The sequence below is a fragment of the Jeotgalicoccus marinus DSM 19772 genome (genome assembly GCF_000425825.1).
Taxonomy (GTDB): Bacteria; Bacillota; Bacilli; order Staphylococcales; family Salinicoccaceae; genus Jeotgalicoccus; species Jeotgalicoccus marinus.
In genome coordinates, this window is sequence record NZ_AUEE01000004.1 from 1 (window position 1) to 115,343 (window position 115,343).

The 115,343-nt window shown below is 37.1% G+C and carries 123 protein-coding genes, 2 tRNA genes, 1 pseudogene and 2 riboswitches (1 of these 128 running past the window's edge); of the genes and pseudogenes, 26 read left to right on the forward strand and 100 right to left on the reverse strand.

Going from position 1 to position 115,343, the window contains the following annotated elements:
* Positions 1-169 precede the first annotated feature (169 nt).
* From yidC to H624_RS11450, 8 genes are all read right to left on the reverse strand, one after another.
* The gene (gene yidC, locus H624_RS0101405; RefSeq protein WP_026865985.1) at positions 170-1,033 is read right to left on the reverse strand and encodes a membrane protein insertase YidC; all 864 of its coding nucleotides are present in this window, start codon (positions 1,031-1,033) and stop codon (positions 170-172) included.
* Positions 1,034-1,131: 98 nt separating this feature from the next.
* Positions 1,132-1,746 carry a thiamine phosphate synthase gene (gene thiE / locus H624_RS0101410; protein WP_026865986.1) on the reverse strand — a complete coding sequence of 205 codons (615 nt, stop codon included), beginning with the start codon at positions 1,744-1,746 and terminating at the stop codon, positions 1,132-1,134.
* Positions 1,739-2,509, reverse strand: coding sequence for a hydroxyethylthiazole kinase (gene thiM, locus H624_RS0101415; RefSeq protein ID WP_051220438.1), 771 nt, complete (start codon positions 2,507-2,509; stop codon positions 1,739-1,741). The genes thiE and thiM overlap by 8 nt, the downstream gene beginning before the upstream one ends.
* Positions 2,510-2,511: 2 nt before the next feature.
* Positions 2,512-3,306, reverse strand: a complete 795-nt coding sequence (gene thiD, locus H624_RS0101420; RefSeq protein ID WP_370545429.1) for a bifunctional hydroxymethylpyrimidine kinase/phosphomethylpyrimidine kinase — start codon at positions 3,304-3,306, stop codon at positions 2,512-2,514.
* Positions 3,307-3,372: 66 nt separating this feature from the next.
* Positions 3,373-3,471: riboswitch (TPP riboswitch) on the reverse strand.
* Between the two features lie 37 nt (positions 3,472-3,508).
* A complete protein-coding gene (locus H624_RS0101425) occupies positions 3,509-5,077 on the reverse strand; it encodes an ABC transporter permease (protein ID WP_026865989.1) in 1,569 nt (522 codons plus the stop codon).
* Entirely contained in the window at positions 5,074-5,949 is an 876-nt protein-coding gene (locus tag H624_RS0101430; protein WP_026865990.1) for an ABC transporter ATP-binding protein, read from the reverse strand. The genes H624_RS0101425 and H624_RS0101430 overlap by 4 nt, the downstream gene beginning before the upstream one ends.
* 81 nt (positions 5,950-6,030) lie before the next feature.
* Positions 6,031-6,837 (reverse strand): transglycosylase family protein, encoded by an 807-nt coding sequence (locus H624_RS0101435; RefSeq protein WP_026865991.1) that lies wholly within the window; start codon positions 6,835-6,837, stop codon positions 6,031-6,033.
* Between the two features lie 284 nt (positions 6,838-7,121).
* A complete protein-coding gene (locus H624_RS11450) occupies positions 7,122-7,664 on the reverse strand; it encodes a single-stranded DNA-binding protein (protein ID WP_051220439.1) in 543 nt (180 codons plus the stop codon).
* A gap of 192 nt (positions 7,665-7,856) precedes the next feature.
* Between H624_RS11450 and H624_RS0101445 the strand changes: the two genes are divergently transcribed.
* Positions 7,857-8,282, forward strand: a complete 426-nt coding sequence (locus tag H624_RS0101445) for a YwpF family protein (protein WP_026865992.1) — start codon at positions 7,857-7,859, stop codon at positions 8,280-8,282.
* 38 nt (positions 8,283-8,320) lie between these two features.
* Here the strand turns inward: H624_RS0101445 and fabZ are convergent, their stop codons facing one another.
* The 29 genes from fabZ to H624_RS0101590 all read right to left on the reverse strand — a co-directional run bounded on the left by fabZ (position 8,321) and on the right by H624_RS0101590 (position 32,214).
* Positions 8,321-8,758, reverse strand: coding sequence for a 3-hydroxyacyl-ACP dehydratase FabZ (gene fabZ / locus H624_RS0101450; protein WP_026865993.1), 438 nt, complete (start codon positions 8,756-8,758; stop codon positions 8,321-8,323).
* 8 nt (positions 8,759-8,766) lie between these two features.
* Positions 8,767-8,955, reverse strand: coding sequence for a DNA-directed RNA polymerase subunit beta (locus H624_RS0101455; RefSeq protein ID WP_026865994.1), 189 nt, complete (start codon positions 8,953-8,955; stop codon positions 8,767-8,769).
* 12 nt (positions 8,956-8,967) lie between these two features.
* Positions 8,968-10,260 (reverse strand): UDP-N-acetylglucosamine 1-carboxyvinyltransferase, encoded by a 1,293-nt coding sequence (gene murA, locus H624_RS0101460; protein ID WP_026865995.1) that lies wholly within the window; start codon positions 10,258-10,260, stop codon positions 8,968-8,970.
* A 69-nt stretch (positions 10,261-10,329) separates the two neighbouring features.
* Positions 10,330-10,560, reverse strand: a complete 231-nt coding sequence (locus tag H624_RS0101465; protein WP_026865996.1) for a DUF1146 family protein — start codon at positions 10,558-10,560, stop codon at positions 10,330-10,332.
* A 51-nt stretch (positions 10,561-10,611) separates the two neighbouring features.
* On the reverse strand, positions 10,612-11,016 hold the full coding sequence (locus H624_RS0101470) for a F0F1 ATP synthase subunit epsilon (RefSeq protein ID WP_026865997.1): 405 nt from the start codon (positions 11,014-11,016) through the stop codon (positions 10,612-10,614).
* A 16-nt stretch (positions 11,017-11,032) separates the two neighbouring features.
* A complete protein-coding gene (gene atpD, locus H624_RS0101475; protein ID WP_026865998.1) occupies positions 11,033-12,448 on the reverse strand; it encodes a F0F1 ATP synthase subunit beta in 1,416 nt (471 codons plus the stop codon).
* A 21-nt stretch (positions 12,449-12,469) separates the two neighbouring features.
* On the reverse strand, positions 12,470-13,345 hold the full coding sequence (atpG, locus tag H624_RS0101480; RefSeq protein WP_026865999.1) for an ATP synthase F1 subunit gamma: 876 nt from the start codon (positions 13,343-13,345) through the stop codon (positions 12,470-12,472).
* A 26-nt stretch (positions 13,346-13,371) separates the two neighbouring features.
* Positions 13,372-14,880 carry a F0F1 ATP synthase subunit alpha gene (gene atpA / locus H624_RS0101485; protein ID WP_026866000.1) on the reverse strand — a complete coding sequence of 503 codons (1,509 nt, stop codon included), beginning with the start codon at positions 14,878-14,880 and terminating at the stop codon, positions 13,372-13,374.
* A 15-nt stretch (positions 14,881-14,895) separates the two neighbouring features.
* Positions 14,896-15,438, reverse strand: a complete 543-nt coding sequence (locus H624_RS0101490) for a F0F1 ATP synthase subunit delta (RefSeq protein WP_026866001.1) — start codon at positions 15,436-15,438, stop codon at positions 14,896-14,898.
* Positions 15,438-15,956 (reverse strand): F0F1 ATP synthase subunit B, encoded by a 519-nt coding sequence (locus tag H624_RS0101495; protein ID WP_026866002.1) that lies wholly within the window; start codon positions 15,954-15,956, stop codon positions 15,438-15,440. Before H624_RS0101495 ends, H624_RS0101490 begins: the two co-directional genes overlap by 1 nt.
* A gap of 99 nt (positions 15,957-16,055) precedes the next feature.
* On the reverse strand, positions 16,056-16,271 hold the full coding sequence (atpE, locus tag H624_RS0101500) for a F0F1 ATP synthase subunit C (protein ID WP_026859255.1): 216 nt from the start codon (positions 16,269-16,271) through the stop codon (positions 16,056-16,058).
* A gap of 46 nt (positions 16,272-16,317) precedes the next feature.
* Entirely contained in the window at positions 16,318-17,052 is a 735-nt protein-coding gene (atpB, locus tag H624_RS0101505; protein ID WP_026866003.1) for a F0F1 ATP synthase subunit A, read from the reverse strand.
* Positions 17,053-17,056: 4 nt separating this feature from the next.
* Positions 17,057-17,425, reverse strand: a complete 369-nt coding sequence (locus H624_RS0101510) for an ATP synthase subunit I (RefSeq protein WP_026866004.1) — start codon at positions 17,423-17,425, stop codon at positions 17,057-17,059.
* 118 nt (positions 17,426-17,543) lie between these two features.
* Entirely contained in the window at positions 17,544-18,683 is a 1,140-nt protein-coding gene (gene wecB / locus H624_RS0101515) for a non-hydrolyzing UDP-N-acetylglucosamine 2-epimerase (RefSeq protein WP_026866005.1), read from the reverse strand.
* Positions 18,684-18,702: 19 nt separating this feature from the next.
* A complete protein-coding gene (upp, locus tag H624_RS0101520; protein WP_026866006.1) occupies positions 18,703-19,332 on the reverse strand; it encodes a uracil phosphoribosyltransferase in 630 nt (209 codons plus the stop codon).
* A 62-nt stretch (positions 19,333-19,394) separates the two neighbouring features.
* Positions 19,395-20,630, reverse strand: coding sequence for a serine hydroxymethyltransferase (locus H624_RS0101525; RefSeq protein ID WP_026866007.1), 1,236 nt, complete (start codon positions 20,628-20,630; stop codon positions 19,395-19,397).
* A 16-nt stretch (positions 20,631-20,646) separates the two neighbouring features.
* Positions 20,647-21,195 carry a TIGR01440 family protein gene (locus H624_RS0101530; protein WP_026866008.1) on the reverse strand — a complete coding sequence of 183 codons (549 nt, stop codon included), beginning with the start codon at positions 21,193-21,195 and terminating at the stop codon, positions 20,647-20,649.
* Positions 21,164-21,592, reverse strand: a complete 429-nt coding sequence (rpiB, locus tag H624_RS0101535; protein WP_026866009.1) for a ribose 5-phosphate isomerase B — start codon at positions 21,590-21,592, stop codon at positions 21,164-21,166. The genes H624_RS0101530 and rpiB overlap by 32 nt, the downstream gene beginning before the upstream one ends.
* Before the next feature lie 62 nt (positions 21,593-21,654).
* Positions 21,655-22,065, reverse strand: a complete 411-nt coding sequence (locus H624_RS0101540) for an arsenate reductase/protein-tyrosine-phosphatase family protein (RefSeq protein WP_026866010.1) — start codon at positions 22,063-22,065, stop codon at positions 21,655-21,657.
* Complete coding sequence (locus tag H624_RS0101545) at positions 22,058-23,107, reverse strand: L-threonylcarbamoyladenylate synthase (RefSeq protein ID WP_235678860.1); 1,050 nt, start codon at positions 23,105-23,107, stop codon at positions 22,058-22,060. The genes H624_RS0101540 and H624_RS0101545 overlap by 8 nt, the downstream gene beginning before the upstream one ends.
* Complete coding sequence (gene prmC / locus H624_RS0101550) at positions 23,100-23,954, reverse strand: peptide chain release factor N(5)-glutamine methyltransferase (RefSeq protein WP_026866012.1); 855 nt, start codon at positions 23,952-23,954, stop codon at positions 23,100-23,102. Before prmC ends, H624_RS0101545 begins: the two co-directional genes overlap by 8 nt.
* Positions 23,941-25,020, reverse strand: coding sequence for a peptide chain release factor 1 (gene prfA, locus H624_RS0101555; RefSeq protein ID WP_026866013.1), 1,080 nt, complete (start codon positions 25,018-25,020; stop codon positions 23,941-23,943). Before prfA ends, prmC begins: the two co-directional genes overlap by 14 nt.
* A gap of 100 nt (positions 25,021-25,120) precedes the next feature.
* The gene (locus H624_RS0101560; RefSeq protein WP_026866014.1) at positions 25,121-25,381 is read right to left on the reverse strand and encodes a type B 50S ribosomal protein L31; all 261 of its coding nucleotides are present in this window, start codon (positions 25,379-25,381) and stop codon (positions 25,121-25,123) included.
* A 115-nt stretch (positions 25,382-25,496) separates the two neighbouring features.
* On the reverse strand, positions 25,497-26,789 hold the full coding sequence (gene rho, locus H624_RS0101565) for a transcription termination factor Rho (protein ID WP_370545427.1): 1,293 nt from the start codon (positions 26,787-26,789) through the stop codon (positions 25,497-25,499).
* A gap of 160 nt (positions 26,790-26,949) precedes the next feature.
* Positions 26,950-28,221 (reverse strand): UDP-N-acetylglucosamine 1-carboxyvinyltransferase, encoded by a 1,272-nt coding sequence (locus H624_RS0101570; RefSeq protein WP_026866016.1) that lies wholly within the window; start codon positions 28,219-28,221, stop codon positions 26,950-26,952.
* 34 nt (positions 28,222-28,255) lie between these two features.
* On the reverse strand, positions 28,256-28,897 hold the full coding sequence (gene fsa / locus H624_RS0101575) for a fructose-6-phosphate aldolase (protein ID WP_026866017.1): 642 nt from the start codon (positions 28,895-28,897) through the stop codon (positions 28,256-28,258).
* Positions 28,898-29,068: 171 nt separating this feature from the next.
* Positions 29,069-30,670, reverse strand: coding sequence for a CTP synthase (locus H624_RS0101580; RefSeq protein ID WP_026866018.1), 1,602 nt, complete (start codon positions 30,668-30,670; stop codon positions 29,069-29,071).
* 127 nt (positions 30,671-30,797) lie between these two features.
* Positions 30,798-31,310 (reverse strand): DNA-directed RNA polymerase subunit delta, encoded by a 513-nt coding sequence (gene rpoE / locus H624_RS0101585; protein ID WP_026866019.1) that lies wholly within the window; start codon positions 31,308-31,310, stop codon positions 30,798-30,800.
* A 73-nt stretch (positions 31,311-31,383) separates the two neighbouring features.
* Positions 31,384-32,214 carry a GNAT family N-acetyltransferase gene (locus H624_RS0101590; protein WP_035855590.1) on the reverse strand — a complete coding sequence of 277 codons (831 nt, stop codon included), beginning with the start codon at positions 32,212-32,214 and terminating at the stop codon, positions 31,384-31,386.
* 162 nt (positions 32,215-32,376) lie between these two features.
* Between H624_RS0101590 and H624_RS0101595 the strand changes: the two genes are divergently transcribed.
* Together H624_RS0101595 and coaW are read left to right on the forward strand one after the other, a co-directional pair.
* Positions 32,377-33,960: a BCCT family transporter gene (locus H624_RS0101595; RefSeq protein WP_026866021.1), complete on the forward strand. Its 1,584-nt coding sequence runs from the start codon at positions 32,377-32,379 to the stop codon at positions 33,958-33,960.
* A 72-nt stretch (positions 33,961-34,032) separates the two neighbouring features.
* The gene (gene coaW, locus H624_RS0101600; RefSeq protein WP_026866022.1) at positions 34,033-34,833 is read left to right on the forward strand and encodes a type II pantothenate kinase; all 801 of its coding nucleotides are present in this window, start codon (positions 34,033-34,035) and stop codon (positions 34,831-34,833) included.
* Here coaW and H624_RS0101605 read toward each other — a convergent pair.
* The 7 genes from H624_RS0101605 to H624_RS12900 all read right to left on the reverse strand — a co-directional run bounded on the left by H624_RS0101605 (position 34,826) and on the right by H624_RS12900 (position 38,954).
* Positions 34,826-35,533, reverse strand: coding sequence for an ATP-binding cassette domain-containing protein (locus tag H624_RS0101605; protein ID WP_026866023.1), 708 nt, complete (start codon positions 35,531-35,533; stop codon positions 34,826-34,828). The genes coaW and H624_RS0101605 overlap by 8 nt on opposite strands.
* A gap of 2 nt (positions 35,534-35,535) precedes the next feature.
* Complete coding sequence (locus H624_RS0101610; RefSeq protein WP_051220440.1) at positions 35,536-35,880, reverse strand: carboxymuconolactone decarboxylase family protein; 345 nt, start codon at positions 35,878-35,880, stop codon at positions 35,536-35,538.
* A 41-nt stretch (positions 35,881-35,921) separates the two neighbouring features.
* Positions 35,922-36,131, reverse strand: a complete 210-nt coding sequence (locus H624_RS0101615) for a hypothetical protein (RefSeq protein WP_026866025.1) — start codon at positions 36,129-36,131, stop codon at positions 35,922-35,924.
* Positions 36,132-36,195: 64 nt separating this feature from the next.
* Positions 36,196-36,702, reverse strand: a complete 507-nt coding sequence (locus tag H624_RS0101620; RefSeq protein ID WP_026866026.1) for a GNAT family N-acetyltransferase — start codon at positions 36,700-36,702, stop codon at positions 36,196-36,198.
* Between the two features lie 85 nt (positions 36,703-36,787).
* A complete protein-coding gene (locus tag H624_RS0101625) occupies positions 36,788-37,318 on the reverse strand; it encodes a chromate transporter (protein ID WP_026866027.1) in 531 nt (176 codons plus the stop codon).
* Positions 37,315-37,863: a chromate transporter gene (locus H624_RS0101630; protein ID WP_084145666.1), complete on the reverse strand. Its 549-nt coding sequence runs from the start codon at positions 37,861-37,863 to the stop codon at positions 37,315-37,317. The genes H624_RS0101625 and H624_RS0101630 overlap by 4 nt, the downstream gene beginning before the upstream one ends.
* Before the next feature lie 50 nt (positions 37,864-37,913).
* Positions 37,914-38,954: an SEC-C metal-binding domain-containing protein gene (locus tag H624_RS12900; RefSeq protein WP_035855615.1), complete on the reverse strand. Its 1,041-nt coding sequence runs from the start codon at positions 38,952-38,954 to the stop codon at positions 37,914-37,916.
* A gap of 110 nt (positions 38,955-39,064) precedes the next feature.
* Here H624_RS12900 and H624_RS0101640 point away from each other — a divergent pair, with 110 nt between their 5' ends.
* Positions 39,065-39,916 (forward strand): Cof-type HAD-IIB family hydrolase, encoded by an 852-nt coding sequence (locus H624_RS0101640; RefSeq protein ID WP_026866030.1) that lies wholly within the window; start codon positions 39,065-39,067, stop codon positions 39,914-39,916.
* Here H624_RS0101640 and H624_RS0101645 read toward each other — a convergent pair.
* Entirely contained in the window at positions 39,911-40,549 is a 639-nt protein-coding gene (locus H624_RS0101645) for an alpha/beta hydrolase (protein ID WP_026866031.1), read from the reverse strand. The two genes, H624_RS0101640 and H624_RS0101645, sit on opposite strands and share 6 nt — an antisense overlap.
* Positions 40,550-40,623: 74 nt before the next feature.
* On the opposite strand from H624_RS0101645, the gene H624_RS0101650 reads away from it, so the two are divergent.
* Positions 40,624-41,544, forward strand: coding sequence for a VOC family protein (locus tag H624_RS0101650; protein WP_026866032.1), 921 nt, complete (start codon positions 40,624-40,626; stop codon positions 41,542-41,544).
* A gap of 59 nt (positions 41,545-41,603) precedes the next feature.
* Here H624_RS0101650 and H624_RS0101655 read toward each other — a convergent pair whose 3' ends face one another.
* The 3 genes from H624_RS0101655 to H624_RS0101665 form a co-directional block, all read right to left on the reverse strand.
* A complete protein-coding gene (locus H624_RS0101655; protein WP_026866033.1) occupies positions 41,604-42,431 on the reverse strand; it encodes a hypothetical protein in 828 nt (275 codons plus the stop codon).
* 69 nt (positions 42,432-42,500) lie between these two features.
* The gene (rarD, locus tag H624_RS0101660; protein WP_026866034.1) at positions 42,501-43,424 is read right to left on the reverse strand and encodes an EamA family transporter RarD; all 924 of its coding nucleotides are present in this window, start codon (positions 43,422-43,424) and stop codon (positions 42,501-42,503) included.
* A gap of 122 nt (positions 43,425-43,546) precedes the next feature.
* Complete coding sequence (locus H624_RS0101665) at positions 43,547-44,536, reverse strand: hypothetical protein (RefSeq protein WP_026866035.1); 990 nt, start codon at positions 44,534-44,536, stop codon at positions 43,547-43,549.
* Positions 44,537-44,688: 152 nt separating this feature from the next.
* Between H624_RS0101665 and H624_RS0101670 the strand changes: the two genes are divergently transcribed.
* The 4 genes from H624_RS0101670 (at position 44,689) to H624_RS11455 (ending at position 48,772) form a co-directional block, all read left to right on the forward strand.
* A complete protein-coding gene (locus H624_RS0101670; protein ID WP_051220441.1) occupies positions 44,689-45,159 on the forward strand; it encodes a MarR family winged helix-turn-helix transcriptional regulator in 471 nt (156 codons plus the stop codon).
* The gene (locus H624_RS0101675; RefSeq protein ID WP_026866037.1) at positions 45,143-47,782 is read left to right on the forward strand and encodes an MMPL family transporter; all 2,640 of its coding nucleotides are present in this window, start codon (positions 45,143-45,145) and stop codon (positions 47,780-47,782) included. Before H624_RS0101670 ends, H624_RS0101675 begins: the two co-directional genes overlap by 17 nt.
* 65 nt (positions 47,783-47,847) lie before the next feature.
* A complete protein-coding gene (locus H624_RS0101680) occupies positions 47,848-48,087 on the forward strand; it encodes a hypothetical protein (protein ID WP_026866038.1) in 240 nt (79 codons plus the stop codon).
* A 109-nt stretch (positions 48,088-48,196) separates the two neighbouring features.
* A complete protein-coding gene (locus H624_RS11455; RefSeq protein ID WP_051220442.1) occupies positions 48,197-48,772 on the forward strand; it encodes a hypothetical protein in 576 nt (191 codons plus the stop codon).
* Positions 48,773-48,804: 32 nt separating this feature from the next.
* Here the strand turns inward: H624_RS11455 and H624_RS0101690 are convergent, their stop codons facing one another.
* Complete coding sequence (locus H624_RS0101690) at positions 48,805-49,917, reverse strand: amidohydrolase (protein ID WP_026866039.1); 1,113 nt, start codon at positions 49,915-49,917, stop codon at positions 48,805-48,807.
* Positions 49,918-50,067: 150 nt separating this feature from the next.
* Here H624_RS0101690 and menC point away from each other — a divergent pair, with 150 nt between their 5' ends.
* The gene (gene menC, locus H624_RS11460; protein ID WP_035855618.1) at positions 50,068-51,207 is read left to right on the forward strand and encodes an o-succinylbenzoate synthase; all 1,140 of its coding nucleotides are present in this window, start codon (positions 50,068-50,070) and stop codon (positions 51,205-51,207) included.
* Between the two features lie 48 nt (positions 51,208-51,255).
* Here menC and H624_RS0101700 read toward each other — a convergent pair whose 3' ends face one another.
* From H624_RS0101700 to H624_RS0101735, 8 genes are all read right to left on the reverse strand, one after another.
* On the reverse strand, positions 51,256-52,116 hold the full coding sequence (locus H624_RS0101700; RefSeq protein WP_035855619.1) for a metallophosphoesterase: 861 nt from the start codon (positions 52,114-52,116) through the stop codon (positions 51,256-51,258).
* Positions 52,113-53,363, reverse strand: coding sequence for a hemolysin family protein (locus H624_RS0101705; protein WP_342664962.1), 1,251 nt, complete (start codon positions 53,361-53,363; stop codon positions 52,113-52,115). The genes H624_RS0101700 and H624_RS0101705 overlap by 4 nt, the downstream gene beginning before the upstream one ends.
* 129 nt (positions 53,364-53,492) lie before the next feature.
* A complete protein-coding gene (gene copZ / locus H624_RS0101710) occupies positions 53,493-53,699 on the reverse strand; it encodes a copper chaperone CopZ (RefSeq protein WP_035855628.1) in 207 nt (68 codons plus the stop codon).
* A 40-nt stretch (positions 53,700-53,739) separates the two neighbouring features.
* Positions 53,740-56,124, reverse strand: coding sequence for a heavy metal translocating P-type ATPase (locus H624_RS0101715; RefSeq protein ID WP_026866043.1), 2,385 nt, complete (start codon positions 56,122-56,124; stop codon positions 53,740-53,742).
* 15 nt (positions 56,125-56,139) lie between these two features.
* Positions 56,140-56,442 carry a metal-sensing transcriptional repressor gene (locus H624_RS0101720; RefSeq protein ID WP_026866044.1) on the reverse strand — a complete coding sequence of 101 codons (303 nt, stop codon included), beginning with the start codon at positions 56,440-56,442 and terminating at the stop codon, positions 56,140-56,142.
* A gap of 111 nt (positions 56,443-56,553) precedes the next feature.
* The gene (locus H624_RS0101725; protein ID WP_035855639.1) at positions 56,554-57,729 is read right to left on the reverse strand and encodes a M20 metallopeptidase family protein; all 1,176 of its coding nucleotides are present in this window, start codon (positions 57,727-57,729) and stop codon (positions 56,554-56,556) included.
* A 57-nt stretch (positions 57,730-57,786) separates the two neighbouring features.
* Positions 57,787-59,313: an AbgT family transporter gene (locus H624_RS0101730; protein ID WP_026866046.1), complete on the reverse strand. Its 1,527-nt coding sequence runs from the start codon at positions 59,311-59,313 to the stop codon at positions 57,787-57,789.
* A gap of 140 nt (positions 59,314-59,453) precedes the next feature.
* Positions 59,454-60,557 (reverse strand): NADH-dependent flavin oxidoreductase, encoded by a 1,104-nt coding sequence (locus H624_RS0101735; RefSeq protein WP_026866047.1) that lies wholly within the window; start codon positions 60,555-60,557, stop codon positions 59,454-59,456.
* A gap of 209 nt (positions 60,558-60,766) precedes the next feature.
* On the opposite strand from H624_RS0101735, the gene H624_RS0101740 reads away from it, so the two are divergent.
* Positions 60,767-61,846, forward strand: coding sequence for a branched-chain amino acid aminotransferase (locus H624_RS0101740; protein WP_026866048.1), 1,080 nt, complete (start codon positions 60,767-60,769; stop codon positions 61,844-61,846).
* Between the two features lie 20 nt (positions 61,847-61,866).
* Here the strand turns inward: H624_RS0101740 and pdxR are convergent, their stop codons facing one another.
* On the reverse strand, positions 61,867-63,219 hold the full coding sequence (gene pdxR / locus H624_RS0101745) for a MocR-like pyridoxine biosynthesis transcription factor PdxR (RefSeq protein WP_026866049.1): 1,353 nt from the start codon (positions 63,217-63,219) through the stop codon (positions 61,867-61,869).
* A gap of 94 nt (positions 63,220-63,313) precedes the next feature.
* On the opposite strand from pdxR, the gene pdxS reads away from it, so the two are divergent.
* A complete protein-coding gene (gene pdxS / locus H624_RS0101750; protein WP_026866050.1) occupies positions 63,314-64,168 on the forward strand; it encodes a pyridoxal 5'-phosphate synthase lyase subunit PdxS in 855 nt (284 codons plus the stop codon).
* Positions 64,169-64,220: 52 nt separating this feature from the next.
* Here the strand turns inward: pdxS and H624_RS0101755 are convergent, their stop codons facing one another.
* The 5 genes from H624_RS0101755 to H624_RS0101775 are packed head-to-tail and all read right to left on the reverse strand — an operon-like array spanning position 64,221 to position 68,062.
* Complete coding sequence (locus H624_RS0101755) at positions 64,221-64,961, reverse strand: 2-keto-4-pentenoate hydratase (protein ID WP_026866051.1); 741 nt, start codon at positions 64,959-64,961, stop codon at positions 64,221-64,223.
* A 13-nt stretch (positions 64,962-64,974) separates the two neighbouring features.
* Positions 64,975-65,310 carry a cupin domain-containing protein gene (locus H624_RS0101760; RefSeq protein WP_026866052.1) on the reverse strand — a complete coding sequence of 112 codons (336 nt, stop codon included), beginning with the start codon at positions 65,308-65,310 and terminating at the stop codon, positions 64,975-64,977.
* Positions 65,311-66,600: a TRAP transporter large permease gene (locus H624_RS0101765; protein ID WP_026866053.1), complete on the reverse strand. Its 1,290-nt coding sequence runs from the start codon at positions 66,598-66,600 to the stop codon at positions 65,311-65,313.
* Positions 66,600-67,064 carry a TRAP transporter small permease gene (locus H624_RS0101770; RefSeq protein ID WP_035855649.1) on the reverse strand — a complete coding sequence of 155 codons (465 nt, stop codon included), beginning with the start codon at positions 67,062-67,064 and terminating at the stop codon, positions 66,600-66,602. The genes H624_RS0101765 and H624_RS0101770 overlap by 1 nt, the downstream gene beginning before the upstream one ends.
* On the reverse strand, positions 67,061-68,062 hold the full coding sequence (locus tag H624_RS0101775; protein WP_026866055.1) for a DctP family TRAP transporter solute-binding subunit: 1,002 nt from the start codon (positions 68,060-68,062) through the stop codon (positions 67,061-67,063). Before H624_RS0101775 ends, H624_RS0101770 begins: the two co-directional genes overlap by 4 nt.
* A gap of 128 nt (positions 68,063-68,190) precedes the next feature.
* On the opposite strand from H624_RS0101775, the gene H624_RS0101780 reads away from it, so the two are divergent.
* Positions 68,191-69,339 carry an aminotransferase class I/II-fold pyridoxal phosphate-dependent enzyme gene (locus H624_RS0101780; protein WP_026866056.1) on the forward strand — a complete coding sequence of 383 codons (1,149 nt, stop codon included), beginning with the start codon at positions 68,191-68,193 and terminating at the stop codon, positions 69,337-69,339.
* A gap of 267 nt (positions 69,340-69,606) precedes the next feature.
* Here H624_RS0101780 and lhgO read toward each other — a convergent pair whose 3' ends face one another.
* The 10 genes from lhgO to H624_RS0101830 form a co-directional block, all read right to left on the reverse strand.
* The gene (gene lhgO, locus H624_RS0101785) at positions 69,607-70,815 is read right to left on the reverse strand and encodes an L-2-hydroxyglutarate oxidase (RefSeq protein WP_084145671.1); all 1,209 of its coding nucleotides are present in this window, start codon (positions 70,813-70,815) and stop codon (positions 69,607-69,609) included.
* Positions 70,812-72,089 carry a (Fe-S)-binding protein gene (locus H624_RS0101790; protein WP_026866058.1) on the reverse strand — a complete coding sequence of 426 codons (1,278 nt, stop codon included), beginning with the start codon at positions 72,087-72,089 and terminating at the stop codon, positions 70,812-70,814. The genes lhgO and H624_RS0101790 overlap by 4 nt, the downstream gene beginning before the upstream one ends.
* Positions 72,082-73,488, reverse strand: coding sequence for an FAD-binding oxidoreductase (locus H624_RS0101795; RefSeq protein ID WP_026866059.1), 1,407 nt, complete (start codon positions 73,486-73,488; stop codon positions 72,082-72,084). Before H624_RS0101795 ends, H624_RS0101790 begins: the two co-directional genes overlap by 8 nt.
* A 10-nt stretch (positions 73,489-73,498) precedes the next feature.
* The gene (locus H624_RS0101800; protein ID WP_026866060.1) at positions 73,499-74,200 is read right to left on the reverse strand and encodes a FadR/GntR family transcriptional regulator; all 702 of its coding nucleotides are present in this window, start codon (positions 74,198-74,200) and stop codon (positions 73,499-73,501) included.
* Positions 74,187-76,136: a TRAP transporter permease gene (locus tag H624_RS0101805; RefSeq protein WP_026866061.1), complete on the reverse strand. Its 1,950-nt coding sequence runs from the start codon at positions 76,134-76,136 to the stop codon at positions 74,187-74,189. The genes H624_RS0101800 and H624_RS0101805 overlap by 14 nt, the downstream gene beginning before the upstream one ends.
* Positions 76,129-77,148, reverse strand: a complete 1,020-nt coding sequence (locus tag H624_RS0101810; RefSeq protein ID WP_026866062.1) for a TAXI family TRAP transporter solute-binding subunit — start codon at positions 77,146-77,148, stop codon at positions 76,129-76,131. The genes H624_RS0101805 and H624_RS0101810 overlap by 8 nt, the downstream gene beginning before the upstream one ends.
* Before the next feature lie 203 nt (positions 77,149-77,351).
* Complete coding sequence (locus H624_RS12505; RefSeq protein ID WP_156889124.1) at positions 77,352-78,707, reverse strand: anthrax toxin lethal factor-related metalloendopeptidase; 1,356 nt, start codon at positions 78,705-78,707, stop codon at positions 77,352-77,354.
* 19 nt (positions 78,708-78,726) lie between these two features.
* Positions 78,727-78,999 (reverse strand): YciI family protein, encoded by a 273-nt coding sequence (locus H624_RS0101820; RefSeq protein ID WP_026866063.1) that lies wholly within the window; start codon positions 78,997-78,999, stop codon positions 78,727-78,729.
* Between the two features lie 57 nt (positions 79,000-79,056).
* Positions 79,057-79,587, reverse strand: a complete 531-nt coding sequence (locus H624_RS0101825; RefSeq protein ID WP_035855657.1) for a thioredoxin domain-containing protein — start codon at positions 79,585-79,587, stop codon at positions 79,057-79,059.
* 74 nt (positions 79,588-79,661) lie between these two features.
* Complete coding sequence (locus H624_RS0101830) at positions 79,662-80,837, reverse strand: M20 metallopeptidase family protein (protein ID WP_026866065.1); 1,176 nt, start codon at positions 80,835-80,837, stop codon at positions 79,662-79,664.
* 301 nt (positions 80,838-81,138) lie between these two features.
* Between H624_RS0101830 and H624_RS0101835 the strand changes: the two genes are divergently transcribed.
* The 5 genes from H624_RS0101835 to H624_RS0101855 are packed head-to-tail and all read left to right on the forward strand — an operon-like array spanning position 81,139 to position 85,373.
* Positions 81,139-82,296, forward strand: coding sequence for a betaine/proline/choline family ABC transporter ATP-binding protein (locus tag H624_RS0101835; protein WP_026866066.1), 1,158 nt, complete (start codon positions 81,139-81,141; stop codon positions 82,294-82,296).
* The gene (locus H624_RS0101840; protein ID WP_026866067.1) at positions 82,293-82,928 is read left to right on the forward strand and encodes an ABC transporter permease; all 636 of its coding nucleotides are present in this window, start codon (positions 82,293-82,295) and stop codon (positions 82,926-82,928) included. Before H624_RS0101835 ends, H624_RS0101840 begins: the two co-directional genes overlap by 4 nt.
* Before the next feature lie 10 nt (positions 82,929-82,938).
* Entirely contained in the window at positions 82,939-83,868 is a 930-nt protein-coding gene (locus tag H624_RS0101845) for an osmoprotectant ABC transporter substrate-binding protein (protein ID WP_026866068.1), read from the forward strand.
* 1 nt (position 83,869) lies between these two features.
* Positions 83,870-84,559 carry an ABC transporter permease gene (locus tag H624_RS0101850; protein ID WP_026866069.1) on the forward strand — a complete coding sequence of 230 codons (690 nt, stop codon included), beginning with the start codon at positions 83,870-83,872 and terminating at the stop codon, positions 84,557-84,559.
* 58 nt (positions 84,560-84,617) lie between these two features.
* Positions 84,618-85,373, forward strand: a complete 756-nt coding sequence (locus tag H624_RS0101855; protein WP_026866070.1) for an alpha/beta hydrolase — start codon at positions 84,618-84,620, stop codon at positions 85,371-85,373.
* A gap of 28 nt (positions 85,374-85,401) precedes the next feature.
* On the opposite strand, the gene H624_RS0101860 is transcribed toward H624_RS0101855, so the two are convergent.
* Together H624_RS0101860 and H624_RS0101865 are read right to left on the reverse strand one after the other, a co-directional pair.
* Positions 85,402-86,112, reverse strand: coding sequence for an MOSC domain-containing protein (locus tag H624_RS0101860; protein ID WP_026866071.1), 711 nt, complete (start codon positions 86,110-86,112; stop codon positions 85,402-85,404).
* A gap of 5 nt (positions 86,113-86,117) precedes the next feature.
* Positions 86,118-86,975, reverse strand: coding sequence for a fumarylacetoacetate hydrolase family protein (locus H624_RS0101865; RefSeq protein WP_026866072.1), 858 nt, complete (start codon positions 86,973-86,975; stop codon positions 86,118-86,120).
* A gap of 124 nt (positions 86,976-87,099) precedes the next feature.
* On the opposite strand from H624_RS0101865, the gene H624_RS0101870 reads away from it, so the two are divergent.
* The gene (locus tag H624_RS0101870; RefSeq protein ID WP_035855668.1) at positions 87,100-87,531 is read left to right on the forward strand and encodes an acyl-CoA thioesterase; all 432 of its coding nucleotides are present in this window, start codon (positions 87,100-87,102) and stop codon (positions 87,529-87,531) included.
* A 178-nt stretch (positions 87,532-87,709) separates the two neighbouring features.
* On the opposite strand, the gene H624_RS0101875 is transcribed toward H624_RS0101870, so the two are convergent.
* From H624_RS0101875 to H624_RS0101900, 6 genes are all read right to left on the reverse strand, one after another.
* Positions 87,710-88,528 (reverse strand): metallophosphoesterase, encoded by an 819-nt coding sequence (locus tag H624_RS0101875; protein ID WP_026866074.1) that lies wholly within the window; start codon positions 88,526-88,528, stop codon positions 87,710-87,712.
* A 125-nt stretch (positions 88,529-88,653) separates the two neighbouring features.
* Entirely contained in the window at positions 88,654-88,854 is a 201-nt protein-coding gene (locus H624_RS0101880; RefSeq protein ID WP_026866075.1) for a hypothetical protein, read from the reverse strand.
* A 150-nt stretch (positions 88,855-89,004) separates the two neighbouring features.
* Positions 89,005-89,682 (reverse strand): thiaminase II, encoded by a 678-nt coding sequence (gene tenA, locus H624_RS0101885; protein WP_035855684.1) that lies wholly within the window; start codon positions 89,680-89,682, stop codon positions 89,005-89,007.
* 81 nt (positions 89,683-89,763) lie between these two features.
* A riboswitch (TPP riboswitch) is annotated at positions 89,764-89,861 on the reverse strand.
* Between the two features lie 197 nt (positions 89,862-90,058).
* Positions 90,059-90,580 carry a hypothetical protein gene (locus H624_RS0101890; RefSeq protein ID WP_026866077.1) on the reverse strand — a complete coding sequence of 174 codons (522 nt, stop codon included), beginning with the start codon at positions 90,578-90,580 and terminating at the stop codon, positions 90,059-90,061.
* Positions 90,581-90,688: 108 nt separating this feature from the next.
* Positions 90,689-90,759, reverse strand: a tRNA-Thr gene (locus tag H624_RS0101895).
* Between the two features lie 96 nt (positions 90,760-90,855).
* Positions 90,856-92,034, reverse strand: a complete 1,179-nt coding sequence (locus tag H624_RS0101900) for a benzoate/H(+) symporter BenE family transporter (RefSeq protein ID WP_026866078.1) — start codon at positions 92,032-92,034, stop codon at positions 90,856-90,858.
* A gap of 88 nt (positions 92,035-92,122) precedes the next feature.
* On the opposite strand from H624_RS0101900, the gene H624_RS12905 reads away from it, so the two are divergent.
* Positions 92,123-92,257: a hypothetical protein gene (locus H624_RS12905; RefSeq protein WP_281170722.1), complete on the forward strand. Its 135-nt coding sequence runs from the start codon at positions 92,123-92,125 to the stop codon at positions 92,255-92,257.
* Positions 92,258-92,326: 69 nt separating this feature from the next.
* Here H624_RS12905 and H624_RS0101910 read toward each other — a convergent pair whose 3' ends face one another.
* The 7 genes from H624_RS0101910 to H624_RS0101940 are packed head-to-tail and all read right to left on the reverse strand — an operon-like array spanning position 92,327 to position 98,111.
* Entirely contained in the window at positions 92,327-93,274 is a 948-nt protein-coding gene (locus H624_RS0101910) for an NAD-dependent epimerase/dehydratase family protein (RefSeq protein WP_026866079.1), read from the reverse strand.
* A gap of 28 nt (positions 93,275-93,302) precedes the next feature.
* Positions 93,303-93,992 (reverse strand): amino acid ABC transporter permease, encoded by a 690-nt coding sequence (locus H624_RS0101915; RefSeq protein ID WP_035855693.1) that lies wholly within the window; start codon positions 93,990-93,992, stop codon positions 93,303-93,305.
* 3 nt (positions 93,993-93,995) lie between these two features.
* Positions 93,996-94,703: an amino acid ABC transporter permease gene (locus H624_RS0101920; protein ID WP_026866081.1), complete on the reverse strand. Its 708-nt coding sequence runs from the start codon at positions 94,701-94,703 to the stop codon at positions 93,996-93,998.
* A gap of 31 nt (positions 94,704-94,734) precedes the next feature.
* Positions 94,735-95,571, reverse strand: coding sequence for a transporter substrate-binding domain-containing protein (locus H624_RS0101925; protein ID WP_026866082.1), 837 nt, complete (start codon positions 95,569-95,571; stop codon positions 94,735-94,737).
* A gap of 23 nt (positions 95,572-95,594) precedes the next feature.
* Positions 95,595-96,350, reverse strand: coding sequence for an amino acid ABC transporter ATP-binding protein (locus H624_RS0101930; RefSeq protein WP_026866083.1), 756 nt, complete (start codon positions 96,348-96,350; stop codon positions 95,595-95,597).
* 11 nt (positions 96,351-96,361) lie between these two features.
* A complete protein-coding gene (locus tag H624_RS0101935) occupies positions 96,362-97,411 on the reverse strand; it encodes an NAD/NADP-dependent octopine/nopaline dehydrogenase family protein (protein WP_026866084.1) in 1,050 nt (349 codons plus the stop codon).
* Between the two features lie 25 nt (positions 97,412-97,436).
* Positions 97,437-98,111: a GntR family transcriptional regulator gene (locus tag H624_RS0101940; protein ID WP_026866085.1), complete on the reverse strand. Its 675-nt coding sequence runs from the start codon at positions 98,109-98,111 to the stop codon at positions 97,437-97,439.
* A gap of 188 nt (positions 98,112-98,299) precedes the next feature.
* Here H624_RS0101940 and gltS point away from each other — a divergent pair, with 188 nt between their 5' ends.
* Together gltS and H624_RS12315 are read left to right on the forward strand one after the other, a co-directional pair.
* On the forward strand, positions 98,300-99,499 hold the full coding sequence (gltS, locus tag H624_RS0101945) for a sodium/glutamate symporter (protein ID WP_035855698.1): 1,200 nt from the start codon (positions 98,300-98,302) through the stop codon (positions 99,497-99,499).
* 267 nt (positions 99,500-99,766) lie between these two features.
* Positions 99,767-99,940, forward strand: a complete 174-nt coding sequence (locus tag H624_RS12315; protein ID WP_084145674.1) for a DUF262 domain-containing protein — start codon at positions 99,767-99,769, stop codon at positions 99,938-99,940.
* Here H624_RS12315 and H624_RS0101955 read toward each other — a convergent pair.
* The 11 genes and pseudogenes from H624_RS0101955 to H624_RS0102005 form a co-directional block, all read right to left on the reverse strand.
* Positions 99,933-102,836: a DEAD/DEAH box helicase gene (locus H624_RS0101955; RefSeq protein ID WP_035855700.1), complete on the reverse strand. Its 2,904-nt coding sequence runs from the start codon at positions 102,834-102,836 to the stop codon at positions 99,933-99,935. The genes H624_RS12315 and H624_RS0101955 overlap by 8 nt on opposite strands.
* An 87-nt stretch (positions 102,837-102,923) precedes the next feature.
* Positions 102,924-104,008, reverse strand: a pseudogene (locus H624_RS12825) (M24 family metallopeptidase).
* Between the two features lie 91 nt (positions 104,009-104,099).
* Complete coding sequence (locus tag H624_RS0101965; RefSeq protein ID WP_026866088.1) at positions 104,100-104,561, reverse strand: GNAT family N-acetyltransferase; 462 nt, start codon at positions 104,559-104,561, stop codon at positions 104,100-104,102.
* Between the two features lie 66 nt (positions 104,562-104,627).
* Entirely contained in the window at positions 104,628-105,899 is a 1,272-nt protein-coding gene (locus H624_RS0101970) for a TRAP transporter large permease (RefSeq protein WP_026866089.1), read from the reverse strand.
* 11 nt (positions 105,900-105,910) lie between these two features.
* Positions 105,911-106,384: a TRAP transporter small permease gene (locus tag H624_RS0101975; RefSeq protein ID WP_026866090.1), complete on the reverse strand. Its 474-nt coding sequence runs from the start codon at positions 106,382-106,384 to the stop codon at positions 105,911-105,913.
* Positions 106,385-106,410: 26 nt separating this feature from the next.
* Entirely contained in the window at positions 106,411-107,454 is a 1,044-nt protein-coding gene (locus tag H624_RS0101980; RefSeq protein ID WP_026866091.1) for a TRAP transporter substrate-binding protein, read from the reverse strand.
* A 214-nt stretch (positions 107,455-107,668) separates the two neighbouring features.
* On the reverse strand, positions 107,669-108,052 hold the full coding sequence (locus tag H624_RS0101985; protein ID WP_026866092.1) for a VOC family protein: 384 nt from the start codon (positions 108,050-108,052) through the stop codon (positions 107,669-107,671).
* Positions 108,053-108,066: 14 nt separating this feature from the next.
* Positions 108,067-109,140, reverse strand: coding sequence for an ABC transporter permease (locus tag H624_RS0101990; RefSeq protein ID WP_026866093.1), 1,074 nt, complete (start codon positions 109,138-109,140; stop codon positions 108,067-108,069).
* The gene (locus tag H624_RS0101995) at positions 109,140-109,862 is read right to left on the reverse strand and encodes an ABC transporter ATP-binding protein (protein ID WP_026866094.1); all 723 of its coding nucleotides are present in this window, start codon (positions 109,860-109,862) and stop codon (positions 109,140-109,142) included. The genes H624_RS0101990 and H624_RS0101995 overlap by 1 nt, the downstream gene beginning before the upstream one ends.
* A gap of 73 nt (positions 109,863-109,935) precedes the next feature.
* Positions 109,936-110,007 (reverse strand) — tRNA-Val (locus tag H624_RS0102000).
* Between the two features lie 66 nt (positions 110,008-110,073).
* Positions 110,074-110,847 carry a serine hydrolase gene (locus tag H624_RS0102005; RefSeq protein ID WP_026866095.1) on the reverse strand — a complete coding sequence of 258 codons (774 nt, stop codon included), beginning with the start codon at positions 110,845-110,847 and terminating at the stop codon, positions 110,074-110,076.
* 115 nt (positions 110,848-110,962) lie between these two features.
* Here H624_RS0102005 and H624_RS0102010 point away from each other — a divergent pair, with 115 nt between their 5' ends.
* The 4 genes from H624_RS0102010 to H624_RS12510 all read left to right on the forward strand — a co-directional run bounded on the left by H624_RS0102010 (position 110,963) and on the right by H624_RS12510 (position 114,681).
* Positions 110,963-112,276, forward strand: a complete 1,314-nt coding sequence (locus H624_RS0102010) for an MFS transporter (RefSeq protein WP_026866096.1) — start codon at positions 110,963-110,965, stop codon at positions 112,274-112,276.
* A gap of 14 nt (positions 112,277-112,290) precedes the next feature.
* Positions 112,291-113,232, forward strand: a complete 942-nt coding sequence (locus H624_RS0102015) for an ornithine cyclodeaminase family protein (protein ID WP_026866097.1) — start codon at positions 112,291-112,293, stop codon at positions 113,230-113,232.
* 73 nt (positions 113,233-113,305) lie between these two features.
* Positions 113,306-114,331, forward strand: a complete 1,026-nt coding sequence (locus H624_RS0102020) for a tellurite resistance/C4-dicarboxylate transporter family protein (RefSeq protein ID WP_035855704.1) — start codon at positions 113,306-113,308, stop codon at positions 114,329-114,331.
* A gap of 197 nt (positions 114,332-114,528) precedes the next feature.
* On the forward strand, positions 114,529-114,681 hold the full coding sequence (locus H624_RS12510; protein WP_156889125.1) for a hypothetical protein: 153 nt from the start codon (positions 114,529-114,531) through the stop codon (positions 114,679-114,681).
* A 72-nt stretch (positions 114,682-114,753) separates the two neighbouring features.
* Here H624_RS12510 and H624_RS11475 read toward each other — a convergent pair whose 3' ends face one another.
* A protein-coding gene (locus tag H624_RS11475; RefSeq protein WP_211220880.1) for a nucleoside hydrolase crosses the window boundary here: on the reverse strand, positions 114,754-115,343 show its 3' portion. It continues 70 nt past the right edge of the window; the window shows 590 of its 660 coding nt (coding positions 71-660); its start codon lies beyond the right edge, outside the window; its stop codon occupies positions 114,754-114,756.

Sequence of the window (115,343 nt, forward strand, 5' to 3'; positions counted from 1 at the left end):
TATATCAACCTGAACAAAAAAAGACTGTCTAACTTGCATAAAGCAAGTTAGACAGTCAGATAAATTGTTTCATCAACCTTATTTGACGTAGAGCCATATCACCAATCCTATAACACTAAAAGCCGATGTATGAATTATAATTCATACATCGGCTTTCTTATTTTAACAATTATTTTTTACGTTTTTTCTTAGGTTTAACTCTTGAGTTTTTCAAGCGTTTTTCCTTTTCAGCTTTTTCTTTCTCATGTGCTTCAATAATTGGTGCCATTTCTTCATGTACTTTCTTACGATAGAAAGTATTACCTGCCCAAGTTTGGAAGATTAGGAATAGACCACCAACTGCCCAATATAATGGTAAGGCTGAAGGAGAAATTGCTGAAATCCAGATAATCATCAACGGTGAAATAAACATAAATAGTCTCATTTGTTGACGTTGTTCTTCTGGTACAAATCTCATTGAAATCCATGCTTGAACTGCATATACAATACCTGCAATTGCAACCATGAAGTAGTCTGTTTGCGTTAAGTCCATCCATAGGAACTCTGGGTGTGCTTCAATCCCACCTTCTGAAGGGAATCTAAGTGCAAAGTATAAGGCCATAACGATTGGCATTTGAATTAATATCGGTAGACAACCCATATTTAAGGGGTTGATATCATGTTTTTTGTACAATGCCATCATTTCTTGCTGTGCCGCCATCTTCTCCTCTTGAGTCGTAGCGACCTTAACTCGTTGTTGAATTTCTTCCATCTCAGGTTTGACGATCTTCATTTTTTCTCTCATCATCATCTGATTCTTGTATGTACGCATCATGAACGGGAAGATTGCTAGACGAACAATCAATGTAATAATAATGATTGCCAAACCATAATTGTAATCTAAGTTATCTCCTAGCCAATGTAATAATGAATCCATTGGGCTAACTAATGTGTTATAGAAGAAGCCGTCTCTATTCTCTTCTTGAGAATAATCACATCCTGCAAGGAATAAGACTAAAATCATAGAAGCAGGAAATAGCCATTTTTTAATCATTTCTTCACCTCAAATAATATCTCGCATAAAAAAGATTGTACCATATATTGAAGTGTATAAAAACCAATTTCAATGTAAATGGTTAATTTTTCACAAGGTTAGGAGAGAAATTGTGTCACTGTTTGGTCAATATTAGCTGACTGAGTAATTGCAGAGATCACAGAAATCCCATCTGCACCATTCAACAAACAGGACTTAAAATTATCTACAGTAATGCCACCGATAGCCACTATCGGCAAGGCTGTCTTTTTTGAAATTTCCTTTAACCCAGATAAACCGATGGCTTGACCAGCATCATCTTTAGAACTGGTCGGGTAAACAGGCCCACATCCCAAGTAATCAACACGACTCAAATCGCTCTGTTTTAGTTCTTCTAAATTACCGACAGATAAGCCGATGATTTTATTATTTAAGAAGGCTGGTAAATCTTTAGGATTGATATCAGCTTGCCCGACATGCACACCGTCAGCGTCTACAATTCTCTGAAGCTCTACATCATCATTAATTATAAAAGTGACCTTATATTTTTGACACAGGTCTTTTACTTCCATCGCAAATTGAATTAAATCTTCGCCACTTTTAATATTTTCTCCCTTTTCTCTCAACTGAAAACACGTCACTCCTGCCTTAAAGGCAGTTTCTAAATCTTTTAAAGGGTTTTTAAAGCTCGAAGATGAAGCGATGAGATATAACCTTAATACCGATCTATTCATGCACAGTCACCTTAGATTTTTGGTAGTCCGCTTCAGAGAATTTATACATTTCATCAATCAATTGAACTTGAAACATGCCTGGTCCTGACGTACTTAAAGCAGCTTGTTCTGCAGCAATGTTATATAAGCTCACTGCTTTAACAATAGCATCTTGGGTTCGGTCGACTGCTAAAAATGATGCACAAATTGCACCTAAAACACAGCCTGATCCTGTAATTTTCTCTTGGAATTCATGACCATTGTTCATAGAAATAATCGTTTCACCATTGGTATATGCATCGGTCTCACCGGTTACCAAAATTGGCACCTTTAATTTATCATAGGCAACTTTAACGATTTCTTCTGCTTTACCTTCTGCAATAGAGTCCACGCCTTTAGACTCAACATCTAAACCTGCTAAGGCCATAATTTCTCCTGTATTTCCCTTAATTAAATCGACCTTATGGTTTTCTAATATATGGTTGATGACGTTTCTTCTAAAAGTGGAAGCACCATATCCAACAGGATCTATAATCAGAGGTACTTGACTCTGATTCGCTTCTCTTGCCGCTGTTTCATAGAGTTCGATTTTATCTTCACTACAAGTTCCTATGTTGATGAGTACAGCGCCACTATGCTTAATTATGTCAGCCATCTCCTTCTTCTCGCCACTCATAATTGGTGATGCACCGAGTGCAAGTAGGCTATTTGCAGTGAATGGTTTTACTACATCATTGGTAATACATAGAACGAGTGGATTAATGCGTCTTAAGAGTTCAATCATTGTTATTCTCCTTTATATGAAAAATGATTTACCGGCCCACTACCTTGCCCGATACCAGGTGCATGTTTAATAGCATCTGTTATATACGCCTTCGCTGTTTTAAACGCATCTTCCTTAGTATTACCCTTAGCGAGCTCTGCAGTAAGTACCGCTGAAAATGTACATCCTGTACCATGTGTTTGATCTGTGTCGATTCTTTCACTGGATAGTGTCGTAATACGCTCCCCATCATACATATAGTCTGTCGCATCGCCGTCTAAGTGACCACCTTTAATAATGACACTTTTGGCCCCCATTTCATCAACGATGAATTTTAAAGCATGTTCTATATCTGATGTGTTTTCTATCTTCTGTCCTGTAATTGCCTCTGCCTCATGTAGATTTGGTGTCACAATATCAGCGAGCGGAATGAGTGTATTGATGAGCGTATCCATCGATGCTGCGGTCATCAAACGGTCCCCACTTGTTGCAATCATCACAGGATCCATGACATAAGGAATATCATATTCTCTTATGTATTTTGCAATTAAGGTCATCATATCCGCTTCAGCAATCATGCCCGTTTTCATTGCTTTTGGCACTTGATCATCAAAAACACTCTTAAGTTCCTTTTCGATAAAATCTATCGGTACGTTATAGACATCCTGAACGCCTAATGTATTTTGTGCAACAAGTGAGGTGATAACAGCCATGCCGTATACATCTCTTGATGAGAATGCCTTGATATCAGCAGGGACACCTGCCCCACCTGTTGGATCAGTTCCAGCTATTGTTAACGCAGTTGGTAAAGTCATTATTAGATTCCTCCTAAAAAATAAGCCCACTTCCTGAAAAGAAGTGGGCTTATCAAAACGAATGCTGTATTCATTTTATTCGCACTTCCCTCCGCCAGCATAACCTGGATCAGGTAAAAAGGGACAAGTTTTCACTATCTCAGCCAATTGGCGCCCCTAGTGGTAAATGTTATTTAAATGTATTGTATCACATTGTACTTTAGTGTCAAAGAAGATTCCGTTTCCTTATACATATTAAACCGATAAGCATCATCACAATACCTAGACTTGTAACAATTACAACTGCTAACTCATCTAAACCTTCTATAGGAACATCGCTCAAGTAATAAAATGGACTCAGTTTTAAGAAGTTTTCATTTAAGTCAATCAAACTTCCTAAATAATTAACCAAGAATATATATGCCAGATATATCCAGACAAATATATGAAGTCTAGCATATATACCAATGAGTAATGAAGAGACTCCTATAATAAATACCATTGCAGCACTGTAATTAATAAGTCCTTTAATGTAATCGACTTCTGTGAGCTCTAGTCCTGTCACATTAATACTAGCTAAATACATTCCAACTAAGGTCAGTAAATAACTCAGTATACCCACTAAGTTCGCGTAAAACCAGTGTATTAAATATGCCGTTGTAAGTGAAATTCTATTATTTAACGTCGCCGCGTTCATCATCTCTAAACGTCCTGATTTTTCTTCTATTAAAAATCTACCATTCACCATTAAGGCAGGTACCGTCGCAATTAGTGCAGAGATTATAAATAGTAAATTTATAAAAAACATGGTGCCATCTTGACCTTCAAATGCGGCTTTAAGCATATCATTTTGACCGATGACTTGATCAAGATCTCCAAAAATAGAACCGTAAGATAAACCAACTATAAAGAGACCCACTATCCATGACATCATCAAGACCTTACTATTGATGAAGGCTAATCTAAAGTAGCTTGAGATTTTTCTTTCCTTCGGTTTTTTATCGATATTAAAATAACCGCTTCCTAAATCACGCTTGTAAAACAATACGTAACTTAAGGCCACTAATAGAATGACGATTGAGAATGGCATGAGCCATAGTCCAGATGATTCTATACCATAGGCTTCTATACGAGACAACCAGTGATAAGGAGAGATTACAGAAAATCTTGTATCCACCACATCCGTCATTGCTCTGTACAGGTATAAAGCAAGGAGAACGGTGAGTGTCAGACCAAATGTTAGATCTGCACTTTGGAATAATTGTCCGAAAGAAAGCGTCAGTACAAAGAATGAGAGTCCAAATAAGCTCAGACCTAGTGCGTAATATAAGTTTCCAGGTAAGCTTAATCCTTCAACATTGATAAGTTGTAATCCGACAACTAGGATAAAACAGACAAGTATATTGATTATGATACCTAACATGATTTGTGAACTGATGATCGTCGATTTCTTCGTACCTGTCGTTAGAATATATTCCGTTAAACCTTCTTCCTCTGCTTTTCTCCCAATTCCGTTTGCGATTAAAATATTAAACAGACCATGGAAGATTGCCATAATTAACAACATTTGGTGCGCAAACATTACCGGTGATGTGTAATCCCCCTCTGGAATCGGTCCAATTAAGGCCACCATTGCAGGGTTATCAACGGTCATTTTCATACCTAAGCGTTCTTCTTCAGTCCCATATAGTGTGTTAAATACACTGGGTATCGACAGTGAGATACCACATAAAATCAGAAGCCATAAGAAGACCTGAAAACGCACATTACGTCCGATCAATCTAAAATATGTCATTTTGCATCCTCGTAATATCTCATGAAGATATCCTCAAGTTTTGGTGGTGTTGTTTTTAATGATTTGAGATTATAGATCTTCAAATATCTTAAAAACTGAGGAATATCATTATTATCGATGAACATATGGTAACCATCACTGTCAGATGAAAAATCATGAATAAATTTTTGATGTTTTAACGCATCAATATTATCATCAGTTTCGATGATATATTCTACTCGAGTAATGTGCCTAAGATCATTCATAGTACCAGCTTCTATGATTTTACCGTCTCTGATTATAGCAATACGATCCGCAAGCTTTTCAACCTCTGAAAGAATATGGCTCGATAATAAGACGGTCTTGTTATTATTTTTTAAGTTGATGATTTCTTCATGAAACACTCGCTCCATTAATGGGTCAAGACCAGTAGTTGGTTCATCAAAGATAAATACATCTGCATCACTGAGAAAAGCACTAATTAATGCAACTTTTTGTTTATTTCCCTTGGAATACGTCTTACATTTTTTATGTATATCTAATCTAAAACGTTCAATTAATGCCGCTTTTCTGTCATCGTTATGATAGCCTTTAGCAGCCATCATGAAGTCGATGACCTCACCACCTGTTAAGTTTCCCCACAGATTGACATCCCCAGGAACGTATGCAATCTTTTCAATATAGTTTTTATTTTCCTTAATATTTTTATCATTGAAAAGAATATCACCTTTCGTTGGTTCCAAAGCACCAATAATCATACGAATTGTCGTCGATTTCCCCGCTCCATTCGGTCCGATAAAACCAAAAACTTCTCCAGGATATAGAGTGAACGATACGTCTTTGACTGCTTTAACCTTGCCAAAATGTTTAGATAAATTCACCAGTTCAAGCATACTGAACCCTCCTTAATCTATTGGCTTAATTTTACCACAAAAAAACATCGACACTATAGGAGTGCCGATGTTGATTTTATCTTATAGTCTTGAACCACATACAGGCCAAGGTGATGATCCTCTTTGATCATATAGCATTTGTGCTCTTTGTGTTTGTTCAGCAGCAGATGCTTGTGAAGCAACACCTGAACCACCTACTGACTGCCAAGTTTGAGCATCAAACTGGTATAGGCCGTGATATAGACCATTAGCACTTACGACACTCGCGTTTCCGCCAGATTCACAAGCTGCTAAAGCACCCCAGTTTAAGCCGCTATTTGTATTTGTACTTTGTGCTTGTTGTTGTGGCTGCTGTTGTTGTTGTGCTTGTTGTTGAACTTCTTCTTCTTGAACCTCTTCAGCTGGCGCATTAGTTGTTGTTTCTTCAACTTCTTCCACCTCAGTTGCTGGTTCAGCAACTGGAGTTGCTGCATCTGGTGCTGCATCAGCGGAAACAACTAATTCTTTACCTACAAAAATAATATCTGATGATAGGTTGTTCCATTCTTTAAGTTCAGCTACAGAGACATCGAATTCTACAGCGATATCAAAAAGTGTGTCACCTGCTTCAATTACATATTTATCTTTTACTTCTTTATTGTCTTTGTCAGATGTTTCTTCTTTAGCTTCAGTTTTTATATCTTCATCAATTTCTAATACTTGACCAGGAACGATAATATCTGAAGTTAAGTTGTTATCTTTTTTAAGTGATTCAACTGTTACATTGTTCTCTTCTGCTAGTACCCATAATGAGTCACCTGATTCTACTGTGTGTGACGCCGCTTCTGCCGAATATGCAATAGTAGTTGAAACTGCTGCAACTGCTCCAAATGCTAAAACCTTTTTCATAAGAATATTTCCTCCATAATGTTTAATTCATTTTTACCAATACTGGCCGCTCTTTTTCATTAACGATATTTATTATAGGGAAAAAAGTCATTACATAGGTTACAGCAATTTAAAAATTTAATCGTTTCTTTACAATCATATTACAAAAAGTTCAGTTTAATACAATTAGATTTCATTAATCTGAATATTTTATATCATAAAAATAAGCATATCTATGAGCCGCAGCAGCTCATTAGATATGCTTTGTGAGTGAGATGAATTGGTGCATTATAAGTGGGGTATAATTAAGCGAGTACTTTCTCTTTGTCTTTACTTTCTTCTGTTTTAATTTCTGCTTCTTCAACTATGCTTTGAATCACTTCAATTTGCTTTTCTCTATCAGTATTTGCGGCTTGTTTTGACTCAGTTATAGTATGTACGTACTGTTCACCGAGTGCGTCTTGGATGTTGTAGTGATTGACTGCTTGTTCAATCAACCGAGATGGATTAGAAATATCTGTACGATTTTGAATCTTTTCAGGCACTTGTTTAACACTCTCTACCCAAATTTCCATGCGGTACTCTCTAGTACCATCATCACTTGTAGTTGTAGTGGTTGCTAACTGTCCACTGACACATAATATGTCACCTATATTTGTCATTTCTAATACTTTTGGTACACTCTTTCCAAAGGCTTTACAGTAAAGAAAATGTACTTCTTTTTCACGACGACTATCTTTCGGCACACGAACTGTAGCAATAATAAATGCATTGACACTACCTTGGGCATTTTTCGCAATGACGTTGTTGCTAATAAGTTCACCGACAAGCAATACTTTGTTCATCATCTTATTTCACCACCCTTCCTGTTACCAATGTAAGTGAGGATGAAATATTCTGCAAAAAGCAATAATTTCATTTCCGCTTAGAATAATATACAATAATGACAAAAGACCACTTAAAATATAGCAAGAATTCAAAAATAGTAAATTTTAGCATACGAAAAAAGATAATTTGTATTTTATGAAGGGGTAATCAAAATGAAATCATTTAAGGTGATTGATCTAAAAATTATTCAAGAACAGAATTTTATCGTTCCAGAAGTACTAGATGGTGTCATCATTAACTTAGAAGAAGGCGAGGAACCATGGATTATTGAGATTGTGACCTCCAGTCATCTATCATCAGTGCTCACCAAATTAAAAGATCAACAACTTGATATGATGGTGACAATTACTAGACCGACCAACACACCAGCAAAATTTTCAGCTACTTTAATGGATATTCATGATAAGGAAGATAAAACCTCAGTTATTTTTAAAGGGGCGATAGTCACTCATGGTCCAAACTATGCTGAGAACCTACTTGCCTACCTTGTTGAAAAAGGGTATGAAGGTGAGTCTCTCATTAAAGAATTCAATGTTCGTATGGAATCAAAAGAAGATTTTGAGAAAGAAGAGGAATAAAAAAATGCGTATGACAGCATTAAGTCATACGCATTTTTCTATTCACTTTTAACATCTGATATCGCAAATGTAATCTCACATTGGCAAGCAATTTCACCGTCTACTTTGGCAACAGCAGTTCCTTTACCAATTGGACCACGAATCTTCGTAATTTCTACGTATAGGTCAAGTGTGTCACCTGGTGTGACTTGTTTTTTAAAACGGCACTTATCTATACCAGCAAAAAAAGCCAGTTTCCCTTTATATTCCTCTTGTTGTAACAGTGCAACGCCACCAACCTGTGCTAATGCCTCAACAATTAACACACCAGGCATTACTGCATATTCAGGAAAATGACCTTCAAAGAATGCTTCATTACCTGATACTTGTTTAATTCCTCTACAGCTTACACCAGGATCAACTTCCGTTACTCTATCAATAAGTAAAAATGGTGGTCTGTGAGGTAAAATCGCTTTAATTTGATCATATGTCAGCATTGCTGTCGTCAACCCCTAGTCAAGTTAATGATATGTTCCCATGTTTCTATTCTAAATACACCAAACGGATTATCTAATATGCCATAGCCAATCATTAGGCCTAAAAAGATAAGCACAATAGCAACATATAGAAACAGTAAAATTCTAACTAACAATGGGAATCTACGGTGAACGATTTTTTGTTCTTGTTCTGCCATAGTATTACCCCTCTACTTTGATGTCACCAAATGCTCTATAGAAGTACTATCATCTGTACGTTCGATATCCGCACCTAGTGCTTTAAGTTTTTCATGGAAACGGACGTAACCACGATCTAAATGTTGAAGTTCCGATACGACAGTATAGTCTTTTGCAGCAAGTCCTGCAAGTACTAAAGCAGCACCCGCACGTAAATCAGTCGCTTTTACTTGAGCGCCAAATAACTGACCACCACCACGAATCACTGCGTGGTTATCTTCTAACGTAATGTCAGCATTCATTGCGGAGAATTCTCTAACGTGCATGAAACGATTCTCAAATATTGTTTCTGTGACGATACTCGTACCTTCAATCGTCGTTAATAAAGCCATCATCTGACTTTGCATGTCTGTTGGGAAACCAGGATGTGGCATCGTTTTAATATCTACATTTTTATATGTGTCAGCTGGAATAAGGCGAACATCATTGCCTTCTTCAACGAATGTAATGCCGATTTCCTCTAGTTTTGAAACGACTGCAGATAAGTGTTCAATGACTACATTCTTTAAGGTAATTTCACTTCTAGTAATGGCACCAGCAATCATAAAAGTACCAGCTTCTATACGGTCAGGAATAACTGAATGCTCAGTCCCTTTCAAGGATTCAACACCTACAATTTTAATGTGTCCAGTTCCTGCACCAGTGACATGACCACCCATTACATTAATGTAATTTGCTAAATCTACAATTTCAGGCTCCATTGCAGCATTCTCTAAATGAGTAACGCCTTCTGCTAAACTCGCAGCCATCATTAAGTTCTGAGTCGCCCCAACACTTGGGAAGTCCATGTGAATTTTTGTTCCTTGTAGACGACCATCAATTTTACCTTCGATGTAACCAGCAGTCTGTTGGAAAGACGCACCCATCTTTTCTAGACCTTTAATATGTTGTTCAATCGGTCTTGAACCAATTGCGCAACCACCTGGCATCGCGATATTACAATAGCCATAACGGCTCAGTAATGGTCCCATTACGAGCATACTTGCGCGCATTTTACTGACAAGTTCATATGGTGCGATGCAGGTAAGTTCACCTGAAGCGTCAATTGTAACTTGATTTTTACCTCGTTCTACTTTTGCGCCTAAAATTTTATTTAAGTTAGTTAATGTATCTACATCTGATAATTCTGGTACGTTTTTAATAATTGACTGTCCCTCTGATGCTAATAGAGATGCTGCCAAAATCGGTAGTACTGCGTTTTTAGCCCCTTCTATTTCAACGGAACCAGATAGCTTGTTACCACCTTTAACTATAATCTTTTCCATCTTCTCACTCCATAAATTCTCTACCACTCATGTCAATAATACGTTGTTAACACTGCCTTTGTAAAGCGATTAGCTAAACATAATAGCCGCCTCTTGAGTATATCTGAATACGTCCATTATAAAGTTACTTAGCGCTGTCCCAATCAATACACTGAGCAAGATCATTAACATTCGTCCACGAGCGACTTCTCCTTGCTTGAAGAGTAGTTCAAGCCTCACTCCTTTTAATACCCAAAATGCGAGTATTATACACAGGAAGTGAAGAATTATATGCATAAATGCAAGTTCAGAATAACCCATAGTTTAATCTCCTTTAAATGAAAAAAAGACTGGATTATCCAGTCTTTTAGTTTAATATTTTGAAACCTCTAGGCGATTTACTGCACGGTGAAGTGCAAGTTCTGCGCGGTACTTATCAACGCGCTCGTCCTGGGCACGATTTAAGAGTTCTTCTGCTCTTTTTTTCGCTGCCTCAGCACGCTCTGTATCAATTTCAGCAGAGAATTCGCCAGCTTGAACAAGTACTGTGACTTGTTCTGGTTTGATTTCAGCAAAGCCTTCAGTAACCGCTAAGTACTCAAACTTTCCATCAATCTTAACGCGAAGGACACCTATTTTAAGTGGTGTAACTGTAGGAATGTGTCCTGCCATCACACCAAGTTCGCCCTGTACAGTTTGAAGAACCACAATCTCGCAGTCTTCTTCATGAAAGACAGAACCATTAGGAGTAACTACATCCAGTGCAATTGTTGCCATGATTTACCCTCCCGTTTTAGACTTCCGCACCTTGTTGACGTGCTTTTTCAAGAACATCTTCGATGCCGCCTACGAGACGGAATGCATCTTCCGGAACGTGGTCGTATTTTCCTTCTAAAATCTCTTTGAAATCCTGTACAGTTTGTTTAACTGGTACATATGAACCTTTTTGCCCTGTAAACTGTTCAGCAACGTGGAAATTCTGACTTAAGAAGAACTGAATACGACGCGCACGTGCGACTGTATTTTTGTCTTCATCAGATAACTCATCCATACCAAGGATTGCAATGATATCTTGCAACTCACTGTATTTCTGAAGTGTCTCTTGAACGCCCCTAGCTACATTGTAGTGCTCTTCTCCAACAATGTTAGGAGAAAGCGCACGTGATGTTGAAGCAAGTGGATCCACTGCTGGGTAAATACCCATTTCAGAAAGTTTACGCTCTAAGTTTGTTGTTGCATCAAGGTGAGCAAATGTTTGTGCTGGTGCCGGGTCAGTATAGTCATCGGCAGGTACGAATACCGCTTGAATTGACGTTACTGAACCAACATTTGTTGATGTAATACGTTCTTGTAACTGACCCATTTCAGTTGCAAGTGTAGGTTGATAACCAACCGCTGAAGGCATACGTCCAAGAAGTGCAGACACCTCTGAACCAGCTTGTGTAAAGCGGAAAATGTTATCGATAAATAGCAATACGTCCTGACCTTGTTCATCACGGAAATATTCTGCCATTGTTAATCCTGAAAGTGCAACACGCATACGCGCACCAGGTGGTTCATTCATTTGACCGAAGACCATTGCAGTCTTCTCGATTACACCTGAATCTTTCATTTCGTAGTAAAGGTCATTACCTTCACGTGTACGTTCACCAACTCCGGCGAATACAGAAATACCACCGTGCTCTTGGGCAACGTTATTGATTAGTTCTTGAATAAGAACGGTTTTACCTACACCGGCACCACCGAACAACCCAACTTTACCACCTTTGGTATAAGGGGCAAGTAAGTCTACTACTTTAATTCCAGTCTCAAGAATCTCAGTTGAAGTAGATAATTCATCGAATTTAGGTGCTAATCTATGAATTGGGTCACGACGCTCACTGGCTGGGATTGGTTCACCTAAATCAATATTTTCACCAAGGATGTTGAATACACGACCTAGTGTGTTTTCGCCAACTGGTACAGAAATTGGCGCACCAGTATTAACAACTTCAGCACCACGACGTAAGCCATCTGTTGAACTCATCGCAATCGTTCTAACAATGTTATCTCCGCGGTGAAGCGCAACTTCTAAAGTCAGTGAGATTGGTTCTGAACCGGCAATGTCAATTTTTACAGTAAGCGCATTATTAATTTCAGGTAGTTCGCCTTCGTTGAATCTTACATCAACAACTGGCCCCATAATTTGGACTACTTGACCTAAAGCCATTTAATTTCCTCCTAATCTCTTTTATTCTAATGCAGAAGCACCGCCAACGATTTCCGTAATTTCCTGGGTAATCGCAGCTTGTCTTAAGCGGTTATACTGCAGTGTAAGATCGCCAATAAGTTCCTTGGCGTTGTCAGTTGCTGCTTTCATTGCTGTCATACGGGCTGCATGCTCACTCGCTTTCGCATCAAGTAAAGCACCATATATTAAGCTCTCAGCATACTGAGGTAAAATTGTTTCAAGAATTGATTCTTTATCTGGTTCAAATTCGTAACTTGCAAGTGCTGATTCTTCACTTTCAGTTTGAATATCGCGCTCTGTTAGTGGAAGCAGTTTTCTTACAGTAATATCTTGTTGTAAGACGTTTACGAATTTATTATACACAATGTACAATTCGTCAATATCTTCATTAACGAATTCGTTTACCGATTGGCTCGCAATTTCTTTCACGCTTGCGAAATCAGGCTGATCCGGTAGGCCAAGTCGATAGTTCGTTATATCAAAACCACGCCCTATTAAAGTCTCATAGCCAATTTTACCGAGGACGAATAGATCATATGAATCCGGATTATTGTCGTGTTTCTTGGCAACTTCTTGTGAAATTGCTTTGACAACATTACTATTGTAAGCCCCTGCTTTACCGGTATCACTTGAAATAATGATGTAACCCGTTCTCTTAATTGGTCTCTCTTCTAACATAGGGTGTGAGCTTTCATTATCGCTAGCAGCAATTCCTCTTACAGTTTCTTGGATTTTATCCATATAGGGTTGGAACTGTTTCGCATTTTGCTCCGCCCTACTAAGTTTAGAGTTTGCTACCATGTGCATTGCGCCTGTTAATTGACTCATCTTTTTCGTTGAGCCAATCCGGCCTTTAATTTCTCTTAATGAAGCCATGAATTCACCACCTTAGTCTTACTTAATTAGTTAGAAGGGTTAAAGAGCTTTTTAAAGCTGTTGATTGCTTCGTCAAATGCATTTCCGTCTGGTAACTGTTTAGTATCAGCGATTTGCTTCAATAGTTCCGGTTGATTTGCATCCATCCAGCTTAGGAATTCAGCTTCAAAACGAGTCACATCTTCAACAGGTACATCATCTAAATAACCATTAACGAGTGCAAATAAAATTGCAACTTGTTTTTCAACTTTTAACGGTGCGTTTTCCGGTTGTTTAAGTACTTCAACAGTACGTGCACCACGGTCAAGTTTCGCTTTAGTTGCTTCATCTAAGTCTGAACCGAACTGAGCAAAAGCCTCAAGTTCACGGTAAGACGCTAAGTCTAGACGTAATGTACCGGCAACTTTTTTCATTGCTTTAATTTGTGCAGAACCACCAACACGTGATACTGATAATCCGGCGTTGATTGCTGGACGTACACCTGAGTGGAATAGATCACTCTGTAAGAAGATCTGTCCATCAGTGATTGAGATAACGTTTGTTGGAACGAAGGCACTGATATCGCCAGCTTGTGTTTCGATGAATGGTAGTGCTGTAATCGAACCGCCACCTAAATCGTCATTTAATTTCGCTGCGCGTTCTAAAAGACGACTGTGTAGGTAGAATACGTCACCTGGGAAAGCTTCACGACCTGGCGGACGACGTAATAGTAAAGATAACTCACGGTAAGCAGCTGCTTGTTTAGTTAAGTCATCATATACGATTAGAACGTGTTTACCATTGAACATGAATTCTTCTGCCATTGATACACCAGCATATGGTGAGATGTATAGTAATGGCGCTGGATCTGCAGCACCTGCAGTTACAACAATTGTGTAGTCAAGCGCACCGTTTTTACGTAGCGTTTCTACTGTTGAACGTACTGTAGATTCTTTTTGTCCAATCGCAACATATACACAAATCATGTCTTGATCTTTTTGGTTTAAGATTGTATCAATCGCGACAGTCGTTTTACCAGTTTGACGGTCACCGATAATTAATTCACGTTGTCCACGACCAATTGGTACTAGCGCATCGATTGCTTTAATACCTGTTTGTAGTGGCTCATCAACACTTTTACGATCCATAACCCCTGTTGCTGGACTTTCAATAGGTCTCGTTTTACTTGTGTTGATTGGCCCTTTACCATCTATTGGTTGACCAAGTGGGTTTACAACACGGCCAATAAGTTCTTCACCAACAGGTACCTCCATAATACGTCCTGTACGTTTAACTTCATCGCCTTCTTTAATGTCGTCACTTGGCCCAAGAATTACTATACCAACATTATCTTCTTCAAGGTTTTGAGCAAGTCCTAATACTCCACTAGGAAACTCAATTAACTCTCCAGCCATCGCATCGTTTAAACCGTGAGCAAGTGCAATACCATCACCAACCTGGATTACAGTACCAGTGTCTGTGACTTGCATGTCCTTGTCATAGTTTTCAATTTGACTTCTTAAGAGAGCACTTATTTCGTCAGCTTTGATTGCCATGAAAATGTCACTCCTTTAGCTATTCGTATGTTCTTTAAATTTATTTCTGATGCCTTCAAGTTGATTCTGTACTGAACCGTCGTATACTTTCGAACCGATAAGTACTCTTACACCACCAATGAGCGCCTCATTGATATTGTTTGTAATGAGCAGTTTTTCATAGCCTGTTTTATCGATAAAAATCTGTCCAAGCTGATCTAGCTCTTCAGTGGAAAGTTTATATACAGATTCTACAGTCACACGCGCCTGATTATGTTGTTCATCATATAGATGAAGGAATTCACTGTAAACTTCGTCTACTAATGAGACGCGATGCTTATCCGTTAAAATCCTCAATAAGTTCAAAAGCAGTCTGTGACTATCTTTAAATGTTGTCTCGATTACATTCTTTCTATCTTCAATAGATACTTTAGGGTTATTCATGAATTCTTTAAAGCTCTCAACTGAAGCGATTGCTTTAGTCACTTCAAAAAAATCATTTTTAACTTCTTCTAAAACATCTTCTTTTACCGCTACTTCATATAATGCATTGGCATATTGTTGACTCGCTCTCGCCATTATTTATCGCCCGCTTCCTGTAAATACTTAGAAACAAGGCCTTTTTGATCTTCAACATTGAGTTCTTTTACAATCATCTTCTCTGCAATAAGTACAGATAGTTCAGCTACTTGATCATTGATATCTCTGACTGCTTGTTCTTTCTCACGCTCAATATCAACTTTCGCTTCTTGAATCATCTGTGTCGCGCGAGTTTGAGCATCAGTGATAATTGCTTCTTGTTCTTTCTTCGCTTGACCTTTGGCATTTTCCATCAGTTCAGAAATTTCTGCTTGTGTTTGTTTTAACAATGCATCGTTCTCTGCTTTTAAGCGTTCTGCCTCAGCTTTTCTTTGTTCTGCAGAATCTATATCGTCATGAATTAGCTGTTCGCGATCATCCATGATTTTTTTAACTGGTTTCCAAACGTAATATGAAAGCACTAAAAGTAATGCTATGAAACTGACTAACAAGACAAATGATGTGCCGACTGCAGTACCCATACTCTCACCAGCAGCACCTAAAATTAATAGTTCCACCTATGTACACTCCTTTCAAAAAAGTCTTTTCACCTGTAATTATTTACATAATAAGATGGCGAAATCTTTAAAGTAAGACTTCGCCTTTTATAACGACTCTTAGAACGTGAACATAAGTAAGAATGCAATAACGATCGCCATGATTGGAACGGCCTCAACAACCCCGATACCAATGAACATAATCGTTTGTAATGGACCACGTGATTCAGGTTGACGTGCAACACCTTCTACAGTTTTTGAAACAACCATACCGATACCAAATGATGCGCCAAGAGCGGCTAAACCTGCTGCAATACCAGCTGCTAGTAAATTCATAAAATATTTCCTCCTAGAAATTTAAATAATTAGTTTTTATTATATATTAATGATCATCGCTCACCTTATGTGATAGATAAACCATTGATAACATTACGAATATAAATGCCTGAATTGCACCTATAAATACTTTGAATCCTTGCCATACCATCATCGGAATAAATCCTAAAGCACCTAACACGCTACCGCTCACTACTAAATTAAGTAGTAACAGAAGTAGGATTTCCCCAGCGTAGACGTTACCGTAAAGACGTAAACCTAACGTTAAGTTATATGTAAATTCTTCGATGAATTTGATTGGTGCTAACCACCACATCGGTGTAACATACTGTTTTAAATAGCCGCCGACACCTTGTTGCTTCACGCCGTAATAGTGTGTCAAAACAATCATCAAGCCTGCCAATGTCAGTGTGACTACTGGATCAGCTGTCGGTGATTTAACCCACAATGTGTGATCTGCATCTGGTGCGATAAACGTAAATGGTATACCAATTAAGTTTCCGACTAAAATAAATAAGAACAGTGTTAATGCTAAAAAGTGGAATTGTCCACCATCTTTCCACGACATGTTACTCTTGATGATTCCTTTGACAAAGTTCATCAGCGCTTCGACAAGGACTTGCCCTTTACCTGTAGGTCTTACCGCGAGTTTTCGCGTCATGAAAAACAGTGTAAAAAATATGACTAGACATGTGATGATAATCATCAAGGAAGTTGCAAGTTCAAAAATGATTGGTATCCCAAATAAATTAAGTTCCAAGGTTGGACTTCCGTGTTCCATTTCTTCACCTCTTCCGTTTATAAAGTTCAAGTACTGCACGCCAGACAATCAGCGCATAAGTCAGTAAGAGTCCGACTAACATACCAAAGATATTAATATAGTCGGGGAATCTTACCCAGATTAAACAGAGTGCAATGACGACGAGCATGCGCGTCAAAGTCCCTGTCTTCACCCTTTCACCATTGCTCTCTTGTGCCACTTTTAAATGATAAAACCAACTATATGATGTAAACATCGAGCCAATTATACCAAGTGATAAACCTAGAAAAAACGGTGAAAATGTAAATATATAAACAATAGTACTGATTATAAAAAGTACTATTAAATATTTCAAAAAGAGCTGAAAATAGCTTTTAAAAATTTGTGATGTCATGGTTACTCCCTGACTAAATGTAAAAGTTGTGAAAACAATTACATGCTCTAATAATTTTATCGGAGTGTGTTTTTTGTGTCAACAAAATCTCAGAATCTTAACATGTTGTTCACAATTACTAATCGTTTACAGAGAAACTGATAGGTTTTTCTTTTAGTATTCCATAGTAATACTTAATATTGTCACATATTCTTCGTGATGCTTGCCCATCTCCGTATGGATTTTGAGTTTGAGCCATGTTGTTATATTTCGCTTCATCAGTTAAAAGCTCTTTGGCTAATTGGTAGATATTTTCCTTATCAATACCAGCAAGTTTTAGAGTCCCTGCTTTGACACCTTCAGGGCGTTCAGTTGTATCTCTTAAAACAAGGACAGGTTTACCTAGTGAAGGCGCTTCTTCTTGAACCCCACCAGAGTCTGTCATGATTAAATGACTCTTAGCTGCAAAGTTGTGAAAATCTAAAACATCTAATGGCTCAATCAACTCAATTCGGTCATGTCCACCTAGATATTGATCAGCAATTTCACGCACTTTAGGATTCTTATGCATTGGGTAAACGACAGTAACGTCTTCAAACTCATCCACAAGTTGTCTAACCGCTCCAAAAATGTTGAGCATTGGTGTACCAATGTTTTCACGACGGTGTGCAGTGAGCAATACGACTTTGTTATCTTTATGTTTTTCAATAATTTCTGAATGATAGTCATCATTAACAGTAGTCTTTAATGCATCGATTGCTGTATTCCCTGTAACTGAAATACGTTCCGCATCTTTCGCTTCATTTAATAGATTTTGACGGGCATCATCAGTCGGTGCAAAGTGTAAATCTGCTAAGACACCTGTCATTTGACGGTTCGCCTCTTCAGGGAAAGGTGAATATTTGTTATGTGTACGTAAACCTGCTTCCACGTGACCGATGTCTACTTCGTTGTAGAATGCAGCAAGAGAACCTGCAAAAGTCGTCGTTGTATCTCCGTGTACTAAAATCATATCAGGTTTTACTTCTTTGATTACTGATTCTAAACCATTAAGAACACGCCCTGTTACTTCAGATAAAGTCTGACCAGCTTTCATAATATTTAGATCATAATCAGGTGTGATTTCAAATGTTTCCAATACTTGGTCCAGCATTTCTCTATGTTGTGCCGTGACTACTACAATAGGTTCAATACTTTCATCTTTTTTCATTTCCAATACTAGAGGCGCCATTTTAATGGCTTCAGGTCTAGTACCAAAAATAGTCATTATTTTTTTCATAGCAATCTCCTAGATTTAATTATCGTGTGCCGAATAAACGGTCACCCGCGTCGCCAAGTCCTGGTACGATATAACTCTTCTCATTTAACTTTTCATCAAGTGCAGCAATATATATGTCTACATCCGGGTGCGCTTCTTTTAATACTTCAACGCCTTCTGGCGCTGCGATTAAACAGATAAAACGAATCTTAGTCGCACCATGTTTTTTAATAGCAGTAATCGCTTCTACTGCAGAAGCACCTGTCGCTAACATTGGATCGATAACAAAGATATCTCTATCTTCAATATCACCCGGGAATTTAGCATAGTACTCAATCGCTTCTAATGTTTCTGGATCACGGTATAAACCGATGTGTCCAACACGGGCAGATGGAATAAGTTTTAAAATACCTTCTTGCATACCGAGTCCCGCTCTTAGGATTGGTACAAGACCCAATTTTTTACCACTTAATCTTTTAGCCGTTGTTTCTTGTACAGGTGTCTTTACTGTGACATCTTCTAAAGATAAATCTCTCGTAACTTCGTATGCCATTAGCATACCCACTTCATCTACGAGTTCTCTAAATTGTTTTGTCGAAGTTTTCTCATCACGTATGTAAGACATCTTATGTTGAATTAACGGATGATCCATTACTTGTACTTTAGACATATTACTTCCTCCACTCCAGAAATTAACCGGATGATACCATCCGGTTTATATTATAACTTACTTTATTTATATAGTGGATACTTTCCTGTCAATTTTGTTACCTTATCCTGAATTCCATCAAAACTTTCCTCGTCTTTAAGGCGAGTTAAAGTTTCTACTATAATATTACCGACTTCTGTCATATCTTCTGTTGTGAATCCTCTTGTTGTCATTGCTGGTGTACCCAGGCGAATACCACTTGTAACGAAAGGTGATGCTTCGTCAAATGGAATTGTATTCTTGTTTACTGTAATTCCGACTTCATCTAACGCTTCTTCGGCTGCTTTACCAGTCAGACCAAACGCTTTTACATCAACGAGTACTAAGTGGTTATCCGTCCCGCCCGATACGATACGTAAACCACCCTTTTCAAGTGATGTCGCTAAGGCTTGTGCATTATCAATCACTTGTTGCTGGTATACTTTAAATTCTGGTTGTAGGGCTTCACCAAAAGCAACAGCTTTAGCTGCAATAACATGCATTAATGGTCCACCTTGAATACCAGGGAAGATTGTTTTATCGATTATTTTTGCATACTCATCGGTAGTTAAAATAAGACCTCCACGTGGCCCTCTCAATGTTTTATGAGTTGTTGATGTTACAAAGTGAGCATGTGGAACTGGGTTCGGATGTAATCCAGCTGCAACTAAGCCAGCAATATGCGCCATATCTACTAATAGGAAGGCACCAACCTCATCTGCAATCTCACGGAACTTCTCAAAGTCCAAAGTCTTTGCATACGCACTACCACCTGCAACAATCATTTTTGGTTGCTCTTTAACAGCAACTTCACGTAGTGCATCATAATCGATTTCTTCAGTGTCTCTTGTCACCCCATAGGAAACAAAATTAAATAACTTACCGCTGAAATTTACTGGTGACCCGTGTGTTAAATGTCCACCATGAGACAAGTTCATACCAAGGATTTTATCCCCCGATTCTAACACACTGAAGTAAACAGCCATATTCGCCTGAGAACCTGAGTGTGGTTGAACATTAGCGTGTTCTGCTCCAAATATTTCTTTTACGCGGTCACGTGCAAGGTTTTCAACAACATCAACATGTTCACATCCACCGTAATAACGTTTTTCAGGATAACCTTCTGCGTATTTATTTGTTAATATTGACCCTTGAGCTTCCAATACAGCCTGTGAAACAAAGTTTTCACTAGCAATGAGTTCAATATTGTTATTTTGTCTATCCAGTTCCTTATTAATCACTTCTTGTACTTGTGGATCTTGATTGCTTATGTAAGACATAACTTACACCCCTTCATTATTTATAATGCGCTCTTGGTCCCCCAATAAGTTTCGGACGTGAACCCGCAATTGTTACAACTGCTTGGCCAACCGTTTTAACTGACGTGCGCACTGGTACGGCCACTTTCTTCATATGCATACCAATCATAGTTTGACCGATATCGATGCCGCAATCTGCGACGACACCTTCTACGACAACAGGGTCGTCAAGTTGTTGATACGCATATTCACTTAAACTTCCACCTGCATGTTTGTGAGGGACAACCGAAACCTCTTCTAACTGTAAGGCTTCTAAAGTTTCTCTTTCAGTCGTCAAGGCACGGTTGATATGCTCGCACCCTTGGAATAATAAATGTAGATCTTCGTTTTTCGCTAGATTAGAAAGATGCTCATAAATAACAACTGCCGCTTCTTCAGAACTGCCTTTACCGATTGCTTTTCCGACAGTTTCAGAAGTTGAACAACCAATAACTAAGATGTTTTTATTTTTAAAGAAATCATTTTCTTTTAATTCAGAAGTGAGTTGCTCTAAATCATGCTTCAATCTTAGAAATTCGTCTTTCATGTCTACCACCCTCGAATTCAGTATTTAGCCATGTATCTACAATGTCTATAGCTAAGCCTGGACCAATGACCCTCTCACCCATAGCCAAGATATTCGAATCATTGTGTTGACGCGTTGCCTTAGCTGAAAAAGTATCGTGAACTAAAGCACAACGGATACCTTTTGTTTTGTTGGCAGTAATACTCATACCGATACCTGTACCACAAATTAAAATGCCCTTATCAAATTCACCATTAGCCACTTTTTCAGACAGTGGCTTGGCATAGTCGGGATAATCAACAGAGTCTGTCGATTCAGGTCCAAAATCAGTAAAGTCAAGATTACTGTCATTTAAAAATTCAACAATCACTTTTTTTAAGTTGACACCACCATGGTCTGATGCAATTGCTATTTTCATAAGCTCATCTCCTTGTCATTCATTATACCTGTACGTACAGATACTTTCAAAAATTAACTGAATTATAGCTCTATTTTATCGAGATAGGATTTCAACTGCTCAAAAACTTTTTCATATTGCGCGACTGTTCCCCCAAAAGGGTCTTCCACATCAACCTGCTCACCTGTTGTATATTCTGACAGTAGATGTACATTGGCTTGTGGGTTTACAGATAAAATCATTTCTTTATGGTGTGATCCCATTACCAAGAGTACGGAATCTGTTAACTCATCCTCAGTAAGTGGTGTAGGTTTGTCTGGTGAAATAAGATTGTTTTTCTCTATAATTGCTTGTGAGTTTTCACTCGTATCATATGCCGTAACAAATAGACCGCTTGAGTAAATATTTGCTTCTGGATACTTTGTCTTCATATAGCTTTCACAGAGCGGGCTCCTACAAGTATTTCCTGTACACACAAAAATTAACTTAGTCATTTTGAATCACTTCATTACCTGTTGCTTTATAGATACGGTTCATCAAACCTTCAGATTCAGAGACTTTATCAAACCCATGTATGAAGATTGTGTCCACATCTGATGTATCCATAATTCTCAAGGCAGCGTATAGATTCCTTGCCGCCTCTTTATACGATGTTGTATCCCTACATAAACTAATAAATTGAATATCATCACTAATAAAATCCCTACATGTCTCTGGTGCAATTACTCCAACCTTCTGCCCACGTTCAATAGGAAGTTTAGTGTTATTTGTAAACCCACCTTCTATTACAATCAATGGTTGACGTGGTGCATAGTGCTTATACTTCATTCCAGGAGAGATGGGTTTATCATCCTCACTATGGAAATTACCAACATCAGATTCAAGTACCGCTTCTAAATCCGTTCTCGTAATTGCACCTGGACGTGCGATACGGTAAGGGAATTGAGTGCAGTCTAAAACTGTACTTTCAATACCAAAGTTAGCAGATTCACTATCAACTACACCGAAAACTTTATTATTTAAGTCGTCGATGACATGTTTTGCATTTGTTGGAGATGGCTTACCACTTAAATTGGCACTTGGTGCTGCTAGTGGCATATCTGCGTATTGAATAATCTTTCTTCCTACTGGATGGCTCGGCATTCTTACTGCTACTGAATTTAATTCAGCAACGGCATTAGAAGCTAAGTAATCTCCTGTTAAAGGTAAGATAAAAGAAATTGGACCTGGCCAAAATTGCTCCATAAGTTTCTTCACTCTGTCATCAAGTGGTGTTGTAAATGCTTCTAATTGAGAAATGTCATGGATGTGTATAATTAAAGGGTTATCTCCAGGGCGTCCTTTAGCATGAAATATTTTGTGTATGGCTTCATGATTCCTTGCATCTGCAGCAAGACCGTAAACCGTTTCTGTTGGAATGGCTACAACTTCTCCGTAGGTGAATGCTGTTTTAATCTCTTCTAGTTTAAGTGCTAAAGATTCTTGTTCATTTGGATCTGTTAAGTCACTTTCATTTATTTTCCATACTTTAGTCATCATCTTCACCCCATGTAAAGTGTAATATTCTATCTTGCTCGTTTATATCTTTTATAATTACGGGATTAGATATCTGTTTTATATCTTTTACAAACTCGAGTAAGGGCGCTCCCTGTGCATATCCAATTTCAAAATACACCCTACCGCCTTTTGTTAACACGTCATCTAATGTTAATATCATTTTTTTATAAAGCGCGAGTCCATCATCATCTGCAAACAAAGCTTGGTGTGGTTCATATTCAAGTACTGATGGTGTCATGAGGTGAGTCTCGTCTTCACTGACATAGGGTGGATTAGAGATAAGAACATCAAACTGACACCCTGATTCCTTTAGAGGTGTTAATAAATCACCTTGTTTATAGGTGACTTCCACACCTAGGTTCACTCCATTTTCTTTGGCTACACTCAGTGCCTCACTTGAAATATCTGTCACAGTCACCTTATTATTCTTCCAAGTCCTTGCCAAGGTTAGGCCAATTGCCCCTGTACCTGTACCTATATCAGCGACTTGTAAGCCATGATCACTTTCGTTTTTAAGGACATAATATACAAGCTCTTCAGTTTCTGGTCTTGGAATTAAAGTATCCGAGGTCACTTTAAAATAAGTGTCATAAAAGTAAGCTTCTCCAAGTACATACTGATAAGGTTCGTTCTCGTTCACTCTGTCTATAACTTCCATAAGGTAATCATAGTCAGCTTGTGGCATAGCATCATTTTCATGAATCATCAATTGACTTAAAGTTAGACCAAACATTTCCTCTAATAAAATCGATGCAATCCGAGTCTCTTGTCCGGATATACTTAAAGAGGCTTCCGCCTCTTTAAGTACTTCTTTATATCGTTTCATTGTTTAACTCTTCTAGTTTAGAGGTTTGCTCTTCGATAGCTAATGCTTCGATAACCTCGTCTAAATTACCATCGATAATCTGATCTAATTTTTGAATTGTTAGACCAATACGGTGGTCTGTCACACGATTTTGTGGATAGTTGTAAGTTCTAATTCGTTCTGAACGGTCCCCTGTTCCTACCGCACTCTTACGTTTTTCGGCATATTCAGCGTGTGCTTCTTGTTGCATCATGTCATATACTCGTGCTTTAAGCACTTTCATTGCACGCTCTCTGTTTTTAATTTGTGATTTCTCATCTTGTGATGTCACAACTGTCCCTGTTGGTAAGTGAGTGATACGTACTGCAGAGTCTGTCGTGTTAACGTGTTGTCCACCAGCACCAGAAGAACGATAGGTATCAATTTTAATATCTTCATTGCGGATTTCAACTTCTACATCTTCAACTTCTGGCAACACTGCGACTGTTGCAGTTGATGTATGAATTCGACCACCCGACTCTGTCTCAGGTACACGTTGAACACGATGCGCACCATTTTCGAATTTCAACTTAGAATACGCACCGTTACCTTGAATCATAAAGCTGATTTCCTTGTAACCTCCGTGTTCACTTGCTGAAGCATCTACTACTTCAATGCGCCATTTCTTATCCTCTGCATAACGAGAATACATTCTAAATAAATCTCCAGCAAAGATTTGCGCTTCATCTCCACCTGCTGCGCCGCGGATTTCAATAATTACGTTCTTATCATCATTAGGGTCTTTAGGGATAATTAAGAATTTCAATTGCTCCTCTAATTTAGGTAGTTCATCTTCAGAAGTTGAAATTTCTTCTTCTAGCATTTCAACCATTTCAGGATCATCTGTCTCTTTTAACATACCTTTAGATTCTTCAATTGTTTCTAAATGTCCCTTATAAACACGGAATACTTCTACAGTCTCTTGGATATCACTTTGTTCTTTAGAGTATTTACGAAGCTTGTCCGAGTCGCTTACAACATCTGGGTCACTTAAGAGCTCAGTTAACTGTTCGTATCGATTTTCAATTATTTCAAGTTGATCAAACATAAGAATACGTCCTTTTCTAGTCACTTTTTCATTTATTAATTATAGCATATATTGCACACAAAAAAACTGCACTGAGACACTCAGTGCAGTTGAATTTAACTTATTGTTCGTTGCTTGATTTAAAACCGAATTTTTTGTTGAATTTCTCAACACGTCCATCCGCAGATGCGAATTTCTGACGACCAGTGTAGAACGGATGTGAATCAGAAGAGATATCTAAACGGATAACTGGGTATTCGTTACCGTCTTCCCACTCCATAGTTTCGTCTGAAGTACGTGTAGATCCGCTCAAGAATTTAAAATTCGTAGTAGAATCTAAGAAGATTACTTTGTTGTAATCAGGATGAATTCCTTGTTTCATAATTTGTCAGCTCCTTTGCCCTGAACCATCTGGAACAGAGTTATTTGTGGTTATCACCACGCATTACTTTGCCATTATACATGTTCAGCATATAAAAATCAATATCTCTTTTAGATTAGATTACAGGTTTACCTGTCTTCTGAGAACTAATCATACGCTCTCTTAAGATATCGAAAAACTCTTCATTTGTTTTAGCTGTCTTAAGAATTCTTAAGAAGCGTTCTGTAAAGTCCGGTGAGTCAGTAAAGAGATTTCTAAGCTGCCATAGAACATCAAGTTCTTTTTTATCTAACAAGAGCTCTTCTTTCCGTGTGCTCGAACGGCTAATATCAATGGCTGGATATACGCGTCTTTCACTCAATCTACGATCGAGATGCAGTTCCATATTCCCTGTTCCTTTAAATTCTTCATAAATAACATCGTCCATACGACTACCTGTATCAACAAGTGCGGTAGAAAGAATTGTTAAGCTTCCACCTGCTTCTATGTTTCTTGCAGCACCAAAGAAGTGCTTAGGTCTATGAAGACTTGCTGGGTCTAGTCCACCAGAAAGTGTTCGTCCAGACGGTGGAATAACTAGGTTATATGCACGTGCAAGACGCGTAATTGAATCCATTAAAATGATGACATCTTCACCCATCTCAACCTGACGTTTTGAGTGTTCAAGCAATAGTTCTGCAACTTTGACGTGGTGTTGAGGAGGTTCATCAAAAGTGGAATGTACAACCTCAGCATTTTCAACGGAACGCTCTAAATCCGTTACTTCCTCAGGACGTTCACCAATGAGTAGTATAAACAACTTGACTCCAGGGTGATTCTTCGTAATTGCTTGAGCAATCTCTTTTAACAGTGAAGTTTTACCTGCCTTAGGTGGTGCAACGACCATACCACGTTGACCAAAACCAATTGGCGTGACTAAGTCCATAATTCGTGTGGACAGATCTTCAGGCTTATTTTCTAAGTGGATACGTTCATCAGGGAAAAGTGGAGTAAGTGCTTGGAAATGCGGGCGTTTTTTAACTTCCTCAGCGTTATGTCCATTAATAAAGTCAACCTGTAAGAGACCATAATACTTTTCATTTTCTTTTGGCTTTCTTACCTTACCAGTAACCTTGTCTCCTTTTTTCAACTCGAAACGGCGAATTTGAGATGCTGAGATATAAATATCTTTTTCACCTTTAGAAAAATTGACCGTTCGTAAGAAACCATATCCATCTTGTTGGATATCATCGAGTATGCCTTCCATGTAATAGTTACCGTCTTTTTCCATTTCAGCTTCTAGAATGGCTAGGACTAATTCTTTTTTATTCAGTTTACTGTAGTTAGACAGCTTTAGTTGTTTGGCGCGCTCGGTTAAGGCTTTAGTGGTGTTGTTCTTATAAAGCGCATCAAACGTTTCATATTTCATATCCTCGGTCTTTTGGTTATCAGACAATATTTCCACTTCCATTACTAATTTTATATTACAGTCTCATCTAAAACATAATTATATTACCGTTAGACAGTAGCATTGTCAAAACTTTTATAAATATAAGCGCCGTAAGAATAAAGACTAGAATCCTTGGATTCTAGTCTTCCTCTTCTACTGTATCACGCCAAATATCTGCACCTAGTGCTTCAAGTTTCTTAACAATGTCTGCATAACCTCTGTCAATATGGTTTACATTGTGAATTGTTGTCACACCATCTGCAAGTAATCCTGCAATGAGTAGTGAAGCACCCGCTCTTAGATCACTTGCATATACTTCTGCACCCTTTAGGTCAGATGGGTAAATCAAGGCACTGCCACTTTTCTTGTCAATGTGGGCATTCATTCTCGCTAATTCATCAACATGTCTAAAGCGCGCAGGATAAATTGTCTCTGTTATCTTACTTACACCATCTGCTTTAAACATTAGTGGCGTAATCGGTTGTTGAAGATCAGTTGCAAATCCTGGATAGACTTGTGTCTTAATAGATACGGCTTTGTACGATTCCGGTTTATTAATGATGGCATAGTCATCACCGATTTCAATATCTACACCCATTTCCTCTAACTTAGAAGTGAGAGATTCCATGTGTGTTGGAATGATATTGTTTACTTTATAATCCTTACCTGTCGCGGCACCAACAACCATATAAGTACCAGCTTCGATGCGGTCAGGAATAATATTATGCATTGTGCCATGTAAGGACTCAACACCTTCGATACGAATCGTGTCTGTACCTGCACCTTTAATATTCGCACCCATATTATTTAATAGTGAAGCGACATCAACAATTTCTGGCTCCTTGGCTACATTTTCTAGAGTTGTACGGCCTTCGGCACAGCTCGCAGCTAACATCATATTGATTGTTGCTCCAACAGACACAACATCAAAGAATATTTTGGCGCCCACTAATTTCTCTGCAGTTAAATACATTGCACCATGTTCATTCGTGACCTTAGCACCAAGGGCTTCAAAGCCTTTGATGTGTTGGTCGATTGGTCTAGGCCCGAGCGGACAACCGCCTGGCAAGCCGATGACACATTTTTTAAAACGAGATAGCATTGCACCCATCATGTAGTAAGATGCTCTTAGTGACTGTACCTTGTTGTTTGGTAACGGCATATTTACAGCTTCTTCTGCATTCACTTCTAAGGTTGTTCCATCTAATTCTGTTTTAATATTTAAGTCATTTAATAAACTCATCAGTGTCTTTACATCACTAATTTCTGGCAGTCCTTCAAGCTTTACAGAACCTGTACTTGCCATTAAAGATGCCGGTATAAGTGCGACTGCACTATTTTTGGCACCGCTGATGTTCACTTGACCTGTTAAATCAGCACCACCGCGGACTTTGATTACTTCTTTAGCCATAGCTTTAGCTCCTTGTCTTTGGTTTACTAAGGTCTTATTTTTGGTTCCAGTCATTAAGGAATTGTTCAATACCTTTATCAGTTAAAGGATGTTTCGTTAATGTTTTAATAACTTTGTACGGTACTGTAGCAATATCTGCACCACGTAGTGCGGCGCCGTGCATATGACCTGAGTTACGAATTGATGCTGCTATAATTTCTGTGTCGATATCATGGACTGCAAAAATTGCTGCAATATCTTCGATTAACTGTAGGCCATCTAAACCGATATCATCTAATCGTCCAATGAATGGTGAAACATATGTCGCACCAGCACGAGCTGCGGTTAGAGCTTGTACTGTATTAAAGACTAAAGTGACATTCGTCTTGATTCCCTCTTCTGTTAATACTTTAACTGCTTTCATACCTTCTTCAGTCATAGGGATTTTAACAATGATGTGCTCGTGTAATTTAGCGAGTTCTCTACCCTCATTAATCATACCCTCTGCATCTAATGCAATGACTTCTCCACTTACAGGGCCATTAACAAGGTCACAGATTTCAACGAGTCTATCGTGAAAAGAAATATCTTTTTCCTTAGCTACTAGTGATGGGTTTGTTGTTACACCACTTAAAATCCCCCACTGATGGATTTCTTTAATTTCGTCCATATTTGCTGTATCTATAAAAAATTTCATTTTGTATCCTCCAAACAATTTTATGTTAGCTCCATTATAAGTTAAAGCTCATTAAAGTGACAATGCTTTACTATTAAAGGTTGATTTAAATTTGATTAAAATCACGATTTAACCCATAAAGGTAAAAACTCAGCTGAAGACTCTACTTAGAATTTTCAGCTGAGCTTAAACTTATTCGTTGTCTAAAGTTGCTTGAATCAAACCACTAAATAGTGGGTGTGGACGTGTTGGTCTTGATTGGAATTCTGGGTGGAACTGAACAGCCATGTAATATGGGTGGTCTTCTAATTCAATCATTTCCACCAATCTACCATCTGGTGAAGTCCCACTAAACACCATGCCATGTTCTTCCAGCTGTTCCTTATAAGCATTGTTGAATTCAAAACGGTGACGGTGACGCTCATTAATTTCATTTTGCTCATAAAGTGCCTCTGCCTTGGTTCCTTCTTTAATCACACATGGGAAACTACCGAGGCGAAGAGTACCACCAAGAACAACAACATCTTTTTGATCCGGCATTAAATCAATGATTGCGTATGGTGTATGTTCATCTAATTCGGAAGAATTTGCACCTTTAAGGCCTACTACATTACGAGCAAATTCAACTGATGCGAGTTGCATGCCGAGGCAAATACCTAAAACAGGCACCTTGTTTTCCCTCGCATATTTAAGCGTTAAGATTTTACCCTCTATACCGCGGTCACCAAAGCCACCCGGTACCACTATACCATCGACTTCTCCGAGTATTTCCATATAGTTTTGCTCAGTCACTTCCTGAGAATTAATCCAGTGGATATCAACGTCTGCATGGACTTCATAACCTGCATGACGCAGCGATTCTGCTACAGATAGGTAAGCATCCTGTAGTTCCACGTACTTACCAACTAAACCGATTTTGATTGTTTTATCAATTTTACTTAGGTTATCAAGTAAATGCTTCCAATCAGTTAATGCCGCTTCACCCTTAGATTCAAGTTTCAGGTTTTCAAGAACCAAATCATCCATATCTTGATCTTGCAATGACATCACAAGCTTATATATTGTTTCTTCATCTTTTGCATTGATTACGTTTTTCTCTTCGATGTCACAGAACAATGCAATCTTATCACGTAAATCTTCAGTCATCGGATATTCAGAACGAACAACAATCATGTCAGGGTGAATACCTAAACCTCTTAGTTCCTTAACACTATGTTGAGTTGGTTTTGTTTTCATTTCTCCAGCTGCTTTAATATAAGGCAGCAATGTACAGTGAATGAACATAACATTATCTTTACCAAGGTCACTTCGTAACTGACGAATTGATTCAATAAACGGTAAGGATTCAATATCACCTGTTGTACCGCCTATCTCTGTAATAACGATGTCAGCTTGTGATGAATCCCCCGCTTTTTTAATGCGTGATTTAATTTCATTTGTAATGTGAGGAATCACTTGCACTGTACCACCTAAATAATCTCCGCGGCGCTCTTTTTGAATGACTTCAGAGTATACTTTACCAGCAGTGACATTAGAGTACTTGCTCACATTAATATCGATAAAACGCTCATAGTGCCCTAGATCTAAATCAGTTTCCGCACCATCTTCTGTGACGAATACTTCACCATGTTGATACGGGCTCATCGTCCCTGGGTCAACATTTAAGTAGGGATCAAATTTTTGAATTGTGATTTTAAAACCTCTATCTTTCAATAAACGTCCTAGTGAAGCTGCTGTTATTCCTTTACCTAAAGATGACACCACGCCACCTGTTACAAAGATATATTTAGTCATAGTCTTCCTCCTGCATAAAATAAAAATAGCTCCCTTTCACAAATGTGAAAAGGAGCACGTTTACTAGTCCCAATTTAAGGGAGCCCAATTAAAATATTATCACTTTCAAGAAGAAAGTCAATAATTATTAATATGCATCTGCCTCGTCATCATATTCATCTTCAAGCTTTTCTTTGTCGTCGAATTCCAACTCATCATCGACTTCAGAATCGATGGCTTCTTCATCATCATCTTCTTCAGTTTCACCATGAAGTGTGCCATCAATTTCTTCCTGGTCTTCACCTAGTTCCTTGGCACCAGGGTAATCTTCTTCTTCATCAATATACTCATCTTCAGAAGCAATCTCAATCTTATGGATGGTCGGTGCAATCTTATCATTGATATCATCCACGGCATACCATTCACGTAAGCCCCAAACACCTTCACCTGTACTTAAGAAACGACCGTCAGTGTTTAAATCCGTATAGAATTGTAAGATGCGGTCTTCAATTTCACTTTCAGTATAATTCCCAACTTCTTTAAATTTATCTACCATTTCATAGAGGTTAGTATCTTCGCCTTTATCTTCTAAATAAATGTGTGACATATCAATAAATGAATTTTCGTCCATCATTTCCTTAGTATAACTGTCCAGTCTCATTTACGTCATCCTTTCAAGATGTAAATACCTTAGGATATAATACAAATATTTTACTAATGTTTCAAGAGCTAAGTTAGTATCTCACCAATTTCCGGTAATAATTCTCATCTTCAGCATCATGAGGGTGAACAAATCCAGCACCAGTAAACAGCTTTTCTAAGCCCGTATTCGTCACGTTAACTTCAGCAATCTCAACATCTTTCAAATATTTTCTAACTATTGTAGCAAACTGCCTTATTGCGCTCTCAGCAATCCCTTTTGAACGATGCTTCTCCTCAACATATATATGTTTAATTTCCAGTACTTTACCGTTTTTAACCGTATCAATATAGCCTGCAACTTCCTCGCCTAGCATGAGATTGAATTTCAGTGTAGAAGCAGACACGTCACTTGCCAAATTGATTCTTAAGTTCGGTACATAATTACGGTCTAAATCTAAATAATATAAACGTTCCTTACCAATAGGTCCTTCTTCCTTTGTTGCAGTGTGTAAGAACCCTGCTCTTTCGTATAGATTCCATGCCCCTTGATTCTCACCATCAACAACTAAGTATAAATGCTCAAACTGAGAAAAGTTTTCTTGTACATAAACCGGTAATAATTGAGCCACTTTCGTACCGTAACCATTTCCTTGATATTTTTCATTGATGGATAAAGACCTCACGTAAACCACCTCATGCGGCGTATCATACCCTTCGTGTTGATAATGTTTATGTAGTACAAAAAAACCAACAACTTTTCCATCATCTGTGACAACCACATTGGCAGTTCGATCTTTATCTTCTAGAGCTTCATTTAATACATCTAATGGTAAACTAGAATAAATTTGTTGCTTGTCACTTAATTCATAGGACTGAAGTGCGTCCTTATCACTTTCATTGTACTTTCTCACTTTAATGTCCATAATTTTCCCCTTTTTGACAAGATTCTATAGTTTGCTATTATAAGTCCATACCCTCTCTAGTGACAATTTAGACATTAACACAAAATTTTCCAATTCAACGTTTCATGTCGTTATTGCCGGGTAGTAACTTTGTATACTACAAATATATTAGGAGGAACTTTCGTGACAAACGAAGAAAGTACAACTACAAAGAGTCAGGAAAACCAGGATCAACCGGAAAAATTTCAGTTTAATAAGCTAGGCGTCGTTTTCTGGACTGCAGCTTCAATAATCATTGTAGTGTCTGCAATTGCCATGATTATTCCAACTCAGTTCCAGGTCGCTTCTGAAAATGTCTATGCTCTTATCTCAGAAACATTTAGTTGGTTTTTCTTACTCGTTGTATTTGGATTCGGTGTATTTCTATTATTTCTTGCCCTATCACCTTATGGCCGCGTAAAACTCGGTGGTGATAATTCCAAACCAGAGTTCTCATTTTGGGCCTGGGTCGGAATGCTATTTTCAAGTGGGCTAGGTGTTGGTTTAGTATTCTTTGGTGTCGCAGAGCCTATGGAACACTTTATGACCTCACCATTTTTAGGTGGTCCAGTTGAGGATGCCGAAGCCGCTAGACTCGCGATGGGTTATACTTATTTCCACTGGGGAATCTCCCAATGGTCAATATTCGGGGTAGCTGGTCTATCAATTGGTTACTTCCAATTCCGTAAAAACCGTGATGGTTTAGTCTCAACTGCTTTAGAACCACTATTCGGTATGGATTACAATCAAAAAGCACGTAAAGCAATTGATATATTAGCAATCATTGCAACTGTAACGGGTATGTCGACTTCTGTTGGTTTAGGTATTATGCAGATGGATGGTGGTTTAGATATCGCCTTTGGTGTTCCATCAGGACCATTAACTCAAATCATTTTGACAGCAGCTATGACAGGTCTATTTATATTTTCAACAGTAACTGGACTTAAGAAAGGAATGAAATTCCTTTCCAGTTTAAACATGATCCTTGCACTTGTCTTAACCATTTTCATTATGGCAGTTGGACCATTTACATTCATTATGGAAAGTATTATTCTTGGGCTTGGTGACTATTTGACAAACTTTGTTGGCTATTCATTACGCATGACACCATATGCAGGTGGTACTTGGGTTCAAGACTGGACAGTGTTCTACTGGGCATGGGTAATTGCTTGGAGTCCATTCATTGGTTCATTTGTTGCCCGTGTATCTCGCGGTCGCACGATTCGTGAATATGTACTGGGTATTCTGATTGTCCCACCAATGCTATCTTTCCTATGGGTTGGCGCCCTCGGTGGTACAGCAATTTATTCAGATCTTATGAATAATACAAATATTGGACAAATCGTTCTAGATGACCAAACGCAGGCGCTCTTCGCCTTGTTTGATACCTTACCTATTTCATGGTTTACATCTATTGTTGCGCTCCTGTTAATCTTTACTTTCCTAGTAACATCAGCCGATTCAGCAACATTTATTGTTTCGGGAATGAGTATTGGTTCAACAGAGAATCCACCAATTCGACTTAAAGTCCTTTGGGGTCTATTGCTCGGATTGTTGACTATCGCATTAATATTAGCAGGTGGATTAACCAGCTTACAGGCAGCTTCACTGTTAGCAGGTCTACCGTTTGGCCTCATACTAATCTTGATGATTGCATCAGTTTCTAAAGGATTAAGAAGAGAACCTAATAATGCAATGAAACGTAGACAAAAACCAAAAAAATATTAAAATAGAAGAAACGTTAATAACAGCGCTCATAACTTTGAGCGCTGTTTCATTTATAACTTTAGGAGCGATCTTATGAAAATCGGCATCGATGCTGGCGGTACATTAATTAAATTGGTCATTCTTGATGATGAAAATCGTACCTTTAAAAAATACCCTTCCACTGATATTGACCAAGTGATTGAGATATTAAACAATGATTATAGTGAAGAAGAAGTTTATTTAACAGGAGGCAAGTCAGAATATATACAAGAGAAGCTAAATTTTGAATCTAAAATTTCCATAGAATTCGATGCTACCTTTAGAGGTCTGACTCAACTCTTGAATGAAAGTAATTTGAATTTTGAACGTTATGTATACTTAAATGTTGGTACAGGAACAAGTTTCCACCAAGCGACAACCACGGATCAAAAACGTGTTGGTGGGTCTGGTGTAGGTGGTGGAACTTTACTCGGCTTAAGTCATTTACTGACAGGAATCGAGGATTACCATACGATTATAGAACGTGCAAAAAAAGGTGACCGTAACAAAGTCGATTTAAAAGTCCATCATATTTACAATGGTAAGCCTACACCAATTCCAGGTGATCTTACTGCAAGTAACTTCGGAAATGTACTTAATCACAAAAGCGACCAGTCAATTGAAGATCAACTGATCGCAGTTATTGGTCTTGTAGCAGAAACTGTTACAGCAATGGCTTTAAATCTAGCTGATGCCTTTGACACTAAAAAAATGGTGTTTATTGGTTCTACTTTACTCGATAACACTGTAATGACGGACATCATTTATAATTATAGTCAGTTAAAAGGCGCAGAGGCCTATGTTGTACCCAACGGTGAATTTTCAGGTGCCCTTGGTGCCATAGAAACTAACTGAGGACAGCTACCTTATTCCCTTGCCTGATAACCTTCATTTCACGTGAAAATATATGAGACAACATCTCTTCTGTTACTTGATGATTCGGTACTTTAGCTGCGGTTAAAGTACCTTTTTTCATGCCGGAAATTGAATCTGCATATGTCATCGCCAAACTTAAATCATGCATGGCAAGAATGACCACTTTATTTTTAGCTAATTCTTTCAATCTCGATAAAATAATGTGTTGATAGTTAACATCCAATCCTTGTTCAATTTCATCAAGCATGATTATGGGTTTGTCTTCCAATTCAATTTGCGCAAGAAGTGCACGTTTGAACTCCCCACCACTTAAATTTTCAATGCTGTGATTTCGATAATGTATTAAATCGTAATCGTTTAGAATTCCAATAAACTGTTCACCAGAAATTTTCTTCTCTGTGCTCAAACCTACAAAATCTTCTACATTAATTTGAAAAGGTACGTTGTGTTGAGGAAGATAGCTGATGTATTCTGCTGTAGAAGAAAGTTTGTGGTTGTCTACATAGAGTTCACGTTTTTTTATGGACTTTGTATTAAAACCCGTAACACCTGTTAAAACTGAACTTTTACCACTTCCATTCTCCCCAATTAGAACGTGTAAGCCAGGTTCGAATATCAAACTTTCCACTATAATTTTAAAGTCATCGTAATCGACCACCAAAGAATGAATGTCTAACACGATTATACCTCTGTCGTCGCTTCATCATATGCTTCTAGTGCTTTACCACCATATACACTAGCTGGTCCGCCACCCATCACTATAGAGACCGCAACGATATCTGAAATTTCGTCACGTGTCGCACCGAGTTTAACTAGTTTGTTGACATGGTTACCAATACAACCCTCACACTTATCTGCGATAGCATAAGTTAAAGCGATATACTCTTTGGTCTTCTCATCCAAAGCATTAGCTTTATACCCTTCTTTTTGAAGCTTTCTGAAAGCAGACATAAAATCGGGTTGCGTTTCTTGAATTCGACCTGTGTTTTTTTGCGCACGTTTATTAATTTCTTCAAAATTACCCATGAATAATCATCCTTTTAATTTATTTAAAGAAAGAGAATCGCTTAAATGCGATTCTCTTTTTTGTGGATTGTTCTTTTTCTGTAACACATTAATACCCAGATGTAGGCAGCAAAAATGACTATCATAAAGATACCTATTGTTGTAAGTGATAATGGCGCATCCTGTGTGTAGGATGCAGTCGTTGAAAAGATAACCCCTGCCGTAAATAAAGTTAATGCTATTGCGTAAATGAAAACATTTCTTAATTTCATGTGCTCACCCACCATATTATTCTTCTTAACTTTATAATATCACGACATTCCGCTATTTTCTCATCTATTCTAAAAAGTTCGACATATAGACTAAATTAGTATAGCCTTCTTTCAATTTCACTTGGTTCTTCAATACAGCTTCTTCTTTAAAGCCTAATTTTTCGTAAAGTTTAATTGCTCCAGGATTATTAGAGAAAACAGTTAGAATGACTTTTTCAATTATATCGTTAGCTTTAGCAAATTCTAGGGCACGTTCAATCATCGCAGTCCCTGTACCTGAGCCAGTATAGTCTGGTTGTAAACTGATACCAAATTGTGCGATATGTTCAAACTTCTTACGGTGATCTTGGCGCATATTTAACATACCAATAACCGTATCACCATCTACAGCAACAATACCTAGGTCATTGGTGCCTAAAGATTTTATAGTTGCTTCTTCTTCTTCAACAGTTATCTCACGATTTTCAATTGCTGTTGCTAGAATATCTGGATACGCCTCAGTCACAATATGTTTGTGCCTGACAATACTTTTAGCGTCCGATATTCTCATTTCACGTATTTCATATGCCATACTTAGTCGTCTCCTTCTAGCTTGGTTTTTAATCATTCCCATTCATTATATTACAAGTTTACTTTTCCATTAAATATCATGCTTCTTATCTAATAAACAGGGCACCATAAATTAAGCCAATCATAATGACGAAGGCAGGATGTATTTTAACAATCTGTAAAAGTATAAAAGCAATGACAATTAAGAATATTGTGTGGAAGCCACCTGAAACCTCTAGAGAGTTAAATAGAAAATCTACTACGATTACACCCATTAATATTGCAATCACTGGTCTAATTAATGTTGTTAAGGTGCTGAATTTATTCGTCCCTTTCAACTTATATAAAAGTGCAGCAAGTAAAATCATGACAACCAAGGAAGGTAGGACACTTGCAGTTACTGCAACAATACTACCAAGTACGCCACCGGCTTCGTATCCAATGTAGGCACCCATCTTCGTTAGTATAGGACCAGGTAGTGAGTTACCGAGTGCAAGTACTTCAGCAAACTCACCAGTTGTCATCCAACCATAGGTATCAACAACCTCTCTTTCGACTAGAGGGATTGAGGCTGGACCTCCACCATATCCAATTATACCTGGAATCAGAAAGGCCAGAAAAATTTCCATGTAAATCATGTTGACCCTCCTCTAACCTTATATTTCCTTAAAAGACTAATAACGATAATAATGGCGATAACAATTGCCGGATGAATATTTAGCACTTCTAAGATAATCAACATACCTATAGTAAAAGGAATTAAAAATGCCCACGTCGTGACCGCTTTCGCTGATTGTAAAAATTCAATTGTTAGAATCGCTAGCATGACTAGGACAACTGGCACTACCCCTGCACTCATTCCCTGTACCCAGGCTAGGTCTTTAAAACCTGTAAATAAAGCAAGAAGGATGGTCATAATCACTGCCGTTGGTAAAATCATCGCAACCATGGCATTGGCTACACCAAGCCAACCCTTTATTTGATAACATATGTACCCAGCGACTTTAGTAATAATTGGTCCTGGTAAAACATTGGCGATTGCCAGTACATCTTGGAATTCTTCATTCGACATCCATTTATATTTATCAACAACTTCTATTTTAACTAACGGAATCGATGAAGGACCCCCACCGAAACCGAGCATCCCTACTCTAAAAAACGCCTTAAATATTTGCCAGTGCATCATTCTCACCTCTTATCAGAAAAAGCACCAGCATGGCTGGTGCTTTTATATCAAACTGCTTTACCACAGCATTTTTTATATTTCTTTCCACTGCCACATGGACAAGGATCGTTTCGTCCGACCTTGAACTCATTGACGATTGTTTTTTGTCCAAGTTCTGCTTCTGACTTACCTCTATATTGGAAATGACGAGTATGTTTTAGCACGCCACTCACTAAATTAAAGAAGTCATCTTCTTCTTGTTTAGTAGAAAATTCATAGCCTAGATTGTTAATTTCTGCGATGATATCAGTCCGTTTTTGACCACTAATAATCATACGTAACATTTGAATATATAATTCTTCTAGTGAAGCTACGTCTGTATTTAAGTGACTACTAACCCAAGATTTTAGTGACTCATGATAAATAGACTCATCAATGTAGTTCGGGTTTGAAAACTGTATGAACTTAGCAAATTCTGGTTCATAGTAGTTGTATTTTTGCTGATTTTTTCTAATAATTTGGTACTGTTCATCTGTCATATCATCTATGACAAATTCTTTGTTTTTTTCATTAATCGTAATGACATAAGGTGACTCATTTACTAAGTCGACTAATTCCTCAATTGTCGTCTCCTGGCCATAGTATTTCTTAAATAGTTTAGTAAGCTGTTTAAATTCAACAACACCATAGAGATGTAAGGCAGCTCTAATTAAATTTAACTTTCTTTGAACTGCCAAACGTTTTTCTTTATTTTCTTTCGTATCGACTGTTTTAAATTTATCGAGCACTTCATCAATAATAAAGAAGTGGTCAGGATTATTTAAATCTTCATAGGCCAAGCCCATGATATACAAGCCGTAAATGTCTACAAGGCTTAAATCTTTCGCTTCATCCAAATTTGTCGCTGCTCTTTTCCATGATTCGAGCGCAATATCATCACTATATAGGTAAGTGTACGTGAGTACTGATTCATTCGTTAAGTTTGCTGAAATTGCCTCAATTAAGTCTTCTTTATCTAAAGCTGTTTCATTTTTGACGCCGGTATTTATTGCAACTTGATGCAAGTCTTCTAAATCATATTTTTCTAAATACACACCCGTATTTGTCACTATGAACAACTCCTTATATACTAATTCTAGTACTGGTATTTTATCATACTTGTGTAAATATGCTAAAATTTAAGAGGTAACGAATACATATGATAGGAGCTCATATAAAGATGAAAGCTATTGCCCTCGATTTAGATGGTACAACATTAAATCATGCAGGTGAATTCCCCAACAGTCTCATTAAGACACTTCAAGACATCCATAATAAAGGAATCAAAATCATTATCGCGACCGGACGTTCGCTTCAAATGATTCATCAAAAAGTGCCTAACGATGTTCCGGTCGATGGCTTTGTCGCTGCGAGCGGTATGACCGTATACCTTGGTGACACGCTCTTATCACGCACTGCCTTTACAAAAGAACAAGTCAGTTTCGTCTTAGAAGAGGTTCGTAAACACAAGATATATTATGAGATAACAACGAGCCAGAGCGGTGGTCCATATACCTATAATGATGATTACGATTATGCTTTGGAGGACCTCACTGCACAAGCTGATGAGACAGTACTAGATTATGAAAACATCGGCACTGCCCGTACCTTAAACTCTCAAGAGCAATGGGTCGATAATCACGCACTCGACACCAATGATATTATTAAGTTTTACTTCTTCTCAAATGATAAAAATAAGATGGACAACTGGTATGACTACCTCAATAATCACTTTACATCAGACGCTGGTTTTCAGATATACCGTACATCAAATCATAACTCAGAAATCATGGTCTATGGCACAGACAAAGGTTCCGGTTTAAAGACAATTGCTAGAGAACTTAAGCTGCCGCTTCATGACATTCATGCTTTCGGCGATTCTATGAATGATATCCCTATGTTTAAAGTTGTCGGTAAATCAACTGCCTTAAAAAACGGTCAAGAAGACGTTAAATGTCTTGCAGATGATGTCACCGATTTTACATGTGATGAAGATGGCCTTGAGATTTATTTAAAGAAACATTATCTATAGCAATTTGCCCTCGTCTCTGAGGGCTTTTTTAATTGGCATAAACCAAACATTACCCTCCATCAATTCCATCGGCGAAATTTCATGACCCCCGTCAGTCAGCTTAATGGTTACATTCATGCCCTTGTCTTCTAGTTTTTTCTTTAAGGTGTATGATTCACCAGCTGTAGCAGTCATATCTTTTGCACCGGCTGTTAGAAGTACATCTGTATTAAACAACATTCCTTTTCCAACTGTTTCACTACGGTAAGCACTGTGCATTAACATTGCCCCTCTTAACCCTAAATCGTAGTTCAACAATAAATAAGCTCCCATATTTGCGCCATTAGAATAACCAATAAGTATGGATTTAGAGAGCTCAAAATCATAGATTTTACTCAAGTCTTTTAAAGTGTTGTATATTTTATCACCTTCTTCTTTTAGACTCGCTTCATCAAATTCATTAGCTGAAAGGCGTCTAAAAAATCGGCTTTGTCCATTTTCATCAATCTCACCTCTTAGGCTTAGGACATTGGCATCACCATCTACCATGGCAGCAACATCGAGTAAATCCGTCTCTCTACCTCCTGTACCGTGTAAAAGAATTATGGTTTCAACATTTTCTTCAACTTTACTTTTGATGTATAAATGTTTCATTTAAAGTCCTCCTAATAGAGTTACGCATAGTCGTATTATATAATAAAATCAAAGAGATTAAAGGAGGATGCATTATGCCTGCATTTGGTATACACCATGTTTCCGCAATTACTAAGAATATCATTGAAAATCATGATTTTTTCACTAAAATATTAGGTCATCGTCTCGTTAAAAAGACTGTTAACCAAGATGACCCAAGTATGTATCACTTATTTTATAGTGACTACAAAGGGACACCAGGGACAGATGTGACTTTTTTTGAAATCGGTCTTGCCCCTAAGTACACACCAGGAACTAACTCTATCTCACGTACAATCTTACGTGTTCCGTCAAAAGAAGCCTTACAATACTTCCGTGACCGTTTCGATGAAAAAGGCGTTTATCACGAAGGTATCATCGATTATTTCGGCGAAACATTGATGAAATTTTCTGATGAGGAAAGTCAACGCTTTGCCCTAGTCGTTGACGATAATGAGAATAAGGCAGTCCCTCATACAGATAACGATATTCCTGAAGCCTACGCCATTAGAGGCGTTTACGGTGTTGAACTCACCGTTCAATATTTAAAACCTATGGTTGAGTTTCTTACATTGCTAGGCGGTAAATACGATGGGGACATTGACCAAGATACAGAAGCTCGAGTTGACTTTGGTGATGATGCGGTGTTTATCTTCGAATCTAGAACGACAAATGTTGAAAAAGAAGGCTATGGTAGTGTTCATCACTTCTCACTGAGAGTGAAAGATGAAGCTGATTTAGAAGAAATCTATAAAAAGATTAAAGCAGATAAGTGGCTGTCTTCTGGCGTTGTGAATCGACATTACTTCAAGGCACTATATATTAATGCACCAGGCAATATTACCGTTGAAATTTCTACAGATGGTCCAGGGTTTACAGTCGATGAGCCACTAGAAACATTAGGAGAAAAACTCGCAGTCCCTCCATTTTTAGAGGATGATAGAGACTTCATTGAAATGCGCCTACACCCACTCTAAAATTTAGTAATTAGAACATAAAAAACCGTTCCTTTAAAATTAAAGGAACGGTTTTTTCATTACTCATTAGGGAGTTCGATTTGATCAATATTATTAAAGTTATCAAAGGTAGTATCACCATTTAATGAGAACGTGCCACCTGTATCTTTACCTTCGACATCAAAATTAATCTTCTCTATCAACATTCTCTCTTCATCTACAACAAATTCGATTGAGGATTCCACTGTTTCTACAGTCATTTGTCCAAAATTAACTTGCACCAATGACTCTAGATTTCTATAAACTTCCTCATCATTTCCATGGTACTTATAAATAATCTTATCATCGGTCTCCTCTGTGGTCATGTAACCAAACAAGGTTTCTAAAGAATGAACCGCTTGATCATAAGTGACACTGTATAATAAATTAACATCGACCGAATCTGATACATTAATCCAATCTTGACCATTGTAGAAATAAGTTTGCCCATCTCTCGATAAAGTGCGATCTTCGCCTGCACTTCTTAGCCGTAATTGAGGTGGGTCTCCATTTATGACGTCAGCTTCTGCATTAAGAGATTCTTCCTCCATCTCATCTAATGAAGCCTCTAGGTTTAATTCTGCTTTATAGCTTTCGATTTCTGTTGACTTATCGATTATTTTGGCGAGCTGTTCATCTTCAACTTTCGCCTGTTCTATGTTGTCTTCTTCAGTAGAATTATTTTTATTTTCACTGGTTTGCTCTTCAGATTCTTCTGTGGAATTATTATCTTCTGAGACTTTAGTCTTGTTGGTATCGACAGTTCTTTCGTTTTCTGAGTCATCTACAGCTTGTGAATCAGTTGCCTGACAGGCTGCTAAAAAACCCGTGACGATTAACAATAAGCCAAAATTTTTAAAATAATACATGACTCATTCCCCTTACACTAAAATCTTTCTAAATAGTACCACGGACTTCTCATTATATCTAACAATAAGCTAAGACTCTGTAAGTTTGACGGTCTTCTTCGGACGTCTTGGTCTAGAATTTTTAAACCTTATTATTGTGTACAATATTAGGCCGGACCAAATGAAAGTATAAGAAATTTTATGGGTGTCGGTGAATGATTCACCATATATAAATATGCCAATTAACAGTGTTAGGGTTGGTCCTATATATTGTAGTAAACCTATTAAAGACAAAGGAATGTACACTGCACCAATCGCAAACATTAATAGTGGAATTGCTGTAACAACACCTGTTCCTACAGTGAAGGCTGTCTCAGCGTTCACACCAAATTCCAAGGTATTCATACCCGTAACATTCAAATAGATGATATATATTAAAGCTATGGGAGCGAGTACTGCCGTCTCAACAGCAAGTGCGTACGTCGCGTCTAAGTTAATCGTCTTTTTAATCAATCCATATACCCCAAATGTTACTGCTAGAGTGAAAGCGAGTAATGGTATTCTCCCCACGCCAAGCGTCATGTACACTACACCAATCAAAACTATGAATATTGCTAGCCATTCGCCCTTAGAGAATTTTTCTTTCAAAATAAAAAAGGCAAATAAAATACTGACAAACGGATTGATATAGTAACCTAAACTTGCCTCTAGTATATAACCTTGGTTCACAGCTAAAATATAGGTCAACCAGTTTAAGCTTATAATAATCGAAGCTGCTATGATACTTAACGCTTTTTTCTTATCACTGAATATGTATGTAAGATTGGTTTTTAAATATTCCCATCGCCCAGTTAGTTTGATATAAAAAATCATAAAAATAAAAGACCAAAATATTCTATGGGCTATAATCTCTAATGGTGAGACAGATTCAATTTGCCTCCAGTAAATTGGAAGTACACCCCAGATTACGTATGTTGCACCTGTTAGCAATATCCCTTTTGCTACATTGGACATTGACTCACCTCATTCTTTTTGTATTTTATCTTAATTTTACAACTGAACACTAAATTAGCAACAATTACACTTCAATAAAAATAGCGGCAAACAGCTTGAGCTGTTCACCGCTAAGTTTTTTACTATAAATCATTATCGTTTTCAATTTGGTGATCCGGTTCACGTTTCTCTTGATGATTAATCTCATCCAATGATTCTCTTCCTACAAAATAATATGCAACGATTGATCCTAAAATCAGGTAAGAGACATACACACCAATCACAAACGTGATTAAGAGTACAACAAATCCTAATATTGCTGACAAGCCAGGCATGTCCGTTTGTACAGCGGTGAAGCTGACTAAGAATGCAAGACCGAAAATGACAGCGAACATTACAATCATCATCACAATATACAAGATTAAGTTACTAAAGAATAACTTCACCATACTCGCGCTTGATTTGAATAAGATGTCCCACGCTATTTTTAGCTTATCCATAGTTGGAATTAAAGGCTCATCAATGTAGACCATAAATACCACTGCGAAATAAATAAACATGATGATATATGGAATGTAAGCAACAATCGTAACGATAAGAGCTAGAGCTACCGATAAGATTATCATTGGTACAGACAATTCTTGGAGCTGTGTTGTTTCAGTCACAAATCCTGCGCCAGCAAGTGGCGTAATTGCAATAACAAACAGCATATTTATTAATATACCAATCACTATAGACAAGGCAACGTACAGGAGAAAAACGAGTAAAGCAATCTTAATAAGTTTTGAGTAGTTTCCTTTCTTGAAAACTTTATATGCTTCACCAAAACTAAATGGTTTACCTGTATACGCACTTGCAAAGTATCTAAGAATACCGACATACATTGGAAAAATTAAGAAGATACAAGCTAATACAAAAACCAACGAAATGACTAGTCCCCAGACAATGAAGGCGACGCCTATTGTCGAGTCATCGGTATTAGTAAATGATAAAAGCGCAGGTGCAAACATTAAAGCAAACATCAAGATTGAAGGTAGTATGATACAAAGTATCATCTGTAAAATTGTAAAGCCTAATACTTTACCGTGTTGCCCTTTTGCATTTCTTCTATACAAAGATAGATATTCAAACATAACCTAATAATCACTCCTTTATTTATATAGTCTTCCATACCCTGATTCAATATATTCATTCATACCAAGCGATAACTTTTGCCTTAAGTAGTTGAACATGTTAAACTTCTTTTGTTCTAAATATAAATTTGCTTGATTGGAGGTCACTTACATTGAATGCAGATTCTGAGACAATTGAAAAGTTTACTCAGATTTTCGGCTTTGGTTATGCTCACATTTTTTCTGAAGTTACAGAGTCAGTCAGACAAATGCATATTTCTAAAGAACAGATGGCAATCATTGAATATTTATTTATGCACAAATCCGCAACACCAACAGAACTATCAGAAAAACTAGGCGTATATAAAAGTTCCATTGCCCATGCTTTAAGAAAGTTGAGTACAAAAAAATTGATTTACTCGAAGAAAAATCCACTAAACAATGATAAGCGCTCAAAACTTATTAGTCTGACAGAAAAAGCACAAGAAATCATTAGTGAGGTCTTTACACATTTATCTAAGATTATATGTCAGAAATTAGGCTCATTATCACAGAAAGATACCCAAGCTCTTAATGAAGCAGCAGACACCATCATAAAAATTTTTAAGATAGACGGAGGATTATTTAATGAAGCAGGTGCTTAAATTTAAATGGCCGATTACTGTATTAATGCTCGCTTTTGCGATTATTTCTTTCATGTTATCGCCAAACTTAACTGAACTTGCCGCTGAAAAAGGTGATGTTCAATTACCGAGTACGGCCGCAAGCGAACAAGCAAGACAATACTTAGAAGATCACGGCCAAGATGTAGAAATGATGTCCTTAGTTCTCGAGTTTGAAGACTCACCAATGTCTCATCAAGCAGATATTGAATCTTATATCTCAGAAATTGAAGACGCAGATTATACAGAAAATGTGATCAATCCATTTACACTCAGTGAAGACATGCAGGAAAACTTTGTAAACGAAGATACTGGCGTCATTATGATTCCAATGGAATACACTGGTGATGCGAATAATATCCTCACTAATGCCGAAGAAATTGAAGGCATGAATACCACAGACGCAGACACGTCCATTACATCTAATGAGATGATTCAAAGAACACTCGAAGAAGATGCAATGAATGGTGTACAGACAACTGAAATCTTTACAGTCATGATTATTATCGTCGTCTTACTTGTAATGTTCCGCTCGATTGTCACACCATTTGTGCCACTGATTGCAGTCGGTATTTCTTACCTACTCGGACAATCCTTTGTTGGATGGTTTGTAGAATGGTTCGGTTTCCCAGTATCACCTCAAACACAGAGTTTCTTAATTGTAATTCTATTCGGTATAGGTACGGATTACGTCATCCTATTACTCAATAGATTTAAAGAAGAGCTCGAACATCACGACAAAAATCAAGCGGTCATCAATACCTTTAAGACAGCAGGTAAGACAGTCTTTATAAGTGGTATTTCAGGTGCAATATTATTTGGTGTCCTTTACTTTGCGAACTTTGAAATCTACCGTTCAGCAGTTGGGGTAGCAGTTGGTATTTTAGCACTATTATTATCACTATTTACGATATTACCTATCTTAATGTCTCTCATTGGTAAGTATATATTCTGGCCAAGTAAACACACTTCTGGTTCAGGAGAAAGTAAAATTTGGACACCACTTGGTTTGTTGTCCTTAAAATTCCCAACGCGTGTCATATTTACAGTGGTTGCTGTTCTCATTGCATTAATTTACTTCTATGACGATGAGGTTCAGTACGATTCTCTATCTGAACTCGATGATTCATATTCAGCCGTTCATGCGGTTAATACGATCAGCGATAGTTTTGATGCAGGTTCAACCTTCCCTGTAGAAGTTATTTTTTCTAATGATGAAAATCTGATTACTTCTGACGGGCTCACTCGTGTAGAATCTGTATCTGATGCGGTAACTAAGTTAGACGGCGTCAAAGAAGTACAGACACTTACACGACCTGTCGGAGATAAGATGGATGAGTTGTCAGTCTCTTACCAACTCAATGAAGCCAATGATGGATTGACTGAAATTCAAGATGGCTTAACTGAAATTTCTAGCGGACTTACAGAAATTAATGAACAAATCTCTAGTGCTGATATGAGTGGCGGAGACCTATCCGAATTAGAAAGCGGTGTTCAAGAATTATCGACTGGTATTGATGGTGTCAGCCAATACCTAAGTGCCACAGGAGACGTAAACGGTGCAAGTCAACAGCTCGCACAACTTTCACAAGGTGCAAATCAGCTATCACAAGGTATGACTCAAGCAAACCAACAAATTCAAACAATGACTGAACAATCTCAAACACAGATGTCAGAACTTGCCGCAGGACTATCAGAGATGGCAACAGGACTAGACGAAATCAACAATGGTGTGAGCCAAGTTGGTGATCTTATGACTGCCATTAATGACAATGAAGCGACAAATAGTACAGGTATTAACGTTCCAAACGAAATGATAGAAAACGAAGAGTTTCAATCAGCAATTGACCAATACTCATTCGCAGATGGACAAGCAGTTAAGATGAATGTCATCCTAGATGTCGATCCTTATAGTAATGAAGCGATTGGTGTGCTTGATGATATTGAAGAAACAGTCGATAGTGAAATGCAACGTCTAGACAACGAGGAAACAACTGCATATTACTCAGGTGTCACTAGTATGAATAGAGATTTAGACACAGTGACAACTGATGACTACACAAATGTTGTCATACTATTCATCGTCACTCTATTCGTCATTTTAGCGGTACTCTTTAAATCACTTGTACTGCCAGTCGTAATGATCAGTTCCATCTTCATTACCTACTTCAGTTCAATGACCATTTCTCAGTGGCTCTTGTCCTTATTTGGTATCGATCAATTAAACTGGGCAGTTCCATTCTTTAGTCTAATCATCTTTGCCGCACTCGGTATTGACTACTCTATTTTCATTATCGACCGCTTTAGAGAAGAAGTGAGATACAGTTCAATTCGTGAAGCGATTGAATTATCTGTACGCCGAATGGGTACCGTAGTCATCACAGCAGTTATCATCCTAACTGGTACCTTCGCAGCCCTATATCCTTCAGGTATCGCGATATTAGTGCAGGTAACCAGCGTCATTATATTCGCCCTACTATTCTATGCCTTTGTCGTTTTACCATTGCTTATTCCAGCAATGATCGCAACGCTTAAACGCGGCACATTCTGGCCATTTAGAATGCCAGGTGGAAAGGGTCGCGAAGATAGTATTGATGATCAATAGAAAGTTTGAAATTGACAATTCTAGGGTATAAAAAACTAGTATTTTTTAAGTAAGGAGTTGAATCCATGCCAGGAGAGAAAAGTGCTGGATTAGCAGCAGTATTGAGTTTCTTTGTAACAGGACTCGGACAGATATATAACGGACAAATCTTTAAAGGTATCCTACTCATATTGATACAAATGATTAACGGTCTACTTCTATATGTTCTGATTGGTTTTATTACATTACCAATCGTATGGCTCTACGGTGTGATCAATGCATATCGTCATGCCGAACGTGTAAATAGAAGGTTATATAGAGGATAGTTAATAACCCGTATGTGAATTCACATACGGGTTATTTAATAGGCTTATGATTTTTTGAGAATTACTGTTAATGGTACAATTAACATAACTTATTAAAGGATGTGTATCTATGGGCTGGGAAGTTATAGCATTTTTCTTTGGAGCAGCAGCACTTGGAATCTTTTTATTACTCGTCGTATTTATAGTAGGGTTATTGAAATGGTTGCTACAAGGTTACTTCCTTTTCAGAGTGGCTGAAATCAAAAGATATGACTTACCTTGGCTTGCCTTCATACCATTTGGTACTTTCTACCTCGGTGGCCAAGCTTATGATGGTAATATTCTCAAGAAAGGATCATTTCAACCTAAGCACATTGGTCTAGTATTTGCCATCGCTGGTATCATCTTATATCTAATGGGCTTATCTATTGGTGATATTGTCATCACTTATCTACTAATGGAATCAATCGCCTTTATTGGTATATTTACAGCGTATGTTAAACAACCTATTATTGGTGTCTTACTTGCCCTGTTGAATGCTGTTACTGCAGGTATTGCTGCTATTATCATCCTCTTCTTATATTCTAGAAAACTAAGAGATGAACATGACGGCAGTGTATTGAATAACGAAGACTTTGAAGATAACGCTTCAAATGACAAACAACCACAACATCCAAATGACCCAAACCTGAATAGAAACATTTAAAGGACCAGTACTGGTCCTTTATTTTTGCACATTTATTTTTCAGGTACATTCAAAATCGTTTGATATAAAACATTCGCACCTGTTTCCATACGTTCATGATTAAAGATCATATCTGGATGGTGAAGGCCTGGTTGTAAATCACAGCCTAAACCTACCATTGCGCCTTTGAGTTCTGGGTACTGTACTGTATAGTTATGGAAGTCATCTCCACCACTTGTTACAATTGGTTCTAGTAAATACTCTTCTCCAACAGTATCTATGATTGCTGAACGGAAAACAGCAATAGCCTCTTCATTGCTCTCACTTGCAACTATTGAAGATTCCTTCAAGTCTTCAATAGTCACATCATATAATTCTTCAACGACTCTTAAAATGTTATGAATATTCGCTTTTAAATCTTTCATTGCATCATTTGTTTGTGCACGCACGTCAATTCCACATTCAGCTGAACCTGGTATGATATTTAATGATTTTGAACCCGCCATAAATTTAGTCATCTTAGCACTCGCCGGAACCATCGGGTTAATGTGTATTTTAGAGAGCATGTCAACAATAGCTGAACCGACTTCAATCGCATTAGAATTCAAGTGCGGTCTTGCACCATGTGCATCATGCCCACTAATTTTAAACTCAAATGATCCTGCAGATCCATGTTCAATACTTGGTGAAATAAACCCGTCTGTCGCCTCTTCAATAGGTCGTAAATGAATACCAAACATGTAATCTAATGGATCAATAACGCCTTCTTTTAGCACATCTAAAGCACCAGTACCTAGCTCTTCGGCTGGTTGGAAAACAAATCTTACACCACGTGTTTTAAGTGCATCATGACCCTTTAGTTTTAACATTGCCCCAGTCACCATAGAGATGTGTGCATCATGTCCACAGGAGTGATTCGCCTGAAGTTTACCATTCACTTCTTGGTAAAGTGCATCAATATCGGCACGCATACCAATTAGAGGGTATTCTCCACTCCAATTCCCCATATCACAGTATAATCCAGTAATATTCTTAAACTTCACCGGTTCAAAACCTTCATTTTTTAGAAATTCATATATATAATCCGTCGTTTTATATTCTTCGTTGCTAAGCTCTGCATTGTTGTGAATATGATTGAAAATTTCATTGATTTTTGCCGTTGTCATGCAATCCCTCTTTCAAAAATTAAAATCTGTTATTAATAAATATATCACAGTTATAATTGTAAGAAAATTTAAATTAATGGTGGGAAATGAAAGAAGTGTTTATGCTTATGGTGTATAATACATATATATTGATTACACGGAGGAAATAAGATGAAAATAAAAGAAATTAAACTACATCAGCTATTGATGGATATGAAAAACCCATTTACAACATCCTTTGGCACACAACAACAGCGTTTTATTACTATCGTGGAAGTCATTGATGAGGACAACACAAGTGGCTTTGGAGAATGTGTGTCTGGTGAAGACCCGCTCTACTCTGAAGAATTTATGGACGCGACTTTAATTGCCTTAAAGAAATATTTCGGCCCATTAGTTATCGGTAAAGAAATCTCACATCCAGATGAAGTTTGGGATATATATAAGCCATTCAAGCGTAACAACATGGCTAAAGCATGTATTGAAGGTGCCGTTTGGGACTTATACGCTAAGAAACAAGGCATTACACTTGCTAAAGCACTTGGTGGAGAAAAAGAAACTGTAGAAGTCGGCGTTTCTTTAGGCTTAGAAGATACAGATGAAGCCCTACTTGAAAAAATCGGTGAAAAAGTTGAAGAAGGTTATAAACGTATTAAAGTTAAAATCAAACCCGGCCGTGATGTAGAAATGGTTCGTAGCATAAGAACAGTCTACCCTGATATCCCATTGATGGTTGATGCTAACTCTGCTTATACACTCGATGATATCGATACGCTGAAGGCTCTAGATGAATTTAACTTAATGATGATTGAACAACCTCTAATGGCTGGAGACTTAATCGATCACGCTAAATTACAAAGAGAAATTAAGACCCCAGTATGTTTAGATGAAAGTATCGATTCATTTGAATCTGCCCAGGCAGCAATTGAGCTTGGTAGCTGTAAGATCATCAATGTCAAAGTAGGACGTGTCGGTGGTTTAACCCAATCACTAAAAATTCACGACCTTGCGGCCAAACATGATATTCCTCTATGGTGTGGCGGTATGTTAGAAGCGGGTGTTGGTAGACTTCACAATGTGGCAATTACATCACTCAGCAACTTTGTACTTCCAGGTGACACAGCGTCCTCTTCAAGATATTGGTATGAAGACATCATCACACCGGAAGTAGTCGCAGAAAATGGTGTTGTAAAAATATCAGAAAAGCCTGGTATAGGTGCAGAAGTTGACTTCGATAAGATGAAACAATACCTAGTAAAAACAGAAGTACTTACTGAAGACGATCAACTCGATATGATTATGCATAACTAATTAAAACTGCCTAGGGTTCTTGAAATACCAAGATCCCTAGGCAGTATTTTAATACTCTTTTTTAAGTTCTACGACAACAAGTTCAGGATGGTTAAATACCCTAAAAGGGAAGCGGCTGTTGCCAAGTCCTCGGCTGACCACCATTGTGGTGCCATCTTTTTCATATAAACCTTCTGTATATTTTGGATTAACCCCCTGATGAGGCGCATATAAACCCTTTACTATTGGTAGGCGAATCTGACCTCCATGTGCATGGCCACAAAATACTAGATCTACAGGATTCTTGCTATAGATAGATAATAGCTCAGGACGATGCGCGAGTAATATTGTAAAATTATGTGGTAAATTATTCACATTTTTTTTAATTTCATTAGAAAAATTTCTATAGGTCATAATATTCTCTTCATCACCAAAGAACCAAACATCGCTCACACCAGTGAGGTTAATCTTTTCACCCCTATGCTCAAGTTCAACAGCCTTCTTTGTCACATTCACTACATCAGAATTTCCAATAATCTCGTACAACTTATGAAACTTAGTGTAATCCGCTTCATGATTACCCGTTACATAATATGCATCCTGAATATTGGTAACCTTCTCAATAAAGGTCTTAGAACGCTTTAAAAAAGGTGTCCGTCTATCGATAACATCACCAGTAATAAAAATTACATCTGGATTAGCTTTTTTGATTGCTCTTAAGAGGTTACTTGCGCTTCGACCAAAAAAAGCATTATGATAGTCTGAAACTTGAATAATTCTATATCCATCAAAAGCACTGGGTATATTTTTATTTTTATATTGATATTTCGTCGTAATAATATGCTTATCTTCTTTCCATAAAAAACGAGCGAGAGCAATCGTAAATCCTAGGATGAGTGGTGTTATTTTTAATTTTCTAAGTATACTCATTTCTCTTCCTCATTATTTTCGTTGAATGATCTATCATGCTTCATAATTTTAACAAGACGAATCATATGATCTTCCATCTTCAAAACTTGAAATTCTAGATTATCGAGATATGTCTTATCTCCCATTTTTGGAATATCTTCAAACGCTGATAATAAGAATCCTGATAAGGTATCCTCTTCTTCTGGTATTGCTGTATTGAACAATTGATTTAGACGGTGTAAAGTAATCTTCCCATCACAGATTATCTTATCGTCACTAAAGGCACGTACAACAGAATCATTTTTTAAATCCGTTTCATCTTCTATTTCAAAACCAAGCATGGTTTCTATAATATCTTCATGTGTTAAAATACCTTCAGTTCCTCCGTATTCATCTAGAACAATCGCAAGATGTCTACGTTCTCTACTCATACGTCTTAAAACATCTTCTACATTTTGAAATTCTCTAATAGTAAGAGGTTTAGTATCACTAAAATCTAGAAGTGACTTTTCTGGTGTAACAGACCATTTCAAAAGATATTTAGAGTGAAAAACACCCACAATATCATCTAGGTCTTCATCATAAACAGGATACCTGGTATGCATGTTATTTATAACGGTATCCCTGACGTCCTCCATCTTTTCATCTTTATGGATTGCCATCATTTCTGTTCTTGGTGTTGTCATAACATCCTTAACATTTAATTCCTTAAAATCTAAGATTCCTTTTAACCTCTGTGATTCGGTCGAGGCAAGTGCCCCTTCACTATCTGCAATCTGAACTAGATTCACAATTTCATCACGCGATACTGTCCAGCTTTTTTTTGACCCCTTTGATAGTATCTTCGTTATAAAATCTGTCATTGAATTTAAGATAACAGTCAATGGATAAAAAATGATATTCAAAAATGAAATAATTGGGCGCACCGTATATGACACGCGTTCTGGAAACGCTGCTGCAATAGATTTCGGTATAACTTCTGCACAAATAATTATCGTAATTGTGAGTACAGCTGATGCAAGTGTGACACTCCACCCGTACTGAATTGCCATTGAAGTCACCAAAACCGGTGTGATTAAGTTTGCTATATTATTACCTATTAATATTGTCGTAATAAATTGACTCGGTTTATTTACCAGTTCATAGAGTTTCTCTGCTTTTTTATTTCCCCCTGCTGCTTGTGATTGCAATTTAATTTTATTAACCGCTGTTAAAGCTGTTTCACTTCCTGAGAAGAATAATGACGTTAAGAGCAAAGCAATAACCACAAATATCAATCGTGGTTCCCCCTTGTTTAAGTTATGTATTATACTTATCTTACCATTATAGAGCTTTTGATTGGAATAATAAGGTATAAAAAAACCGAAATCCGATAACGGATTTCGGCTTTCGGTTACTTATTTTATATCGTAACCTTGATTTTCTATTGCTTCTGTCATTTTTGCTCGATCGGTTACTGTATCATCGTAGTTTACTTCAACATTGTTATCTTCTAGGCTTACAGAAGCTTCAGATACACCTTCTAGATTATTCAAAGCACCTTCTACAGAAGCTTTACAGTGTCCACAAGTCATTCCTACTACATCAATTGTTGTTTTAGCCATTATATTCATCCTCCAAATTTTTATTAATTATATATTGTATTTACACTTTAACACGTTTTAAACGTAATGAGTTGGTTACCACACTTACTGAACTGAATGCCATCGCAGCTCCAGCTACCCATGGTGCTAAGAAACCTAGGGCTGCAATTGGAATTCCAAGCGTATTATAAGCAAATGCCCAGAACAAGTTCTGTTTAATATTTTTAATTGTTTCGTGACTCAGATTTACCGCTCTTGGAATTAGTGTTAAATCATCACCAAGTATTGTAAGATCCGCTGCTTCAATGGCAACTTCAGTACCAGTGCCCATGGCAATACCAACATCCGCTAAAGCTAAAGCCGGTGCATCATTGACACCGTCACCAACCATCGCAACGACTCTTCCTGATTCTTGGATACTTCTAATCTTATCCGCTTTTTGGTCAGGCAAGACTTCCGCAATCACATCATCAATACCAACTTCACGTGCAATTGCCTCTGCTGTACGTTGGTTATCTCCAGTTAACATGATGACTTCTAAACCTTGATCATGCATTTCTTTAACAGCTTCTCTAGCTGTGTCTTTAACAGTGTCAAGGACTGCTATAGAACCTTTAAAGACGCCATCAATTGCAATAAGCATTGCTGTCTTACCTTCATGCTCATACTGCTCAATATCACTATCTGCAGTACCGATATTCACTTGGTAGTCTTGCATTAACTTACGCGTACCTACTAGAATTTCTTTACCTTCAATAGTCGCTGTTACACCATGACCGGTAATTGCTTCAAAGTGATCAACATCACTTAAAGTCAGTCCTTTTTCAGTCGCATTGGCAACAATTGCTGTTGCTAATGGGTGTTCAGACCCTTTTTCTGCTGAAGCTAGAAGACGAAGTGTTTCATCATCTCCAGTAAAATCTGTAACTTCAGGTTTACCTTTAGTAACAGTACCTGTTTTGTCTAGAACAACAACATTCACCTTGTGTGTTTTCTCTAAGTGCTCTCCACCCTTATAAAGAATACCGTTTTCAGCACCCTTACCTGTACCTACCATTATAGAAGTCGGTGTTGCAAGTCCTAAAGCACATGGACAAGCAATAACAAGTACTGATATTGCTGCAACAAGTGCAGATTCTAGGTCACCTGATGGTACCAAGAAATACCACACAATAAAGGTCACGATTGCAATACCAATTACGATTGGTACAAAATAACCTGAAATAACGTCAGCCATTCTTTGAATTGGCGCCTTATTACCTTGAGCTTCTTCAACTACTTTGATAATTCCTGCTAAGGCAGTATCTTTCCCAACTTTTGTAACCCTGACTTGAACACTACCATTTTGGTTGATTGTTGCACCGATGATACTGTCCCCAGCTTCTTTTTCAATAGGAATCGATTCACCTGTTAGCATTGATTCATCAACAGAGGTTCTTCCTTTTAATAGTTCTCCGTCTACAGGGAATTTTTCACCTGGTTTAACAATTAACACATCATCCACTTTAACTTGATCTACAGAAACCATCTCTTCTTGACCATCTCTTAATACACGTGCTTCTTTTGCTTGCATGTCTAGTAATTTAGAAATGGCACCTGTCGTTTGTGATTTAGCCCTCGTTTCTAAATACTTACCGAATAGAATCAAAGTGATGATAATTGCGCTGGCTTCAAAATATAAATGTGGGTGTTCGACAGCATCTGTCATCCATAAATAAGTCTCGTAAAGACTGAAACCATATGCAGCTGTCGTCCCCATTACAACAAGGACGTCCATATTAGCCGTAAAGTTTTTTAAATTCTTATAAGCCCCGCGGTAGAATTGCCAACCTAATATAAACTGAACCGGTGTGGCAAAGGCAAGTTGGAACCATGGATTCATAAAGATATCTGGTAAGTTAACACCAAATAGGTGATCTAACATCGTGACAAGTAATGGAGCTGATAGTAACGCCGCAATAATTACTTTCCACTTCATTGTTTTTAACTCTTGGTCTTTATGGGAAACTTTTTCCTCGTTTGAGCGTTTTTGGCTTGCTTCATAACCAAGATTACCAATTTTATCGATTAAGCCTTTCTCGTCAATCATATTAGGATTGTACTCAATCATTGCATTTTCCGTCGTTAAATTGACTGTAGCATTTTCTACACCACTTGTCTTGTTCAGAACTTTTTCAATTCGGCTTGAGCATGCTGCACAAGTCATACCCGTAATATCGAGTTCTGCTTGCTCATATCGAACACCATAACCAAGGTCATTAATTTTTTTAGTAATATCTTCTGGCTGAATTTTGTCTTTATCGTATTGAATAGAAGCTTTTTCAGTTGTTAAATTGACTGTCGCATCAACATCATCCATCTTATTAAGCACTTTTTCAATACGATTTGAGCATGCTGCACAGGTCATGCCGGTAATGTTTAAATTTAAGTCATCTTTTTCTGCCAATTCTTTTCCTCCTTTCTACTTACTAAATTGTTTTAGGACTGCCATCAATTCTTCAATTGAGTCGTCCCCTTCTCCTGTATTGATTGCATCTGTTACACAGTGCTTCATATGACGTTCTGTAATTGTTAATCCTGTGTTTTTCAGTGCACTTTGAATTGCTGAAATTTGAACTAAAATATCTATACAATATCGATCTTCTTCAACCATAGATTGAATGCCTCTAACCTGTCCTTCGATACGTTTGAGTCGATTCATAATCTTTGCCTTTTCATCTTCTGGACGTGGTCTTGACATATGTTTTACCGTTTCTTCTGTCATTTTTCCACTCCTTTCTTAAGTTCAATGTTTTATCTTATATCCATACTATATACCCCTATAGGGTATTAGTCAAGTCATAAAACTAGAGACCTAAATTGGTCTCTAGAATAATTAATTATTTAGTCCTAAGCCAAGCGCAACATTAACATGTGCACGGACGCCATCTATGAAGGCATCTTCGTCAATTCCAAATTTAGGATGATGGTGTGGGTAAACATAATCTTTCTCTTCATTATATGTGCCCAGTAATATATATACCCCTGGGAGGTTAGCAGTGAAGGCGCCGAAGTCTTCCCCACCCATCATTTTCTCACTTTCGATCACTCTATCTTGACCAAAAGTCTCATCTAAAATAGTACGCACGCGCGCTGTCTCACTTTCATCATTTAATACTGCTGAATAACCGTAGTTAAATCTATAGTCATATTCTGCACCATAAACTTCACAATTCGCCTTAGCAATCGCTTCAATTTTCTCTTTAGCTAATTCTCTAATATCTGCATCTAAAGAACGAACACTACCACTGATTTCTGCCGTATGAGGAATGACATTCTTCGCTCCTGTACCTGAATTAAAGTTAGTAATTGATATGACTAGATTATCTAATGGGCCAGCCATACGTGAAACAATATCTTGAATTTGAGTCACTATCCTCGAACCGATTACTAAAGGATCAATGGCACCTTCTGGTTGAGAAGCATGACCACCTTGCCCCTGAATAGTCAGTTCAAATGTATCTGAATTTGCAGTGACCGCACCAGATTTAATATGAATCTCACCGATTGGTTTAGTTGTCATTATGTGTTGAGCAAAGACGACATCCAGGTCATCAAACAATCCTGTTTCTACCATTTCAATGGCTCCACCTGGTGGTAATTCTTCAGCATGTTGGAAAATCAAATATATTTCTCCACTAATTTTATCCTTATTTTTAGATAGGACTTCTGCTGCGCCAAGAAGCATCGATGCATGTGAGTCATGTCCACAAGCATGCATTTTCCCATCGATTTCAGATACGAAGTCTAAATCATCACGGTTCTCTTGAATAGGGAGTGCGTCAATATCTGCACGTAAACCAACTTTACGTCCAGGTTTGTCCCCTTTAATAATACCTAAGACACTCGTTTTTGTTGGTCTTTGAATCTCAATACCGTCCATTTCTTTTAGAGCATTTTCAATATAATCACTTGTCCAATACTCTTCAAAAGATAGCTCTGGATGGCGATGCATATCTCTTCTCCACCCAATAACTTTTGGAGCAACTTCTTTAATCATATTTTCTAACATATTATCTCTCCTTAATATAATGAAGAGGATTTGTATAAATCAAAGCCTCTAAATGTTTTATTCTGGTAAGTAAATTGGCCCGTTTGGTCCGACTGGTATTCCGAGTAAATACCAAATTATTATAAAGATTATCCATACTATTAAAAGTGCAATAGAGTATGGCAAGAGGTTGGCAATTACTGTACCCAACTTGATATCTTTTTGGTAACGTTGTGCATACATGATGATTAATGGTAAGAATGGCATCATTGGTGCAATTGGGTTCGTTGTTGAATCCCCAATTCTATACAGCATTTGAGTAAAGGCTGGATCATAACCAAGATACATGAACATCGGCACAAAGACTGGCGCCAAGATTGCCCATTTTGCACTCGCTGATCCAATGAGTAAGTTAATCAATGCCACAATAAGTATGAATCCTATGAATAGAGGAATACCTGTCATGTTGATTGATGTCAGTAAGTCTGACCCATAAATTGCTATGATTGGTCCAAGATTAGACCACTCAAAGTAAGCTAACATCTGCGCAGCAAAGAACACTAGGACAATATACTGCCCCATAGATGCCATAGAGTCTCCTAACATTTTAGCAAATCCTTTAGTTCCATCTAAGTTCTTCATCATGAAACCGTAAACTAAACCAGGTACAAAAAATAGTATAGTAATTAAGAACACCGCTGAATCCATTAGTGGGGATTCTTGTAAAATAGAACCTGTTTCGGGATTTCTTAGTAATCCGTTAGGTAACACTGTTGCAACGATAATAATTACGATAAATGCTAAGGCAGATAAGTTTGCCCATAGTAATGCTTTCTTTTCTTCTTTTGAAATTGGCTCCTCATCCACAGCTGGTCCATCATATTTACCCAGACGTGGGATAGAGATTCTTTTAACAACTACGTAAATCACTGCAAGTAATATAATTGAAGATGCAGCAATGAAATAATAGTTCATTGCGATATTACCAACATATTCTGAGTCAACCAATTTCGCACCTGATTCTGTAAAGCCGGCAGCAAGTGCATCCGTCATACCTAATAAAAAGTTTGCCGAGAAGGCACCATTGGTCGAAGCATAGGCCATAAAAATACCACCGATAGGATTCAAACCAAGCCTAATGAAAATCATCGCTGCGATTGGTGGAAGAATAACTGGTCCTGCATCACCTGCTACGTTAGAAATAATACCCACTAAGATAACCATTGGAATGATTAAAGCATTTGGTGTAATTTCTAGAGAACGCTTCATTAAAGCTTCAAAATAACCTGTTTTCTCTGCTAAACCGATACCAATCATAACAACTAATACCATAGCAAGCGGTGGGAAAGCACCAAAGTTGTTAATAGCCTCTGTAATAATCATGACAATACCGTCACCTGAAAGTAAGTTAACTGCCTCGATAGTCTCTCCATCTGTTGGATTCTTTGCAGATAGACCAAACATTCCCGCAATCCAAGATGCTAATAAAATTAAACCAGCAATAATCATGAAAAGTACGATTGGATCTGGCAACTTATTACCCAGCTTCTCTATTACATCTAAAAATCGTTGTGCAAAGGACTTCTTTTCTTTTTGTTCTGCCAAGTATTTTCACCCTTTCATACTATGTATATCTTTATATAAGAAAACCCTTTCCAGGGAACTTATAATAAACGATTTTACTATATATTCTCACAAATACAAACAAACCTTTGTAAATTTTTACAAAGGTTTGTGTTAATTTCTTATTTTTCTTTTAAAAATCCGAGTATATTCCACAGAGGTGTCGGTATTGAGAGTTTTTCATTATCTCCCTCAAGAAGCTTAGAATTTACCGGTTCATCATTCTTCACTTTGTTCACAAAATCTGGATTAATCAAATGAGTCTTACCGACACTCATTAAGTCATAACCTGAATTTAGTGCATTTTGTGCATCTTCCTTAGATTTAATACCCCCTGCCCCCATAATAGGGATGGCCTTAAGTGAGCTATTTCTTGCTCTAAGATATTTATCGATTAAAAGCTCTTCATCATCAGTGTCTATAATCGATGTTCTTTGCCAGTTATTAATACTGAAGTGGAAGTAATCGATTGGATATTCGGCGAGAGTATTCAAAAGATACATAGTGTCGTCAAAGTTAATGCCTGGTTCCTCTAGTTCCTCAGGTGAGAAACGATAGCCAATTATAAAATCAGATTTACCATATTCTTCGGCAGTTTCTTTCACTTTTTCAACTACACGTTCGGCAAATGTCGTACGACTTTCTCTACTACCTCCCCATTCATCTTCTCTTCTATTTGAGTGAGGTGAGAAAAATTGCTGTAAGAGATAAGTGTTTGCACCATGAAGCTCAACACCGTCAAATCCAGCTTCCATTGCTCGACGGCTCGCATCAGCAAATAATTCGATTTGTGCTTCAATCTCATCAATTTCTAAAGTTCTTGGTTCTACTGCATTATCTCTAAGCGCTTTGATATTACTTGCAGAAATTGGCTGACGTCCCATATTGAGTTCTGGACTCCCCATTCTTCCTGCATGATAGAGCTGAATGAGTGCCTTAGATCCTTTTTCCTTTATTGCACTTGCAAGTTTTCTTAAGCCTGGAATCTTATCATCAGAATCCGCACCTAAAGCACCTTCAAATGCACGTCCATAATTATCTATAAAAGTACTTTCTACAATCACAGCTGCAGGGCCATCTGCTCTAGTTGCGTAGTACTTAATCAGTTCATCAGTCACTGAACCATCATGAAATGAACATTGTGTCGTCATTGGTGCCATAACTAAACGGTTTTCGAAGGTTTGTCCATTTTTCAAATTAACTGCCTCGAAAATTTGCTTCGTCATATTAATTCCCCTAACTTTTACTAATAAAAAAAGCTTTATAACTCCATTGTACATTTAATATAAAAATATACCATATTACTTTAGTATGATTAATATAATTTATCTTTAATTCTAAATTATCTGATAATATATTGCCTTTTTAATCTAGCCTTGTTACAATGAGAACAATTTTCAAATTATTTAACTTATATTATTTAGGAGGCCCAATTATGACACAGCAATTACAAATTATTAAATCACAAAATTTAAAAGAAAAGCCTGAGGTCGCTGGGATTCCTTTCGGCTCATATTTTACCGATCACATGTTCATTATGGACTACACTGCAGAGATGGGATGGCATAATGCAAGCATCGTCCCATATGCACCATTTGAAATCTCACCTAGTGCACAAGCCCTTCATTACGGACAAACAGTTTTTGAAGGCTTAAAAGCATATAATGTTGACGGAGAAGTAACTTTGTTCCGTCCAGATGAAAACTTTAAACGATTAAATCGGTCTTTAGAACGCATGTCGATGCCAAAAATAGATGAGGAATTTGCCCTAAGTGCTCTTAGAGAATTACTTAAAATCGAACATGATTGGGTACCAGATGGTGAAAACCAAGCCCTATATATTCGCCCTTTTGTTTTTGCAGATGAATCTTACCTTGGAATCCGTCCAGCGAAATCATATAAAATGCTTATTGTACTTTCCCCGGTAGCAGGTTATTACGGCGCACAGCTAAATCCGACAAGTATCTATGTTGAGGATCATTATGTACGGGCCGTACGTGGTGGCGTTGGTGAAGCGAAGTTTGCAGGTAACTATGCTGCGAGTTTGACCGCTCAGCAAAAAGCCAACGACCTTGGTTATGAACAAGTGCTTTGGTTAGATGGTGTGCATCAAGAATACGTTGAAGAAGTAGGCAGTATGAACATTTTCTTCGTTAGAGATGGTCAACTTGTTACACCTGAATTAAACGGTTCAATCCTCCCTGGAATTACTAGAAATTCTCTAATTACGCTTGCTCGTGACTTAGGATATGAAGTTGTTGAAGAACGCATTCATATCAATGATGTTGAAAAAGGTCTAACCGATGGTTCCATTACAGAGGTATTCGGAGCGGGCACAGCAGCTGTTGTCTCTCCAGTGGGTATAATGAATATTCATGGGAAAGATTACCGTGTGAACAATAACGAAATCGGTGAAGTTACACAACAACTTTATGAGAATTTAACAGGTATTCAAACACGCAAACTAGAAGACAAACATGGATGGGTTTTTGAAGTTACTTCCACAGTGAAATAATATATTGACGAAGGTCAGAGCTAGTTTTTTGCTCTGACCTTCTTTTTTGCTTCTTGAAAAAAATAATCGAGCTTATTGATGATTTCTTTTTCATCTTTTGAGCCAACACCGATAAGTACCGTATCAGTTCCGACCCTATTTTCAGTGTAGTCTGCCATGGAAATGATAAGATGTTCTTTTGCTAATTGTCGCAGATCCACCCCTTTCAATTTTGCTACAAAATGCATACCTGTATGATAGCCGCTTAAATCAACTTCAGGATGTTTATTCTTTAAGGATTCTATTATAACTTCCATCTTTTTTCCGTAGAATTTTCTTACTCTATTAATATGTCGAACAAGATATTGTCCTTCTATAAATTTCGCAACAATATGTTGCATCTGCCTAGATACATTACAAGACAGACCTTTGTCATAGTATTTCTCTGCGAGCTCGGGAGGTAAGACCATGACAGCAATACGTAAGGAAGGGTAAATTGATTTAGAGAATGTATTGATATAAATGGTCTTGTTATTTTGGTCTAAACCTTGAAGGGAAGATAATGGTCGGCCAGTGTATCGAAATTCGCTATCGTAATCGTCTTCAATTACATAATTTTCAGTATCACTCAGTAGATTTAGTAGTTGAATTCTCTTGTTTAAAGACATGACGACACCACTTGGAAACTGATGAGATGGTGTAATGTGAACAATTTTATTATTGTATTTTTTTACCGCCTTCAGATCAATACCATCTGTATTAACTCCTGCAGTATTATATGATATTTTCAACCGAGTTAAGACATTCTTAACCACAGGATATGAGGGGTCTTCTAACGTGACTGCAGGGTAATCTAGCAGGTAAAACACCTGTTCAAGTAAGTATTCTGTCGAAGGCCCTATGAAAACCTGGTCATCAGTACACTGTACTCCCCTGTTCACATATAAGTATTCTCTTATGGCTGATTTCAATTCTGCTTCTCCACTCTTATCCCCACTGTTGAGTAGTGACCGATCTTGAAATACATCATTGCTCAATTGTTTAATAACATCATTTTGAACAATGGAAGTATCCACCTCCCCTAGAGGAAACTCCATTTTATTAAATACTGGCTTTTTAACTGATATGAGTGGTTTGCTCTGTATTTTTAATGCTTCTGTTGGCACGACGTAATGTCCACTTTTTTCCTTAGAAGAGATTAAGTTTTCTTCAACCAGTAGATTATATGCACGTTCCACTGTTGTAATGCTAATCGACACATCTTGACTCAACTGACGTTTACTCGGCAATTTAGCATTCGCATGTAAGCGACCATCTAAAATTTTAGTTTTAATATCTGTATATAACTGTTCGTAAAGCGCTACCTTGCTATTCTTTTTTAAGTCGATAAACATAATCTGACCCCTAATTTTTCTTTTAATTTGATACTTATAGAATATCAGATTATGGATTAAACTGATATTAATTTAAAGAAAAGAGGTTGTTTAGATGAACTTAGCAGAGAAATTAAAAGGTGGCGTCATCATGGATGTCGTCAATGCTGAGCAAGCAAAAATTGCTGAAGCGGCTGGTGCTGTTGCAGTCATGGCTTTAGAGCGTGTGCCATCAGATATTAGAGCAGAAGGCGGCGTTGCACGTGCTTGCGACCCAAAAATTGTTGAGGAAGTCATTAATGCTGTATCTATACCTGTAATGGCCAAATGTCGTATCGGACACATTGTTGAAGCGAGGGTATTAGAAGCAATGGGTATCGATTACATAGACGAGTCCGAAGTGCTTACGCCTGCAGATGAAGAGTTTCATCTCAAAAAAGATCAGTATAAGGCACCATTTGTTTGTGGGTGTAAAGATTTAGGAGAAGCAGCGAGACGTATAGGCGAAGGGGCATCTATGTTAAGAACAAAAGGTGAACCAGGTACTGGTAATATTGTTGAAGCCGTTCGTCACCTAAGATTAGTGAATCAACAGGTTAAGCAAATTGTAAGTATGAATGATGATGAGCTGATGACTGCATCAAAAGACTTAGGTGCACCGTATCATGTGTTACAACAAATTAAAGCATCAGGGAAATTACCGATAACAAACTTCGCAGCTGGAGGCGTAGCAACACCACAAGATGCAGCTTTAATGATGGAACTCGGTGCAGATGGTGTCTTTGTCGGTTCAGGTATCTTTAAATCAGAGCACCCTGAAAAATATGCCAAAGCAATTGTTCAAGCTGTAGAAAACTACAATGATTACAAAATGATTGGCGAACTATCAAAAGAACTCGGTTCAGCAATGCCTGGTCTTGATGTGCATAGTCTTTCGCTAGAAGAACGCATGTCAGATCGCGGTTGGTAAACGTTAGTGTAAAAAACTCGGAGAAAAATTTCTCCGAGCTTTTTACAATTATTTATTCACTCACTTTAAAGTTTACAGTACCTATGCCATCAAATTCTGCTTTGTATTCTCCAACCTCTAGTTTAATAGGTAAGATGAACGTTCCTGATGAGACAAATTGACCTGCCCTTAAAGTTTTACCTTGCGAATTTAGTTTTTCAATTAGCCACAGCATAGCATTAACTGGGTGATCCATGACTTCTGAGCTATCTCCACTTTTAACAACTTCACTATCTAAATACAGTTGCCCTTGGATTTTATCCAGCTCATTATAAGTCGCTTTCCTTCTTTCTCCGATTACAATCGCACCTGATACTGCACAATCTGCAACAACTTCGTATTTTGAAATGTTAGGAAACCAATCATCATAACGGCCATCAGGAATCTCTATGGCTGGGGCAACATCACATTTTTCTATAATACTTGTTGCATCATCATCAACAGATAAGTTTTCGTTAACATAAAAAACAAGTTCTAATTCTGCGAGTGGCACATTGTAATCTTTTAAAGATAATTCCCTGATTACCTGTCTAGTAGTAAAGGGTCCATAAACTGGCTCATGACTATCAAACAGGTTTTGCGTTTCTGGACTTGTCATAGAAATTTTATAGCCTATAGCACTATCACCTTGCATCTTTAATAGTTCATCCTGAACTTCATAAGCCGCTTCAACAGAGTCGATTTCTATATCTTGCCCCGGTGTTAACATATTTCCACTTACCCTAGCATCATAAAGCTTCTGTACATCTTGCATAGTATCTCTCCTTTTAAAAAACAATTGCCATCATCTTTAAAGGTTTCTCAGATAAATTAACCAACCCATGAGATTGCCCCTTTGTAATGATGCAGCAGTCCCCAGGACCTACTGGTTTGTATTCACCATCCGCATCTTGAAATTCTCCATTCCCACTTATAATATGATAAATTTCACTATCTTCTTGATGTTGATGGTAGCCAATAGAAGCATGTGGTCCGAGAACAATCTCCAGTACTTTATCTATACCCTCAAAATCATTCTTTTGTATATAAGATTTAGAAAAGATACTCCCTTTTCCACCAAATTTATTTTTTATCTCTTTTGTTTCTTCACCTTTAATAATCATTTACTCTCCTCCAAGTAAGTTAGGTAAAAACGTTGAAATGCTTGGTACGAATATAATTAATAACACCATTACTGCGATAATAAAGAGCACGTGCAAGATATAGGGCAGTGTATCTTCTATTCCCATCTTTCGGTCCGTTACTGAGGCACCAGCAATTAATGATAGACCAACTGGTGGCGTCACGTTCGCGAGGGCAAAATTTATGATCATCACCATTCCGAAGTGGATTGGATCCAAGCCAAATTCTACAGCAATCGGCATAAAGATTGGTGTTAATAGTACAATTAAAGAGGTGACTTCTGTTAACATACCTAGGAATAATAGTATGACTGATACAACTACTAAAATTATAAGTGGTGACTCTGCAAAGTCTAAGAAAAATCCAGATACTGCTTCAGGGATATGATTAATAGTCAGTACATATGTAAAGACATTCGCCATTGAAATAATCATTAAAATCACTGCTGAAGTAACTGCTGAATCTGCTAATATTGTTTTAAGTTTGTTAAATGATAATTCTTTATATATTAAGGTTAGTATAAAGCCGTACACAACTGCAACAACTGCTGCTTCTGTTGCTGTGGCATAACCTGAGAAGATACTACCTAATATAAAAATTGGTGTTAATAAAGGAAAGAATGCTTGGCGCGTTACCTTCCAAAATTCTTTACTAGTGATCTTATCTTCAGTTCTGTTTCCAAAACCTGCTCTTTTACTCATATACCATACATATGTTGATAGTGCGACTGTTAATATGAGTCCGGGTAGAATTCCTGCTATGAATAAATCACCAATAGAAATATTCGCCGTTATACCGAGTATAACCATGGTGATACTCGGTGGAATGATCAATCCTAAAACGCCTGCTGGTCCAATAATTGACGCTATAAATGAATTAGAGTACTTCTCCTCTTTTAGTCTTGGGACTAAGACGGAACCGACAGCGTAAGTCGTCGCGACGGTGGATCCTGATACTGAGCTGAATAAGGCAGTCGTTAAAACAGTCGTAATACCAGTACCACCTGTTAATTTTCTTGTAAATACATTGGCAAAGGCCATCAAACGACGTGTTAAGCCCCCCTTACCCATGATATTACCAGCAAGAACAAATAACGGTAGTGCTAAGTAAGAAAAGTTATTTACACCTGCAAATGATCGCTGGATTATAATTTCCAAGGGGACATCTGCAATAATTAGCATCGTTAAACCGACAATACCGATTACAAAGGCAATAGGCATACCTAGAAACAGTAAGACAAAGAATAATATCAACATTGAAATAGCTAACATCAAACCGCCTCACTTTCATCTTGAGGTAGCCAGAAATTCTGTATAATGAAATACGTTGAGAGCAAACTACTCACCGGAATTGCTAAGTAGAAAATTGTCATCGGTAATTGCAAGGTTGATGAGGTAAAGTCTAAGGACTGGTAAGAAAAAATAAAACCGTAAACTGTCAGAATTAAAAAGAACAATCCTAGAATAATATTCACAATTAAATAAAGATAGGGTCTGATCTTATCATTTGATTTTTTAACAAAGAAATTTACAGCCAGGTGCCCACGTTCATAGACTGCAATACTCGAACCTAAAAATGTCATCCATACAATGAAAAGACGTGATAACTCTTCTGTTCCTGGGAGAGAATAATTAAAGAATCTGGAAACCACTTGAGTTAAAACAATCAGCGCTAAAATCCCAATCACGACTGCACAGGTGACATACAAAACTTTTACAATAAATTTAGCAATCATTGGTCTGCCTCCCATCCAGAATTTTCTCTATAAATGTCCATCATTTCTTGACCAAACACTTCATCTTCCCACTTTTGATAGACGGGCAACATCGCTTCTCTGAACGCTTCTTTGTTCACATCATCATTTACTTCCATACCATTTTCTGCAAGAAAATCGATATGTTCTTGTTCCGTATCATCGTTAGTTACTTGAATGTCTTTTGATACTTTATCAATCTCTTCAATGATAATTTTTTGATCGTTGGAACTAATTTCATTCCAAGATTCATCATCAAAGACAATCATCAATGTGTTATAAAAGTGACCGGTTAAAGAGAGATAATCTTGTACTTCATTTAATCTTGGGGCAACGATATTAGCGAGAGGATTTTCTTGGGCATCTAAAGCGCCTTGTTGAAGCGCCCCATATACTTCACTGAAGGCCATGACTGTCGGAAGTGCACCAACAGTTTCAAATGTATCTACACGGAGTGCTGTTTCAGCGACACGAATATTCATCCCCTTTAAATCCTCCGGTTCAACAACCGGGCCCTCATTGTTCGTCACATGACGAAATCCCCATTCCATATATCCTGCTGTATGCATATCATATGTCTCGACAATATCTGCTAAATAGTCACCGAACTCGCCTTCGTAGGCAAGTCTCGCTTCTTTTTCACTCGGCCACATATAAGGTAAATCTTCAATGGCTAACCGCATATCCATGGTCTGCATTGAACCCACCATGATCGCCAACCCATTCATTGCACCAACATCAAGCTGTTGGAGCATTTCTGCCTCACTACCAAGCTGTGAGTTCGGATAGATTTCAAACTTAACTCGACCTTCAGTTTGCCTTTCTACCGATTCCCCCATTTCCTCGATCTTCTTAGCTTGTTCGGTATCTTCAGGCAAGGCATGGCCAAACTGCAAGGTTACCGTTTCTTCATCATTATTACATGCACTCAGAAACACAACCAATCCACTAAACAATATGAAAAATATGCATTGCTTCACAAGCAATCCCCCTTATTTATTAATAACTATACATTATTATGAAATTATATACAATTATCAATTCGATTTGCTTTCCTCCTTAAAGGACTCCTATAATAAATGAAAGATATATTTCAGGAGTGATACATATGCCAACAATTAATCCACGCGCCACAGCACTATCAACACCAGGCATCAGAGTTTTTTCTAACCAAGTCCAACAAATGGATGACGGTATTAACCTTACAATCGGACAACCAGACTTCCCTACACCAGATAGTGTGAAAGCTGCTGCTATACAAGCCATTAACGACAACCATACGGGTTATTCGTTAAATGCCGGGATGGTTGAGTTACGACAAGCCGTTGCTGAGTTTTTTGAAAATAAATATCAAGCTCCCTATTCAGTTGATGAAGTCGTGATTACAAGTGGTGCTAGCGAAGCGCTAGACTCAACACTCCGTACATTGCTCGTTGAAGGTGATGAAGTGATTATCACCGCACCAGCCTATCCAGCTTATGAATCATTAATAGAATTAAACGGCGGAGTTGTTAAATACTTAGATGTTTCTGATAGTGACTTCATACCCTCAATAGATAAACTAGAAGCATTAATGACAGATCGTACAAAAGCTATTCTTTTAAACTATCCATCCAATCCTACAGGCGCTTCCCTAGGTGAAAAAGAGATACAAGCCATTGTGGACTTTATTGAGCAAAAAGATGTTTTTTTAATTAGTGATGAAATATATAGTGAGAATGTCTATGAAGGACAACATATTTCCTTTGGAAGCTTTAGTAGTATAAGAGACAAGACGATTATTATTCATGGCGTTTCAAAATCTCACTCAATGACTGGATGGAGAATCGGTTACACCCTATCACCAAAGTATTTAAGCGATGAGATTTTAAAAGTACATTTAAGCAACTCCATCTGCGCTACTGTGCCAAGTCAATATGCTGCTATAGAAGCGCTGACAGGTGCCATTGATTATCCTAAAGTAATGAATGAAGCTTACCTCAAGCGTCGTGACTATATATGCGAACGACTTAAAGCGATGGGTTGTGTCGTCAAAACACCCGGTGGCGCTTTTTATATTTTCCCGTGCATCGCACACACTGGAATAGACGACTGGGAATTTGCAGTTAAGCTCTTAGAAAAAGAACATATGGCTGTCGTGCCAGGTTCAGCTTTTTCAAAATACGGTAAAGGACATATTCGTATCTCATTTGCTAGCTCTATGGAAGTTTTAGAAGAAGGTATGGATCGATTAGAGCGATTTATGAATGGATTATAATGTTGTTCATTGACTGATATTTTGATTTTACAAGTCAATGAGTTCGCTCATCTACCGACAAAGACCAAACTTTATACAAAGGGGTTGGGGCAAAACAATTCCCTTCATAAATAAGCCGGACGTTAGCAATTCTTAAGGCATCGCGTGAGCCTTTAGTCTCACGCAGATGCTATTCCCCTAGAAGTCTAACGTCCGGCTTTTCATGCATTATCGATTATTATTCGATACCTTCAGGACTTTTGCCCCAGCCCCTTTATACTTTTCAAATTAACATTTACTGATCTTCGCTTGAAATCTTCTGGCAATTTCTTTTCCAATTTCTATTGAACACGTAGCTGCAGGTGAAGGTGCATTTAATACATGAACTGAGTAATCATTTTCCTCAAAGTAAAAATCATCTAATAAGGTACCATCCGGTTTCATCGCTTGAGCTCTCACTCCCGCTTCCATTGGTGTAATATCTTTAGCTTTCAATAACGGTATTAATTTTTTAGCAGCCTTTACAAAGGCTTTCTTATTGAAGGATCGATAGTATTCACCGATACCCTCTTTGATATTCTTTATGCCCATTCGATAAAGTCCAGGAAACGTTAAAATCTCTAGCGTTTCACTTCTATCAAAACCAATTTTCTGATAAGCCTCTTTTTTTAGTCCAAGTACAGCATTTGGTCCAACATCAACACCACCTGAAATCATATTAGTGAAGTGGACACCTAGAAATGGTAATTCAGGGTTAGGAACAGGGTAGATTAAAGTTTTTACATACTTTTCTGTTTCACGACTTAATTCAAAGTATTCTCCTCTAAATGGAATGATTTTCACATCAGAGTTAATACCACTCATTTTTGCTAGTTTATCGCTGTATAGGCCAGCACAATTAATAAAATATTTAGCTTGAAATGCCTGATTTTTAGTGTGTATCACCACTTGATTATCTATAGGATCAACCGAAGTCACTTCACTGTTATAAATGACATTCCCACCGTTGTTAATGAACAACTCACCAAACTTTTCAGTCACTTCTTTATAATCCACTATCCCAGTATTTTTTACATGTATACCTCCAACAGTGTTCACAAATGGTTCTATTTCTCTCACTTTTTCCGCAGACATTAATTCCACATCTAAGCCGTTTTCCAACCCTCTTTTATAGAGATTATGAAGTCGTTCTAACTCTTCATCTTCAGTGGCAACTATCACCTTTCCACATTGATTAAAGTCGATCTCATGTTCACGACAAAAATGCATCATGGATTGTGAACCATTCCTTGCAAATTCAGCTTTATAAGACCCAGGTTTATAGTAAATCCCCGAATGTATAACACCACTATTATGACCTGTTTGATGTTTAGCAGCTTCATCTTCTTTATCCAAGACAACGATTTTTTTATCTGGCTCTATTAACGACAAATGATAAGCAGTACTCATTCCAATGATTCCCGCTCCTACAATTAATATATCAACATTTCTCATCATACTTCCACCCCACAAGATTCTGCGATAACTTCCACTAAGTGCTTGACTTCTATTACGTCACTTAAACCTTCTCTTTCAACGCCTAACTGCATCTGTATATGACAGCCAGGGTTTGAAGTAATAATCAAATTAGGTTCTGTTGCTCTGACATTTTTCATTTTCATATCTAATATTTTCATCGATTCATTATAATGAACAATATTGTAAATACCGCCTGAACCACAACATAATGACCGTTGTGGCATAGGTAAATATGTTAGTCCAGGAATTTTCTCTATCAGTTTGTCAGGTTCATTAAATACTTTTTGTACATTTTCTAAATGGCAAGATGGTTGATACACTGCATTCTTATTAATTGGGTTGATAAATTCTAAATTCAAAAATGAGAGAATCTGAGATATGTCTCTTACCTTATTAGTAAATGCTAAAGCTCGATTATGCCAGTCTGTACCAGACTTAAATAGTTTATGGTACTCTTTTAAAGTCGCTCCACACCCACCAATTGTATTGACTATATAATCAAAATCATACTTCTCAAAAGCCTCAATGTTTTTCTTTGCAAGCTCTATAGTGTCTTTTGACTCACCTGCATGATGTTGAAGTGCCCCACAACATGTTTGGTTAGGGATGTTAGTGACTTGAACATAATTTTTTTGCATTATTTTTATGGCAAGATCATTAATTCGTGCAAAAAATGAATCCATTATACATCCTTGGAAGAATCCAACCGATACATTGTTTCGTCTAAAAGGATTAATATTACGGTTGATTCGTCGACTCAATATCACGTCAGGCATTGCTTTATTTAACTCATTAAATTTTTGAACTGGTTTTAATAAGTTATAATTTTTAGTTAAGCGCTTGACTCCAGAAATTTGATACATATACAAACCTTTGTTAATCAATCTCAACACATTTTTATTTTTTAAAGCGATTTTAAATGCCAGTGTTCGATTCGTTTTTTCTATCACGCTCTGTTTTTTATTTTCCTTTAAAACCTCAACAGCCGACATCAAAATGTCACCGTACCTAACATTGGTTGGACAAACTGTTTCACACGCCCGGCACCCTAAACAAAGATCTATACCTTCTTGCATATCCCCAATTGTAATTTTACCTTCTGCTGCCATCTTAACGAGATTTATTCTACCTCTTGGAGAGTGCTTTTCTTTTTCAAAAGCTATATATGTCGGACATGCTGGTAAACAGTATCCACACTGCACACAATCGAAAGTCGCTTCATAATCCAATTTTTTCATAAGTTCATTAGTCATTTCGCAACACTAACCTTTTTTCTCCGTCTTGGGGAAATATTTTTCCTGGATTCAATATATTCTTTGGATCCATTGCTTTTTTAATCGCTTTTTGTAATTCTAATCCATCTTGGCCCACTTCTCTTTCGAAAAATGCGCGTTTCATCGTTCCAATTCCATGTTCGCCAGATAATGTACCACCAAGTTCAATAGCATAATCAAAGATTTCTTCAATTGCATCTTCGACCCTACTTACTTCTGACTGGTCCCTCATATTTGTATTAATAGATGGGTGCAAATTACCATCACCCGCGTGACCGAACACGACAATATCTAATTCATATTTATTTTTTAATTCATTAATTTTTTTAAACATGTCAGGTATTTTGCTCAATGGGACTGTAGCATCTTCTGAAATTTTGGTATAGCCACTTGTCACAATAGCGGGTGATACAAGCTTTCTTACTCGCCACAAATTTTCTTCATCTTCTTTACTTTCTGCAATTCTAATATCATTAACCCCAATACTTTCCAATGCTTCTTTAATAACATTGAGTTCTTTCGGTAATACATCCTCGTCACCATCAACTTCTATTAAGATAATAGCTGCCGCATTTCTTGGGAGATTGAGCTTAGCATAGTCTTCAACCTTATTTATTGAATTTTGATCCAGAATTTCCATTTTCGATGGTCGAACACCGGAGGTTAATATTTTTGAAATCGATTGACCTGCAGTATATAAATCATCAAAAATTGCCATTGCGGTTAAGGTATCTTGTGGTTTAGGAATTAATCTTAAAGTCGCTTCTGTAATTATACCCAGCGTTCCCTCTGAACCAATTAATAACTTTGTTAGATCATAGCCTGTAACGTTTTTAACTGTATTACCGCCAGTTCTAATCACTTTACCTTTTGCCGTAACAACTTCTAAACCAATTACATAGTCTTTTGTCACTCCGTACTTTACTCCTCTAGGACCTCCCGCATTTTCTGCGAGATTACCACCAATTGTACAAATTTTAGATGATGACGGATCAGGTGCATACATCAAATTATGTGACTCAGCGAGTTTATGAATATCCTCAGTCTTTACACCAGGACTTACTTTTATCAGTAAATCATCTGGGTATATCTCTAGCTTTTGAGTCCATTGAGAGAAGTCGAGCACAATCCCTCCATGTACTGGTAATGGTCCACCAGACAGGCTTGTTGCTGCTCCTCTAGGATATATTGGGACTTCGTATTCATCTGCCAAAATCACTGTTTCTTTAACTTCTTCTGTACTTAACACTTGTACCACAGCCTCTGGTATATACTGTCCAAAAGAGCCATCATATCCATACGAAATTCTATCGTCTATTTCAAGCAATAATCTCTCAGCAAATATCAAATTTAGTTTTTTAATTACCTTTTCCTTCATCAAACGTCACCTATATTCTGTCATCTCCAAGCTTTCTCCTCATATTAAATAAGTGTGTTTCCATATATTTTGCAGCTTGTTCAGGAGATTGGTTTTTTATGGCTTCATAAATCAATTCATGCTCTTCATATACACTTTCTCTCTTCTCAGGTTTCCCAATGTTCAATTTCAACGAGAATTCCAATGCATCTCTATGAACTGTTTGAAGATTATTGAACGTCTGTATCATGTACTCATTCTTTGTTGAAATGACGATTGCCTTGTGAAAGTCGTAGTCCGCTTCCATTCCAATCACATGCTGATTAGTGGTTATTTTCTTAAAATGTTTAAGTGCAGCAGCAATTTCCTTCAAATCTTCTTCCGTCCTTCTTAATGCAGAAAGAGGTGCGGACTGAACTTCTAAAACTGTTCTCATCTCTAGTAAATCGAGTAATTCTTTCTTGTTAAAACTCTCATAAGTATAGGCTTTAACTTGATCAGCAACAGAAGTGGTTTTAACGTAGCTACCTCTCCCCTGGCTCGACTCTACATAACCCATAGATACTAATCGACTCAAAGCTTCCCTTACTGGTACACGACTTACCTTGTAAAATTTTGAGAGTTCATTTTCAGAAGGTAGCTTTTCACCGACTTCATATTCTTTACCTTTTATGCGTTTTTCTAAATCTTTAAATATAATATCCGAAAGTTTTCCCTTTTTAATTAGGTCCATTACTCGCTTCCACCTTTTTTCTACTTCTCATAAAGTGAATGATCATCACGACAACAAATATGACAATCCCTATTAAATCCAGCATCTGATCTGTTGTTATTAAAAGGAAAGCGACAAGTATCATCAATACCTGCTCAATTATATTTAGGTTAGTTCTGATAAATTTCCCTAACCCAACAGCTAATGCATAAACCCCTATTATTGCAGTTACCAAGACACCAAGAAGTCTTAGGTATTCAATAGGTCCTTCTGAAGTATCTAATAGTATAATCGGATCATAAGCAATAATGAACGGTATGATAAAGCCTGGTAATGCTAGTCTTAGCGCTGTCCACGATGTTTTCATTGGATCAGCATTAGCAATACCTGCTCCAGTATATGCTGCAAGAGCAACCGGTGGTGTGACATTCGACATTGCTCCAAAGTAGAACACAAAGAAGTGTGCAGCCAATGGCGTTACACCTGCTTGAACAAGAGCTGGCGCTGCAGTTACAGCAACAACTATATACAATGCTGTAGATGGTAACCCAAAGCTAAGAAGGATACATGTGGCCATTACCATGATTAGAATTAAGAATAAGTTACCTCCAGCAATGTCGATAACATTGTAAGCTAACATTGAACCGACGCCACTCATTGATACGACTGCGATAATAATACCGACTGATGCACAGGCAATGGCAACTTGAACAGATCCTCTCGCACCATCACTTAATGCCTCAAAGAATTTTCTTACATTCACTCGATTGTTTTTATCTTTCGTTAAATATGAAGTGACTATTGCCGTAATAATACCTGCAAATCCTGCCATTATCGCTGTTCTCCCTGTTAATAACACAGCGAAAACAACGACGATCGGAATCAATAAGGCACCTCTTTCTAAAAGCACCTTCTTAATCTCAGGAATATTTTCCTTACTAATACCTTTTAGCCCATGTTTTTTCGCTTCAGCATCTACTGCAAAGATTAATGCTAAGTAATAAAGTAAGGCAGGTATGATTCCAGCGATAACGACAACAGTGTAAGGTACACCAAGAAAACCTGCCATTATAAACGCTGCAGCTCCCATGATTGGAGGCATAATCATACCACCAGTAGAAGCAGCGGCCTCGACACCGGCTGCAAATTTAGGTTTTAAACCTATACTTTTCATTAAAGGAATTGTAAAAGCACCTGTTGTTGCAACGTTTGCAACAGCACTACCGTTTAGTGTCCCTGTTAGTGCACTTGTAATTACTGCAACTTGAGCTGGCCCACCTCGGCGCTGCCCAGCTATTGCAAGCGCTAAGTCATTGAATAGTTTACTCGCACCACTTGCGCTTAGGAACGAACCAAACAAGATAAAAAGTACGATATAAGTAGATGCAATTGATAACGTACTTCCGAAAATACCATTAGATGTCATGTAGATTCTGTACAATAAACGTTCTATGCTAAATCCAGAATGTGCAAAATCAATAGGAAAATATGCACCGTAAACTGCGTAAATCATTGCGAGAACACTAATAATTGGAATAAACCAACCAATTGACCTTCTTGTAATTTCAAATAATACTAAAATACATAGGATTGCAAAAATGTAATCTAAATTGTTTGCCTGTGACATACGTTCCACATGTAAATTTGTATAGGTTACAGTAATGTATCCTATAGAAATAATACCTAAGCCAGCTAAAGCTAAGTCAAAATAGGAAAATTTTTGACCTGGTTTCTTTTTATTTCTTGGATATATAAAGAATCCAAGTACAACAATCAGTATCAAGAATATCGTATTTCTATAAAATTCTTGAATATTCAAGTAGCTTGATGTGAGAAGGACAAAAATTGCCAAAACAATACCAATAATAGCTGCGGCTTTAGATGGCCAACCCTCAAGTCTTTGCTTACGATATTCGTCAGGAGACACTTCAATAACTTCATCTTCATTCTTATTCATCTGAACCAGCTCCTTCCTCTAATTCCGCAGGTCTTAAATGGTCCGGAATATCAAGTCCTTGTTCTTCAAAATATCGATAAGCTCCTTCATGTAGTGGTGTGTTTAGTCCATCTAGCGCTGTTTCCACTTTCATTTCTCGAGCAGAGTTGTGTACGCCAATCATAAACTCCTGATTTTCATACAAAATTTTAGTCAAATCATATACAAAATCAGCATCCATATCCGGTGTCGCCACAAGAACGTTTGGTTGAGCAATCGTTTGTATATCCTCTTCTTGTCTCGGGTATGTTCCCGCTTCTATAGTGTATGGATACCAAGCATTTGCGACTTCATTAATCTGATCTAATTGTTCATCCGTCACTTCTAAAATACTTGCTTGTAGGTTACTTGCAAACATATCAGTAATTGCGGATACAGGCGTTCCAGCTGGTAAAGATCCACCATTCAAACGACCATCTCTCATAGAAGAAATTGTATCGTCATAACCAAGGTACTCAGTTCTTATATCTTCTTTAGTCAAACCGATTCCTTCCATCATTGTGACAGTAGACTGTTCTGTCCCACTCGCTTGTGGTCCAACAGAAAATGAAGTTCCCTCAATATCAGAGATATCTCCACTTTCCACTTCGCTATTCATAAGTACAAAGTGCTCAACATTTGGCCATATCATACCTATCGCTCTCAAGTCTTTATATTCATTACCTTCAAATATTCCAGCCCCCTCATAAGCTTGAGTTGAAATTAAATTTTGAAGAATAGACAAATCAGCCTCTCCACTTTTCATTAAATCGATATTCTCAACTGAACCAGCTGACGACTGTCCATTAAATTTAATATTTTGATCACGATAGTGTTCTGTCCAAAGTTGTCCCATCCCCACTCCAATTGGATAATAAGTACCACCTGTTGATGCTGTTGCAATGTTATATATCTCTTTCTTTTCAAAATTACATCCAGCTAATACGCTAAGTGACAAGAGCAAAATCATAATAATCGATAAACCTCTCTTCATTTGGTCTATCCCCCCCTAATTAAATGTATACGCTTACACTTGTATTACAATATGACAACCTTACAATATAAACATGTCTAAATCAAGTCTATTTTCTGATAATTTTAATCTTTTTTTGTCGATTCTATTAGTTTTTCATCTTCCACTTTAAAATAAAAAATGACTCGGACTAGTATACTTTGTCCGAGTCATCTCTTCTATTTTTATTTTCGCTTACGGTATATCATCCAGCCAATAAATGCTGCAACAATCACTAAGAGTCCAACACCAACCATAGTTAAAGTTGACATCAGTGCTTCTCTTTCTGCTAAGGCTTCAGCTTCTTCTCTCTCTTTAGCTTCTAAGGCAGCCTGTTCTTCTGCTTTTCTCTGTTCTTCTGCCTGCCTTTCTTCTTCTTCACGTTGTTTTTCTTCTTCAATTTGACGCTTGATTTCCTCATCTTCTTCCCAAGCTTCTTGTAAGCTTGCATTCAATGAATCTACGCCACCTTGAGTAATTTCATTGCCCCCAGAAGTATATTCATCATTGTTTACATCTGCAATATAAGTATTCGCATTTTGCAGGGCTCTTGTTAATGATTTGCCCATTTCTTCATCTTCATAGGCAGACTCAACTTCTGAGATTGTAGCTTCAAGTTCTTCAATATCTACATCAGGTGGATCCTGTACACTGCCTGTCAGTGCCGACCGTGTGTATGAAGTATACATGGCCTTACCTTCTGAATCTTTAGCAATGACTTTAAAATCATATGTTGTGTCTGTATCTAGTCCTTCTATTCTGTAGTTTGGACCTGTCGTTGTACCGACAGATTCATCATTTCTAAACACTTCATATTCAACTGCGTCTTCATGAGGATCCCAGTGCATCGTAACAGTATTACCTGTCACTTCCCCAACTGATAAAATGCTATGTGCAAATTTATCGAAGAAAGCGAGTGTTCTTGGTGCTTTTGAAGCCAATTCACTACGACTTTCATCATTTAGATAATACATAGCAAAGGCTTCTGCAAAGTACTCATCTACATTATTGTAGTAATCTCTTTGTGAATTATCACCAAACAGACTATCGAGCTCAGCGTTCTGAACTGCACGAAATTCTTCCGTTTCACTCACTTGAACCCCGACTGTAAATGAGTCAACAACATGGCCATACTCGTGAAGCTCAAGGTTAATGGCAGAATGCCCTTTACCTGGATCACTATAACCAATTCGTGCGATAGATTCATACGCTCCAGCACCGGGAATCGAATCCCATGAGTTAGTATGTCCTCTAGGGACGCTCCCCTTTAAGTATTCAAATTCTGGTTGTTCAGTAATCGGTGTATCTGCCAATATAAATGTTGCACCATGATTATTCGTTTCATATAAAATTCGATTCTCTACATGATTCATACGACTGATCATCTGCCACGCTTCTTGATTCGCCTCTTCAGATGAAGTCCGAATATCAACCATGTTCAATAAGTATGGATTAATTTCTTCTTGCGCTTTAACAAGCGGTGTGATCATCAATAGCATTGCAATAATAATTAAGCTCGCTCTTCTAGTTGCCCTAATCATCTTTTACCACTCCGAACATCTAAAACTCGTAGTTACTTTCCATATCCCATTCACGTATCTCGTAATTTCTTGCACCTAATTTAATGTAAGGATCCTCGTTGACGAGTGATTCAATTTTACTTTCATCTTCTCCCCTATATATCACGAGCCCTCCGGAGCCATCAGTAAAGCGCCCGTTCATTAAGATATTACCTGCATTTCTATGTGTTTCTAAAAAAGCCAGGTGTTCTGGTCGATGTTGTTTGGATAATGCTTCACTTTTCATCGATAAAAAAACGGCAAAATATTTCATATCTATCTCTCCTTACAGGTACTATACACTAAAATAAAATAGACTTGAAACACAAGCCTATTTTAAAGGTTCTATTTTATTTTTAAATAGCTCAGCTACTTCATCTTTAGACAGTTCTTTTGGCTTGTAATCTACCTGTTCGCCATTAATAAACACAGTTGGCACAATTCTTAATCCACGTTCATTGAAGTCTTTAAGTACTTCCTCACCACGGTCATACTGTGCTTTTAATTCTGGTAAGCCCAGGTCATTTTCACACTTATTAATCGTATCCTTAAAGCTATCCGACCATGAATCTTGTGTCATGAATAGTTCTTTCATTGTATTATACCCTTCGATTGGATCATCATGGTCCACATAATTATTGGCAACAGTACCACGCAATAATTTTGATTTTGTTCTGTCCACATGTTTAAGAACAAGTTTGATATAACCATCATCTGCATAAGGTTTTAATACCTCATCAATAACTTCAAAGAATGTTTGGCAATAAGGGCACCCTAGATTCACAAAAGCTTCAACTTCAACTTTGGCATGGTCTAAGCCCACCGTTAAATATTCAATATCCGCACTATATCTATTTTTCATATAAATCCTCCTAGAAAAATTACTTATTTATACATACCCTATTGTGACCCATCACAACCTAATAAATTCTAAACTTAATGATTTTCTATATAATCATATGCAAATTGTGACAGTATCGCTGAACCATAAGGCAAAGCATCTTCATCCACATTAAATTTAGGGTGATGATTGGGGTAGCTCGTATCTTCACTGCCATTTGTACCTAGCCTAAAGAAGACACCTGGAATCTTGTTAGTGTAATATGAAAAATCTTCTCCACCCATACTCGGTTTCACTTTAAGCAGCTGATTTTCACCAAGGACTTTATCAATTGAGTGATGTAAGTCAGGAATTAATGTTGGTTCATTATAAACTGAAGGAATACCATCTGTATAAGTAAATTCATAAGTCCCACCCATACCCTCAGTAATACCTTTTAAATACTCATTTATTTTTTCTTTAACGAGTGGTCGAAGGTTTGGATTTAATAATCGTACAGTGCCTTCTAAGGCGACCTCTGGCGCAATGACATTTCTCGCAAATCCACCGTTAATCTTCCCTATTGTTAAAACGATGTTTTCTAAAGGATCAACATTTCTACTGACGACCTGCTGCAATGATGCAATGACTGTAGAAGCAATTGCAATCGGGTCAATGGATAGGTGAGGATGGGCAGCATGCCCGCCTTTGCCAATAATTTTAATATCAAATGAGTCTGCACACGCTGTCGCATAACCTTCTGTAATTGAAGTTTCTCCTGTTTTTACTGTTGGATGCACATGCAGTCCAGCAATCACATCAACAGCGGGATTTTGTAAGGCGCCTTCATTTACCATCACCTCTGCACCACCATAACCTTCTTCAGCTGGCTGGAACAGCAATTTAATATTCCCCTTCTTCAGAGGATTTTGGCTGAGTATATGAGCAGCACCAAGTAAAATTGCAGTGTGTGCGTCATGCCCACACAAATGCCCGACGCCATCGACTGACGATTTATAAGGTAGATTACTTTCTTCTTGTATTGGCAGGGCATCCATATCCGCACGTAAAGCAACTGTCGGACCCTCAGATTCTCCTTTTAAAGTAGCTATTAAACCAGTTTTCGCGATCGGGTACTCGATATCAAAATTTAATTGTTCAAGTTTCTCTTTAACGAATCTAACTGTTTCTACTTCTTCAAATGATAGTTCAGGATACTGGTGTAAATGTCTTCTCCAAGTAATAATGTCCTCTTTTAATGCGGCTGCTTTCGATAAAATACCTTCTTGCATATAAACACCCCTTCTTCTATTTAATTTAAAGCTAATTGTTTGTCATGAACTTGTCAAATAAATTTCTGAATACTTTTAAAATTATAGGGTAATATAATTTATGCGTTTCAAAATTTCATATTATCACAGACTAATATTTCAATAAATTTCAATTATAAATTTCACAATACTATATATAACAGTGTTTTCAAAGCATTTTAAATATGTGAAACTTATCTAATAATATGAAATTTAAAATCTACTATGCTATACTAATCATGTTCTGAGATCAACTTTTTAATTATGGAAAAGGAGATAGATTATGCTCAGTTTTAAGAATGTTTCAAAGACTTATGGCGGTAACAAGAAAGCCGTCGACAATATCTCACTCGATATTAATGAGGGTGAATTTATTGCCTTTATTGGTACGAGTGGTAGTGGTAAAACAACCGCTCTACGTATGATCAATCGCATGATTGAACCATCAACAGGCACAATCACAATAAATGGTGAGGATATTTCTAAGAAAAATCCTGTTGAACTTCGTCGTAGCATTGGTTACGTGATTCAACAAATTGGACTCTTACCTCATATGACTATCAAAGAAAACATCACCTTAGTCCCCAGACTATTAAAATGGTCCGATGAAGATAAAGACAAAAAAGCGAGAGAACTAATCAAACTAGTCGATTTACCAGAAGAGTATCTCGACCGTTATCCTTCCGAACTCTCAGGTGGTCAGCAACAACGTATCGGTGTTGTCAGAGCACTTGCAGCTGAACAAAACATCATCCTGATGGATGAACCCTTCGGCGCGCTAGACCCTATTACGCGTGACACCCTACAAGATTTAGTTAAAGAATTACAGAAAAAATTAGGCAAGACATTTATCTTCGTTACCCATGATATGGATGAAGCAATCAAGCTCGCTGACAGAATCGTTATCATGAGTCACGGTAAAATCGTCCAATTTGATACACCTGACGAAATTTTAAGACATCCTGCTAATGGCTTCGTTCGTGATTTCATTGGTGAAGGCCGCCTCATCCAAGACCGTCCAAATATGAGAACCGTACAAGATGCCATGATTCAACCAATTAGTATCACTGTAGATAAATCAATCAATGATTGTATAACACTCATGAGAGAAAAGCGTATCGATACAATCCTAGTAACAGACGATCAGAAAAAGTTACTTGGTTTTGTAGATATTGAAGATATTAATGATGGTTACAGAAAAGGCATGGATCTTGTTGACCTAATGAATCGCGACGTTTATCGAATCGGTGTAGATTCTAAACTTCAAGATTCTGTACGCACTATCTTGAAACGTAACATTAGAAATATTCCAGTTATCGATGATAACAACAAGTTAGTTGGACTCATTACCCGTTCGAACTTAGTAGATATTGTCTATGACACGATTTGGGGAAAAAGCCAGGAAGATGAAAGTAATCCCTTAGGAGTTGAGCAATCATGATGGATTTTCTTAGTTCCAATGGTAGCGACTTACTTTTCAAAACATGGGAACACCTTTATATTTCTATAATATCTTTAGGAATCGGTATTATCATTGCTGTCCCTATAGGTATGGCTATAGCAAACACTAAACGTTTAGCGGGTTGGATACTCACCTTAGCAGGCGTACTGCAAACCGTCCCAACACTAGCCGTACTGGCACTCATGATTCCATTATTCGGCATTGGTCGTGTGCCAGCAATTATTGCACTTAGCGCCTATATCTTATTGCCTATTTTAAATAACACCATTATCGGCGTGAGAAATATTGACCCAGACCTTAGAGATGCAGCTAAAAGCATGGGAATGACTAAGGGTCAAATAATAAAAGGCCTTGAAATCCCCTTAGCTACACCATTAATTTTAAGCGGTATCCGCCTGTCATCTGTATATGTCATTTCATGGGCAACACTTGCGAGTTATATTGGCGCAGGTGGTTTAGGAGATTATATTTTTAATGGGTTAAATACCTACCAACCAGAATTAATTATCAGTGCAACAATCATGGTGACTGTTATTGCTCTACTAGCAGACTATTGTTTGGCACTTACAGAAAAATGGATCACACCCAAAGGATTAAAAGTATCCAGATAGGAGAGAATATATGACACAGATAAAAAGGTTTATAACTGTCATCCTCGTATCTGTTATCTTCTTATCCGGGTGTAGCTTACCTGGTTTAAGTAGCAGTTCGAGCGATGGTATTACAATTACATCATTAAGTACATCTGAATCACAAATCACATCACATATGGTCAGACTTATGATTGAACACTATAGTGATGGAGAACTTCAACCGACTTTAATCAATAATCTAGGCTCATCAACGATTCAACATAACGCCTTAATTACAGGTGATGCTCAAATTTCTGGAACTAGATACACTGGTACAGATTTAACAGGTGCCTTACAAAAAGAACCTGTCAGCGATCCAGATGAGGCCTTAAAATTAGTACAAGATGGTTTTAAAGATCAGTACAATATGAAATTCTATAATTCCTATGGTTTCGATAACACCTATGCTTTTATGGTGACACAGGAAACCGCTGAAGAATATAACCTCGAGAAAACTTCTGATTTAGCTGAATATGCAGATGAATTCGCAGTAGGTGTGGACAACTCTTGGGTTAACCGTGAAGGCGATGGCTATGATGCATTCCAAGAAGCATATGGATTTGGTTTTTCTGACATGAGTCCGATGCAAATTAGTTTGGTATATGAAGCCCTGTATAGTGGCAGCTTAGATGTCGCTTTAGGTTACACAACCGATGGTCGTATTGCAGCCTATGACTTAGTCGTGTTAGAGGATGATTTACAATTCTTCCCACCTTATGATGCATCACCTTTTGCGACCTATGAAATCATTGAAGAATATCCGGTTATAGACGAGGCACTGATGCGTTTAGAAGGTACAATCACAACTGAAACGATGCAACAATTAAACTACCAAGCAGACGAAGAAGGCACTGAACCTGCTATTGTTGCAGAACAATTTTTAGAAGAACATAACTACTTTGAAGAGGAGGAGAATTAAAATGGATGGTAACTTATTAGTTGAACTATTTGATTACTTTACCAATAACTTCCCTTACTTGTTCCGACTCTTCTTAGACCACTTACTTATGAGTGTCTACGGTGTGTTATTTGCTGCGATTGTCGGTGTACCAATTGGTATAATGATTGCGCGTTATTCAAAACTGTCCGGTTTTGTCATCACTTTGGCTAACATTATTCAAACTGTTCCAGCCCTAGCGATGCTTGCAATTTTAATGTTAGTTATGGGCTTAGGAACAAACACCGTCATTATGACCGTCTTTTTATACGCTCTATTACCCATCATAAAAAACACCTATGCTGGCATTAAAGGTGTGGATCATAATATTACTGATGCGGGTAAAAGTATGGGTATGACACGTAATCAAGTATTAAGATTGATTGAATTACCTTTAGCATTATCGGTTATTATTGGTGGCTTCCGCATTGCCCTCGTTGTGGCAATCGGTGTCGTAGCAATCGGTTCCTTTATTGGGGCTCCTACCCTGACAGACTTAATTATCCGAGGAACTAATGCCACTGATGGTACAGTATACATTTTAGCTGGTGCGATACCCATTGCATTAATTGCGGTCATTATCGACTTCGGTCTAAGATTTGTCGAGCGCAAACTAGACCCGACTCATAACCCTGATGACAAAGAACCAAAAGCACAATCCATTAACAATTAATTTGTGAGTGGCCCATGTAGGGCTGCTCTTATTTTATAAAGAGAAAGGTCTTGATTAAGTGGCACTAATGCATATCAATTTTTACTCAAAAGTATTAGGTAAACATCATTATTTCAATATAATTTTACCCGAAGCGGATAGTCATTATGACACAGGGAGTCAAAACAAATTACTACCTACTTTAATGATTCTCCATGGTCTTTCAAGCGATTATAATTCATACCTGCGCTTTACCAGTATTGAGCGTTATGCAAATGATTATGGTATTGCAATCATTCTCCCCGACGGTGACAATAGTTTTTATACCAACATGAAATATGGCCATAGTTATGAGGATCACATCTTAGAAGTTTGGAATTATGCTCATAGCATCTTCCCACTTTCTCTAGATCGTCTTGATAATTTCCTTGCCGGACACTCTATGGGTGGTTTTGGAGCGATTAAAACAACATTCGAACATCCAGAATTATTCTCAAAAGCATGCTTCATGTCAGCAGCTACAAACCCTGAAAAATTATTAAACTATAAATGGCAAGACTTTCAGATGGCTAACATAATTGGTGAGGTATCTACTACAAGAGATACGGAACTCGATATCACCACTATTATAGAAAATGGGATACTTTCAAACAATCTACCCGAACTTTATATCATGTGTGGTCAAGAAGATGAACTACACAGTGACAATCTGGAATTTGCTGATACACTTCACTCTAAAGGGGTTAAATTAAAATTTGAAGATGGACCCGGTAAACATGATTATGCTTATTGGGATCAAGGCATAAAAAAAGCAATTGAATGGATGAGCAAGTAAAAAAAGACTAGAAATAAAATCTAGTCTTTTATACATTCGGTCCATATAACCTTGGTGATTCATCAATTTCCTCACCTGTTAATATTTTATTGATTGTTTTAACCCAACTGTCTGGTGTGAATTCTTGGTCTCTAAGATTTTCAAGTAAGCCAATATTGTCGCGGTTATGGTAAAGCACCTCATTCATCTGAGCAATCGTCCAATCCAATGCTGGGCGTTCTAATAACTTAAATTCATCGTCTTTTTTGATTTTACCTTCTCTAAGTACTCTAAAGTACCAACCTGTCCGCCCACTATCTTCTATCTTTTTAGCAAGTTCAATATCGCCATGTCGTCTAGCAAGCTTCCAGCATGGTCTTCTAGGTTGCGAAACTTGAATGGTTGCCTCACCCAGTTCGTAAATATCTCCAATACATACCGATTCTTCATCCATGTGCAAGACAGCAATATTTTCTCCATTGCCACCAGGTCCAATGTCATCAGTAGCGAGTTCAACACGCCATTTTTCGTAGTGACTAACTGCATAAGCAAACAAAGCTTTTTCAGGACCACCATGGTTTTTCTTATCCTGACATTCGTCTCCTACTAAACCATTTTTCGATAAAAATACCGCTTCTTTAGTCTCTTCTTTGAATGCACCAGTCTGCCATTCTTGATCCATCTTTTCTTCTGCCTTAGGATTACCAATCGTTTTTACTTTACCAACAAAAAGTTTGTGAACTTTACCATACACTGGCATTTCTATCACTCCATTTTAAAACAATTTGTTAATCTACCGAGTGACTCAATTTCTACTGTTACAGTGTCACCGTCTTTTATCCAAGGTTTAATTGCTGTTTTATAACCTGAAGCAACACCTTCTGGAGTTCCTGTTAAAATAATATCGCCTGGCTCTAAAGTCATAAACTGGGAAGTATAACTAACTAAACTTCTACTTTTAAATATCATATCATTCGTATTAGAATCTTGTCGTAACTCACCATTGACATAAGTCTTAATACGTAATTTATGAGGTTCTCCGAGTTCTTCTAAGGTGACAATGTATGGTCCAACGGGACAGAACCCATCATAGGTCTTACCTGTTAGCCATTGGCTCGTTCTAAATTGTGATGTTCTCTCCGATACGTCATTCGCATTTGTATAACCAAAAATATAATCCATAGCGTCTTCTCTACTGACACTTTTAGCTGTCTTCCCGATTATAATCGCTAACTCACCTTCATAATCCATTGCAGTCACACCTTGCGGAATATTTATAGTACTATTATGCGCAGTGAGTGCGTTGTTAAACTTGGAAAATAGTATCGGATGTTTGGGAATATCAATTTGCATTTCCTCAGCGTGGCGTTTGTAATTTACCCCAACACAAATGATTTTTCCTGGATTAGGAACAGCTGGTCCAAGAATGAGACTGTCATACTCTAGAAAATCCACACCTTCACCTTCAATATAAAAATCAATCAGTGCTTCAGCCTTTCCTTGATGGTTCATAACCTCTTGAATCGAACTAAAGTCTTCAGAGATGTCGAGTACACCTTTAGAAGTAAGTACCCCCGTACGACAATCTCCTGAATCTGAATCTATAAAAGTTAGCAATTTCATATTATTACCCCATTCCTAGTTACCTCATTCTATCATAACCTTTATTTTTCCGGTCTAAAAGTCGAGGAGATTTTTACAGTATTAGAATGATACAATATTAATATGTATTAATAGGAGGATTTTAATGAGTGTATATGTAGCAGAAACAGAAATTCAAATTTTGTATGCAGATACTGATATGATGGGTGTCATCTATCATGGTTCATATATCAAATGGCTTGAACTCGGACGTCGGAAACTAATCGAAGACATCGGTTATGATTATTTAGCGATGGAGAGAGAAGGATACCTAGCCCCAGTACACAACGTCAATATTACCTATGCCAAACCACTAAAATACAGTGATCGTGCCTTTGTCCGCACCTGGGTAGAAGAAAATACAGGTATGCGGACCATCTACGGTTTTGAAATTGTCAACGGAGATGGTGAAGTTTGTACTCACGGTACTACGACACTACTTGTAGTAAAAAAAGTTGATGGAGAGTTCAAACCAGTCGTCTTCAAGCGAGTTTTTCCAGAGTGGTACGCTAAATACGAAGAAATCAAAAAGAAATAAACAGTGTTACCGGCAAATGAGCGTATTCATCTGCCGGTACTTTTGTTTTACTGGACAAAGATAGCACTCATTGACCGGTATTTTGACTTTACCAGTCGATATAGAATTCTTCTATCACTTATATTTTTTCGGACAAGTTAATAAATAAACTTAAAACAAAAAAGACCTTAAGGTCTTTTTAAATTTCTATAATTTCTAAGGCATCACGTATCTCATGAACAATATCTTTTGTCCGCCATTCTCTACGGTATCCAAGGCATGCACAAATATATTTAACGCCACCTTCAATAACTTGGTGTCGAAAGTGGATATGCCCCATAACGCTGTATTTAATATCATAGTCCTCATAAAATGTGTCAAAGTCTGACGTACCAATAAAGGCGTTGTAGTAATCAAATAAGCGGTTTGGCATGGGAACTCTAAATGCTTTATGTGTTGCGACATGGGTCATTAAAATAATTTTCTTATCCTTTACCATTTCCAAATCATGTGCAGCTTTTTCTGCAAATTCTAAAGATATCTCTGGATCGCTTTTTTCCCAATCTACACGTACTAAATCTTGCCATGTTCCACCGTAATAACTCCGCTCTTCAAGACGCGCTTTGGAAAAGCGGTCACTTGCGTAAGTATAGTCGTACCAAGCGGCATTCATAACGATTGCCCAGCCGTTACCTAGATCTACAGGTTCGCCTTCTTTATAATACTTCGTGCTTTTGAAAAATTGATGAATCTCATTTGTCGTCTTATCATCTCCGGATTGATTCCAAAAATCATGGTTGCCTGGCACAAAGTAAATCACAACGCCTGTCATTTGTTCCAGTGCCTGCATGAAACGATAAGACCGCATATGATCGTTTGAAATATCGCCCGCTATCAACAACACATCGAGAGATTGACGATTCACCTCATTTGCCAAGGTTAAGGTAAAATCCTTCTGTTGAAGGTTTTCATCATTGTATCGATCAATATGCAAATCAGAAATCACACCAATTTTCATACTTCTTTTCGCTCCTATAATATGTCGAATTATATATATTATATATGATACCCTTACAAAATTTTAATAATTCGCATCAAGAAAAAAAGCCACCGGTTTTTACCAGCGGCCGATATTCAAATGTTCTATTCACCTTCGTCATCTGATTCAGTATCTTCTGACTCTGTATCTTCTGATTCTGTGCCTTCAGTCTCTGTTTCAGTTCCTTCTGTACCAGATTCTTCTGTTTCTGTACCTTCCTCTGTACCTTCTTCTTCAGAACCGCCTCCGCATGCAGCAAGTGCCAATACGCCTACTAATGATGTAACAGTTAAGAGTTTCTTCATAATAAATTCCCTCTCCTTAAAGTAGTATAGGTTTTCAGACTGAATCGTGATGTTAGTCCTACCTTACCCCAAAGAAATTATGGAATACACATGTTTTACAGACCCTTAACAATTTAGAAAACTTATTATTATGAATAATTAATTTCCTAGTCATTTCTCTCCTTGTATAACATCCCAATTAGATTTATTTTCACACATTTCCCAAAACATATACTCGTACTTACTTGTTTTCACCACAATTTCCTCTAAGACAAGCAATTCACGCTCAGGTTTACCCTCTGCTAAACGATTCATCAGCTTCATTGCAGTATTATTTAATGCAGTAAACTCTGTGTCTGAATACATATCCACCCATTCTTTATATGGATTATCCTCATGGTCATAATTTTTCTTTAAGTGATTTCCTATAAAGTTATAAGACCATGCACAAGTCAATAAGCATGCAGCCACAACAGCTGCATCACCGCGCTGTGCGTGATTCAACATGTATGAGGTATATGCTGTATTTTCACTAGCCGCCTCAGTTTCTAATAGCGCATCCTCTGAAATTCCAAATCGTTTTGAAAAACTTCTATGAAGCTCCATCTCGCCAAACAACGTTCCATGTAACAACTCAGCAAATAAATTCATAGTATCTAAATCCGGTGCCTTCTCTGCACCAATCGCCATTAAGCGTGCATACTCAACTAAATACACATAATCCTGTTTTAACCAATGTTGAAACTTATCAATTTCAAGAGATCCATCACCCAAGCCCATCACAAAAGGATGGTCTAAATACGATTTCCAAATTCCTTCTACACGTGTCCATAATCGATCTGTAAACATATCAATTTCTCCTTTTGACTAAACAAGATAAAAACCCGAACCTTATGAGCGGTCCGAGTCCATAAATACCATGTTGCCAAAGTTTATCGACACAGACTTCCCTATCGCAGGTCCTAACCTACAGGTTCAAAGGGTCGAATTTCATCTCTCAGCACAGCAGTGCACCCCTAGTCTTATTATTTGATTTAAGGATGGTCTTAAAGGCAAAACTTTGCATCCAGAAGTTTTTGAGGAAAGTCCTCCATCAAAAGAGATAATAATCACTATGATTTCCATCATTCGTGTCCGTATTCTTAAATCGTAAAAGATAAGTAAGTCGTAAAAAGTAATCCATCAATTTTTCGATTAGGAATCGGTCTCTTTTTACCAATAAAATTTATATCGTCTTCAAAGTGACTTCAATCGTTTCGCTACTGTTAAATTTATCGATTAGCATGGATTTCTTATGGACACTTGTCTCTAGTAATTCTAGATAATCTCTAACAGCGTCCTCATTAATAATACCTTCTTCAACAATACCGACACCAGAAATCGTCTTTACACGTTCTCTGCCGTAACCAAAGTTTATATTTGATGAAATATTATTGATGATATCACGTTCAATCTTCAATGACTCCAAAGTCGCTGATGCTGTCATTACATGGCCATCCACTGATATTTCGCCTGTTGTATTTTTCAAATGGATCGCTGTTTTTAAAGTGATTAAGTCTGTCTTTAAATCCTTAATTTTCTCTAAATTCTCATTTACTTTAACGACCTTATCATCGTTATCAATCTTCTCATTATTCACCGCAATCGGCACACGAAATTCTGTACTGAACTTCTCGTACTCTTTAGTAATTTGATTTCTTAAATTGCTTACATTAAATATGGCCTCTTGTAAAGTGAGCGTTGTCATATTAACCTCCATTGTTCATGCTTAGCTACTAGACTACCCATAAGCTAGAAGTAATGCAAATAAGTAAACAAAAAAAAAGACCAACTCAATTTTGAGTTGGTCTAAGACAGCCGACAACGAGAATCGAACTCGTATTGCAGCCTTACCATGGCTGTGTTCTACCATTAAACTATGTCGGCAAATATTCAATACATTTTACTATAGTATAATCAAAACAATATTTCCAGTCTTTTTGATTAACAACATACACTATATTGAATGATTTGAATTAAATTTTAGTCCTCAATGAATTTCGCAACCAATGTACCAATTAACATCGCCCATATGGGTGCACTAATATAAAAATAAGTCACTCCAGACGCTGCGATAATAAATGTAAAAATAACACTCATCGTATATTTCGGATTTGAGAAACTACGTCTTAGCGTTGAAGCAAATACACCGATTAAGACAAAACCAGTTAATATCGACATTAATGACGCCGGTAAATCGAACATTAATGGTACGAGTGCCCAGGCAAATATAGCAAAAATCAACATTACAATACTAGAAATTACTGAAGCGACATAGCGAGTCGATTTTTCACCAGACGCATGGTCCGATGCGATCGTTGTCATCATTCCCCCGACATTTGCAGATTGACCTCCAAAAATTGTCGCCCCGAGTGAAGCAATACCACTGAATGTTAATATGCTATTAATGGGTACCTTATAACCATTGCTCTCCAGAGCGCCGATAGCAGGCGTTGCATCATTTGATAATATTAACAAGGTTAATGGTAATGTCACTGATATGATTGCTGAAATCGAGAACTCTGGGGCCGTAAAGGTCGGCATAACTGGTGTGGTACCCAGTGCTGAGAAATCAAAATTATTCAAGACAAAATACATAATAACAGCTGTAAATACGCCAGCCAGCATCGGTGGAATTCTTAAATCCCATTTACGGAATATAAAAAATGCGACAATTGCAGTTATTCCAATGATTGGCATATCGACTGTAGCAGGAATAAGACCAAATACGTATGAAGAAATAATACCCGCCAACATTGCAGCAATAATCTCTCTCGGTATCCAACTCATTACCTTCTTAAATATCCCAGACATACCAAATGCCATTATAATAAGAGCTGTAATAATATAGCTCCCGACTAGTTCTTCAAATGTAAAATGAGGCGTTACTGTAACTAAAAATGCAACGCCTGTTAAAGAATGTGCCCCGACTATTGGCATGCGGTAATATATAGACATGATCATACCGAGTAAGGCACCAAAAAAATGCACACCATAAAACCAAGTAATCGTTTGCTCATGACTAAACATCCCGGCATTTGCTGCCTCAATAACCATGACAGGCGGCCCGATAATACCTAACATCCCTGTCATCAAACCACCCGATATATTGTCTCGGTTTATATCATTTAGAAAAGCTGGTTTATGTATTGTATATTTCATAAGAAAGACTCCTGTCTGTTAATACCATAATGCTAACACTACTACAGGTTTTGTCTAGGTATATTAAAATGATGAAGCAGACATTATCGTGACGAACTTTTCAATTCAACAACCTGTAGAAAAGCATGTCATTGCAGTTAGTGACTTGCCTACAGCGAAAGATATGCAAGTAATCACAAAGGCAATTTATGAAGTCCAGCATGAATCGACAAAGTATTTGTAGGTAAATAATATTATAAACATATTCAACCTCTTCCAAACTTTTAGGAAGAGGTTGAATTTGTAACACCACTTATTTTAATTTAACTTTTAGTGCATCTAACATTGTCTTTGTAATCTTTTCTAAATCGTACTTCGGCTCAAATCCCCATTGCTTTTTAGCCTCACTACTGTCTATACTTTCTGGCCAAGTATCTGCAATTTTTTGTCTAACTGGATCGACATCATATTCAACTTTAAAGTCAGGGATATGTTTTTTGATTTCAGAATAGAACAATTTAGGACTCGCACTAATTGCTGTAATATTGAATGCGTTTCTTATACTTAAGTTTGACGGATCTGTTTCCATTAATTGAATAATTGCATCAACTGCATCGTCTATATACATCATATCTAGATAAGTATCTTCCTCTAAGAAGCAGGTGTAAGAGCCTGTTTTAATAGCTTCAAAGAAAATATCTACTGCATAATCCGTCGTACCGCCACCTGGTTCTTTTATGTGTGAAATTAATCCTGGAAACCTTACACCCCTAGTATCCACTCCAAATTTCTCATAATAATAGTCGCATAGTAGTTCACCTGATACTTTATTTACACCGTACATCGTGTTTGGTCTTTGAATTGTCGTTTGTGGTGTATTTTTCTTCGGTGTGGAATCACCAAATGAACCAATAGAGCTTGGAGTGAAAAATTTCAGGTTGTGAATTCTGGCAACCTCAAGTGCATTAACCAGACCGTTCATATTGATATCCCAAGCTAATAGTGGATCTTTTTCACATGTCGCACTTAACAATGCTGCCATGTGCAATATCGTATCAGGCTGAAATTCACTCACTAATTCATCCATTCTTTCAAAATCTCTTACATCTAAAATTTCAATTTTATCTGCGATTAATTTGTTATCAGTATTTTTGTGTACATCAGTTGGTAGAACATTATCGACACCATATAAATCCATTAATTTGTCTGTTAGCTCTGTGCCAATTTGCCCTAATGCACCAGTTATTATTATTCTTTTCATCAAAAACTCCTCACTATAAATTTGTCCATTACATTCTACTGTGTAAATATTCTTCATACTTGCTGGAAAGCGTAACCGTTATGGCCGATATTGCCCAATACATTAATGCCGCTGCAAAAAATGCTTCTACATAATAAGAATTGTCCGTTGCGATTAGACGTGCTTCTGCAAAAATATCGACAACTGTAATCATGAAACCTAAAGAGATTGCTTTCATTACAATTAAAAACGAGCTACTAAATTCAGGTATAGCTTCTACTAAAGCTTGGGGTGCAATTATTTTTTTAAACATTTGATACGGCGTATATCCTAGTGATTGTGCCGCTTCAATTTGTCCTTTATTTATCGATAAAAATGATCCCCTAATTGTTTCAGCCTGGAACGATGCTACAGTAAATGAAACAGCTACGATTAGAATAATGGCAGGTGGAATATTCGTCCCATTGTAATCAAGACCGACTAGACCGGATAGGTAAGTGACGGTATCCGGTAATGAGTAATACATCAAGAATATTAGTACAATCAGAGGCGTACCTCTTAATAATAATTTTGTTATCACTACAATTTGTTTGAGTACGGGTACATTATATTCTTGAATCAATGCCATGACCGTACCAATAAGGATTGATAATATAAATATCGTTATCGCCAACAATAACGTCTGCGGTACAACTGCTAATAATTGAACAAAATCCTCAAACAGTATCAAAAAATTCATAGCCTAAGCCCCCTTTGTATTTAAACCAGAATCTAGTTTGAATTTCTTGTTCTTCTTCTCGAAGAAGCGAATTATTGCATCTGATGCAAAAGTCAACACAACATAGATTGCAGCAATAATTAAGAATATTTGCACCTGATTCATACCATAAGATGAGGCTGCGATTAACTGGCCACGTCCCATAATGTCTACAACACCAAGTGCAAACACTAATGATGTATCATGAATTAAATGAATCAATGCATTCCCCCAACCAGGTAAGGCTACTGGAATTGTTTGAGGTAAAGTGATTCTTCTAAACTTTTGAATTGGTGTATACCCCATACTGTCAGCTGCTTCGTGTTGCCCCTTATCTAAAGCTCTGTATGCAGCTCTGAATACTTCAACTAGATAACCACCGTGGTATAGTGATAATGCAACGATTGATGCGACGGTCGCAGTGATATAGGTCGTGCTAAAACCCATACTTTCAATGACTGGTGGAAGTGCATAAAACACTATAAACAGTTGTATAATTATCGGTACACTTCTTGTAAACGATGAAAATGTGACTGTTATCTGCTTTAGTACAGGTATTTTCTTCACCACAATAATCGTTAAAATTGTTCCTAATATCAGCCCGCAAATTGCTGAAACAACTAACACAATCAATGTGATATATGACACCTGCATTAATGAAAGCAGAATCTCAGTAATTGTAGGATTTAACATTTTATGTAGCCCCCTTTGTTAAATTACTATGTTATTCTTCCTCTTCTGTTAATTGATAATCGTAAATATCTTCACCATAGTACTCTTCAGAAATCTCAGATAGTGTCCCTTCTTCATGCAATTCCGCTAAAGCTTGATCAACTTCCTCAAGTAACTTTTGATTTTCTTCTGAGTCATGTATCAGCATGATAGTCTCACCGACAAAGATTGGTTCAGTCTCAACCACATCTAAGCCCATTGCTTCAATTACATCCATTTGACCTAGGTTAGCCGGGCCTATAAATGCATCATATTTACCTGAATCAATTTCTTTCATTCTTTGTGCATATGGAATATCCCCACTTGACTCTTCCAATTTCAAGTCGTATTCTGGATTTTCCTCCATCCAATCTATAACGACTTGTATTGTGCCTCCGCCTGCAGTAAACGGCGTGATTTTCTTACCTTCTAAATCTTCCAGAGTTTCAATTCCACTATCAGGCCTAACATACATCTTAATCAAACTTCTTCCCGTCGCATTTTCAGGAACTAAATACTGCTCCTCTCTTTCAGGAGTGGGATAAAAGCCTCCAACATTCAATTGGTACTTCCCTGTTTTCAATCCTGTTTCTTGAGCACTATCTGCTACAGCTTGAATGTTAAATTCATAATCCTCTAGCTTCTCATCAACCGCCCTTAGCACACCTGGCTCATAACCTAAAATTTCACCATCTACTTCTTGCCAACTTAAATTTTTAGAAGTAGGTGGCGTAGTCACGTCGATAACTTTAGCACCGTCTGCAGATACTTCATTTTCATCGTCATCATTACCACATGCGGCTAGTAATACCAATAAACCTAGACATGTCATCACCAAATATTTTTTCATCTGCAACTCCCCCTTTGTATCACTTATTTTGCAGATACAGCTTCTTTCAAATAGAACTTACTTAAAAATTGTTTCGTTCTTTCATTTTGTGACTTTTCGAAGATTTGTTCTGGTGAACCTTCTTCTACAACATAACCATTCTCCATAAAAACAACCTTATTAGATATTTTTCTAGCGAAATCCATCTCGTGAGTGACCAGTAAAATGGTAACCCCTGTTTTTGCTACTTTTTCTATAACACTTAAAACATCGTTAACAAGCTCTGGGTCTAATGCAGAAGTCGGCTCATCAAACAACACAATTTCAGGATTTACAGCCAGGGCTCTAGCAATACTCACCCTTTGCTGCTGACCACCAGACAATTTAGATGGATATTCATTTTCTTTGTCACACATTCCGACTTTGTCTAGTAGTTCCATGCTCTTCTCATAGGCTTCACTTTTTGACTTATTATGAACAACAATCTGCGCATCCATAACATTTTCTACAACCGTTTTGTTTTTAAATAAGTTAAACTGTTGAAATACCATCGCTGTTTTTCTTCTTAAACTCAAAATCTCTTTCTTATTTATTTTCTTGAAATCCACACTCAAATCCGCAAGGTGCATGTTACCCTCATTTGGTTCTACCAAATAGTTTACGCACTTCAGAATCGTTGTTTTACCAGTACCACTTGGACCAATAAATGTCACAACATCTCCTTTGTTTACATTCAAATCTACGCCTTTAAGCACTTCCTTATCACCAAATGATAACTTCAGATTTTTGAATTCTAACATTTCAATTCCCCCTATTTTTCTAATCCACAATCTTGTAGAATTTCTTCAATCGATAAGTCGTTAAAGCTTACGCCAGTTTCTAAATAATCATTACCTGAGAATAGAGATAAGATATGCACTAATTTTTCAGTGTAAACCGTGTCTACTTCTAGTTTTTTTGCTAACTCCATAATCGGTACTAACCCAAAAGGAATATCTTCAGTAAAATATCTGTGATTTAAAGTGTTCGGTCCCGCTCCATCCGGAAATAGTGATGGTAAGGCTTCAAATAAAGAATCATGACTTGTACCATAGAATTCATTTAATAACGACAGAATATCTTTCGTTTCAATGTTAAAGAGATCTGCAATCTTCATTCTTTCCTTATCAAGATTTTCAATATAATCAACCGTTAATTTAGAAACACCCTCTGGGTAAAATTCAAATTTTTGCGCCGAATCTATTCTGCTCGCATTGAAGGCAACTATAGGAACGTGTACAACAACATTTGTGTTATTTAAAGATGTCATTAAGACATTATTTGCGTGGTTTAAGTGTGGGAATTTTTCAAGTAGATTTTCGTATTTTGTTCTATCTTCTGTATTGGTATGTAAAGTACTGACCATTACATTGTTTTTAATTTTTCTTACCTCTACATTTCCTTTATCATCTGCCTTACTAATAAATGGTTGTGCACTTGTCTCTGCGACAATAAGGTTCTTGTCTTCAATGTCAGAGCCCAAGACTTGTCTACATTCTAATGCACCCCAATAACCTGGAATAAATAAGATAATTTGATCCTTTTGTAGATGCTCCTTCATTTTCTCGATAACATTTTTATGACCATCTGCCGTTGTAGATACAATGATAACTTCCGCATCAGTCACTACATCAGTCATATTTGTATGCGCTTCCAAATTAGCGGTGCCAGAATAAACACCACTTACTGAAAGTCCTTTTTCGTTTAAAATTTGAGCTCTTTCTAGATTACTTGTGTATAGCTTAACTTCATCCCCGTTTAAAGATAAGTATCCAGATATAGCCTGTCCTGTGTTTCCTCCACCAATAACTGCAAATTTCATTAAAATCTCCCCTTTGTTTTAAAAGTTAATTCGTATCATATTCCTCTAGAGACTGCACAACAGAATCTTGTGCATCTAGTATGTGTTTTTCAAGTGTTTCAACAGCTTTTGATTTATTCTTTTCAATCATTAGCTGTAAAATTACTTCGTGCTCATGTGACGATGACTGTATGCCTAACTTGCTATTATGGGCAAGATTTCGGTATCTATTAATCCGATCGTTTAGCTGCTCTAATAGAATTAAAGCTGTGTCATTCCCACTTAACCGATAGATTTCAGCATGGAATCTGTAGCCGAAATTCTCAGTTTCATCTCGACTTTCGAGCTTAGAAGTGACTTTAATCATGTCTGTTAAGTATGTCAGATGGTTGATGCTTTCCTGATTCAGATGATCGATTGCTTCCTCGATTAGGATACCTTCCAATTTACTGCGGATTTTGAATAACTCTTTTACTTCTTTTTTTGATATTGAAGAAACTTTAAAAGTACCGTTAGCTTGTTGTGCAACTAACCCTTCCCCTTCTAACTTTTGTAAAGCCTCTCTCATCGGTGTTCGACTTACCCCAAGTTCTTTTTCTAGGTTAACTCTATTAATTGTTGAATCTGGTTTAAGTTCTAGTTTAATGATTCTTTCTTTTACTTGTTCGTATGCGATATCTTTAGTTGAAATTCTGGTTAATCCATTTATTGTGTTAGTCAAATTTTGATTCACCTCCGTAATTCGTATAATTGTATACAATTATTATAACGTACATAATTCAGATTACAACGAATATTATAATATTTCTGATAATTGATTAATATTTGTAATTGTTTACTAAAATATTCTTCCTCTTTGCTCATTTATAATGTATATTCAAAACATCCTATAAAGAAGGTGATAATATTATGGAAATAAATCAAGTAACTTCGTTATTTTTAGCAATCTTAGTATTACTTATTGGCTCATATCTAGCTAAGAAAATTAGTATCCTCGAACATTATTCCATCCCTGCTCCGGTGATAGGTGGATTATTGTTTTCTTTTTTAATTTTTATTTTACATAGTTTTGATTTAATCACTATTAGCGTAGATACTTCTCTTCAGAGTCTATTCATGTTGGTATTTTTTACTACAGTAGGACTTGGGGCAAGTTTTAAGTTAATAAAATTAGGAGGTAAACTTCTAATAATTTATCTCCTAGCTGCTGGTTTCTTATCTTTAGTCCAAAACACACTAGGTGTGTCAATTGCCACATTATTAGGCATTGATCCGTTACTCGGTCTAATGGCATCTTCTCCTGCAATGATTGGTGGACATGGTGGTGCTGCAGCATTCGGTAGTACTATTGAAGGTATTGGAGTTGAAGGCGCAATAACAGTTGGGATTGCAGCAGCTACATTAGGTTTAGTTGCCGGAGGGATAGCTGGAGGTCCAGTTGCTCGCTTTCTTCTTAAGAAACATAATTTAAAAGGGCCAGATAATGAACAAATACAGGAAGGAGTTTTAGAGAACTTAAACTCAAAAAAAGAAGTCACAACTTCTGACTTCTTTGTATATTTAGGTATTATTACTTTCTCAATGGCTTTAGGTTCATATCTCGGAGATACCTTTTCAAATTTAACAGGCTTCGTATTACCAAATTATGTAGGAGCAATGATTGTTGCTATCATTGTGAGATCAATAATTGACCACTTCCAAGATAATATTAAATTTGATTTTAAGCCGTCAATGAATGATTCTATTGGAACAGTGGCTTTAGGAATATTCTTAGCAATGGCCATGATGAGTATACAGTTGTGGGAATTAGCAGATTTAGCTTTACCAATCCTATTGATTGTCTCTGTAAATGTGCTATTTATTATTCTTTATACTATCTTTGTAGTGTTTAGATTACTCGGTAAAAATTATGATGCAGTCGTAATGCTGAATGGTATGATTGGACATGGTTTAGGAGCTACTCCTACTGCAATGGCAAATATGAGTACACTCACTGAGAAATTCGGACAATCAAGAACTGCATTTTTGATTGTACCTATAGTTGGAGCATTTTTAGTCGATACAATTAATATTCCGATAATTGTATTCTTTATTAATTTATTTGGGTAAGAAAAATGGTGGAGAAAATTTCTCCACCATTTTTTTGTTTGAGTTTAGAATATCGCTCGGAACTTATATAATAAATTTAATCAACTTAGATACTACATAATAATAACTTGAACGAACTTTAGAAATTAGAAAGTAATTAATAATTTATCATTACTTACCTAAAAATAATATTAAAGATCTAAGTTAATTTAATTACTTAGATCTTTAAACTTCTTTTACAGTAATATATATTTAGAATTATAGAGTTTTAAATGGAGGCAATAAATAATGAATCGATCCAAAATTTCATCTAGTGAAATATCTATAGCTACTTTACTTCTCGAAGGTAATCTAACTTTTACAATACCTGATTTTCAAAGAGAGTTTGTCTGGGCTAAACAGGAAATTGAAGAACTATTAAATGACTTCAAAGAAGATTCCGATCATTTTAATTTTATTTAATACCAGTAATAAATCTATACATATTGTAATCCACTGGTTTCTTCAATATAAAATTCATCTTAGCTACTTTGAATTTTTTACCTGGTTCTCCAATGAGCGTATTTTTCATTGATTCAAAGTCAATATTCACTTCACCTACGTAATAATGATAAGCACCTTCATCGTCATCTCTTTTAACAAAAAGGTAAACCTTTGAATCATTTTCTCTATAATTAACTAATAAATCTTTGTTAATTTTAGAATTTAAATCTGTCCCCTTTCTTGTAAACCACTGAAATACATGTGTATCTAAAAACTTATCTTCATAACGAACTGATTCATCAACATCGTCAGTTTTATGGTAGTTTACAAATATAGGAGAAGAATTGTATTTTGTTTTATAGCCATACATGGTACTTGATTCATCTTTTTCCCAGTTTAATAAGCGACATACGTCTGCTCTACTGTATTTTTCGTACAAGGTAAATGGGGCTTTCTGGTCGTATAGTATTGATTTCTTATGAGCTAAGTTAAATAAATCTAAAACCTGATTTTTGAAGTTTTGATCATTTAAAGATGCTCTGAATTTATCTGTTAATTTTATTATATTATCTTTTTCATTTATAAGTGAAAACTCATACTTTTCTTTTTTCTGTTTTGCAAAATACTCTAGATTAAGTATTCTAATGAGAGATTTTAGTGTAACATCATCCATATAATAACCCAATTCATTTATCTTCTTCTGAAATTCAAATTTATTTACTTGACCTTCTAATAAATTTTCTAAAAGTATAATCTCGGTAATTCTTTTACCATCAGTCAGTTCTTTTGAAATGAATGTCAAATATTTATACTGTGCCTTATCTAAGGGTTGAATTTGTTCTTTTAATTTCATTAAGAAATCTACATAATTATCGTACTTATTTAATACAATCATAGGATCCATTGAGTCCTTATCATTATATAAATCAACTAATGTTGGTATTCTTCCTACCTTATTTTTTGTATACAGATACATCTTCTTTAGATTAGCTAATGAATCTACCTTCGCTTTAGATATTGCTCTAAAAATACGTTCTTTCGCAATTTGTTCAAAGTTAATCGTAGATTCACCTGTGATCAAATTTCCTTCTACTACATCTTTTCTAAGTGAGTCTTTATTAAATGAATTATCACCTGTCAGAGCAACCGGTATTAGATAGTTATTTTTATAATTCCCAATAAAATCTATTACAGTTAGAAATCTTTTGTCTTTATGTTTGCGTAATCCTCTCCCTAATTGTTGGATGAATATTATACTAGACTCTGTCTGCCTAAGCATTACTACTTGATTAACACTTGGTATATCAACACCCTCATTAAATATATCGACTGTTATAAGGTAATCTAAATCATTACTTTCTAATTTAATGACAGCGTTATCCCTTTCTTCTTGAGAATTCAGACCTGTTAAAGCTTTAGTTTTAAAACCTCTTGCATTTAAAGATCTAGATAAATTAATCGCCTCTTCTCGGTTAGAAACAAACATGAGACCTCTTACTTCTTCGCCTTCATGAGAATAATAATTCAACTTTTCAATAATATGATTAATTCTTTTTTCATCAACCAATTGATATAAAGAGCTATTCTCATTAATAACTTCACCATCAACGATATGATCAGTTACTCCAAAATAGTGAAATGGTGAAAGTATCTCTGCTTCCAAAGCTTTTTGCAACCGAATCTCATACGCAATGTTAAAATCAAAGAGACCAAAAATATTATTACCATCTGTTCTCTCGGGAGTTGCAGTCATACCAAGCAAAAATTTTGGATTGAAATAATCTATTACTTTCTTATATGAATCAGCACTACTCCTATGTGCCTCATCAATCACTATATAATCAAACGCTTCTTTAGCAAATTGATTCAAGTGATTATCTCTGCTAAATGTTTGTATAGTAGCAAAAACATACTTTTTATTTAAAGACTTAGAAGTACCACTATATATTCCATACTCATCAGGATCCCCACCTAGTAAATCACGATAGTCATTTAGCGTCTTTATTAGTATCTGTTCTCTATGAGCAATAAACAACACACGCTTGGGATTAAATCTTCGCACATCAAACGCAGATAAGAATGTTTTACCAGTTCCAGTTGCTGATACAATCAGACCTTTTTGTTCGCCTGACATCCTTAAATTTTTCAATGAATATAAAGCTTCTTCTTGCATTATATTCGGTTTGACTTCTTTTGTATCAACGTTCTTGTAATAGTATGGTTGTTGTATTTCAATTATCTCTAAAATTTTACTGTCATTATAATTTTCTTTGTAAATAACTTCATAATTATTAATCCATGTATCATTAAGTATTTCAGAGGATTCCCATAACACATCGAATTGGTCCTTAAAATGTTTAATAACTTCACCATTATCTAAAGATGTTAATTTCAAATTATACTCATAATTTTTCTTAAGGGCAGTGTCTGTCAGATTTGAACTACCAATAAACATTGTTGAGTACGACTTATTATCAAAAATATATCCTTTCGCATGAAATCCAACTTGATTAGTAATTCGAACTTCTATATTAGGGATCTTTAATAATTCTTTAAATACTTTTGGCTTATTAAAATTTAGATATGTAGATGTGATAATTCTTCCTTTCACTCCTCTTTCAGATAATTCATATAGAGCAGTTTTTAAAGTGGCTAGACCACCTTCAGTAATAAAAGCTACTGAAATAGAAAAATTATCACATGTCTCTAATGCATCTAACAAAGGTGATAGTAAGCTTTTACCTTTAGTATTTATGATTAATTCTGGAGGATAATGAGAGGTTTTGTTAGTAAATCTGTCAATAAACCCTCTTTCATATGCATTTAACAGTTCTTCTTTCAAAAATATCCTCCTCCTGTTTAACAATATTGCCATTATTATATACATCATATCTTGTTATATAAAGATATAAGTAGAAAAGTCCTTAAAGCAATCGAACCACTTTCAGAACTAGTAAATGAGTTATTTAATTATTAAACTCTCAATATCCCTCGGATACTCCGTAATCAACACTGTCTTGTCTTCTTCTAACACAACAGTGTCTGAGTGTCTGAATCCTCCAACGCCTGGTATATAAATGCCTGGCTCTACACAGAACACCATACCCGCTTCTAACACTAAATCGTTATCAAATCTTAAACTTGGTTCTTCGTGCAACCCTATCCCTATACCATGCCCTGTTCGATGCACAACATACTCTTCTAATCCCGCTTCTTTAAACACATCTAAAGCAACTTGATTCACTTCTTTAGCAGTCACACCTACTTTTATAAAGTCCAATGCTTTTTGTTGTGCTTCTACCATCACTTCAAACGCTTTTCTTTGTTCTTCTGTTGGTTCTCCAACAAATATCGTTCGCATTCTGCTCTATATCCATTCAAGCCGACTTGTCTACTGTGAATAATGATATCCCCTTCTTCTATTTTTCTAGAGTTAGAGAATACATGTGGCATATTCGTTCTATCCACACCTGAAGGTGACATCACAAAATAATCTAAGGTAGAATTCGGATAGGTATTCGATACTTCTTTAAATAGATATTCCGTTCCAAAATAGTCCATTTCCAATTCACTTAAACCTGCTTGTACATTCTCTAGAGATAACTTCAACGCTTCACTTACTAATTTCCCAGATTCTTTAATCATAGAAATTTCATCAGCAGATTTTACCGCTCTCATATTTACTATATCTGTCTCTATATTTTCAACTTCAAAACGCTTTTCTTTTAACATGAACGCAAGATTCGTAGGCAGTGATGCAAATTCAATTCCTACTTTAGAGCCAGCAAGTATTGTATTCATTAAGGCATCAACTTGAGCTAAGTACGAATACTCTCCTTCTTTACCTTCAACTTCGTGGTAAACATATAACCGATCGGCTGCTGCCATATGTTTTGCATGGTTTTCTTCTAACTTCGGATTTACTATAGCCATGTCACTCTGTGACACTTTTAAAAGAATGGGTCTAGAATAAGTAATTGCCTTTAAACCACTAAAATAATACTGGTTTTCAAAACTTGAAAGTAGCACAGTATCTTTTTCTTTCATTACCTTCTTAGATGCTCAACCCTTTTCTTATTCATAAATAGCTCAGCTCATTCCTAATTTATTTGAAAATTACTAACTCAGAGGATCTTAGCTATAAATTCCCTTCCCGGTACTCCATCATATACTCATTAATACTCTCATCAAATTTCTTTTCCTTAAACCCTAAAGACTCCAATAGTTTTTTCATCGACTCATTTCCAACAACATAATCCGCAATCAACACATCAAACCGTTCGTCCGATTCAAATGCTTCAATCACTTTCTTCACAATCGCCTTACCATAGCCTCTACCTTGAAATTCTTCTCCCACCATCATTCGCCATATCATATATTCTTTTTCTTCAACATCTTCATCTAATAATATAAATCCAACGACTTTCTCCTGTGCTTCAACGGCATACGGAAATACGTCTCCTGCATTTCTATACAGATAGGCGTCTGCTAATGAGCGCACATTCGGTGCGACAAATCGTTTTTGGTCCTGTGCATTACTAATTTTTAGTTTCAAAACCGCTTCAAAGTTTTCTTCTGTAATTTCCTTAAATTCTACCATTTATATTCTTCACCCCTCTAATCTTCTATTTTTTTACATTATAAGCATTTTTCTACATGGTTCATCTTACATAAATCTCAACAGGAACAGCGATATGTCTGGCACATAGGTAATAATCAACAATCCAATAATATTGAATGCTAGGAATTTACTGATACCTGGAAGCATTTGTCTTAAATCTAGTCCTGTAATACTTTGTGCGACAAAGATATTCATTCCAAATGGTGGGGTATACATACCTATAGCTAGGTTTGTGACCATGATAATACCTAGGTGTACTGGATCAATACCTAAGCTTACTGCCGCTGGGAATATCAAAGGTGCAGTGACTGTTATTGCTGCAACGCCTTCCATGAACATTCCCATTATGAGTAAGAGTACATTAAGTACCAGCAGGAAAATTATCAGTGATGAGACATTATTGGTTATAAATTCTGCTATAAGTTGAGGGATTTGTTCTCTCGTTAACACCCATCCAAATAATTTTGCTGACGCGACTAGTACTAAAATTTGTGAGGATGTGATAGCTGAGTCTACACAGGTTTCAAATGTTGTTTTTAATGTAAGTTCTTTATATATGAAGAAACCGACAACAAATGCGTAAACAACGGATACGACAGCCGCTTCTGTCGGGCTAAATATCCCTGTATAGATACCGCCTAATATAATGACAGGTACTAATAGTGACCACCAAGCTGTTTTAAGGCTTTTCAACACTTCTTTTAGGGAGGCTTTTTTATTTCTTTCTATATTATGTCTTTTAGCAAATATATATATGTACACAATTGATGACAGGCTGAGCACAATACCTGCACCTATGCCCGCTATAAATAGACTACTGACTGATACGCCAGTGACTGCAGCAAATATGATGAGCGTGATACTTGGTGGGATGACTAACGATACTGCTCCCCCGGATGCGATTAGACCGCCTGAAAATGATTTACCATACCCGCCTCTTACCATTTCTGGGTACATTATTTTTCCAATCGCAATGACTGTAGCTGGACTGGACCCTGATAGTGCGCCAAAAAACATGCTCGCAACTTGTGTTGTCAAGGCAACACCGCCTGCTAAGTGACCGACGAGTGCTCTTGAAAACGATAAAATTCGCTTAGACAATCCTCCACGGTCCATAATGTTTGCTGCTAAAATAAAGAATGGTAAAGCCATGAGTGATATGGCATCGAGTCCTGCAAACATTCTCTGAATCATAATCATTGGTACGATGTCAGTATAGATTAAAACTCCTATGAACGATGCCAGTCCTATAGAAATATAAATGGGCACACTTGAGGCTAAAAATACTAGTATTAATACTGTAAGTAAAGCAATCATCCCATTCCCCCTTATTTGTATTCCGCATTTTTATTTTTAAACAAGTTAATCGTGTTACTTATTAGATGAAGTATCGATAGTGCACCGCCTACAGGAATAGCTAAGTAAATCCAGAATATATCTAGACCTAAAGAAGGTGTAACCTGTCCGCTGTGATAGTTAAATATAGTAATTTGTAGACCAAAATATATGAGCATGGATACAAAAATAATGGATATGATATTTATCAGTAACTGAAGCCATTTTTCTTTTTCAATTGAAACACTTTTAATGAGGATATCTATGCTGAAATGGATGCCTTTATGAAAGCATGTAGCCATACCTAAAAACGTAATCCAAATCATTGAGTATCTCACAAATTCTTCAGTCCATGACATATTCGCACCAAAGAAGTACCTTAGAATGATATTTATAAACAGAAGTACAGTTGCTACCATAATTAAAACGCCTATGAAGTAATTCATAAAAGTGTATAACTTTTTCAATACATCCCCTCCTTGTTATGATTACCTTAATCATGTTCAACTTCATTTATTTTTTCTTTGAATTTCTCTAGAATTTCTTGTTGTTTCGGTGTATCGTACACAGCATCCCATAGTGGTTCTGACAAGGCTTTCGATTTTTTAATATCATCCTCTGTAAATTCATAATAATGATCGACATTCGCGATGATTGCTTTCCTATATTCTCCTTCTTTTTCTTTCAATTTAGACCTTGATTCTTCTTTAGCTTGTTTTTCAGCACTTATAATATAGTCCTGAATTTCCTCATCAAGACTATTAAACCACGCTTCGTTGGCAATCAGTATATAGGTCATTGCACCATGATAGCTTTCAGCAATACTATTTTGAACTTCATGATAGTTATTCATGTAGATGGTCTGTACTGGGTTTTCTTGACCATCCACAATGCCTAATTGGAGTGAATTATATACTTCTGAGTACGCGATGGGAATTGCACTCGCTTGCCATGTTTTGAATTGCTCAACGAGGACGGGGGACTCCATAGTACGCATCGATAAACCTTTAAGATCCTGAACATTTTCAATTTGTGTATTTTGACTGGTCAGCATTTTATAACCACCTGGCCAAAAGCCGAGACCCTCTAAAGACGAATCATTTAAAGTATTCAAGATTTCTGTGCCGACTTCACTATCTAATACTTGGTACATTTCTTCCTCTTTTGTTGGTAATAGGTACGGCAAATCAACAATTTTCACATCATCTTCAAAAAGCGTAATCGTTGCAGCAGGTTGAAGTGTGATGTCTATTTCTCCGATTTGAGTCGCTTCGACTTGTTCTCTTAAGCCACCTAACTGTGAAGACGGGTAAACATCGACTTTGACCTTCCCATTTGATTCTTTCTCAATGACTTCTTTAAACTTTAAAGCACCCATGTGTTCTGTACTTAAAGCCGACTGATTGTGACTAAAAGTGATAGTCGTCACATCACGTGAAGATGATACATCCGTATTGTTTACTACTTCCTCTGTTTTACATGCATTTAGCGCGACGATAGTCATACTGATAATAAAAAAAGACAAAATTTTTTTCATCAATACCCTCCCTATTTGTAATCCCTTTCAAAATTCATGAATCTGAAATATAGTATCTTAAAAATACACTTTAGTATCTCACTACTAAAAATTATCTCTTAGACATTATCCACGTCCCTAACTATTTAAGCAACCTTCTTCTTGTATATCTTCAAGCTAATTTATTCACATAAAAATAGACTAGGCATGACTGCCTAGTCTATTTTCAACACTGCTATTCCACCGGTTCTTCAACAGCAAAGTAATTGCTTTGGCCGTCTTGGAAGTTAAACGTCTTGGTCCCAAGGATCTCAATCAGTTCTCCAACTTCGACTCCTTTATTTTTACTTTCTTCATAAAGGGCTTCAATGTTTTCTACTTCAAACATCAATGACGGGGTACCTAGGTTCACTTCAGGGCTGTATTTTTCTATAAACGCTTTTGAAAACAGGGTCATAGTCGTCTCTGCTGCTTCATTCGGCGCGAGGTCATAGCCTTTATAACCCTCCGGCAATTCAATCGTTTCTTTTACAACAAAATCAAACTTCGTCTTCCAAAATTCTTTTGCCGCTTCAACATCATCTACATACACCATCACACTCTGAAGTTTTTTAAACATGTCAGCCTCCTATTTTATACTTTACGATATTTTCTTAAACCGAAGATATCTAGTAAAGTGAATAACACAATAAACCCTACAAGAATCAATAATTCTTGCCATATTGCAATAAAGCCGTTCCCTTTTGTCATTACTTCAGTCAATGCTTCTCCTGCATAAGTTAGTGGAAAGATGTACCCAATTACTGATATCCAATCTGAAATATTTTCTAAAGGTATGATACCTGAGAAAAATACTTGAGGCACAATCACTAATGGTATGAACTGAACCATCTGGAATTCTGTGTTTGCAAAGGTGGAAATGAACATTCCAATAACTAGGGCAGCCATTGCTAAGAGTATCGTTATTACAAATACCCATATAATATTACCTGCAATCGTCATATTCAATAGATAGATTGAGTACAGTACAATGATGATCGTCTGTAAAATTGCATAACCACCATAACCCCCCATATAACCAAGCACAACATCTCGTCTTTTAACTGATGTTGCTAGCATTCTTTCCATGGTACCCATCGTTCTTTCTTTCAGCATCGACATTCCTGAAATTAAAAAGACAAAAAAGAAAACAAAGAAGCCCATGAGAATTGGAAACATCTTGTCAAAGAAAGTTGAACCCTCATCACCATACAAATAGCTTTCTTCAACATCCATTGCAGGCATCGTCTCATCACCAGGCATGTTATTAAACCTTTCCTGTGCAGTTTCTCTTGTTGTAGATTGAACTGCAGTTTGAATGACCTGCTTCGCTGCGTTGGTTTGAGACGGATCTTCGTTATGATATGTCACTGTAATTTGATCATCTTTTATGTCCATGTAAGCATCTAAATTATCATTATCTAACAACGTATCCAAGGTAGGTTGTAAGGCGTAAGGGATGACTTCTACTTCCTCAGGCATATTTTCTATAAATCGTTCATCAATTGTATCTGGAACACCGATACGTACATTCAAATCATTATTCACATCAAAGACAAAATACATCAATGTAATGACAAGAAGTGGTGCTAACAACATTAAGGCTAATGTTCTCTGATCCCTATATAATTCTAAGGCTACTTTTTTAGCAATTGCCGTCAATCTGATCATGTTGTCACCTCCAGTTTCAAGAACACATCCTCAATGGAGTTTACCTCAAACTGTGTCATCAGTTCTTTTGGTGTACCGTAAGCGTATATTTCTCCATTCACAATGAGTGCGACCTTATCACAGCGTTCCGCTTCACTCATAACATGTGTCGTGACAACAATGCCTTTCCCTTCATCTCTTAAAACTCTTAGCTGTTCCCATATCGTTTTCCTCAATTTAGGATCAATACCAACGGTCGGTTCATCTAGGACGAGTAAATCTGGTGCACCAATTAAAGAGATTGCCAAAGATAATCGTCTTTTCATACCACCTGAAAATTGAGAAACAACTTTATTTCTTGAACTACTCAAGTCTACGAGTTCAAGATTCTTATCAATTTCATGATTGAGTACATCACCTTTAAGTTTTTTTAACTTACCAAAAAAGGACATATTTTCATGTGCCGTCAAGGTCTCATAAAGTGCCGTTTCTTGGCCCATATATCCAATCTTGTTCATCATTTTTCGGTTCGGCATCTTTTTGTTCATGAAATACGCCTCACCTTTGGTTAGCTCTTCCATGCCTAGAAGTGTTCGAATACATGTCGTTTTGCCGGAGCCACTCGGCCCAATTATACCGAGTATTTCCCCGTCATATATATCAAGATTGATATTATTTAAAACCTGCTTAAAGAAGAAAAACTTATCGCCATCAATCAGTGATGCAATTTTTTCAGCCATTTCTATCACTACCTTTTAATCTACCTATATTTACGAAAAAAGACCGGAACGTCTAAAGCGTTCCGGTCATCTATGATTCCGAGTGGGATTGAACCACCGACCCCTTCGATGTCAACGAAGTGCTCTCCCGCTGAGCTACGGAATCACGAGTCAGCATATCATCTACTTTAAGATAGAACGATATATAAAGCAACTCTATAACCGGAAATTACTACTCCATTTCAGCTTTCAATAAATGCCCGACTTCAATGAGAAATTGACGTCCATCTAAGTTTGTCGGCCAACCTTGACTAAGGACGGCAAATTTTAATATTTCCTTATCCATTTTAAAGATGCCGACATCATGTTCTAGCTTATCGATTGTACCACTTTTTGATGACACAGTGATATGACTTTCATCTCCACCATCATCCAAAGTACCACCAACTCGGTCGTTAAATTGTTGTTGTCTTAATAAGCGTTTCATTCTATCTCTAACGGGTTGTGATATATACTCATTATCTTCATATATTAAATTAAGTGCTGTCATCATACCTGATGCTGTCGCAATATTATACATTTTATTAGGATCTGCATTCATATTCATATAATGACTTTTTAATTCGGTATCCTTTAATCCCCACGCTTTAAAGTCTTTACTCATCTGGTCAAAGCCGACATAATCCATCAGTACATTTGAGGCAGTGTTGTCAGACACGATAAGGGCAATGGTCACCAGGTCATGTAGTGTCATCGTTATTGTATCTTCCATCGAATGTAAGACACCCGATCCCATCACTTTCTTACTCGCATCGAGCCTTGGGTTTTCATCTAGTAATTCACCTTTTTTTAAGGCGGATAAACATAGAGGAATCTTCGTTATGCTTGCTGAGCGAAAGATATGTTCATTTCTATAGCTATATACCTTCCCCTGATACTCGATTTGATAGGCTATATTATCTGTTGCTTGCTTTGATACTAATGCTTTTAATTTCTCTTCTAACATCGTCATCCCCCTTCATTTGAGTATAATCTAAAAATTCTATCAACTCAATGACAATACAGCTTTATAATGTCCCGAAATTATGATAATGTAATCGTATACAAAGGGGAGGTTTACTATGGATAAAAAACTACGTGCAAAAGTTTTATCTGCAAGTTTAATTGGTTCGTCGATTGAGTGGTTTGACTTTTTCTTATATGCTGCTGTTGCTAGCATTATTTTTAACACTCAGTTCTTCGTCACTGATGATCAATTTTTATCAACAATATTAGCTTATTTTGGTTTGGCACTATCATTCTTCATTCGTCCACTGGGCGGGGTTATTTTTGCCCATATCGGAGACCGTGTCGGCCGTAAAAAAACATTAATTATTACTTTAAGCATGATGGGCTTAGCGACTGCAGGGATTGGTCTTTTACCTACATACGCTTCAATTGGGGTCGCGGCACCTCTTTTACTACTTCTTTTCCGTTTAATTCAAGGTTTAGGTATTGGTGGAGAATGGGGCGGGGCTTTACTACTCGCAACAGAGTATGCACCAAAGAAGCAACGTGGGCTCTTCGGTAGTTTCCCACAAATGGGTATTCCGATTGGCTTAGTCTTAGCTTACGGCTTTTTCTTCTTATTAACTTGGGCTATGCCTGAAGAAACTTTTCTAGCTTGGGGATGGAGAATTCCGTTTATCTTTAGTTTACTACTTGTAGTTGTCGGTCTATTAATCCGTAAAGGGCTAGATGAGACACCTGCATTCCAAGAAATGCAAAGAGAAGCTGCTAAAAAGAATGAGGTCCGTCAGTTACCAATCGTTGAGATCTTTAAGAAACATCCAAAAGAAGTACTGATTACATCAGGGGCTAAATTCGTAGAAACTGGACCATTCTATATATTTACTACTTTCATTGTTGGTTATGGCGTTGCAACACTTGATGTATCTTTCGAATTTATGATGTTATCCATCATGGCAGTTTCCGTCGGAACAACGATTATGATTCCGATTATGGGGAGTTTATCCGACAAAATTGGTAGAAGAAAAATGTTCTTAGTCGGTGCTGTGGCAATGTTAATCTACGGCTTTCCATATTTCTACATTGTCAATACACATGAACCTGCTTTAGTTATACTCGCGACCTTCTTAGGCCTTGTAGTGATTTGGCCGCCGATTACTGCGATTCTCGGTACGATGTTCTCTGAATCTTTCAGTAAAGAAGTACGTTATACTGGAGTCACACTCGGTTATCAAATTGGTGCCGCAGTCGCTGGGGGATCTGCACCATTGATTGCTGAATTCTTAATGAATCAGTTTAACGGTTCAAGTATCCCTGTATCACTTTACATTATTATGACCGCTATCGTTTCGATTGTAGCCGTCATGGCGATACGTGGGGAAAATGCACAAGACCGTGAAGATCGACTTAAAAATATTGAAGCTTAATAGGAGTGAATACTTTGATTACATTGACAGACAAAGAAATTGAAGAAAAGTATAAAATTACGCATGCCATTGAAGATGTTAAAAATATCCTTGATGACTATAAGAATAATCAGATCGTAGAATCCATTCGTACTGTACTACCGGCTGGTGAAGATAATTCTATGTTGTATATGCCTTGTATAAGTATCAGTAGTCAAGTTTCCATTACTAAAACAGTGTCTATTTTCCCAAGTAATAAAAATATGCCAACGACCCAGGGTAATATCTTAGTCACTGACTTAACAGACGGCGAGCATAAGGCGTCGATGGATGCATCTTACCTAACACGCCTACGTACAGGTGCGATGACAGCTATTGCGACAGATAAGCTTGCCACAGAAGATGCTAGATCATTAGGAGTCATTGGTACAGGAAACATGGCATTTGAACAAGTTCTCGGCGTTATTCAAGTCAGAGATATCCAAAGAATTTACTTGTATAATCGTACAGAAAGTAAGGCGGAAGACTTTAAAAAACGCTTAGAAGACTTCGGAATTTGGTCTGATATAGAAGTCGTATCCGATGTCGATGCACTCGTCGAAATGAGTGACATCATCAACTGCGCAACACAAAGTAAAACACCAGTTTATAACGGTGCACTTGTAAAACCAGGTACACACATTAATGGCGTCGGCTCATTCACACCTGAAATGAGAGAAATGGATCATAAAATCGTCGAAAGAGCTGATCAGATTTATGTAGACGACATGCATGGTGCTAAAGAAGAAGCCGGGGAACTCATTGATGCTGTTGATAAAGACATCATAAGCTGGGATGACATCAAAGGGACCTTAGCAGATATTTTTGATGGCAACTACCTACGCCAAAACGATGAAGAAATCACACTTTACAAATGCGTTGGTGCAGGCTACTTCGATCTCGCAGTTGCGAACGGTGTAATGAAGATGTTTGCTTAATAGGTTATAATATAAAGCGCGTACCGCATTTACGGTACGCGCTTTACTGCATATTTCAGAAAGCGTGACATTAATGATCAATTTTTTAAAACGACAAACCGAACACTTTTACCCAGGCTATTTTGCCATGGTCATGGCAACTGGTGCACTCTCTTTGTCTGCCTGGTATTTAGGCTATCATTTATTTGCAGAGATTTTACTCTACTTAAATATCGTAGTCTATTTTGTCTTAATCGTCTTAAACATTATCAGACTTTCAGTTAATACCAAGGCCGTATGGTCAGATTTTACAAATGAAATCAAAGGGCCTGGTTTTTTCACTTTTATTGCGGCAAGTTCCGTGATTGGTAGTCAGTTAAGCATAATTTCTAATATGCCAATTTTAGGTTTTTACATATGGGTCCTCATACTCTTTTTGTGGATTGTTTTAATATATAGTTTTTTCACTATCCTAATTATTAAAAAATCAAAACCCTTAATAAACGAATCAATCAATGGCGGTTGGCTATTACTTATTGTCTCTACCCAGTCTCTAGCCATACTTGGTGTACTTATGCAGGGTCCATCAAACTATGAAGACATTATTATGTTTATATCACTCTGCCTCTTCTTTTTAGCATGCATGTTGTACCTAGCAATTATTGTTTTGATTTTTTATAGATTAATGTTTTTTGAAATGGAAGCTATGTCGCTCACACCACCCTACTGGATCAGTATGGGCGCCTTAGCAATTACCACTTTAGCTGGAGCCATTTTCATTTTAAATGGTTCAGGAATCATCTTAGAGTTTGAAACGTTCATCAAAGCCACTACCCTCTTCTTCTGGGCATTTGGGACTTGGTGGATTCCACTACTCGTTGTGCTGGGCATATGGCGTCATGTCATCAAGAAAGTCCCACTTAACTACAACCCTGAACTATGGGGAATGGCCTTCCCTCTCGCTATGTATACAGTGGGTACTATTAATTTATCTCAAGCACTAGAACTATCATTTCTTATGATTATCCCGGATATTACTTATATGATTGCTTTAATGGCTTGGGGGTTAATATTTATAGGTATGGTTGTACATCACGGGAAACGGTTAAGAAGATATTAAAAATATTTGGATATATTAAGATAAGTACCATCGTCTATCCAAACAATCTAGAATAAAGGAGCTGATGCAGAATGTGGTTTGCTATAATTGTCATTCTGGCAATTGGTGTAGGTGCTCTCAGCACATTCCTATCCCATAAACAGGACATGTAGAAAATCCGTTTAAAACATATAGATAAAGAAATAGAATTAGAGAGATTGAAACAAGAGAATTATCTGTTAGAGAACGAAGAAATGCAAAAAGTCCTAGATCGAATTAAAGAAGATAATAGAAAAATTGAAGCGGAGAAAAATAGTCCTTGGTTGATTCAGGAAACAAGAGAAAAACAAGTCACAAAAACAGAAGAATAAGAATCAGATTTTATTTTGGTAAAGCGAATGATTAAGCAGTCACTTAGGCAATGATGCCTAAGTGACTTTTTCTTAATACATCCTTATACATTCTTCGACTAAATCAAAGAATCTGTCATTATCGATACCAGTACCAACTTTTGCATTGGCTGGTTGTTTTAACACATTCGATTCATCACATACAGTTCGACCATAGGATGGTCCTCTATTGATATCCACTTCTACAAACATCTCTTTAACTTCAAATAAGCTTGGATCAATTAAATATGCAATTGTTGTCGCATCATGGATTGGTCCCGCTTCTAAACCGAATTCTTCATATTGTGTTTTAAGCGTAAATCTTAGCAAATCACCAAACAGTTTTCCTGCCTTATTCCCTACTGCTTCCATCCTTTCAATCACTGTTGGAGTACAAAGGGTCTGATTTGTCACATCAAGGCCCATCATGACAATAGGTGCGCCAGATTTAAAGACTACATGCGCTGCTTCAGGGTCTGCTAAAATATTAAATTCTGCTGATGGCGTGAAGTTACCATTACCATAAGCCCCACCCATCAAGACAATCTCTTTAATTTTCGGTAAAATTGCTGGCTCTAATTTCATTGCCATAGCAATATTTGATAAAGGTCCAGTTGGTACAAGTGTAATATCCCCATCGCTAT

Bases quoted from the DNA above. Each gene is read 5' to 3' on its own strand.
- yidC (WP_026865985.1), bottom strand. From the start codon at position 1,033: ATGATTAAAAAATGGCTATTTCCTGCTTCTATGATTTTAGTCTTATTC.
- thiE (WP_026865986.1), bottom strand. From the start codon at position 1,746: ATGAATAGATCGGTATTAAGGTTATATCTCATCGCTTCATCTTCGAGC.
- thiM (WP_051220438.1), bottom strand. From the start codon at position 2,509: ATGATTGAACTCTTAAGACGCATTAATCCACTCGTTCTATGTATTACC.
- H624_RS0101425 (WP_026865989.1), bottom strand. From the start codon at position 5,077: ATGACATATTTTAGATTGATCGGACGTAATGTGCGTTTTCAGGTCTTC.
- H624_RS0101430 (WP_026865990.1), bottom strand. From the start codon at position 5,949: ATGCTTGAACTGGTGAATTTATCTAAACATTTTGGCAAGGTTAAAGCA.
- H624_RS0101435 (WP_026865991.1), bottom strand. From the start codon at position 6,837: ATGAAAAAGGTTTTAGCATTTGGAGCAGTTGCAGCAGTTTCAACTACT.
- H624_RS11450 (WP_051220439.1), bottom strand. From the start codon at position 7,664: ATGATGAACAAAGTATTGCTTGTCGGTGAACTTATTAGCAACAACGTC.
- H624_RS0101445 (WP_026865992.1), top strand. From the start codon at position 7,857: ATGAAATCATTTAAGGTGATTGATCTAAAAATTATTCAAGAACAGAAT.
- fabZ (WP_026865993.1), bottom strand. From the start codon at position 8,758: ATGCTGACATATGATCAAATTAAAGCGATTTTACCTCACAGACCACCA.
- H624_RS0101455 (WP_026865994.1), bottom strand. From the start codon at position 8,955: ATGGCAGAACAAGAACAAAAAATCGTTCACCGTAGATTCCCATTGTTA.
- murA (WP_026865995.1), bottom strand. From the start codon at position 10,260: ATGGAAAAGATTATAGTTAAAGGTGGTAACAAGCTATCTGGTTCCGTT.
- H624_RS0101465 (WP_026865996.1), bottom strand. From the start codon at position 10,560: ATGGGTTATTCTGAACTTGCATTTATGCATATAATTCTTCACTTCCTG.
- H624_RS0101470 (WP_026865997.1), bottom strand. From the start codon at position 11,016: ATGGCAACAATTGCACTGGATGTAGTTACTCCTAATGGTTCTGTCTTT.
- atpD (WP_026865998.1), bottom strand. From the start codon at position 12,448: ATGGCTTTAGGTCAAGTAGTCCAAATTATGGGGCCAGTTGTTGATGTA.
- atpG (WP_026865999.1), bottom strand. From the start codon at position 13,345: ATGGCTTCATTAAGAGAAATTAAAGGCCGGATTGGCTCAACGAAAAAG.
- atpA (WP_026866000.1), bottom strand. From the start codon at position 14,880: ATGGCAATCAAAGCTGACGAAATAAGTGCTCTCTTAAGAAGTCAAATT.
- H624_RS0101490 (WP_026866001.1), bottom strand. From the start codon at position 15,438: ATGGCGAGAGCGAGTCAACAATATGCCAATGCATTATATGAAGTAGCG.
- atpE (WP_026859255.1), bottom strand. From the start codon at position 16,271: ATGAATTTACTAGCAGCTGGTATTGCAGCAGGTTTAGCCGCTCTTGGC.
- atpB (WP_026866003.1), bottom strand. From the start codon at position 17,052: ATGGAACACGGAAGTCCAACCTTGGAACTTAATTTATTTGGGATACCA.
- H624_RS0101510 (WP_026866004.1), bottom strand. From the start codon at position 17,425: ATGACATCACAAATTTTTAAAAGCTATTTTCAGCTCTTTTTGAAATAT.
- wecB (WP_026866005.1), bottom strand. From the start codon at position 18,683: ATGAAAAAAATAATGACTATTTTTGGTACTAGACCTGAAGCCATTAAA.
- upp (WP_026866006.1), bottom strand. From the start codon at position 19,332: ATGTCTAAAGTACAAGTAATGGATCATCCGTTAATTCAACATAAGATG.
- H624_RS0101525 (WP_026866007.1), bottom strand. From the start codon at position 20,630: ATGTCTTACATAAGCAATCAAGATCCACAAGTACAAGAAGTGATTAAT.
- H624_RS0101530 (WP_026866008.1), bottom strand. From the start codon at position 21,195: ATGAAAGACGAATTTCTAAGATTGAAGCATGATTTAGAGCAACTCACT.
- rpiB (WP_026866009.1), bottom strand. From the start codon at position 21,592: ATGAAAATAGCAATTGCATCAGACCATGGTGGTGTCAACTTAAAAAAA.
- H624_RS0101540 (WP_026866010.1), bottom strand. From the start codon at position 22,065: ATGACTAAGTTAATTTTTGTGTGTACAGGAAATACTTGTAGGAGCCCG.
- H624_RS0101545 (WP_235678860.1), bottom strand. From the start codon at position 23,107: ATGACTAAAGTATGGAAAATAAATGAAAGTGACTTAACAGATCCAAAT.
- prmC (WP_026866012.1), bottom strand. From the start codon at position 23,954: ATGAAACGATATAAAGAAGTACTTAAAGAGGCGGAAGCCTCTTTAAGT.
- prfA (WP_026866013.1), bottom strand. From the start codon at position 25,020: ATGTTTGATCAACTTGAAATAATTGAAAATCGATACGAACAGTTAACT.
- H624_RS0101560 (WP_026866014.1), bottom strand. From the start codon at position 25,381: ATGAAACAAGGAATTCATCCTGATTACAACAAAGTAATCTTCTTAGAT.
- rho (WP_370545427.1), bottom strand. From the start codon at position 26,789: ATGAAATATGAAACGTTTGATGCGCTTTATAAGAACAACACCACTAAA.
- H624_RS0101570 (WP_026866016.1), bottom strand. From the start codon at position 28,221: ATGGCTAAAGAAGTAATCAAAGTCCGCGGTGGTGCTGATTTAACAGGT.
- fsa (WP_026866017.1), bottom strand. From the start codon at position 28,897: ATGAAATTTTTTATAGATACAGCAAATATGGACGAAATTAAAGAAATC.
- H624_RS0101580 (WP_026866018.1), bottom strand. From the start codon at position 30,670: ATGACTAAATATATCTTTGTAACAGGTGGCGTGGTGTCATCTTTAGGT.
- rpoE (WP_026866019.1), bottom strand. From the start codon at position 31,310: ATGAGACTGGACAGTTATACTAAGGAAATGATGGACGAAAATTCATTT.
- H624_RS0101590 (WP_035855590.1), bottom strand. From the start codon at position 32,214: ATGGACATTAAAGTGAGAAAGTACAATGAAAGTGATAAGGACGCACTT.
- coaW (WP_026866022.1), top strand. From the start codon at position 34,033: ATGAAAATCGGCATCGATGCTGGCGGTACATTAATTAAATTGGTCATT.
- H624_RS0101610 (WP_051220440.1), bottom strand. From the start codon at position 35,880: ATGGGTAATTTTGAAGAAATTAATAAACGTGCGCAAAAAAACACAGGT.
- H624_RS0101615 (WP_026866025.1), bottom strand. From the start codon at position 36,131: ATGAAATTAAGAAATGTTTTCATTTACGCAATAGCATTAACTTTATTT.
- H624_RS0101620 (WP_026866026.1), bottom strand. From the start codon at position 36,702: ATGGCATATGAAATACGTGAAATGAGAATATCGGACGCTAAAAGTATT.
- H624_RS0101625 (WP_026866027.1), bottom strand. From the start codon at position 37,318: ATGATTTACATGGAAATTTTTCTGGCCTTTCTGATTCCAGGTATAATT.
- H624_RS0101630 (WP_084145666.1), bottom strand. From the start codon at position 37,863: ATGCACTGGCAAATATTTAAGGCGTTTTTTAGAGTAGGGATGCTCGGT.
- H624_RS0101640 (WP_026866030.1), top strand. From the start codon at position 39,065: ATGAAAGCTATTGCCCTCGATTTAGATGGTACAACATTAAATCATGCA.
- H624_RS0101645 (WP_026866031.1), bottom strand. From the start codon at position 40,549: ATGAAACATTTATACATCAAAAGTAAAGTTGAAGAAAATGTTGAAACC.
- H624_RS0101650 (WP_026866032.1), top strand. From the start codon at position 40,624: ATGCCTGCATTTGGTATACACCATGTTTCCGCAATTACTAAGAATATC.
- H624_RS0101655 (WP_026866033.1), bottom strand. From the start codon at position 42,431: ATGTATTATTTTAAAAATTTTGGCTTATTGTTAATCGTCACGGGTTTT.
- rarD (WP_026866034.1), bottom strand. From the start codon at position 43,424: ATGTCCAATGTAGCAAAAGGGATATTGCTAACAGGTGCAACATACGTA.
- H624_RS0101665 (WP_026866035.1), bottom strand. From the start codon at position 44,536: ATGTTTGAATATCTATCTTTGTATAGAAGAAATGCAAAAGGGCAACAC.
- H624_RS0101675 (WP_026866037.1), top strand. From the start codon at position 45,143: ATGAAGCAGGTGCTTAAATTTAAATGGCCGATTACTGTATTAATGCTC.
- H624_RS0101680 (WP_026866038.1), top strand. From the start codon at position 47,848: ATGCCAGGAGAGAAAAGTGCTGGATTAGCAGCAGTATTGAGTTTCTTT.
- H624_RS11455 (WP_051220442.1), top strand. From the start codon at position 48,197: ATGGGCTGGGAAGTTATAGCATTTTTCTTTGGAGCAGCAGCACTTGGA.
- H624_RS0101690 (WP_026866039.1), bottom strand. From the start codon at position 49,917: ATGACAACGGCAAAAATCAATGAAATTTTCAATCATATTCACAACAAT.
- menC (WP_035855618.1), top strand. From the start codon at position 50,068: ATGAAAATAAAAGAAATTAAACTACATCAGCTATTGATGGATATGAAA.
- H624_RS0101700 (WP_035855619.1), bottom strand. From the start codon at position 52,116: ATGAGTATACTTAGAAAATTAAAAATAACACCACTCATCCTAGGATTT.
- copZ (WP_035855628.1), bottom strand. From the start codon at position 53,699: ATGGCTAAAACAACAATTGATGTAGTAGGAATGACTTGTGGACACTGT.
- H624_RS0101720 (WP_026866044.1), bottom strand. From the start codon at position 56,442: ATGACAGAAGAAACGGTAAAACATATGTCAAGACCACGTCCAGAAGAT.
- H624_RS0101725 (WP_035855639.1), bottom strand. From the start codon at position 57,729: ATGTTAGAAAATATGATTAAAGAAGTTGCTCCAAAAGTTATTGGGTGG.
- H624_RS0101735 (WP_026866047.1), bottom strand. From the start codon at position 60,557: ATGACGAAGCAAATTTTCGAGGCAGTTAATTTGAAAAATGGACAAACC.
- H624_RS0101740 (WP_026866048.1), top strand. From the start codon at position 60,767: ATGACACAGCAATTACAAATTATTAAATCACAAAATTTAAAAGAAAAG.
- pdxR (WP_026866049.1), bottom strand. From the start codon at position 63,219: ATGTTTATCGACTTAAAAAAGAATAGCAAGGTAGCGCTTTACGAACAG.
- pdxS (WP_026866050.1), top strand. From the start codon at position 63,314: ATGAACTTAGCAGAGAAATTAAAAGGTGGCGTCATCATGGATGTCGTC.
- H624_RS0101755 (WP_026866051.1), bottom strand. From the start codon at position 64,961: ATGCAAGATGTACAGAAGCTTTATGATGCTAGGGTAAGTGGAAATATG.
- H624_RS0101760 (WP_026866052.1), bottom strand. From the start codon at position 65,310: ATGATTATTAAAGGTGAAGAAACAAAAGAGATAAAAAATAAATTTGGT.
- H624_RS0101765 (WP_026866053.1), bottom strand. From the start codon at position 66,600: ATGTTAGCTATTTCAATGTTGATATTATTCTTTGTCTTACTGTTTCTA.
- H624_RS0101770 (WP_035855649.1), bottom strand. From the start codon at position 67,064: ATGATTGCTAAATTTATTGTAAAAGTTTTGTATGTCACCTGTGCAGTC.
- H624_RS0101780 (WP_026866056.1), top strand. From the start codon at position 68,191: ATGCCAACAATTAATCCACGCGCCACAGCACTATCAACACCAGGCATC.
- lhgO (WP_084145671.1), bottom strand. From the start codon at position 70,815: ATGATGAGAAATGTTGATATATTAATTGTAGGAGCGGGAATCATTGGA.
- H624_RS0101790 (WP_026866058.1), bottom strand. From the start codon at position 72,089: ATGACTAATGAACTTATGAAAAAATTGGATTATGAAGCGACTTTCGAT.
- H624_RS0101795 (WP_026866059.1), bottom strand. From the start codon at position 73,488: ATGAAGGAAAAGGTAATTAAAAAACTAAATTTGATATTTGCTGAGAGA.
- H624_RS0101800 (WP_026866060.1), bottom strand. From the start codon at position 74,200: ATGGACCTAATTAAAAAGGGAAAACTTTCGGATATTATATTTAAAGAT.
- H624_RS0101805 (WP_026866061.1), bottom strand. From the start codon at position 76,136: ATGAATAAGAATGAAGATGAAGTTATTGAAGTGTCTCCTGACGAATAT.
- H624_RS0101810 (WP_026866062.1), bottom strand. From the start codon at position 77,148: ATGAAGAGAGGTTTATCGATTATTATGATTTTGCTCTTGTCACTTAGC.
- H624_RS12505 (WP_156889124.1), bottom strand. From the start codon at position 78,707: ATGATTAGGGCAACTAGAAGAGCGAGCTTAATTATTATTGCAATGCTA.
- H624_RS0101820 (WP_026866063.1), bottom strand. From the start codon at position 78,999: ATGAAATATTTTGCCGTTTTTTTATCGATGAAAAGTGAAGCATTATCC.
- H624_RS0101825 (WP_035855657.1), bottom strand. From the start codon at position 79,587: ATGAAAAATAGATATAGTGCGGATATTGAATATTTAACGGTGGGCTTA.
- H624_RS0101830 (WP_026866065.1), bottom strand. From the start codon at position 80,837: ATGCAAGAAGGTATTTTATCGAAAGCAGCCGCATTAAAAGAGGACATT.
- H624_RS0101835 (WP_026866066.1), top strand. From the start codon at position 81,139: ATGCTCAGTTTTAAGAATGTTTCAAAGACTTATGGCGGTAACAAGAAA.
- H624_RS0101840 (WP_026866067.1), top strand. From the start codon at position 82,293: ATGATGGATTTTCTTAGTTCCAATGGTAGCGACTTACTTTTCAAAACA.
- H624_RS0101845 (WP_026866068.1), top strand. From the start codon at position 82,939: ATGACACAGATAAAAAGGTTTATAACTGTCATCCTCGTATCTGTTATC.
- H624_RS0101850 (WP_026866069.1), top strand. From the start codon at position 83,870: ATGGATGGTAACTTATTAGTTGAACTATTTGATTACTTTACCAATAAC.
- H624_RS0101860 (WP_026866071.1), bottom strand. From the start codon at position 86,112: ATGCCAGTGTATGGTAAAGTTCACAAACTTTTTGTTGGTAAAGTAAAA.
- H624_RS0101865 (WP_026866072.1), bottom strand. From the start codon at position 86,975: ATGAAATTGCTAACTTTTATAGATTCAGATTCAGGAGATTGTCGTACG.
- H624_RS0101870 (WP_035855668.1), top strand. From the start codon at position 87,100: ATGAGTGTATATGTAGCAGAAACAGAAATTCAAATTTTGTATGCAGAT.
- H624_RS0101875 (WP_026866074.1), bottom strand. From the start codon at position 88,528: ATGAAAATTGGTGTGATTTCTGATTTGCATATTGATCGATACAATGAT.
- H624_RS0101880 (WP_026866075.1), bottom strand. From the start codon at position 88,854: ATGAAGAAACTCTTAACTGTTACATCATTAGTAGGCGTATTGGCACTT.
- tenA (WP_035855684.1), bottom strand. From the start codon at position 89,682: ATGTTTACAGATCGATTATGGACACGTGTAGAAGGAATTTGGAAATCG.
- H624_RS0101890 (WP_026866077.1), bottom strand. From the start codon at position 90,580: ATGACAACGCTCACTTTACAAGAGGCCATATTTAATGTAAGCAATTTA.
- H624_RS0101900 (WP_026866078.1), bottom strand. From the start codon at position 92,034: ATGAAATATACAATACATAAACCAGCTTTTCTAAATGATATAAACCGA.
- H624_RS0101910 (WP_026866079.1), bottom strand. From the start codon at position 93,274: ATGAAAAGAATAATAATAACTGGTGCATTAGGGCAAATTGGCACAGAG.
- H624_RS0101915 (WP_035855693.1), bottom strand. From the start codon at position 93,992: ATGAATTTTTTGATACTGTTTGAGGATTTTGTTCAATTATTAGCAGTT.
- H624_RS0101920 (WP_026866081.1), bottom strand. From the start codon at position 94,703: ATGTTAAATCCTACAATTACTGAGATTCTGCTTTCATTAATGCAGGTG.
- H624_RS0101925 (WP_026866082.1), bottom strand. From the start codon at position 95,571: ATGAAAAAATATTTGGTGATGACATGTCTAGGTTTATTGGTATTACTA.
- H624_RS0101930 (WP_026866083.1), bottom strand. From the start codon at position 96,350: ATGTTAGAATTCAAAAATCTGAAGTTATCATTTGGTGATAAGGAAGTG.
- H624_RS0101935 (WP_026866084.1), bottom strand. From the start codon at position 97,411: ATGAAATTTGCAGTTATTGGTGGAGGAAACACAGGACAGGCTATATCT.
- gltS (WP_035855698.1), top strand. From the start codon at position 98,300: ATGGAAATAAATCAAGTAACTTCGTTATTTTTAGCAATCTTAGTATTA.
- H624_RS12315 (WP_084145674.1), top strand. From the start codon at position 99,767: ATGAATCGATCCAAAATTTCATCTAGTGAAATATCTATAGCTACTTTA.
- H624_RS0101955 (WP_035855700.1), bottom strand. From the start codon at position 102,836: ATGGCAATATTGTTAAACAGGAGGAGGATATTTTTGAAAGAAGAACTG.
- H624_RS0101965 (WP_026866088.1), bottom strand. From the start codon at position 104,561: ATGGTAGAATTTAAGGAAATTACAGAAGAAAACTTTGAAGCGGTTTTG.
- H624_RS0101970 (WP_026866089.1), bottom strand. From the start codon at position 105,899: ATGATTGCTTTACTTACAGTATTAATACTAGTATTTTTAGCCTCAAGT.
- H624_RS0101980 (WP_026866091.1), bottom strand. From the start codon at position 107,454: ATGAAAAAAATTTTGTCTTTTTTTATTATCAGTATGACTATCGTCGCG.
- H624_RS0101985 (WP_026866092.1), bottom strand. From the start codon at position 108,052: ATGTTTAAAAAACTTCAGAGTGTGATGGTGTATGTAGATGATGTTGAA.
- H624_RS0101995 (WP_026866094.1), bottom strand. From the start codon at position 109,862: ATGGCTGAAAAAATTGCATCACTGATTGATGGCGATAAGTTTTTCTTC.
- H624_RS0102005 (WP_026866095.1), bottom strand. From the start codon at position 110,847: ATGTTAGAAGAGAAATTAAAAGCATTAGTATCAAAGCAAGCAACAGAT.
- H624_RS0102010 (WP_026866096.1), top strand. From the start codon at position 110,963: ATGGATAAAAAACTACGTGCAAAAGTTTTATCTGCAAGTTTAATTGGT.
- H624_RS0102020 (WP_035855704.1), top strand. From the start codon at position 113,306: ATGATCAATTTTTTAAAACGACAAACCGAACACTTTTACCCAGGCTAT.